Origin of the sequence: Serratia sp. JUb9, from assembly GCF_014298095.1 — a bacterium.
Lineage (GTDB): Bacteria > Pseudomonadota > Gammaproteobacteria > Enterobacterales > Enterobacteriaceae > Serratia_B > Serratia_B rhizosphaerae.
In genome coordinates this window covers 516,140-631,482 of record NZ_CP060416.1, presented here as the reverse complement: position 1 = coordinate 631,482, position 115,343 = coordinate 516,140, and the positions used below count along the sequence as shown (strand labels likewise).

General features: G+C 59.4%; 101 protein-coding genes, 1 tRNA gene, 1 other RNA gene, 3 pseudogenes and 1 riboswitch (2 of these 107 running past the window's edge). Of the genes and pseudogenes, 52 read left to right on the top strand and 54 right to left on the bottom strand.

Annotated elements, in window-relative coordinates:
- Nucleotides 1–161: the beginning of a YgiQ family radical SAM protein gene (locus tag HF675_RS03000; protein WP_187044013.1), read on the bottom strand. The gene continues 2,017 nt to the left of window position 1, outside the view; only the first 161 of its 2,178 coding nucleotides appear in the window; its start codon is at nt 159–161; its stop codon lies off the left edge, out of view.
- 92 nt (nt 162–253) lie between these two features.
- Nucleotides 254–991 carry a GntR family transcriptional regulator gene (locus tag HF675_RS02995; protein WP_105232652.1) on the bottom strand — a complete coding sequence of 246 codons (738 nt, stop codon included), beginning with the start codon at nt 989–991 and terminating at the stop codon, nt 254–256.
- Between the two features lie 210 nt (nt 992–1,201).
- Here HF675_RS02995 and HF675_RS02990 point away from each other — a divergent pair, with 210 nt between their 5' ends.
- From HF675_RS02990 to HF675_RS02980, 3 genes are read left to right on the top strand one after another with little or no spacing between them, the layout of a single operon-like run.
- Nucleotides 1,202–2,218, top strand: coding sequence for an ADP-ribosylglycohydrolase family protein (locus HF675_RS02990; RefSeq protein WP_187044012.1), 1,017 nt, complete (start codon nt 1,202–1,204; stop codon nt 2,216–2,218).
- A gap of 9 nt (nt 2,219–2,227) precedes the next feature.
- On the top strand, nt 2,228–3,625 hold the full coding sequence (locus HF675_RS02985; RefSeq protein WP_105232654.1) for a cytosine permease: 1,398 nt from the start codon (nt 2,228–2,230) through the stop codon (nt 3,623–3,625).
- Nucleotides 3,626–4,558, top strand: a complete 933-nt coding sequence (locus HF675_RS02980; protein ID WP_105232655.1) for a PfkB family carbohydrate kinase — start codon at nt 3,626–3,628, stop codon at nt 4,556–4,558.
- A gap of 516 nt (nt 4,559–5,074) precedes the next feature.
- On the opposite strand, the gene ftsP is transcribed toward HF675_RS02980, so the two are convergent.
- The 3 genes from ftsP to parC form a co-directional block, all read right to left on the bottom strand.
- Complete coding sequence (ftsP, locus tag HF675_RS02975) at nt 5,075–6,490, bottom strand: cell division protein FtsP (RefSeq protein ID WP_105232656.1); 1,416 nt, start codon at nt 6,488–6,490, stop codon at nt 5,075–5,077.
- 133 nt (nt 6,491–6,623) lie between these two features.
- On the bottom strand, nt 6,624–7,358 hold the full coding sequence (locus tag HF675_RS02970; RefSeq protein WP_105232657.1) for a 1-acylglycerol-3-phosphate O-acyltransferase: 735 nt from the start codon (nt 7,356–7,358) through the stop codon (nt 6,624–6,626).
- Between the two features lie 238 nt (nt 7,359–7,596).
- On the bottom strand, nt 7,597–9,870 hold the full coding sequence (gene parC, locus HF675_RS02965) for a DNA topoisomerase IV subunit A (protein WP_111736340.1): 2,274 nt from the start codon (nt 9,868–9,870) through the stop codon (nt 7,597–7,599).
- Between the two features lie 349 nt (nt 9,871–10,219).
- Between parC and HF675_RS02960 the strand changes: the two genes are divergently transcribed.
- Both HF675_RS02960 and HF675_RS02955 read left to right on the top strand, forming a co-directional pair.
- The gene (locus tag HF675_RS02960; protein WP_187044011.1) at nt 10,220–10,801 is read left to right on the top strand and encodes an NAD(P)H-dependent oxidoreductase; all 582 of its coding nucleotides are present in this window, start codon (nt 10,220–10,222) and stop codon (nt 10,799–10,801) included.
- A 33-nt stretch (nt 10,802–10,834) separates the two neighbouring features.
- The gene (locus tag HF675_RS02955) at nt 10,835–11,143 is read left to right on the top strand and encodes a putative quinol monooxygenase (protein WP_105232660.1); all 309 of its coding nucleotides are present in this window, start codon (nt 10,835–10,837) and stop codon (nt 11,141–11,143) included.
- Nucleotides 11,144–11,202: 59 nt separating this feature from the next.
- Here HF675_RS02955 and HF675_RS02950 read toward each other — a convergent pair whose 3' ends face one another.
- The 7 genes from HF675_RS02950 to nudF form a co-directional block, all read right to left on the bottom strand.
- Nucleotides 11,203–11,496: a contact-dependent growth inhibition system immunity protein gene (locus HF675_RS02950; RefSeq protein ID WP_105232661.1), complete on the bottom strand. Its 294-nt coding sequence runs from the start codon at nt 11,494–11,496 to the stop codon at nt 11,203–11,205.
- A gap of 9 nt (nt 11,497–11,505) precedes the next feature.
- Nucleotides 11,506–12,339, bottom strand: a complete 834-nt coding sequence (locus HF675_RS02945; protein ID WP_105232662.1) for an RNase A-like domain-containing protein — start codon at nt 12,337–12,339, stop codon at nt 11,506–11,508.
- Between the two features lie 520 nt (nt 12,340–12,859).
- The gene (gene parE, locus HF675_RS02940) at nt 12,860–14,755 is read right to left on the bottom strand and encodes a DNA topoisomerase IV subunit B (protein WP_105232663.1); all 1,896 of its coding nucleotides are present in this window, start codon (nt 14,753–14,755) and stop codon (nt 12,860–12,862) included.
- Between the two features lie 109 nt (nt 14,756–14,864).
- Nucleotides 14,865–15,446: an esterase YqiA gene (yqiA, locus tag HF675_RS02935; protein WP_187044010.1), complete on the bottom strand. Its 582-nt coding sequence runs from the start codon at nt 15,444–15,446 to the stop codon at nt 14,865–14,867.
- A complete protein-coding gene (gene cpdA / locus HF675_RS02930) occupies nt 15,446–16,273 on the bottom strand; it encodes a 3',5'-cyclic-AMP phosphodiesterase (RefSeq protein ID WP_105232665.1) in 828 nt (275 codons plus the stop codon). Before cpdA ends, yqiA begins: the two co-directional genes overlap by 1 nt.
- 70 nt (nt 16,274–16,343) lie before the next feature.
- Nucleotides 16,344–16,769: a DUF1249 family protein gene (locus HF675_RS02925; RefSeq protein ID WP_054306281.1), complete on the bottom strand. Its 426-nt coding sequence runs from the start codon at nt 16,767–16,769 to the stop codon at nt 16,344–16,346.
- Complete coding sequence (gene nudF / locus HF675_RS02920; protein ID WP_105232666.1) at nt 16,766–17,401, bottom strand: ADP-ribose diphosphatase; 636 nt, start codon at nt 17,399–17,401, stop codon at nt 16,766–16,768. The genes HF675_RS02925 and nudF overlap by 4 nt, the downstream gene beginning before the upstream one ends.
- A 288-nt stretch (nt 17,402–17,689) precedes the next feature.
- Between nudF and tolC the strand changes: the two genes are divergently transcribed.
- Nucleotides 17,690–19,213 carry an outer membrane channel protein TolC gene (gene tolC / locus HF675_RS02915; RefSeq protein WP_105232667.1) on the top strand — a complete coding sequence of 508 codons (1,524 nt, stop codon included), beginning with the start codon at nt 17,690–17,692 and terminating at the stop codon, nt 19,211–19,213.
- Nucleotides 19,214–19,273: 60 nt separating this feature from the next.
- Here tolC and dhaM read toward each other — a convergent pair whose 3' ends face one another.
- The 3 genes from dhaM to dhaK are packed head-to-tail and all read right to left on the bottom strand — an operon-like array spanning nt 19,274 to nt 22,426.
- The gene (dhaM, locus tag HF675_RS02910) at nt 19,274–20,704 is read right to left on the bottom strand and encodes a dihydroxyacetone kinase phosphoryl donor subunit DhaM (RefSeq protein WP_187044009.1); all 1,431 of its coding nucleotides are present in this window, start codon (nt 20,702–20,704) and stop codon (nt 19,274–19,276) included.
- Nucleotides 20,705–20,716: 12 nt separating this feature from the next.
- Entirely contained in the window at nt 20,717–21,346 is a 630-nt protein-coding gene (gene dhaL, locus HF675_RS02905) for a dihydroxyacetone kinase subunit DhaL (RefSeq protein WP_187044008.1), read from the bottom strand.
- Nucleotides 21,347–21,355: 9 nt separating this feature from the next.
- Nucleotides 21,356–22,426 (bottom strand): dihydroxyacetone kinase subunit DhaK, encoded by a 1,071-nt coding sequence (gene dhaK / locus HF675_RS02900; RefSeq protein ID WP_187044007.1) that lies wholly within the window; start codon nt 22,424–22,426, stop codon nt 21,356–21,358.
- Nucleotides 22,427–22,698: 272 nt separating this feature from the next.
- On the opposite strand from dhaK, the gene HF675_RS02895 reads away from it, so the two are divergent.
- Both HF675_RS02895 and HF675_RS02890 read left to right on the top strand, forming a co-directional pair.
- On the top strand, nt 22,699–23,361 hold the full coding sequence (locus tag HF675_RS02895) for a DUF1190 family protein (RefSeq protein ID WP_105232671.1): 663 nt from the start codon (nt 22,699–22,701) through the stop codon (nt 23,359–23,361).
- A 3-nt stretch (nt 23,362–23,364) separates the two neighbouring features.
- On the top strand, nt 23,365–24,525 hold the full coding sequence (locus HF675_RS02890; RefSeq protein ID WP_111736334.1) for a glutathionylspermidine synthase family protein: 1,161 nt from the start codon (nt 23,365–23,367) through the stop codon (nt 24,523–24,525).
- A gap of 68 nt (nt 24,526–24,593) precedes the next feature.
- On the opposite strand, the gene ygiD is transcribed toward HF675_RS02890, so the two are convergent.
- Nucleotides 24,594–25,376 carry a 4,5-DOPA dioxygenase extradiol gene (gene ygiD, locus HF675_RS02885; protein WP_187044684.1) on the bottom strand — a complete coding sequence of 261 codons (783 nt, stop codon included), beginning with the start codon at nt 25,374–25,376 and terminating at the stop codon, nt 24,594–24,596.
- Between the two features lie 215 nt (nt 25,377–25,591).
- Here ygiD and zupT point away from each other — a divergent pair, with 215 nt between their 5' ends.
- The gene (gene zupT, locus HF675_RS02880) at nt 25,592–26,359 is read left to right on the top strand and encodes a zinc transporter ZupT (RefSeq protein WP_187044006.1); all 768 of its coding nucleotides are present in this window, start codon (nt 25,592–25,594) and stop codon (nt 26,357–26,359) included.
- Nucleotides 26,360–26,425: 66 nt separating this feature from the next.
- On the opposite strand, the gene ribB is transcribed toward zupT, so the two are convergent.
- On the bottom strand, nt 26,426–27,079 hold the full coding sequence (gene ribB / locus HF675_RS02875) for a 3,4-dihydroxy-2-butanone-4-phosphate synthase (RefSeq protein WP_111736333.1): 654 nt from the start codon (nt 27,077–27,079) through the stop codon (nt 26,426–26,428).
- 108 nt (nt 27,080–27,187) lie between these two features.
- A riboswitch (FMN riboswitch) is annotated at nt 27,188–27,347 on the bottom strand.
- A 150-nt stretch (nt 27,348–27,497) separates the two neighbouring features.
- Between ribB and ubiK the strand changes: the two genes are divergently transcribed.
- Complete coding sequence (gene ubiK / locus HF675_RS02870; protein WP_105232675.1) at nt 27,498–27,767, top strand: ubiquinone biosynthesis accessory factor UbiK; 270 nt, start codon at nt 27,498–27,500, stop codon at nt 27,765–27,767.
- A gap of 67 nt (nt 27,768–27,834) precedes the next feature.
- Here ubiK and yjeH read toward each other — a convergent pair whose 3' ends face one another.
- From yjeH to HF675_RS02850, 4 genes are all read right to left on the bottom strand, one after another.
- The gene (gene yjeH / locus HF675_RS02865) at nt 27,835–29,085 is read right to left on the bottom strand and encodes an L-methionine/branched-chain amino acid transporter (RefSeq protein ID WP_187044005.1); all 1,251 of its coding nucleotides are present in this window, start codon (nt 29,083–29,085) and stop codon (nt 27,835–27,837) included.
- Between the two features lie 66 nt (nt 29,086–29,151).
- On the bottom strand, nt 29,152–30,582 hold the full coding sequence (gene hldE, locus HF675_RS02860; protein WP_105232676.1) for a bifunctional D-glycero-beta-D-manno-heptose-7-phosphate kinase/D-glycero-beta-D-manno-heptose 1-phosphate adenylyltransferase HldE: 1,431 nt from the start codon (nt 30,580–30,582) through the stop codon (nt 29,152–29,154).
- A gap of 79 nt (nt 30,583–30,661) precedes the next feature.
- The gene (gene glnE, locus HF675_RS02855) at nt 30,662–33,505 is read right to left on the bottom strand and encodes a bifunctional [glutamate--ammonia ligase]-adenylyl-L-tyrosine phosphorylase/[glutamate--ammonia-ligase] adenylyltransferase (RefSeq protein ID WP_187044004.1); all 2,844 of its coding nucleotides are present in this window, start codon (nt 33,503–33,505) and stop codon (nt 30,662–30,664) included.
- A 45-nt stretch (nt 33,506–33,550) separates the two neighbouring features.
- Nucleotides 33,551–34,858 carry an inorganic triphosphatase gene (locus HF675_RS02850; protein ID WP_187044003.1) on the bottom strand — a complete coding sequence of 436 codons (1,308 nt, stop codon included), beginning with the start codon at nt 34,856–34,858 and terminating at the stop codon, nt 33,551–33,553.
- Nucleotides 34,859–35,137: 279 nt separating this feature from the next.
- On the opposite strand from HF675_RS02850, the gene HF675_RS02845 reads away from it, so the two are divergent.
- A complete protein-coding gene (locus tag HF675_RS02845; RefSeq protein WP_105233531.1) occupies nt 35,138–35,758 on the top strand; it encodes a TIGR04211 family SH3 domain-containing protein in 621 nt (206 codons plus the stop codon).
- Between the two features lie 111 nt (nt 35,759–35,869).
- On the top strand, nt 35,870–37,102 hold the full coding sequence (locus HF675_RS02840) for a multifunctional CCA addition/repair protein (RefSeq protein WP_105232679.1): 1,233 nt from the start codon (nt 35,870–35,872) through the stop codon (nt 37,100–37,102).
- A 58-nt stretch (nt 37,103–37,160) separates the two neighbouring features.
- On the opposite strand, the gene bacA is transcribed toward HF675_RS02840, so the two are convergent.
- Together bacA and folB are read right to left on the bottom strand one after the other, a co-directional pair.
- A complete protein-coding gene (gene bacA, locus HF675_RS02835; RefSeq protein WP_105232680.1) occupies nt 37,161–37,985 on the bottom strand; it encodes an undecaprenyl-diphosphate phosphatase in 825 nt (274 codons plus the stop codon).
- Between the two features lie 129 nt (nt 37,986–38,114).
- A complete protein-coding gene (gene folB / locus HF675_RS02830; RefSeq protein ID WP_105232681.1) occupies nt 38,115–38,474 on the bottom strand; it encodes a bifunctional dihydroneopterin aldolase/7,8-dihydroneopterin epimerase in 360 nt (119 codons plus the stop codon).
- Nucleotides 38,475–38,581: 107 nt separating this feature from the next.
- On the opposite strand from folB, the gene plsY reads away from it, so the two are divergent.
- Nucleotides 38,582–39,226, top strand: a complete 645-nt coding sequence (gene plsY / locus HF675_RS02825; protein ID WP_145961088.1) for a glycerol-3-phosphate 1-O-acyltransferase PlsY — start codon at nt 38,582–38,584, stop codon at nt 39,224–39,226.
- Nucleotides 39,227–39,336: 110 nt separating this feature from the next.
- On the opposite strand, the gene tsaD is transcribed toward plsY, so the two are convergent.
- The gene (gene tsaD / locus HF675_RS02820) at nt 39,337–40,350 is read right to left on the bottom strand and encodes a tRNA (adenosine(37)-N6)-threonylcarbamoyltransferase complex transferase subunit TsaD (RefSeq protein ID WP_105232683.1); all 1,014 of its coding nucleotides are present in this window, start codon (nt 40,348–40,350) and stop codon (nt 39,337–39,339) included.
- A 336-nt stretch (nt 40,351–40,686) separates the two neighbouring features.
- Between tsaD and rpsU the strand changes: the two genes are divergently transcribed.
- The 3 genes from rpsU (at nt 40,687) to rpoD (ending at nt 44,783) form a co-directional block, all read left to right on the top strand.
- Nucleotides 40,687–40,902 carry a 30S ribosomal protein S21 gene (gene rpsU, locus HF675_RS02815; RefSeq protein ID WP_001144069.1) on the top strand — a complete coding sequence of 72 codons (216 nt, stop codon included), beginning with the start codon at nt 40,687–40,689 and terminating at the stop codon, nt 40,900–40,902.
- A 133-nt stretch (nt 40,903–41,035) separates the two neighbouring features.
- A complete protein-coding gene (gene dnaG / locus HF675_RS02810; RefSeq protein ID WP_105232684.1) occupies nt 41,036–42,787 on the top strand; it encodes a DNA primase in 1,752 nt (583 codons plus the stop codon).
- 157 nt (nt 42,788–42,944) lie between these two features.
- Nucleotides 42,945–44,783: an RNA polymerase sigma factor RpoD gene (rpoD, locus tag HF675_RS02805; protein ID WP_105232685.1), complete on the top strand. Its 1,839-nt coding sequence runs from the start codon at nt 42,945–42,947 to the stop codon at nt 44,781–44,783.
- A 45-nt stretch (nt 44,784–44,828) separates the two neighbouring features.
- Here the strand turns inward: rpoD and mug are convergent, their stop codons facing one another.
- Nucleotides 44,829–45,323, bottom strand: a complete 495-nt coding sequence (mug, locus tag HF675_RS02800; protein ID WP_111736329.1) for a G/U mismatch-specific DNA glycosylase — start codon at nt 45,321–45,323, stop codon at nt 44,829–44,831.
- Nucleotides 45,324–45,469: 146 nt separating this feature from the next.
- Between mug and HF675_RS02795 the strand changes: the two genes are divergently transcribed.
- A tRNA-Ile gene (locus tag HF675_RS02795) sits at nt 45,470–45,545 on the top strand.
- A 148-nt stretch (nt 45,546–45,693) separates the two neighbouring features.
- Here HF675_RS02795 and HF675_RS23910 read toward each other — a convergent pair.
- The 4 genes and pseudogenes from HF675_RS23910 to HF675_RS23740 all read right to left on the bottom strand — a co-directional run.
- A pseudogene (locus HF675_RS23910) lies at nt 45,694–46,010 on the bottom strand (RHS repeat-associated core domain-containing protein); the annotation flags it as partial.
- A 113-nt stretch (nt 46,011–46,123) separates the two neighbouring features.
- The gene (locus tag HF675_RS02785) at nt 46,124–46,360 is read right to left on the bottom strand and encodes a hypothetical protein (protein WP_187044002.1); all 237 of its coding nucleotides are present in this window, start codon (nt 46,358–46,360) and stop codon (nt 46,124–46,126) included.
- A gap of 25 nt (nt 46,361–46,385) precedes the next feature.
- Nucleotides 46,386–46,640, bottom strand: a complete 255-nt coding sequence (locus HF675_RS23745) for a hypothetical protein (RefSeq protein WP_255427326.1) — start codon at nt 46,638–46,640, stop codon at nt 46,386–46,388.
- A 54-nt stretch (nt 46,641–46,694) separates the two neighbouring features.
- Nucleotides 46,695–46,784, bottom strand: a pseudogene (locus HF675_RS23740) (RHS repeat-associated core domain-containing protein); the annotation flags it as partial.
- Between the two features lie 234 nt (nt 46,785–47,018).
- Between HF675_RS23740 and HF675_RS02775 the strand changes: the two are divergent.
- A pseudogene (locus tag HF675_RS02775) lies at nt 47,019–47,235 on the top strand (SymE family type I addiction module toxin).
- A 44-nt stretch (nt 47,236–47,279) separates the two neighbouring features.
- Here the strand turns inward: HF675_RS02775 and HF675_RS02770 are convergent.
- From HF675_RS02770 to HF675_RS02755, 5 genes are read right to left on the bottom strand one after another with little or no spacing between them, the layout of a single operon-like run.
- Nucleotides 47,280–47,477 (bottom strand): hypothetical protein, encoded by a 198-nt coding sequence (locus HF675_RS02770; protein WP_024143327.1) that lies wholly within the window; start codon nt 47,475–47,477, stop codon nt 47,280–47,282.
- A gap of 8 nt (nt 47,478–47,485) precedes the next feature.
- Nucleotides 47,486–51,607, bottom strand: a complete 4,122-nt coding sequence (locus tag HF675_RS02765) for an RHS repeat-associated core domain-containing protein (RefSeq protein WP_255427325.1) — start codon at nt 51,605–51,607, stop codon at nt 47,486–47,488.
- A 26-nt stretch (nt 51,608–51,633) separates the two neighbouring features.
- Nucleotides 51,634–51,759 (bottom strand): hypothetical protein, encoded by a 126-nt coding sequence (locus HF675_RS23735; RefSeq protein ID WP_255414259.1) that lies wholly within the window; start codon nt 51,757–51,759, stop codon nt 51,634–51,636.
- Nucleotides 51,756–53,336: a hypothetical protein gene (locus HF675_RS02760; protein WP_187044001.1), complete on the bottom strand. Its 1,581-nt coding sequence runs from the start codon at nt 53,334–53,336 to the stop codon at nt 51,756–51,758. The genes HF675_RS23735 and HF675_RS02760 overlap by 4 nt, the downstream gene beginning before the upstream one ends.
- Nucleotides 53,337–53,346: 10 nt before the next feature.
- Complete coding sequence (locus HF675_RS02755; RefSeq protein WP_111736325.1) at nt 53,347–55,566, bottom strand: type VI secretion system Vgr family protein; 2,220 nt, start codon at nt 55,564–55,566, stop codon at nt 53,347–53,349.
- 249 nt (nt 55,567–55,815) lie between these two features.
- On the opposite strand from HF675_RS02755, the gene yfcF reads away from it, so the two are divergent.
- Entirely contained in the window at nt 55,816–56,448 is a 633-nt protein-coding gene (gene yfcF / locus HF675_RS02750; RefSeq protein WP_187044000.1) for a glutathione transferase, read from the top strand.
- Between the two features lie 68 nt (nt 56,449–56,516).
- Here yfcF and HF675_RS02745 read toward each other — a convergent pair whose 3' ends face one another.
- The 3 genes from HF675_RS02745 to HF675_RS02735 are packed head-to-tail and all read right to left on the bottom strand — an operon-like array spanning nt 56,517 to nt 60,553.
- Entirely contained in the window at nt 56,517–57,761 is a 1,245-nt protein-coding gene (locus tag HF675_RS02745; RefSeq protein ID WP_105232697.1) for an amino acid permease, read from the bottom strand.
- Nucleotides 57,762–57,819: 58 nt separating this feature from the next.
- Nucleotides 57,820–59,274 carry an NAD-dependent succinate-semialdehyde dehydrogenase gene (locus tag HF675_RS02740; RefSeq protein ID WP_160029782.1) on the bottom strand — a complete coding sequence of 485 codons (1,455 nt, stop codon included), beginning with the start codon at nt 59,272–59,274 and terminating at the stop codon, nt 57,820–57,822.
- A 13-nt stretch (nt 59,275–59,287) separates the two neighbouring features.
- Nucleotides 59,288–60,553, bottom strand: a complete 1,266-nt coding sequence (locus HF675_RS02735; protein ID WP_105232699.1) for a 4-aminobutyrate--2-oxoglutarate transaminase — start codon at nt 60,551–60,553, stop codon at nt 59,288–59,290.
- A 120-nt stretch (nt 60,554–60,673) separates the two neighbouring features.
- On the opposite strand from HF675_RS02735, the gene HF675_RS02730 reads away from it, so the two are divergent.
- On the top strand, nt 60,674–62,149 hold the full coding sequence (locus HF675_RS02730; protein WP_187043999.1) for a PLP-dependent aminotransferase family protein: 1,476 nt from the start codon (nt 60,674–60,676) through the stop codon (nt 62,147–62,149).
- 256 nt (nt 62,150–62,405) lie between these two features.
- Nucleotides 62,406–64,427: an FAD-dependent oxidoreductase gene (locus HF675_RS02725; protein ID WP_187043998.1), complete on the top strand. Its 2,022-nt coding sequence runs from the start codon at nt 62,406–62,408 to the stop codon at nt 64,425–64,427.
- Nucleotides 64,428–64,464: 37 nt separating this feature from the next.
- Here HF675_RS02725 and rlmG read toward each other — a convergent pair whose 3' ends face one another.
- Nucleotides 64,465–65,604, bottom strand: a complete 1,140-nt coding sequence (rlmG, locus tag HF675_RS02720; RefSeq protein ID WP_111736321.1) for a 23S rRNA (guanine(1835)-N(2))-methyltransferase RlmG — start codon at nt 65,602–65,604, stop codon at nt 64,465–64,467.
- A 149-nt stretch (nt 65,605–65,753) separates the two neighbouring features.
- On the opposite strand from rlmG, the gene HF675_RS02715 reads away from it, so the two are divergent.
- From HF675_RS02715 to sstT, 5 genes are all read left to right on the top strand, one after another.
- On the top strand, nt 65,754–66,266 hold the full coding sequence (locus HF675_RS02715; protein WP_105232703.1) for a M48 family metallopeptidase: 513 nt from the start codon (nt 65,754–65,756) through the stop codon (nt 66,264–66,266).
- 84 nt (nt 66,267–66,350) lie between these two features.
- On the top strand, nt 66,351–67,337 hold the full coding sequence (locus HF675_RS02710; protein ID WP_105232704.1) for a Gfo/Idh/MocA family protein: 987 nt from the start codon (nt 66,351–66,353) through the stop codon (nt 67,335–67,337).
- The gene (locus tag HF675_RS02705) at nt 67,334–68,065 is read left to right on the top strand and encodes a glutamine amidotransferase (protein WP_105232705.1); all 732 of its coding nucleotides are present in this window, start codon (nt 67,334–67,336) and stop codon (nt 68,063–68,065) included. The genes HF675_RS02710 and HF675_RS02705 overlap by 4 nt, the downstream gene beginning before the upstream one ends.
- Nucleotides 68,066–68,316: 251 nt before the next feature.
- Complete coding sequence (locus tag HF675_RS02700; RefSeq protein ID WP_105232706.1) at nt 68,317–69,291, top strand: TerC family protein; 975 nt, start codon at nt 68,317–68,319, stop codon at nt 69,289–69,291.
- 280 nt (nt 69,292–69,571) lie between these two features.
- On the top strand, nt 69,572–70,807 hold the full coding sequence (gene sstT, locus HF675_RS02695; protein ID WP_105232707.1) for a serine/threonine transporter SstT: 1,236 nt from the start codon (nt 69,572–69,574) through the stop codon (nt 70,805–70,807).
- On the opposite strand, the gene HF675_RS02690 is transcribed toward sstT, so the two are convergent.
- The 3 genes from HF675_RS02690 to uxaC all read right to left on the bottom strand — a co-directional run bounded on the left by HF675_RS02690 (nt 70,804) and on the right by uxaC (nt 74,376).
- On the bottom strand, nt 70,804–71,379 hold the full coding sequence (locus tag HF675_RS02690; RefSeq protein WP_105232708.1) for a YgjV family protein: 576 nt from the start codon (nt 71,377–71,379) through the stop codon (nt 70,804–70,806). The two genes, sstT and HF675_RS02690, sit on opposite strands and share 4 nt — an antisense overlap.
- A 70-nt stretch (nt 71,380–71,449) precedes the next feature.
- Nucleotides 71,450–72,943 carry a UxaA family hydrolase gene (locus HF675_RS02685; RefSeq protein WP_111736320.1) on the bottom strand — a complete coding sequence of 498 codons (1,494 nt, stop codon included), beginning with the start codon at nt 72,941–72,943 and terminating at the stop codon, nt 71,450–71,452.
- A 20-nt stretch (nt 72,944–72,963) separates the two neighbouring features.
- The gene (gene uxaC, locus HF675_RS02680; RefSeq protein ID WP_187043997.1) at nt 72,964–74,376 is read right to left on the bottom strand and encodes a glucuronate isomerase; all 1,413 of its coding nucleotides are present in this window, start codon (nt 74,374–74,376) and stop codon (nt 72,964–72,966) included.
- Between the two features lie 379 nt (nt 74,377–74,755).
- On the opposite strand from uxaC, the gene HF675_RS02675 reads away from it, so the two are divergent.
- From HF675_RS02675 to HF675_RS02625, 11 genes are all read left to right on the top strand, one after another.
- Complete coding sequence (locus tag HF675_RS02675; RefSeq protein WP_105232711.1) at nt 74,756–76,054, top strand: MFS transporter; 1,299 nt, start codon at nt 74,756–74,758, stop codon at nt 76,052–76,054.
- A 121-nt stretch (nt 76,055–76,175) separates the two neighbouring features.
- Entirely contained in the window at nt 76,176–76,952 is a 777-nt protein-coding gene (gene exuR, locus HF675_RS02670) for a transcriptional regulator ExuR (RefSeq protein ID WP_187043996.1), read from the top strand.
- A gap of 190 nt (nt 76,953–77,142) precedes the next feature.
- Nucleotides 77,143–77,586 (top strand): hypothetical protein, encoded by a 444-nt coding sequence (locus HF675_RS02665; RefSeq protein ID WP_187043995.1) that lies wholly within the window; start codon nt 77,143–77,145, stop codon nt 77,584–77,586.
- Between the two features lie 114 nt (nt 77,587–77,700).
- On the top strand, nt 77,701–78,378 hold the full coding sequence (locus HF675_RS02660; protein ID WP_105232714.1) for a DedA family protein: 678 nt from the start codon (nt 77,701–77,703) through the stop codon (nt 78,376–78,378).
- Complete coding sequence (gene mzrA / locus HF675_RS02655; protein ID WP_105232715.1) at nt 78,375–78,752, top strand: EnvZ/OmpR regulon moderator MzrA; 378 nt, start codon at nt 78,375–78,377, stop codon at nt 78,750–78,752. Before HF675_RS02660 ends, mzrA begins: the two co-directional genes overlap by 4 nt.
- Nucleotides 78,753–78,923: 171 nt before the next feature.
- Nucleotides 78,924–79,295 carry a DUF1090 domain-containing protein gene (locus HF675_RS02650; protein ID WP_105232716.1) on the top strand — a complete coding sequence of 124 codons (372 nt, stop codon included), beginning with the start codon at nt 78,924–78,926 and terminating at the stop codon, nt 79,293–79,295.
- 150 nt (nt 79,296–79,445) lie between these two features.
- Nucleotides 79,446–79,751 carry a YqjD family protein gene (locus tag HF675_RS02645; protein ID WP_105232717.1) on the top strand — a complete coding sequence of 102 codons (306 nt, stop codon included), beginning with the start codon at nt 79,446–79,448 and terminating at the stop codon, nt 79,749–79,751.
- Between the two features lie 2 nt (nt 79,752–79,753).
- Nucleotides 79,754–80,155 carry a phage holin family protein gene (locus HF675_RS02640; protein WP_105232718.1) on the top strand — a complete coding sequence of 134 codons (402 nt, stop codon included), beginning with the start codon at nt 79,754–79,756 and terminating at the stop codon, nt 80,153–80,155.
- Nucleotides 80,152–80,436: a YqjK-like family protein gene (locus HF675_RS02635; protein WP_105232719.1), complete on the top strand. Its 285-nt coding sequence runs from the start codon at nt 80,152–80,154 to the stop codon at nt 80,434–80,436. The genes HF675_RS02640 and HF675_RS02635 overlap by 4 nt, the downstream gene beginning before the upstream one ends.
- Before the next feature lie 271 nt (nt 80,437–80,707).
- Complete coding sequence (locus HF675_RS02630; RefSeq protein WP_105232720.1) at nt 80,708–81,103, top strand: DoxX family protein; 396 nt, start codon at nt 80,708–80,710, stop codon at nt 81,101–81,103.
- A 65-nt stretch (nt 81,104–81,168) separates the two neighbouring features.
- On the top strand, nt 81,169–82,155 hold the full coding sequence (locus tag HF675_RS02625) for a glutathione S-transferase family protein (protein WP_187043994.1): 987 nt from the start codon (nt 81,169–81,171) through the stop codon (nt 82,153–82,155).
- 32 nt (nt 82,156–82,187) lie between these two features.
- Here the strand turns inward: HF675_RS02625 and HF675_RS02620 are convergent, their stop codons facing one another.
- Nucleotides 82,188–83,084, bottom strand: a complete 897-nt coding sequence (locus tag HF675_RS02620) for a LysR family transcriptional regulator (RefSeq protein WP_105232722.1) — start codon at nt 83,082–83,084, stop codon at nt 82,188–82,190.
- 232 nt (nt 83,085–83,316) lie between these two features.
- Here HF675_RS02620 and HF675_RS02615 point away from each other — a divergent pair, with 232 nt between their 5' ends.
- On the top strand, nt 83,317–84,018 hold the full coding sequence (locus HF675_RS02615) for a pirin family protein (protein ID WP_187043993.1): 702 nt from the start codon (nt 83,317–83,319) through the stop codon (nt 84,016–84,018).
- Nucleotides 84,019–84,052: 34 nt separating this feature from the next.
- Here the strand turns inward: HF675_RS02615 and HF675_RS02610 are convergent, their stop codons facing one another.
- Entirely contained in the window at nt 84,053–84,616 is a 564-nt protein-coding gene (locus tag HF675_RS02610) for a TetR/AcrR family transcriptional regulator (RefSeq protein WP_111736317.1), read from the bottom strand.
- A 104-nt stretch (nt 84,617–84,720) separates the two neighbouring features.
- On the opposite strand from HF675_RS02610, the gene HF675_RS02605 reads away from it, so the two are divergent.
- From HF675_RS02605 to narI, 8 genes are all read left to right on the top strand, one after another.
- A complete protein-coding gene (locus HF675_RS02605) occupies nt 84,721–85,188 on the top strand; it encodes a nuclear transport factor 2 family protein (RefSeq protein WP_187043992.1) in 468 nt (155 codons plus the stop codon).
- Between the two features lie 111 nt (nt 85,189–85,299).
- Nucleotides 85,300–85,836, top strand: a complete 537-nt coding sequence (locus HF675_RS02600; protein ID WP_105232727.1) for a dihydrofolate reductase family protein — start codon at nt 85,300–85,302, stop codon at nt 85,834–85,836.
- Between the two features lie 41 nt (nt 85,837–85,877).
- Nucleotides 85,878–86,402 (top strand): TetR/AcrR family transcriptional regulator, encoded by a 525-nt coding sequence (locus HF675_RS02595; protein ID WP_222618795.1) that lies wholly within the window; start codon nt 85,878–85,880, stop codon nt 86,400–86,402.
- Between the two features lie 283 nt (nt 86,403–86,685).
- Nucleotides 86,686–88,074 (top strand): nitrate/nitrite transporter NarU, encoded by a 1,389-nt coding sequence (narU, locus tag HF675_RS02590; RefSeq protein ID WP_187043990.1) that lies wholly within the window; start codon nt 86,686–86,688, stop codon nt 88,072–88,074.
- A gap of 82 nt (nt 88,075–88,156) precedes the next feature.
- Nucleotides 88,157–91,897 carry a nitrate reductase subunit alpha gene (locus HF675_RS02585; protein WP_105232730.1) on the top strand — a complete coding sequence of 1,247 codons (3,741 nt, stop codon included), beginning with the start codon at nt 88,157–88,159 and terminating at the stop codon, nt 91,895–91,897.
- The gene (narH, locus tag HF675_RS02580; protein WP_187043989.1) at nt 91,894–93,438 is read left to right on the top strand and encodes a nitrate reductase subunit beta; all 1,545 of its coding nucleotides are present in this window, start codon (nt 91,894–91,896) and stop codon (nt 93,436–93,438) included. Before HF675_RS02585 ends, narH begins: the two co-directional genes overlap by 4 nt.
- Nucleotides 93,438–94,133 (top strand): nitrate reductase molybdenum cofactor assembly chaperone, encoded by a 696-nt coding sequence (gene narW / locus HF675_RS02575; protein ID WP_111736313.1) that lies wholly within the window; start codon nt 93,438–93,440, stop codon nt 94,131–94,133. The genes narH and narW overlap by 1 nt, the downstream gene beginning before the upstream one ends.
- Entirely contained in the window at nt 94,130–94,810 is a 681-nt protein-coding gene (gene narI, locus HF675_RS02570) for a respiratory nitrate reductase subunit gamma (protein WP_187043988.1), read from the top strand. Before narW ends, narI begins: the two co-directional genes overlap by 4 nt.
- 62 nt (nt 94,811–94,872) lie before the next feature.
- Here narI and rnpB read toward each other — a convergent pair.
- Nucleotides 94,873–95,250, bottom strand: an RNA gene (gene rnpB / locus HF675_RS02565) — RNase P RNA component class A.
- A 120-nt stretch (nt 95,251–95,370) separates the two neighbouring features.
- Nucleotides 95,371–96,234 carry a 16S rRNA (cytidine(1402)-2'-O)-methyltransferase gene (gene rsmI / locus HF675_RS02560; protein ID WP_105232734.1) on the bottom strand — a complete coding sequence of 288 codons (864 nt, stop codon included), beginning with the start codon at nt 96,232–96,234 and terminating at the stop codon, nt 95,371–95,373.
- 62 nt (nt 96,235–96,296) lie between these two features.
- Here rsmI and HF675_RS02555 point away from each other — a divergent pair, with 62 nt between their 5' ends.
- The 4 genes from HF675_RS02555 (at nt 96,297) to dolP (ending at nt 99,950) form a co-directional block, all read left to right on the top strand.
- Nucleotides 96,297–98,348 (top strand): penicillin-binding protein activator, encoded by a 2,052-nt coding sequence (locus tag HF675_RS02555; protein WP_105232735.1) that lies wholly within the window; start codon nt 96,297–96,299, stop codon nt 98,346–98,348.
- On the top strand, nt 98,345–98,698 hold the full coding sequence (locus tag HF675_RS02550; RefSeq protein WP_172606328.1) for a YraN family protein: 354 nt from the start codon (nt 98,345–98,347) through the stop codon (nt 98,696–98,698). Before HF675_RS02555 ends, HF675_RS02550 begins: the two co-directional genes overlap by 4 nt.
- Before the next feature lie 72 nt (nt 98,699–98,770).
- Entirely contained in the window at nt 98,771–99,361 is a 591-nt protein-coding gene (gene diaA, locus HF675_RS02545) for a DnaA initiator-associating protein DiaA (protein ID WP_015961975.1), read from the top strand.
- Nucleotides 99,362–99,374: 13 nt separating this feature from the next.
- On the top strand, nt 99,375–99,950 hold the full coding sequence (gene dolP / locus HF675_RS02540; RefSeq protein WP_105232737.1) for a division/outer membrane stress-associated lipid-binding lipoprotein: 576 nt from the start codon (nt 99,375–99,377) through the stop codon (nt 99,948–99,950).
- A gap of 45 nt (nt 99,951–99,995) precedes the next feature.
- On the opposite strand, the gene mtgA is transcribed toward dolP, so the two are convergent.
- The 4 genes from mtgA to HF675_RS02520 all read right to left on the bottom strand — a co-directional run bounded on the left by mtgA (nt 99,996) and on the right by HF675_RS02520 (nt 105,004).
- A complete protein-coding gene (gene mtgA / locus HF675_RS02535; RefSeq protein ID WP_187043987.1) occupies nt 99,996–100,730 on the bottom strand; it encodes a monofunctional biosynthetic peptidoglycan transglycosylase in 735 nt (244 codons plus the stop codon).
- A complete protein-coding gene (gene elbB / locus HF675_RS02530; RefSeq protein ID WP_111736310.1) occupies nt 100,727–101,380 on the bottom strand; it encodes an isoprenoid biosynthesis glyoxalase ElbB in 654 nt (217 codons plus the stop codon). The genes mtgA and elbB overlap by 4 nt, the downstream gene beginning before the upstream one ends.
- Nucleotides 101,381–101,638: 258 nt before the next feature.
- Nucleotides 101,639–103,978, bottom strand: a complete 2,340-nt coding sequence (gene arcB, locus HF675_RS02525) for an aerobic respiration two-component sensor histidine kinase ArcB (RefSeq protein WP_105232740.1) — start codon at nt 103,976–103,978, stop codon at nt 101,639–101,641.
- 99 nt (nt 103,979–104,077) lie between these two features.
- Complete coding sequence (locus tag HF675_RS02520; protein WP_111736308.1) at nt 104,078–105,004, bottom strand: TIGR01212 family radical SAM protein; 927 nt, start codon at nt 105,002–105,004, stop codon at nt 104,078–104,080.
- 717 nt (nt 105,005–105,721) lie between these two features.
- Here HF675_RS02520 and gltB point away from each other — a divergent pair.
- Together gltB and HF675_RS02510 are read left to right on the top strand one after the other, a co-directional pair.
- On the top strand, nt 105,722–110,182 hold the full coding sequence (gltB, locus tag HF675_RS02515) for a glutamate synthase large subunit (protein WP_187043986.1): 4,461 nt from the start codon (nt 105,722–105,724) through the stop codon (nt 110,180–110,182).
- A 13-nt stretch (nt 110,183–110,195) separates the two neighbouring features.
- Complete coding sequence (locus HF675_RS02510; protein ID WP_105232743.1) at nt 110,196–111,614, top strand: glutamate synthase small subunit; 1,419 nt, start codon at nt 110,196–110,198, stop codon at nt 111,612–111,614.
- 173 nt (nt 111,615–111,787) lie between these two features.
- On the opposite strand, the gene sspB is transcribed toward HF675_RS02510, so the two are convergent.
- The 5 genes from sspB to zapE form a co-directional block, all read right to left on the bottom strand.
- On the bottom strand, nt 111,788–112,282 hold the full coding sequence (gene sspB / locus HF675_RS02505; protein ID WP_105232744.1) for a ClpXP protease specificity-enhancing factor: 495 nt from the start codon (nt 112,280–112,282) through the stop codon (nt 111,788–111,790).
- A 2-nt stretch (nt 112,283–112,284) separates the two neighbouring features.
- On the bottom strand, nt 112,285–112,926 hold the full coding sequence (sspA, locus tag HF675_RS02500; RefSeq protein WP_054307417.1) for a stringent starvation protein SspA: 642 nt from the start codon (nt 112,924–112,926) through the stop codon (nt 112,285–112,287).
- 386 nt (nt 112,927–113,312) lie between these two features.
- Nucleotides 113,313–113,705 carry a 30S ribosomal protein S9 gene (gene rpsI, locus HF675_RS02495; RefSeq protein ID WP_004937080.1) on the bottom strand — a complete coding sequence of 131 codons (393 nt, stop codon included), beginning with the start codon at nt 113,703–113,705 and terminating at the stop codon, nt 113,313–113,315.
- A 15-nt stretch (nt 113,706–113,720) separates the two neighbouring features.
- Nucleotides 113,721–114,149: a 50S ribosomal protein L13 gene (rplM, locus tag HF675_RS02490; protein WP_015961989.1), complete on the bottom strand. Its 429-nt coding sequence runs from the start codon at nt 114,147–114,149 to the stop codon at nt 113,721–113,723.
- Between the two features lie 266 nt (nt 114,150–114,415).
- A protein-coding gene (gene zapE, locus HF675_RS02485; RefSeq protein ID WP_187043985.1) for a cell division protein ZapE crosses the window boundary here: on the bottom strand, nt 114,416–115,343 show its 3' portion. It continues 203 nt past the right edge of the window; the window shows 928 of its 1,131 coding nt (coding positions 204–1,131); the start codon falls outside the window, past its right edge; it ends in the stop codon at nt 114,416–114,418.

Here is a 115,343-nt window from a genome sequence, read left to right as displayed (position 1 = left end):
GCATCACCGCTGATAATAATCACGTCGCAGCTGTCCCAGCCCAATTGGTCCATCTCTTCACGCGACATCGGTAAAAACGGCGCGGTGCCGTAACATTCGGCCCAGTAACGCTTATAAGAAAACAGTTCACGATCCGGTTGGATCAGGCTGGTGGTGCTCATTCGACAGTGCTCTTTGCAGGTTAATTAATCGCCGGGCGGCGATTATACGCAGTATCAGCAAAAAGAGCAGGGTTATTTATTCGAACTTTCCGCTAGCTGCTGACTTCAAACTCATACACGTCGCTGCGGCACTGAACTTCACTGATCTCCAGCACTTCGCCCTGCGCATTGCGGCTGGTCTGCGTGACGAGCAACAGCGGCGCGCCGCAGGACACATTCAGCAAGCCGGCAACTTCATCGCTGCAGGCGATCGCCTTCAACAGAAAGTGCTTGCCCTCCGGCACGATGCCGCGCTCCTGCCACAGCGCGTAGAGCGAATGCTCCAGCCGCTCGGGATCGGGCAGAAAGCGTAGCGGAATATAGGTGGTTTCCAACGAAATCGGATTGCCGTCCGCCAGACGCAGGCGACGCAGCTTCACCACCGGCTCATGCTCGGACAGATTTAACGCCTGCGCGATCTCCGGCGGCGGCGTCACGCGCGTGCGCAGTAGCCACTGGTTACTGGCGGCGCTGCCGCTGCGCGTTATCTGGGCGGTAAATCCCCCCTGCTCCTGCGACAGCGAATAATCCATATACACCGCTACCCGGGTGCCCACGCCCTGTTGGCGTGAAATCAGCGCCTTCTCTTCCAGCAGCTTCAGGGCCTTGCTGACGGTGACCCGCGACACCGCCAACCGTTCGGCCAGCACGCGCTCAGGCGGCAGAAAATCACCGGCGGCCAGCCGGCGCTGTTTAATCGCCGCCTCCAGCGCTGTAGCCAACTGTATATAACGTGGTGCCGCAACGGCCTGAACCAACTGCTGGCGCAGCCACGCGCTAAAGTCATTCATCTGACTGCTCTCTTTAATTTGGGCGCCCCTCTCTGGCGTTAGCTTTTATCATATTTATACCGGTACGGGTAAGTTGTGCGGAGAATTGTGCAATGGATCTAGATTGGCATCACATTTTTGCCCTAATGGACTTTTATTGGATCCATTTTGCCACTATGGTGGTAACGTTGACGTGTTTAATTCAACATGCACCAACACCAGGGAACACCCATGACAATAAGAAAAAATCCCCACCTCGCCATCCTTGGCGCACTGTATGGTCAAGCCGCTGGCGATGCGATGGGGATGCCGTCGGAGCTGTGGCCGCTACGGCAGGTACGCGATTATTTTGGTTGGATCGATCGCTTCTTGCCTGGCCCGGACGAGAATATTGCCGCGACAGGTTTTATCGCCGGCGAATATACCGACGACACGCAGCAGGCAGTAGCGCTGATGGAGGCGCTACTCGCCGCTCACGGTAAGGTCGAACCCGAACGCATCGCCCACCACATCATGCTGTGGGCAGAACGGGTCGACGCCTTCAATAAAAACATTCTTGGCCCCACTTCCAAAGCCGCACTTAACGCCATCCGCGCCGGCCAGCCCATCTCGGAAATCAACGCCAACGGCGTAACCAACGGTGCCGCCATGCGCGTCGCGCCGCTGGGATGTCTGTTATCTACCAATGATTTAGGCTACTTTATGGATGCCGTGCGCCTGGCCTGTAGCCCGACGCATAAATCTGATATCGCCGTTGCCGGCGCCTTCGCTATTGCCTGGTCAGTCAGCCGTGCGATCGACGGCGACGACTGGAGCGCGATTAAACAGGCGCTGCCGTCATTGGTGGAACAGATGCAGCAACAGCAGATCACCACCTTCAGCCCGTCGCTGAGCCGCCGCATTCTGTGGGCGCTGGACGTGGCCGAACGCGTACGGCCGCTGACGGACAGCGATGCGCTGGCTGAGATCTACCACACCGTCGGCGCCGGCATGGATACCATTGAGTCCATTCCCGCCGCGCTGGCGCTGGTCGAATTAGCGGACGGCGATCCGATTCGTTGCGCGCTGCTGGCCGCCAACCTTGGCGGCGACACCGACACCATCGGCGCGATGGCGACGGCAGTTTGCGGCGCGCTGCGCGGCATTGAGGCATTTCCGGCGCAATGGATTGAAACACTGAACCAGGCGAATCAGATTGATTTTCAACCATATGCAGCGGCTCTGGGGGCGCTGCGCAACCAAGGGTAAATCTGCAGCATGAGTGAAATAAACCGCAGTGAAACATGGAAAGTTGAAAGCACCGGCATCGATCTGGTGCCCGAGGCGGAGCAAACCGGTAAACCCATCGAGCTGTTCTGGGTATGGTCAGCGGCCAATATCGGCATCCTCGGCGTGGTTTACGGGGCGCTGATCGTCGGCTTCGGCCTGTCATTCCTGCAGTCTGTTCTCGCCGCGCTGGTCGGCGTCGCCAGCTTTGCGCTGGTCGGCTATACCAGCTTCGCCGGCAAACGCGGCCGCACCTCGACGCTGACCCTGTCGCGGGTCATCTTCGGTGTAAAAGGCAATATCGCCCCCACCGCCTTCAGTTGGATCAATCTGATGGGTTGGGAGGCGGTGAACGTCATCACCGGCACGCTGACGCTGGCGGCGCTGTTCCAGGCAATGGGGCTGGCGGAAAGTCCGCTGCTGACCGGCGTCAGTCTGTTGCTGTTCGGCGGCCTGACCATCGTCGTCAGCCTGCTCGGGCAAAATACCGTAGTCTGGCTGCAGACCTGGTTCAGCCGCATCTTCGGCAGCATGACGCTGGTCGTGGTGCTGTATATCGCCTTTACCACCGAATGGCAGCGCGTGCTGGCGCTGCCCGCCGGCAACTGGCTGACCGGCTTCCTACCGGCGGTATCGATTATCGCCGCCGGCACCGGCATCGGCTGGGCGATTGCCGGCGCGGACTATAGCCGCTATCAAAGCCCGAAAAGTTCCAATAAAAGCATCTTCGCCGCGGTGATGGGCGGCGCCTGTCTGCCGCTGATGCTGCTGATGTTTACCGGTATTCTGCTGTCGGTGCAGTTGCCCGATCTGGCCTCTGCGGCCAACCCGATCGCCCTGATTGGCTCGGTGCTGCCGAGCTGGATGGCCATCCCTTATCTGCTGACCGCCACCGCCGGCATCGTCACCATTGCGGTGCTGAGCCTCTACTCCGCTAGCCTTAACCTGCTGACCATCGGCGTTAAGGTTAAGCAATCGCTGGCGGTATCGTTCGATGCGCTGCTGGTGCTGGCGATTGCCCTCTATGTGCTGTTCGTGTCCGGCGATTTTATGGGGCCGTTTATCGCCTTTCTGGTGTTCTGCGGCGTCTTCCTTGCCGCCTGGGAAGCGATATTCATCCTCGACTATCTGCGCCTGCGTCGTCATCATGGTTACGACGGCAATGCGCTGTACGGCCTGAACGGCCAAAATCGCGGCGTGCGTATGGTACCGCTGTGCTGCTGGTTCCTCGGCGCCCTCAGCGGGCTGATGGTCACCAAAAGCGGCTTTATCGACGGGCCGCTGGCCAAAGGCCTGTTCGCGGATTCCAGCCTCGGGCTGTTTGTTTCCTTCCTGGTTAGCCTTATCGCCTACGGCCTGTTTTTGGCCGCGGGCGGAGAACGTAAGTAAATGAGTGAGTTTTCTGCAGTAACGCCGGTATTAGTATTAGGCGGCGCCGTCGGCGATCTGGTTATGACACTGCCGCGCCTGCCCGTCAGCGGCGAAGATATTGAAGCCCGGCCGCAGGGGCGGCAGATTGGCGGCTGCGCCTTTAACGTCGCCCGCGTGCTGTGCCGGCTGGACGTGCCGGTGGTCAACGGCATGCCGGTCGGCAACGGCGAGTGGGGCGTCGCCGTGGAAGCGGCGATGCAGGAACTGGGGCTGCCGGTTCTGCTGCGGCACGGACAGATGGATAACGGCTGGTGCCTGGCGCTGGCCGAGCCGAACGGCGAAAGAACCTTTATCACCGTCAGCGGCTGTGAAGCGCAGTGGAACAAGGCGCAGCTGGCAACCCTGCCGCTGACGCCGGAGACGCTGGTCTACGCCAACGGCTATGAGTTGGTGGGCGAACCGGGCGCCGCGCTGCGCGAATGGCTGACCCGTCTGCCGTTCGACCAATACCGGCTGATCGATCCCGGCCCGCGCGTCGGCCTGCTCGGCGAGGAATTTTTCGCCATGCTGAGCGACAGCCATACCCTGCTGACGCTTAACCGCGACGAAGTGGCGATCCTGTGCGGCGACGGCGACCCCGTCGACGCGGCGCAGCGCTACGCCGCCGCCCGCAATTTCACCCTGATTTGCCGCCTTGACAGCGACGGTGCCTGGATCTGCGACGGCAAACATCCGCCGCAGCATATCGCCGCCTATCCGGTTGAGGTGGTGGACACCATCGGCGCCGGCGACGCCCACTGCGCCGGCCTGCTCGCCGCCCTTTCCGCCGGCTGGCCGCTGCCGCAGGCCGTCGATCTTGCCAACCGCGTCGCCGCCTGCGTGGTAGCCAGCCGCGGCGCCGACGCCGCGCCGGACTGGGCGCAGCTGCGCCAGCGCTTCCCGGAGGCATAGAAATCGGTCAGGCCTGCGGAGATATTTATGCACGATATTTATAAGCAATGAGTAATAAGAATTGCCGTAAACGTACAGCATTTCTTTGTCACCACCGTGAACGGCAATTGCAGGGGCCGTAGGCGCGGCCCCTGCACCCGCGCCCGCGCTTAGACACGTTCTGCCCGCTGCGCGGGTACCCTCACGGCGTCACCGTCGCCGGGCGGGTCGGCTCTACTGGCATCCCTGCCTGTGCCGCCTCAACCGGACATCCCTGTCCGGTTGCCCCTGGCTCAGGTTCCTTGTTCGGCAGCCCGTGATGCGCGCTAAAGGTCAACACCCGAATCTGTTATCACCGGGTCTATTCAACTAATAATATTGAAATTAGTTAATCGATAATAAAAACGCTGAAAAGCTCAAGACAAAATAAAACCGCCATAATGGCGGTCTTAAACGAGAAGTTACGAATCACATTCCCCATATCTCTGACTACAATACCTTTAGAGAGCCATTGACTGGTTAACGTTAACCGACAATTTACTGCGTCGGTTGCGCCACAAACTGCCCGGCGCTGCCGCGGTCGGCCATCTCCAGCGTCTGGCTGTAATACAGGAACGGGAAGTGATCGTAGGACGGCTGGGTAAAGTGCACCACCAGCTCCACTTCGCCGTCGACCCAGACGGTGTCCTTCCAGCCGCGATCCTCGGCCATTGGCTGAGCGCCGTTCACGCTCTTCACCAGGAACTGTACGCCCTCGATATGGAAAGACTGCGGCGTATCGGCGCGGATCACCCAACGCTCCCAGCTGTCCTGCATGGTCTGCAGATCGATGCGGTTCACATCCCGCACCGCGCCGTTAATGCCCGCCACGTCATCACCCAGCCGGAACTCCCGCGTACGGCTGACGCTGCCGTCCAGCAGCTGATCCGAAAGCAGACGCATAGGCAGGTTGTCCGTCACCAACGGCAACAGGCCGGTCGGCTTCAGCGTCAGCACCTGGGTGGACACCAGCAGGCTGGAAGGTTCAAACAGCCCGCGCAGGCGGTCCATAATGCCTGCGGCCTCCCCGGCGTTCAGCGTCACTTCTTCGCCCTTCGACATATCGATCAGCACTTCGCGCCGTTCACCGGGCGCCAGAGGAAGCTGCTGCACCGAGACCGGAGCAGGTAAAAAGCCCTGATCGCTGGCGATCACCGTCAGCGGACGGCCGTCACTCAGCTGCAGCATATAGCGGCGCGAGTTGGAGGCGTTCAGCAAACGCAGGCGCACCCAACCACGAGAAACCTCAAGGTACGGGTTCTGCACGCCATTCACCAGCAGCGTGTCGCCGACGAAACCGCCCTGCGACGGCGGGCTGTATTCCGGCGCGCCGAAGTTATCCAGCCGCTTGTCCTGTACGATCAGCGGGAAATCATCCACGCCGTAGTGGTTAGGCAGCGGCAGCGACTTGCTGATTTCATCTTCTACCAGCCACATGCCGGCCAGGCCGTTATATACCTGCGGCGCCATGCGCTCCGGCGTGTTGGCATGATACCAGCAGGTCGCTGCTGCCTGACGAATCGGCAGCACCGGCGACCAGTCCACGCCCGGCGACATCAGCCGCGCCGCGCCGCCCGTCAGAGTGCCCGGCACCTGCAGACCGCTGACGGTCATGGATACCGGCTCCGCCAGGCGGTTGCTGTAAATCAATTTGACGTCGTCACCGCTGTGTACCCGTACCGTTGGCCCGAGGTACATGCCGTTAATGCCCCATGCGTTGGCCTTACGGTTGGCAACAAACGGCCAGTGCGTGCGCTGCAGGGTTAAAAACAGCGGCTGACCGCGACGAGACTCCAGCAGTGGGGGAACCGGTAACGGGATTTGCGCTCCGCTCGCTTCAGCCCTCAGCGGCACGGCTCCCGCGCACAGCGCCAGACCCGATGCCTGAATGAACTGACGTCGACTGAGTGACATATTTTCTCCATGAAAACAAATACTAAACCGTATGCAAAAGCCCGGCGTCCGATAATGCCACTAAGCGTAGCATGAAGCCGGGCATTAACGACCCGCAGGCCGTTAAAAAGTCACCGCCGCCATTGGCAGAGAGTTATTTTCCGGCGGCCTCGCGCTGCGCCACCTCTTCGTCCAGCTGGGCGATTTTCGCCGCCATCAGCTCGCGGCAATGGGTTGCCAGCTCACGCACCTGGTCTTTACCAAACTTCGTGGTATCGATCGGCTCCAGCATCTCTACAATCACTTCGCCGTTATTCAGGCGGTTCAGGTTGATTTTATTGCTGGTGTTCGACACGCAGATCGGCACAACCGGCACGCCGGCGGCGATCGCCGCATGAAACGCGCCGGTCTTGAACGGCATCAGGCCGCGACCGCGGCTGCGGGTTCCTTCCGGGAACATCCAGATGGAAATATCTTTTTTCTTAATCTGCTCCACCACCTGAGCGATGGTGCCGTGCGCTTTGGCCCGGTTATCCCGATCTATCAGCAGATTGCCGGTCAGCCAATACAGCTGGCCGAAAAACGGGATCCACACCAGACTTTTTTTCCCCACCGTCACGGTGCGCGGCTGCACGATATTGGACGCCGTCACCATATCGTAGTTGTTCTGGTGGTTGGCGATATAGATGCACTTGCCGTACTGCGCCGCGTCGGCCGGCTTACGAATTTCTACCTTTAAGCCGAATACCGTCGACAGGCGGCCGAACAGATGGCCAAACGTCGCCACGTGACGGGGATTGCGCGGGCTGAACAAACAGTAGATGGAACCGAAAATGCACACCAGAATACAGAACAGAGTGACGAAAACGGCACGCAAAATTAATAACATAACAACCTCATTAGCACACTGCCGACGCAGCATGATTCGCTGCGCAGATACCTTCCATCATTTTATTTGCGCGCAGGGCATCACGCCCGCTGGCGATGATACCCGGCCTGTTTGCTATTTTCCTGCCGGCCGGGCATCCGCACAATAAATTTATACGCAGAAATGTTAATTATTTGAAAATAAATACGGAAAGCGGTGAATTGCGCGGGCGTCGCCTGGGAAACGACGCCCGCCGAACTTACTCTTCGCTATCCCCGGCCGACGCGCGCGGCGGCATATCCACCTCGACGCGATCGATACGCTGCAGACCGCGCGGCAGCAGCGTACCTTTCCGCCCGCGCTCGGCACGGAATTTCTGCAAATCTTCCGGGCGCAGCGTCAGCTTGCGCTTGCCGACGTACAGCGTCAGCGACGTTTGCGGCGGCAGCACAAACAGCCAGGTCAGCTTGTCATCCCCTGCGGCCGCCTGCGCCGACGGAATAGAGACGATCTTGTTGCCCTTGCCTTTCGACAGCTGCGGCAGATCGGCCACCGGGAACATCAGCATGCGGCCCGCTTGGGTAATCGACAGCAGCATATCGTCGTCGCCGTAAATTTCCAGCGGCGGTAACGCCTTGGCGTTCTCCGGCAAGGTAATCATCGCCTTGCCGGCGCGGTTGCGCGCCACCAGGTCGTTGAAGGTGCACACGAAGCCGTAACCGGCATCGGAGGCCATCAGCAATTTCTGGTCGTCGGCGGCCATCAGCACCTGCTCAATGGTCGCGCCCGGCGGCGGTGTCAGTTTACCGGTCAGCGGCTCGCCCTGTCCGCGCGCCGACGGCAGCGTCAGCGGGTCAACCGCATAGCTGCGCCCGGTGGAGTCGATAAACACCACCGGCTGGTTGGTCTTGCCGCGGGCAGCGGCGCGGAAGCTGTCGCCGGCCTTATAATTCATGCCGGCGGGGTCGATATCGTGGCCCTTGGCGCTGCGCACCCAGCCCATCTCCGACAGCACGATGGTCACCGGCTCGGACGGCACGAAATCGTGCTCGCTCATCGCCTTGGCTTCGCCGCGCTCGGCCAGCGGCGAACGGCGATCGTCGCCGTAAGTCTGCGCATCCGCCTGAATTTCTTTTTTGATCAGCGTATTCAGCTTGCGCTCTGACGCCAGCAGCGCCTGCAGCCGATCGCGCTCATTCGCCAGATCGTCCTGCTCGCCGCGGATCTTCATCTCTTCCAGCTTCGCCAAATGGCGCAGCTTCAGTTCAAGGATCGCTTCCGCCTGCGTCTCGCTGATGCCGAAACGCTGCATCAGCACCGGCTTCGGCTCATCTTCGCTGCGGATAATGTGGATCACTTCATCGATGTTGAGGAACGCGACCAGTAAACCTTCCAGAATGTGCAGACGCTTGAGCACTTTTTCCAGACGGTGATTCAGACGGCGACGCACCGTATCACGGCGGTAGGCCAGCCATTCGGTGACGATTTCCACCAGCCCTTTCACCGCCGGGCGGTTATCCAGGCCGATCATATTCATATTGACGCGGTAGCTGCGTTCCAGGTCGGTGGTGGCGAACAGGTGATTCATCACCTGCTCCAGATCCACCCGATTAGAGCGCGGCACAACCACCAGACGCGTCGGATTCTCATGGTCCGACTCATCGCGCAGGTCTTCCACCATCGGCAGCTTTTTGGCGCGCATCTGGCTGGCGATCTGCTCCAGTACCTTGGCGCCGGAGACCTGATGCGGCAGCGCAGTGATCACCGCGCTGCCGTCTTCTTTTTTCCACACCGCGCGCATCCGCACCGAACCGCGGCCGTTCTGGTAGATTTTGCGAATTTCGTCGCGCGGAGTAATGATTTCCGCTTCGGTCGGGAAGTCCGGCCCCTGCACAAACTCCAGCAGGTCATCCAGCGAGGCGCCCGGTTTTTCCAGCAGCGCCACGGCGGCGGCGGCCACTTCGCGCACGTTGTGCGGCGGGATATCGGTCGCCATGCCGACCGCGATGCCGGTGGTGCCGTTCAGCAGGATGTTCGGCAGACGCGCAGGCAGCATCTTCGGCTCCTGCAGCGTACCGTCAAAGTTAGGGATCCAGTCCACCGTCCCCTGTCCCAGTTCGGACAGCAGCACTTCGGCGTACTTCGACAGGCGGGATTCGGTATAACGCATCGCCGCAAAGGATTTCGGATCGTCCGGCGCCCCCCAGTTCCCCTGGCCGTCCACCAGCGGATAACGGTAGGAGAAAGGCTGCGCCATCAGCACCATCGCCTCATAGCAGGCGCTGTCGCCGTGCGGGTGGTATTTACCCAGCACATCGCCGACGGTACGCGCGGATTTCTTGAATTTTGCGCTGTTGTTCAGGCCCAGTTCAGACATCGCGTAGATGATGCGGCGCTGAACCGGCTTCAGGCCGTCGCCAATATACGGTAGCGCCCGATCCATGATGACGTACATGGAATAGTTCAGATAGGCGTTTTCAGTGAATGTGTGCAGCGGTAAACGCTCTACACCGTCATGAGTCAGATCACTCATTACTCATTTATCCTCAGACCGTGGCATGGCAATCCCTAGACATTGGGGCAAAGGACTGTCGTTCACAAAAAAAAGCAGTGCCCGTGATTGCTCGTCGTTTGTTGCCCGCGATAGTACCTTATCTGGCCGTATGCTGTCACAGCATTGTCGGTATTGCGGGCGATGTTGACCGCCGCTAGCCGGCGGATTGTTGCTAAAACAGCAAAAGTCATGTGACTCAGCGCGCATTTTTCTCCCCTGCACGCGCAGGTAAACTCTTTCCCATCATGTTATCACCCCTGACCGGTTTCATGCCGCACGCTGACGCCGCTTGAACAAGATGCAGGGCCTATTCGCAAGAGGAAACCCGATGAGTAATATCCTTCTAATCAACGCCGGTAAAAAATTTGGTCACTCCAACGGTGAGCTGAACGACACCCTGACCGATGTCGCCGCTTCTTTTCTGCGCGACGCCGGCCATGAAGTCCAGCTGACCGTGGTCGATCAAGGTTACGATATCGACGCCGAAGTGCAAAAATATCTGTGGGCCGACGCGGTGATCTATCAGATGCCCGGCTGGTGGATGGGTGAGCCCTGGATCCTGAAAAAATACATCGACGAAGTATTTACCGTCGGCCACGGCTCGCTGTACGCCAGCGACGGCCGCACCCGCTCAGACGCCAGCAAAAAATACGGCTCCGGCGGCCTGCTGCAGGGCAAAAAACATATGCTGAGCCTGACCTGGAACGCGCCGCTGGAAGCCTTTACCGATCCCGAACAGTTCTTCCACGGCATCGGCGTGGACGGCGTTTATCTGCATTTCCATAAGGCCAACGAGTTCCTGGGGATGGAAGCGCTGCCGACCTTTATCTGCAACGACGTGATTAAACAGCCGGATATTCAAAATGATATCGCACGATATCGCGAGCATCTGGCAAAAACTTTTGCTTAACTTATCTTTCGCACGTTTGTTAATGAGGTTGTCATGATCACCGTAATCGCAGAAATCAAAGTTAAACCGGGCCACCGTGAGACGGTACTGAAAGCCATTGAGAAACTGATCCCGTCAGTGCTGGCGGAGGACGGCTGCGGCGCCTACCAGCCGCTGGTCGATATCAAGGCTCAGGTACCATGGAAACAGTCGCTGCCGGATTCGGTGTTCATGCTGGAAAAATGGGAAAGCGTGGCGCATCTGGAAAAACACCTTGAGATGGAGCATATGCATCAGCATCGCGCCACCATCAAGGACAGCGTGCTGGATGTGAATATCCAGGTGCTGGAAGAAGCGCTGTAATCACCAAGCCCGGCCATTGCGCCGGGCTTTTTATGGTTCACGCATAAACTCAATGAACCTTAATGTTGCCCTAACGCTTCTTGGATTCGCTTCCGGAAAATATCAAAAAATTCACCTACGGGTGACATGTCCAGATCTCCGGGGTATCGCTCGCAAAACGCTTTGTCCAGATCGTCTGGATGCGCCGTTTGAAAATCATCCATTTCATTGATTAAATTTCGCAACAGATTCGCAGATGCCCCTTGTAAGTAATAATCAATCATTCCCTCTAGTTCTGTTGAACCCGTAATCAGATCGGCATCTTGATTAAAGTATCCCCCCATAAGGTTGTCTAGCAATGGGTAATCTTTCATTGTGCTCTCCTAGGGGATTGGATATGCGGTAAGTATGTAGTAAGGCTTTCCGTTAAAAGAGCCATGCTCAATGACAACCTTAAGGTTGGAGGTTTTCACAATCTCAGAAGCTCCTCGCTGTATGTAGTATCCCACGTGATTTACAGCCCTATGAGTTATGACAAGATTACGCAATGGGTATTTAGCCCAGTTTTTTATTAGTGTGTGATTGGCGCTCATAGCGCTTGAGATTGCTCTCTCAGCAATCGCAAGATTCGTAAATGAACTGATAGAACGTGGAGGAAAACGCCCGAATTTAGTCTCCTCCAATCGCTGTAGCAAAACAGCCTTGGATAGTCCTACATGGCGAACGATTGTGTGGCCACCAGGCTTTCCCCCGGTCATTGACTCGTGCTCAATCAGCCTTACCTTGCCCATACGCACAGAGGCAACACGTGCCGCACCTATCGCTGCCGCAAACACTAACGGAACAGCAATATCAACCGTAAGCCCCACATTGTAAGCCGTATCATCATCCGCACCCAAAGTTTTAGCTAGTGCGATAGCTGATTGGTAAGTATCGGTAGTGGTCGGCTGGCCGGTAATGATCTGATTAGAAGCGGCCTTGATACTGTCCAAGCTGTGAGTGCCAACAATGACACAACCGATTTTTGTTAAAAGTGTGGGATCTGGTACATAACACATCGCACCAGCACCAATAAGCTCAACAACACCACCAGCAAGCCCCAGACCTCCAAATAGGCGATTGCTTAGGGTTTCCCCTTCTGTGACACTCCTGTCTGACATGATCGCCGCCAGTTGAACCGGCGAAAGCACGACCCGTAAACCTTCCTCTTTTGCCATATAATTTCCATCCATTGGATTGGGTTAATCACATATAAACGACATGGTTGGGCATAAGATTACAACTTTGAAACATATAGACCAATTCCTGTGCACACAGTCATCGGGTATTTGCAACCATACAGACAGGAAGTCTAGTAATCAGTCATAACGATGATAATTCGCTGGGCTGATCACAAGTTCTGTGCAGGAATCGGAAGCGTCTTGGCCGATTGCTGACGACAGCAATTTCTAGTTCTGACTATCTGAGCACATGACGGCTTTTTCGTAAGCAAGGGCGTGACTTTTCTGCGTTCGTGTTGGCAATTGGCGTGTGAATGCAACCAGTACGTCTACCGCAAGGTGTTATAGTTCTACTTGTTTTTTAGGGTAGGTTGGGGGGAAGAAAGCTTTCCGCCACTAGGTTAATGGCGGAACAGCAAATTACATGATTTAAAAACAGGCGAAACGTCAACCTTTCAGAACCATAAGCATCCTTGCTCAACAGATCAGCCGTTCACAATATGGCTGACATTGTTTGTTACACCGACAGTTCGGCGGTATCGCCCTTATCCTGCAGCCAGTTGCGGCGATCTTCCGAACGCTTCTTGGCCAGCAGCATATCCATCACCGCCAGCGTCTGCTGCACGTCGTTATCGTCGACCGTCAGCTGCACCAGGCGGCGGGTATTCGGATCGAGCGTGGTTTCGCGCAGCTGCAGCGGGTTCATCTCACCCAGACCTTTAAAGCGCTGGACGTTCGGCTTGCCCTTTTTACGCTTCAGCTGTTCCAGCACGCCGGCTTTCTCTTCCTCGTCCAGCGCGTAATACACTTCCTTGCCGAGATCGATACGGTACAACGGCGGCATGGCCACATACACGTGGCCGCCCTGCACCAGCGAGCGGAAATGGCGCACGAACAGCGCGCACAGCAGCGTGGCGATGTGCAGGCCGTCCGAGTCCGCATCCGCCAGAATACAGATTTTGCCGTAACGTAACTGGCCGAGATCTTCGCTGTCAGGATCGATGCCGATCGCCACCGAAATATCATGCACCTCCTGCGACGCCAGCACTTCGTCCGACGACACCTCCCAGGTGTTGAGGATTTTCCCCTTCAGCGGCATGATCGCCTGATACTCGCGGTCGCGCGCCTGCTTGGCTGAGCCGCCCGCCGAGTCCCCTTCCACCAGGAACAGTTCGGTCATGCTCAGGTCCTGCGAGGTGCAGTCCGCCAGTTTGCCCGGCAGCGCAGGGCCGCTGGTCAGCTTCTTGCGCACCACTTTCTTCGCCGCACGCAGGCGGCGCTGGGCGCTGGAAATCGCCATTTCAGCCAGCTGTTCCGCCGCCTGAACGTTCTGGTTCAGCCACAGGCTGAAGGCGTCTTTCACCACACCGGACACAAACGCCGCACACTGGCGCGATGACAGGCGCTCTTTGGTCTGGCCGGCGAACTGTGGATCCTGCATTTTCACCGACAGCACGTAGGCGCAGCGATCCCAGATATCTTCCGCCGACAGTTTGACGCCGCGCGGCAGAATATTGCGGAACTCGCAAAACTCGCGCATCGCGTCCAGCAGCCCCTGACGCAGCCCGTTGACGTGGGTGCCGCCCTGCATGGTCGGGATCAGGTTGACGTAGCTTTCGGTCAGCAGTTCGCCGCCTTCCGGCAGCCACAGCAGCGCCCAGTCCACCGCTTCGGTGTCGCCGGAGAAGGTGCCGACAAACGGCGCTTCCGGCAGGGTAATCAGCCCGTTGACCGCTTCCATCAGGTAGTCGGTCAGGCCGTCCTGGTAGCACCAGCGCTGTTCGGTATTGTTAACCTTGTCGGTAAAGTAGATTTCCACGCCCGGGCACAGCACCGCCTTGGCCTTCAGCAAATGGCTGAGGCGCGAGACGGAAAAACGCGGACTGTCGAAAAACTGTTCGTCCGGCCAGAAGTGGACGCGGGTGCCGGTATTGCGTTTGCCGCAGGTGCCGCTGACCGTCAGGTCCTGCACCTTGTCGCCGTTTTCAAACGCCATGTCGTACACGTTGCCGTCGCGTTTGACGGTCACTTCCACCCGTTTTGACAGGGCGTTGACCACCGAGATGCCCACGCCGTGCAGGCCGCCGGAGAACTGGTAGTTTTTACTGGAGAATTTGCCGCCGGCGTGCAGCCGGCACAGGATCAGCTCTACCGCCGGTACGCCCTCTTCCGGGTGGATATCCACCGGCATACCGCGGCCGTCGTCAATCACCTCCAGCGATTGATCGGCGTGCAGGATCACGTCAATGCGTTTTGCATGGCCAGCCAACGCTTCATCGACGCTGTTGTCAATCACCTCCTGGCCGAGGTGGTTCGGGCGCTGCGTGTCGGTATACATACCGGGACGACGGCGCACTGGTTCTAGGCCGCTGAGTACTTCAATGGCATCAGCGTTATAGCTGGATTGAGTCATCGTTGATTATGTTTTCGTGGTTAAAGGAAGGCGCCGAACGGCCTGCTCAGACCGCATGTTTCCCTTCGCGCCTGGAGCCATCACGTTTGTCGTCTGGCCACAACGTCTGTCATTTTGGGGCGAGTCCTAAAAAATCCACAATCTGGGGGAAGTAGTGATCGAAACCGACGAAGGCGTGGTTTCCTCCCGACTCCACCGTCTGCCGACAGGCAGTGTAATAGGCGACAGCCTGCCCGTAATCGAGAATTTCATCGCCCGTTTGCTGCAGCAGCCAGATTAAATCCGGCGACTCCAGAGGATCGATCTGCATGACTTTCAGATCGTAAACGTGACGAGACTCTAACACATATTGCTGACCGGTGTAGGGGTTCTCGTTTTGCCCGAGATAATCAATCAGCAGTTCAAACGGTTTCACCGCCGGATTGACCACCACCGTCGGCAGCGCGAAACACTGCGACAGCCAGGTGGCGTAATAACCGCCCAGTGAGGAGCCAACCACGCCCAGCGTGCTGCCGGCACGCTCCATCACCAGATTCTCCAGCAGCTCGGCCGCATCCGCCGGATAGGGCGGCAGCTGCGGCACCAGCATCTCGATCTGCGGGTGATGGTCGGCCAGCCACGCCTTGAACGACGACGCTTTGGCCGACTGCGGCGAGCTGTTAAAACCGTGCAGATAAAGCAGCGTTGACATCAGTAGCCATCCGAATCCATATCGGGGCGGAAATCATCGTTGTCCAGACGGCACACCTGGGTTTCCACCCGTCCGTCAGGCAGCAGATCAAGATAACGCCAGCCCGGAGAAACATCGTCGATGGTAAAATTAGTACAGTGCGGCTTGAATTGCACGCAGGTGGACGGCGAGGCCAGCAGACGCCGCCCCTGCCAGGCCAGATCCAGCTCCTGGTGAATATGCCCGCACAGCAGCGTGTTCACCTGCGGGTAGCGCAGCAGGATCGCGCCCAGCATATGCGGGTTGCGCAGGCTGTGCTGGTCGAGCCAGGTACAGCCGGAAGGCAGCGGATGATGGTGCAAAAGCAGCAGCGTGTAGCGATCCGGATGGGCCTGCAGACAGCGCTCCATCCACTCCAACTGATACTCGCTCAGCTCGCCGTGCGGCACGCCGAACACCTGGCTGTCCAGCAGGATCACCTGCCAGTGCGCACCCAGCAGCACGTGCTTGGAAGGGGTAATGCCCGCGGCGGCCAGCGCGTCGACCATCGCCGGCTGAAAATCATGATTGCCCGGCAGCCACACGCAGGGAGCGGGCAGCTGCGAAATGCCGTCCGCAAAGTGCCGATATGCCTCAGGGGTATGATCCTGCGCCAGGTCACCGGTAGCGACAACCAGGTCAAACTCCCGCTGCTGGGCGCGCACCGCGTCCAGCACCGCATGGTAGCTGCGGTAGGTGTTAATGCCCAGCAAGGTCTCGTGCTCGCCGGCAAACAGGTGGGTATCGGTTATTTGTAAAATCCTGACCTTGGCCCCACTCGCCACGGGCAGTTTAAACAGGCTTTCCAAATGGTGTCCTTTGTTATCTCAGTCTGTCTCTACCCGTCATACTTCAAGCGCGCTTACCGTCGCTCGGGTATCACACAACAGGAACCGCCATCGCACCATGCGCTAAACAGTAGCGCAGCCAATCAGCAAGAAACTGGTTAATTTGATGCTTTTCGTCGCGTTGATGCAACTTTTTATTCGGATAATCATAACGCGCTTTAAAGCGAGAGATCTGCTGGCTGGCACACACTTCCGCAACCATCGCGTCATGGTAGAGCCGCACCGTCATCGCCGGCAGGCTCCAGTAGCTGACCGCCGGGAAGGTCTGCTCAATCGTCACCAGCGTCGTGTAACGCGTGGATTCCGCAATCGTCAGCCGATAGCGGGCGCCGTTCACCTGATAAGTCACCGTTTCCCCCGTTTCGTCATCGCGCGGCAGCAAACGCCGCAGTTGCGCGAAATTGGTTTCACACACTCTCATCATTTCAGGGAAATCAGGGGTATAGCGCTTTGTCATGGGTTGACCCACTCTTTTCTGAGCGATTCATGGTGCAACGCCAGCCACTGCAGGGCAATCACCGACGCCGCATTATCAATCGTACCGTCTTCCACCCAGCGGTAAGCCTGTTCGCGGCTCACCACATGGACTCGAATATCTTCATTTTCTTCACTCAATCCATGAATGCCTTCGGCGGTCGCGGCGTCCACTTCGCCGACCATAATCGACAGCCGCTCGCTGGTGCCGCCCGGGCTGGCCAGATAGCTCAGCACCGGTTTGCAGCGCCCGACCGCCACGCCGGCCTCTTCTTCGGCCTCGCGGCGGCACACGTCTTCCACACTTTCGCCGTCCTCGATCATACCCGCCACCATTTCCAGTAACCAGGGGGAGTCTGAGGTATCGACCGCGGCGATACGCAGTTGTTCAATCAGCACCACTTCGTCGCGCAACGGATCGTAAGGCAGCAGCACCGCCGCATGGCCGCGTTCGAAAATCTCGCGCGTAATCTCTTCGCTCACGCCGCCGTTGAACAATTTATGACGAAAACGGTATAAATTGAGTGAAAAAAAACCACGGTACAGCGTGTCCCGTGCAATAATTTCTACATCATTTTTGTCGAAAGTAACGGGCGTAGGCCGTAAGTTGCTCATAAACACGGTTCTCCTGCGTGAGTATGCCGGTGAAATAAACAGTTTTGATGACAGAATAGGCGAGACTTTCACCCGCCGCGCGTTGTGGTAGATTATTGACCATGATAACAGGAGTCACTGACGTGAACATGACGGCCAGCGCCTCACAGGACAAGCCGGACGCGAAAATATCCGCCGGATGGCACGTTCAGCCACCTTATGGCAAGCGCGGACTCTGCTAGAATTGACAACTATTTAGACTATCGTCAGCGCTAACATACCAATATTGCTGCACAACAAGGAATGCAAATGAAGAAACTGCTCCCCCTTCTTATCGGACTGAGCCTGGGCGGCTTCAGTGCAATGAGCCAGGCAGAGAACCTGCTGCAGGTTTATAAACAGGCGAGGGAAAGTAACCCGGATCTGCGCAAATCCGCCGCTGACCGCGATGCCGCATTCGAAAAAATCAACGAGTCGCGCAGCCCGTTGCTGCCGCAATTGGGGCTGACCGCCGGTTACGAGTACAATAATGGCTACCGGGACTCCAATGGCGTCGATAGTGATGTAACAAGTGGCTCACTGGCGCTGACCCAGACCATTTTTGACATGTCCAAATGGCGCGCGCTGACGCTGCAGGAAAAAACCGCCGGCATCTCCGACGTCACTTTCCAGACCGCAGAGCAGAAGCTAATCCTCGACACCGCCACCGCCTACTTCAACGTGCTGAAGGCGATCGACACCCTGTCCTACACCCAGGCGCAGAAAGACGCGGTGTACCGCACGCTGGATCAGACCACCCAGCGCTTTAACGTCGGCCTGGTGGCGATCACCGACGTGCAGAACGCCCGTTCCAACTACGACACCGTGCTGGCGAGCGAAGTCAACGCTCGCAATGAGCTGGACAACGCGCTGGAAACGCTGCGTCAGGTGACCGGCACCTTCTACCCGGAACTGGCCTCGCTGAATACCAACCGTTTCGCCACCACGCGTCCGGAAGCGGTCAACAACCTGCTGAAAGAGGCGGAAGCGCGCAACCTGAGCCTGCTCTCGGCACGCCTGAGCCAGGATCTGGCGCGTGAGCAGATCAAATATGCACAAACCGGCTATATGCCAACGGTTGATGTGTCCGCCTCTACCGGCATTAGCAACACCAAATACAGCGGCTCGTCGACCGGCGGGGCGAATGCTGTACGTTATCGCGATTCCGATGCAGGCCAGAACAAGGTCGGTATCAGCTTTAACCTGCCAATTTACAGCGGCGGCGCCACCAATTCGCAGGTGAAGCAGGCGCAGTACAGCTTCGTCGGCGCCAGCGAACAGCTGGAAAGCTCGCACCGCACCGTGGTGCAGACCGTGCGCTCCTCGTACAACAACGTCAACGCCTCAATCAGCAGCATCAACGCCTACAAACAGGCGGTGATCTCGGCGCAGAGTTCACTGGACGCGATGGAAGCCGGCTACCAGGTGGGCACCCGCACCATCGTCGACGTGCTGGACGCCACCACTCAGCTGTATGACGCCAAACGTCAGCTGTCCGACGCGCGCTACACCTACCTGATCAACCAGCTGAATATTAAATCGGCGCTCGGCACCCTGAACCAGAATGACCTGCTGACGCTGAACGGCGCGCTGGGCCAACCGGTTTCTACCGCGCCGGACGCGGTCGCGCCGCAGAACCGCGGCCAGGATGCCTATGCCGACGGTTATCAGGATAACGCACCGATGCAGCAGGTCGCCGCACCGGCTCCGGCCAACCGCGTCAACAGCGCGACGCCGCAGCCTACCGCACCGGCGGCAACCGGCAGCCAGCCGCGCAACCCGTTCCGTAACTGACAGGTGCGGCAGTAAAATATGCACTCCGGGCGCGGCCTCTGCCGCGCCCTTTTTTATGCGCTAATGGCTCAGCTGCAATACGCCGCGCGCCGCATCCAGCATCGCCGTCTGGCCGCTGCGGGTCTTTTCCAGACAATCGCTCATGCCGACCACCATTGGTATGCCCATCGCCTTGGCCAGAATAGCGCTGTGCGACAGCGCATTGCCGCCGCTCAGACAGATGCCCAGCACCATGCGCCGGTCCAGCATCACCACCTCCGACGGCATCAGCTCATCCATCACTAAAATCACCGGCTCCGACAGGGTAATCGGCGGGACCGGCTGCTGTTGCAGATAACTGAGGGTGCGCCGCAGAATGTCGCGCACGTCCAGCTCGCGCGCCCGCAGGTAGTCGTCATCCAGCGCGCGATAATCGGCCGCAACGGCCTCCATCTCCTGCCGCCACGCCTGCTCGGCGCTGCAACACTGCTGGGCGATGCGCGTATACGCCGACTGCTGTAAGTCCGGATCGTCCAGCAACATGCTATGCGCGCCGAAGATTCCCGCCTGGGGTTTGCCGATCAGCGTCGCGGTGCGCTCCGCCAGCCGGTTAAAATCGCCGAGCGTCTGCTGCAGCGCCTGACGCAGCCGCTGCTGCTCATGCAAAATATCATCGACGCCGGTATGCCGCGCCGGCAGCGTCGGCCAGACGCTACGCCATTGCAGAATCGGCCCGCTGCTGACGCTCTCCGCCACCGGCACCCCGTGCAACGACAGCGGCTGTTCACCAGAAACCGCTTCCCCGAAGTGCTGCTGCGCCAACGCATTAAACGCCGCCAGCGCCTCGTCGGCCTGCCTGCCGCTGGCGATCAGCCGGATGGTGTCGCCATGCCCCACCTGCAGCAGCGCCAGCTGATTCAGACTGCGCGGGTTGATACACTGACCGCTCTTCTCCAGCACCAGCTCGGCATCAAAATGCGCCAGCGTTTCCGCCAGGCGCGCCGCCGGACGCGCATGCAGTCCATGGACATTCTGCACCCGCCAGCTGGCGCTTTTGCCCTGCTCCAGCGGCAAATCGACCGTTTTCAGCGCCGCCGTCGCCTCCCCCAACTGCGCCCGTTTGGCCTGCAGCGCCCCCCGCGCCTCGGCCAGCACCTGTTCCAGTGCAGCGCCGGAATTGGCAGCCACCACCGCCGCCAGCGTACCTTCCACCAGCGGCGCGGCGCAGAGCGTCACTTTGGCCGCCAGTGCAGGTTCCAGCAACTCCAGCGCGGTTTCAGCGCTCAGCAACGCGCTGCCCAGATCCATCAGCACCACGATGCCGTCACCGTCGGCCACCGATTCAATCGCCGCCATCACCTTCATCGCATCGGTGCCGATCGGGTTCTGCTCATCATCAACGCCCGCCGCCAGCACCAGCCGACAACCGTCGCTGCGCATCATCTGACGCGCCAGCGCCTCAACGCCCTGCGCCAGCAGTGCGCTGTGCGAAACCACTACGATATTGATCATTTCGCCTCCCGCTTAGCCCGCCGCCGCAGACAGCGCCTGGATCATCAGCATCACCGAAGTCGCACCGGGATCCTGATGGCCGATACTGCGCTCACCCAGATAGCTGGCCCGTCCCTTGCGCGCCTGCATGGCGATGGTGCTTTCCGCCGCCTGCTGCGCCCGTTCGGCGGCCTGCCGCAGCGCCGCCCTGATATCCGGCGCCTGTGCCAGCGACTGGCTCAGGCTGTCCGCCACCGGCTGCCAGACGTCGCACATGGTTTTATCTCCCGGCTGCGCCTTGCCGCGTGCCGCCACGCCCTCCGCACCGGCCTGCACCATCTGCTGCAGTTCAGCCAGATCCAGACTCTGTTTACCGGCCGTCACCTGCGCCGCGCGGATAAAGAAGGTGCCGAACAGCGGGCCGCTGGCGCCGCCGACGCTGGACAGCAGCGTCATGCCGCTGCTTTTCAATATCGCGCCGATGTCCAGCTCCGCCACCGACGGCAGCTTGGCCGCCACCTGGTCGAAACCGCGGTTCATGTTCAGGCCGTGATCGGCATCGCCGATCGCCGTATCCAACTCGGTCAAAAAATCACGCTCGCGACGAAATACCTCGCCGCAGCGCATCAGCCAGTCGACCAACTGTTGTTTCGTCAACGCCATGCTTCCTCCTTAGCAACCCCAACGCAGCGCCGGCGTATTGACCGGCGCATCCCACAGTGACAGCGCCTCGTCATCCACCTTCAGCAGGGTGATGGAGACGCCCTGCATATCCAGCGAGGTACAGTAGGCGCCGACCAGACTCCGCTCCACAATCAGCCCGGTTTCCGCACAGCGCTCGGCCAGACGATGGTAGACGCCGTACAGCTCCGACAGCGGCGTCGCCCCCAGGTTATTCACCAGCGCAATCACCCGGTCGCCGCGCGCCAGCGGTCGCTTGGTCTGCAGCTCTTCCCGCCACTCGCCCTGCACCCGATCCCAGACGCGGATCGTTCGCTGGTAGTGGCCGTGCTCCAGCAAAGTATGAAACATCGCATCCACCGCCTGATTGAGGCCGCTGAAAGGCCGCCGCGCAATGCCCGGCTCGCCGTGAATGCCGACGCCGAACTCCATCTCGTTATCCGCCAGCGTAAACGACGGTTTGCCGGCAGCCGGCACGGTGCAGGCACCGAGCGCGATACCGATGGAGTGCCCCTGGTTGTTCAGACGGTGGCCCAGCGTCACCAGATCATCCAGCGAATCGCCGCGCGCCGCCGCCGCGCCGAGCAATTTTTCCAACAGCACGGTATTGGCGACGCCGCGGCGTCCGGCGGTGAACAGGCTGTCTTTTACCGCCACATCGTCATCCACCAGCACCGTCGCCACCGCCACGCCGCTGTCGTGCAACAGTTCGGCGGCGGTCTCAAAGTTCAGCACGTCGCCGGTGTAGTTCTTGACCAGCAGCAGCACGCCGGCGTCGCCGTCGATCGCCAGCCCGCAGGCGAACATTTTATCCGGCGTCGGCGAGGTAAAAATTTCCCCCGGACAGGCGCCGTCCAGCATCCCTGCGCCGACAAAGCCGCAGTGCATCGGCTCATGGCCGCTGCCTCCGCCGGATAACAGCGCCACTTTGCCCGCCGCCGGACCGGCCGAGCGACAGACAAACAGCGGATCGCGATGCACCAACAGCTCCGGATGCGCCTCGCCCAGCCCGAGCAACTGCTCCTCCAGCACCGATTCAACCTGATTGATAAGTTTTTTCACCTTGCCCTCCTCCGAATGACGCAACTTTTGGCGTCCGCCGAGTTTTCAGTATGGAACAAGAGCGTCGGACTTTCCGCGAGCGAACCGGCACAAACGACGCGCATTTCTGCACGTTGCACCCGGTTCTTCGCCAAAGCCGGCAATTTTGTGTATAGCTGCGTAAATACCATTTTGAACCGGCGTTTCAGCTTTAATTTTGACCAGCTTTCCCCTATTCTTACGCCACTACTGGGAAAGGGCGAGACAGCCCGCACGAGATGGGATTTACCACGATGAAACGGACCAAAAACATCAACCAAGAGACGTTCCGCAAGTCCTGGCGCAGCTACCGTATGGCGCCGGTCGCGCTGGCCGTCAGCGCCGTATTTATGCTTGCCGGCTGTGAAAAGAGCGATGAGACCGTCTCGCTGTATCAAAATGCCGACGACTGCTCGCGCGCCAATCCGTCCATGAGCGAACAGTGCACCACCGCCTACAACAACGCGCTGAAAGAAGCGGAAAAAACTGCGCCGAAGTACGCCAGCCGTGAAGACTGCGTGGCCGAATTCGGCGAAGCGCAGTGTACGCAGGCTCCGGCCCAGGCCGGCATGGCGGCGGAATCGCAAAGCAGCGGCAGCTTCTGGATGCCGCTGATGGCGGGTTATATGATGGGCCGCCTGATGGGTGGTGGTTCCGGCTTCGCGCAGCAGCCGCTGTTCTCCTCGAAAAACCCGGCCAGCCCGGCCAACGGTAAGTTTGTTGACGCCACCGGCAAGAGCTACGGCCCGGCCACCGCCGGCGGCCGCACCATGACGGTGCCGAAAACCGCCATGGCGCCGAAACCGGCCGTCACCAACACCATTACGCGCGGCGGCTTCGGCGAAACCGTCGCCAAACAGACCAGCATGCAGCGCAGCGCGGCATCCGGCACCTCCTCCCGCAGCATGGGTGGCTAACTGATGAAACGCATTGCCATTGAAGAGCGTCCGGACTGGCAGGCCAAGGCGGCGGAGTTCGGCTTTAATTTTCACACCATGTACGGCGAGCCCTACTGGCGTGAGGATGCCTACTACCAGTTTACGCTGGCGCAGATTGAAGAAATTGAAAGCGTCACCGAAGAGCTGCACCAGATGTGCCTGCAGGTGGTGGAAAAAGTGGTCGCCAGCGATGCACTGATGGCCAAATTCCGCATTCCGAAGCATACCTGGGAATTTGTGCGCAGCGCCTGGCGCACCGGCGCGCCGTCGCTCTATTCGCGTCTCGATCTGGCCTATGACGGCGTGAACCCGCCCAAGCTGCTGGAAAACAACGCCGATACGCCGACCTCGCTGTACGAAGCGGCGTTCTTCCAATGGATCTGGCTGGAAGATCAGATCAACGCCGGCAAACTGGACCCGCAGGCGGATCAGTACAACAGCCTGCAGGAAAAGCTTATCGAACGCTTTGCCGAGCTGAAAGCGCACCACGGTTTCGGCCTGCTGCATATGGCCTGCTGCCAGGACAGTGAAGAAGACCGCGGCACGGTGCAGTATCTGCAGGATTGCGCGCAGGAGGCTGGCGTCCCCACCGAGTTCCTGTTTATGGAAGAGATCGGCCTGGGGGAAAAGGGCCAGTTTACCGACCTGCAAAACCAGGTGATCGGCAACCTGTTCAAGCTGTATCCGTGGGAGTTTATGCTGCGCGAGATGTTCTCCACCAAACTGGAGGACGCCGGCGTGCGCTGGCTGGAGCCAGCCTGGAAGAGCATTCTTTCCAATAAGGCACTGCTGCCGATGCTGTGGGAAATGTTCCCCAATCATCCCAACCTGCTGCCGGCCTATTTTGCCGAAGATGAGCATCCGCCGCTGGAGCACTACGTGGTCAAGCCGCTGTTCTCCCGCGAAGGGGCCAATATCCGCATCGTACAAAACGGTCAGGAAGTGGCCAACGTCGACGGCCCTTACGGCGAAGAAGGCATGATCGTGCAGCAGTTCCACCCGCTGCCGCAGTTTGAGGGCAGCTACACGCTGATCGGCAGCTGGCTGATCAACGATCAGGCCGGCGGCATTGGCCTGCGCGAAGACCGCGAGTTGATCACCCAAGACCTGTCGCGCTTCTACCCGCATATTATTTTGGGCTAAATCGTACGCCGTAAACCGGCGACTCTGCTCTGAACACGCCAACGCCAGCCTAATGCTGGCGTTTTTCTTTATCCGACCTGTACCGACAGCATACTGAGCGAGCCCATCTCGATGCCGTCGACCGGTATGCTTATCGGCTCTTCGCCGTCCCAGGCGCCCAGTACATACAGCAACGGCAGGTAGTGCTCCGGCGTCGGGTTCGACAACGCGGCGCCCTCATGCTGCATAAAATTCACCAGCGGGTGGTCCTCACCCTGATAGTGCAGGTTGTCGCGCACATACTGGTTAAACGACTCGGCCCACGGATACGGGCTGCCGTCCCCCTGCCAGCGCGCCATACGCAGGTTATGCACCACGTTGCCGCTGGCGACGATCATCACCCCCTGCTCCCGCAGCGCTGCCAGCTTGCGCCCCAGCGCATAGTGGTACTGCGCCGGCTGGGTGCCGTCGATGCTCAGTTGCACCACCGGAATATCCGCCTGCGGATACATTTTGATCAACACGCCCCAACTGCCGTGATCCAATCCCCACGTCTCACGATCCGCCAGTACCGGCGTCGGCGCCAACAGCTGCTGCAGACGAGCCGCCAATTCCGGTGAACCGGGTGCCGGATACTGCGTATCAAACAGCGCCTGCGGGAAGCCGCCAAAATCATGAATGGTTTTCGGCTGTTCCATCGCTGTCACCGCGGTGCCACGGGTATACCAGTGGGCGGAGACGGCCACAATCGCCTGCGGCCGAGGCAGACTTTCCCCCAGCCGGCGCCAGGTTTCGGTATAGCGGTTTTCTTCCAGCACGTTCATCGGGCTGCCATGGCCGAGAAACAGCGCCGGCATACGAGAAATCGTCATCATTTCCCCCTTTTCCGGAGTCATCAACATTACTGATGACCACCTTACGCCGTTTATCTTCAAGACACAGCGGGATAAGCGTGATGATGATATTCAAGAAATTTGAACGGCTAAAAACAATGCCAACAATCAGGTAAATCCGCTCGATTTATGCTTTTACTCTGTTAGTATCAGAATATGAATAATTATCATTAGCATACAAAAGAGGACGCTTGATGTCGGTACCGCTGATTCTGACTCTGCTGGCCGGTGGTGCTACCTTTGTGGGCGCGCTGTTCGGCATTATCGGCCAGAAGCCCTCCAACCGGCTGCTGGCCTTTGCCCTCGGCTTCGCCGCTGGCATTATGCTGCTGATTTCACTGATGGAAATGCTGCCCGCCGCGCTGCATACGGCGGGTATGTCGCCGATGCTCGGCTACGGCATGTTTATGCTGGGCCTGCTGGGCTACTTTGCCCTCGATCGCATGCTGCCGCATCAGCATCCGCAGGATCTGATGCAGCACCCCATCAAACCGCACAATCTGCAGCGCACCGCCATTTTGCTGACGCTGGGCATCAGCCTGCATAACTTCCCGGAAGGCATCGCCACCTTTGTTACCGCCAGCGCCGATCTGGAGCTGGGAATGGGCATCGCCCTGGCGGTCGCCATTCACAATATTCCCGAAGGGCTGGCGGTCGCCGGGCCGGTTTATGCCGCCACCGGTTCAAAAACCAAGGCGCTGCTGTGGTCCGGGATTTCCGGCCTGGCGGAGATCCTCGGCGGGCTGCTGGCCTTTGTGCTGCTGGGGCCGCTGATTTCGCCGGTAATGATGGCCGCGATTATGGCGGCGGTGGCCGGCATTATGGTAGCGCTGTCGGTGGACGAACTGATGCCGCTGGCGAAAAAGATCGACCCCTACAACAACCCCAGCTATGGCGTGCTGTGCGGCATGGCGGTAATGGGCTTTAGCCTGACGCTGCTGCAAAGCGGCGGACTGGGTTAACCGCCGGACAACAAAAAAGGCTGAACAGAGTTCAGCCTTTTTTCATCGGTAACGCTAAAGCGCGCTTCAGCTCGCCTGCTTTTCCTGCATCTGACGGTAAGCCACTAGATCTTCAATCGTCAGCACTGCCATCTCATGCTGCTTGGCAAACTCAATCACTTCCGGCGCATGCGCCATGCTGCCGTCATCATTGGTCAGTTCACACAGCACGCCTGCAGGCTTGAAGCCGGCCAGCGTTACCATATCGATGGTCGCTTCGGTATGACCACGGCGGGTCAATACGCCACCCGGCTGCGCGCGCAGCGGGAACACGTGGCCCGGACGGTTCAGGTCGCTCGGCTTGGCGTTGTCGGCAATCGCCGCGCGGATAGTGGTCAGGCGGTCAGCGGCGGAAACGCCGGTGGTCACGCCCTGCGCCGCTTCAATCGTTACGGTGAACGCGGTCTGGAACTGGCTGGAGTTGTTGGTCACCATCATCGGCAGATCCAGCTGTTGACGGCGTTCTTCGGTAAGACACAGGCAAACAATGCCGCTGCCGTGGCGAATGGTCAGCGCCATTTGCTCAACGGTCATGGTTTCTGCGGCGAAGATCATATCACCTTCGTTTTCACGATTTTCATCATCAAGCACCATCACACCGCGCCCGTTGCGCAGTGCGTCCAGCGCGCGTTCAACGCGTTCTACCGGCGTGCCGAAATCTGAAAGTAGCGTCTGATTCATGGTAAAAAACCTCATTAAATTTATGGATTACCAGAATCAGGGCGATCTTGAGGAGTGACTATTGCTATAGCCAAAAATAACGCAAGCGGGCGCATGCCCGGCAGATACCGTTACTCTCTCCCATCCGGACTATAACCGTCGGCCCCGGAATTACACCGGATCTGCTGACCTCTAACCGGCCTTGCAGGCTGGCTGAGCGCTCGCGGGCTTTCACCGTAACAGGTGATTTACCGCCGGTGGGGACTTTCACCCCGCCCTGAGAATAAGCAGAACGACTATAACGCTATCCCCCGCACCTTTCAAGATATGTGCAGTAGCGCTGTGAAGTGACGCAATGTAAAGATCAGGTAGTGGTTTATCCGGCGCGCAACTCGCATTACACTAAACAACAGCCATTACATTCTGAAAGGGATACGCCATGATTGACCCGAAAAAAATTGAACAGATCGCACGTCAGGTGCATGAATCCATGCCAAAAGGCGTACGCGAATTCGGGGAAGACGTAGAGAAAAAAGTGCGTCAGGTTCTGCAGGCGCAACTGGGTCGTCTGGACCTGGTGAACCGTGAAGAGTTCGACGTGCAGACCCAGGTGCTGCTGCGCACCCGCGAAAAGCTGGCGCTGCTGGAACAGCGCATCGCCGATCTGGAAGGCAAGCAGGCCGGCGCGCCGAAACAGGAAGAAGAATAAGCCCGGCGCGGCAATCATCCGCCGCCACGCTTACCTGAACACGAGCGGGCTGACCTGGCTCAGCCCCTTATTGTTTCGCGCTTACTCTGGCCCGCCGCGGCAGCAGCAGCCAGATCAGCGCAAACATCGCCAGCGCATAGACGCTTTTCCAACCAATAATCACCAACAGCAGCACGCACAGCAGCGTCCCCACCAGCGCCATCAGCCGCGAACGGCCCGACAACAGCCGGCACCCTGCCAGCATGCACAACAGATAGATCAGCACAAAAATACCGTTGGCGTACACCAGCAGCGTATCCAGCGGCAGGCCCAGCATATAAATCAGCAAGGTGAATAACAGACAGCTGCCCACCACCAGCGTGAGGGCGTTTAGCGGCGTCTGTGCGGACGACAACCTGGCCAATGCGCTGTGCGGTTTGCTCTGCGCCTGCGACCACACCATTCTGGCAAAACTCTGGGTGTAAATATTCACGCTGGCGAAACAGGCCAGATAGCCGATAATACAGGCGACCCACAGCGCATGCTGCCCGAACAGCTGTACCACAATGCCCGGCAGCGAAGCCGCAGCCGCCTGATGTTCACCATAGGCATGGAAATGCAGCACCGCCACGGTGCCGCCCCAATACACCAGACCGGCCAGCAACATGCCAAGCAGCAGCGCGCGCGGGAAATCGCGCGCCGAGTTACGGAATTCGGTCGCCAGATGGGCAAAGGCCTCCAGCCCGACAAAACACCAGAACATCACCGCCAGCGCTCGGAACATATTGCCTGGCGCAACGTCCTCAAGCGCCGGCCACGGGATCTCAGCCGGTTCAATGTCGCCTTTCCACCAGATAGCGGCCACCAGCGCCACCACCAGCACGGCGATCAGCGTCTGAATATTGGCGCTGGAACCGGCGCTGCGCGTGCCGAGCAACCAGATAAGCAGCAGGGTGGCGATCTCGACCAGCAGCAGGCCACCGGCGCTCCAACCCAGCGTCGACTGCCAGAAGCCGGCGGCAATCTGTAAAGCGGCCGGCAGGCCGACCGGGATCACCGACAAAAACAGCCAGGCGGTAACCTTGCCCATACGGGGGCCGAACGCCATGCCGACAAAGTGAGCCGCGCCGCCGGCGCTGGGAAAGTGTCGCCCTAATGCCGCAAAGGTGATGGCAATGGGAAACACCAGCGCGATCAGCAGCGGCCAGGCCCACAGGCTGTCGCCCTGCGCCAGCTGCGCCGCCAGCGCCGGCACCGCAAACACGCCGGTACCCAATAACGAGGTGGACAGCAGCCCAACGCCCTGCACCAGCCCCAGTTCCTGCTTCAGTCCACTCACTGACAACCACCGTATTCAGCGGCGCGCGCATACGCAGCGCGCCTGAGATCGCGCTTACGCAGCGAATTAACCGCGTCCGTCTTTGATCGCTTTAATGATATTGGTGGTCGACAGGCCGTCTTCGAAATTCAGCACCTTCACCTCACCGCCGTTCGCCCACACTTCCTTGCTGCCGGCAATCTCTTCAGGCTTGTAGTCGCCGCCCTTCACCAGCAGATCCGGCAGGACGTCGGCAATCAGCCGCTGCGGCGTATCTTCTTCAAACGGCACCACCCAGTCGACCGCTTCCAGCGCACCCAGCACCACCATGCGATTTTCCAGCGCATTGACCGGCCGCGCTTCCCCTTTCAGACGTTTGGTGGAGGCGTCGCTGTTTACCGCGACGATCAGGCGATCCCCCAGCTTGCGCGCATTGGCCAGATAGGAGACGTGACCGGCGTGCAGAATGTCGAAGATGCCGTTGGTCATCACCACTTTTTCACCGCGCTGACGCGCCTGCGCCACCGCTTTTTTCAACTGTTCTTCGTTCATCACGCCAAAGCCGGTGTCGGCCCGGCCGCGGATGGCGTTTTCCAGTTCGATCGGCGCAACGGTCGAGGTGCCCAGCTTGCCGACCACCACGCCTGCGGCGGCGTTCGCCAGGAAACAGGACTCTTCCAGCGTATTGCCGGCGGCCAGCGCAGCCGCCAGCACGCCGATCACCGTGTCGCCGGCGCCGGTGACGTCAAACACTTCCTGTGCCTGCGTCGGCAGATGCAGCGGTTCACGCCCCGGCTGCAGCAACGTCATGCCGTGCTCGGAACGGGTGACCAGCAGCGCGGACAGCTCAAAATCCTTCACCAGCTGCATGCCGCGCTCGACCAGTTGCTCTTCGCTGCTGCAATGGCCCACCACCGCTTCAAATTCGGACAGGTTCGGCGTCAGCAGCGTAGCGCCGCGATAACGCTCAAAATCCGTACCTTTCGGGTCGATCAGCACCGGCACTTTGGCCGCCCGCGCCAGTTGGATCATCCCCTGCACCTGACTGAGCGCGCCCTTGGCGTAATCGGACAGCACCAGCGCGCCGATCTGCGGCAGCGCCTGCTGAATGCGCTCCAGCATCGGCTGCGGGTCCACATTGGAGAAGCCTTCTTCAAAATCCAGGCGAATCAGCTGCTGGTTACGCGACAGGATGCGCAGTTTAGTGATGGTCGGATGCGTCGGCACCGAGACAAAATCACAGCGCACGTTGACTTCATCCAGTTTGGCGTTCAACGCCCGCGCCGCATCATCGATGCCGGTCAGGCCCACCAGACGCGAATTGGCGCCGAGCGAGGCGATGTTCATCGCAACGTTAGCCGCACCGCCGGGACGCTCTTCAATCGTATCTACCTTGACCACCGGCACCGGGGCTTCCGGTGAAATACGGCTGGTCGGCCCATACCAATAGCGATCCAACATGACATCGCCAACCACCAGCACACCGGCGCGGCGAAAATCAGGCAGCGTAACTTTCATCCGATAACTCCAAACAGGTCATAAATTTAATGGCGCCGATATTATCACAGACCTCGCTAATACCGGCATAAAGGTAATTTTACCGCTGGCCCAGCCAGCGGTGCCAACTGGCACGCACCTGCTCCCGCTCAGCGGTGAACTGCTCACTGCTGACTTTGCCGGAGTGTTCCTGCAGCGCCAGATGGTGGATCTCATCGCGCATCGCGACATAGGCCTGCGTCAGCGCGGCGGCCTCGTCTTCGGCCATGATGTCGTAATTCGCCATCAGCTCGAAAATCCGCACGTTGTCTGACCAACGGGTCAGGCGCGCTTCATTCGCGGCATAGCGTAAGACCAGATATTGCGCGATAAATTCGATATCGGTGATGCCACCTTCATCGGTTTTGATATCAAACAGTTCGCGCCGCTTGTTGGCGAGGTGGCTGCGCATCTTCTCGCGCATTTCCCGCACTTCCTGACGCAGGGTGTCAGCATCACGCGGCTGACAGAGAATATCGCGGCGAATGGCGTCAAAACGCTGCTGCAGCGCCGTATCGCCGTACACGATGCGCGCCCGCACCAACGCCTGATGCTCCCAGGTCCATGCTTCATGCTGCTGGTACTCGGCGAAGGCGTCGATGGTGCTGACCAGCATGCCGGCCGCGCCGGAAGGGCGCAGACGCGCATCCACCTCATACAGAATGCCGGACGAGGTGCGGGTGCTGAACAGATGCATTACCCGCTGCGCCAGCCGCAGATAAAACTGGCGGCCGTCGATGCTGCGCGCGCCGTCGGTCATCACCTCCGGCGGGCAGTCCAGCAGGAACACCAGATCGAGATCGGAACTGTAGCCCAGCTCCCAGCCGCCCAGTTTGCCATAGCCGATCACGGCAAAGCCGCGCCCTTCGCGCTCATGCAAATGCGTCGGCTGGCCATAGCGCGCCAGCATATCGTTCCACGCCTGCTGCACCACCGCGTCGATAATCGCCTCCGCCAGGTAAGTTAAGTGATCGCTCACTTTCATTACCGGCAGCGCACCGGCAATATCGCCGGCGGCGATACGCAACTGCTGCGCCTGTTTAAACTGGCGCAGCGCTTCCAGCCGCTGCTCTTCATCCTCTTCCGGCACCCGCAGCAGATACTGCCGCAGCTCGCTGCGGTAGGCGTCCGGCGCCACCGGCTGATACAGCGTATTGGTATCGAGCAGCTCGTCCAGCAGCAGCGGATAACGCGCCAGCTGGCTGGCCACCATCGGCGAGGCGGCGCACAGGCGAATCAGATGGCTCAGGGCCGCCTGATACTCCACCAGCAGTTCGAGGTAGGTGGTGCGGGTCACGATGCTCAGCAGCAACTGGGTCAGCCGCGCCAGCGCGGTCGGCGCATCGCTGCGCGGGCACACTTCCGCCAACAGGCGCGGCATCAGTTGATCCAGCACCTCGCGGCCGCGCGGGCCGATGGTGCGTTTATCGACGTCCTGACGGAAATCGGCGAGGGTGCGCAGCATCATGCGGCGCTCTTCTTCGCCAAGGTGCGGCGTCAGCGGTGCGATCTCCTGTTCATCCAGCGCATCCAGCCACAGGCCGGCGAAGTGCTGGCACTGCGGATCGTCCTCCGCATCCGGGCCGTCATCGCCAATCAGGTCGTCAAACACCGCCCTTACCGCCCGCATATGCGCGTCCAGTCGGGTCAACAGCGCCGGCCAGTCGGCCAGCCCCATGCCCCAGGCCAGCCGCGTCTGATCGAGCGCATCCTGCGGCAGCGTCTGGGTTTGCTGGTCGGCGATGGCCTGCAGCAGATTTTCCAGCCGGCGTAAGAACAGATAGCCGGCGCCAAGCTCCGCGACCTGCGCTTCCGGCAGCAGCCCCAGTTCCCCTATCGCCTGCAGCGTCGGCAGCAGCGCGCGTCCCTGCAGCGATGGCTCGCGTCCGCCGCGGATCAGCTGGAAAACCTGGGTGATAAACTCGATTTCGCGAATGCCGCCGGCACCCAGTTTGATGTTGTCTTTTAACCCGCGCCGCCGCACCTCACGGGCAATCATGCTTTTCATATTGCGCAGTGACTGAATCACGCTGAAATCGATATAGCGGCGGAATACAAACGGCCGCAGCATACCGCGCAGCTCCGCGCTGTAAGGATCGTCGAAACCGCCCATCAGCCGCGCCTTAACCATCGCGTAGCGTTCCCAGTCGCGCCCCTGTTCCTGATAGTAATCCTCCAGCGCGGCAAAGCTCATTACCAGCGGGCCGCTGTCGCCGAACGGGCGCAGGCGCATATCCACCCGATAGACAAAACCGTCGATGGTGTGCTGATCCAGCGCCTTGATCAGCCGCTGCCCAAGGCGGGTAAAAAACTGGGCATTATCCAGCTGGCGGCGACCGCCCACGGTCTGGCCGTTTTCCGGATAGGCGAAAATCAGGTCGATATCAGAGGAGAAATTCAGCTCGCCGCCGCCCAGCTTGCCCATGCCCAGCACCAGCAGCGGCTGCGGAACGCCGTCGGCATTGCACGGCGTGCCCCATTCACGACAGCAGGTTTGGTACAGCCAGTCGCGCGCGCTGACGATCAGCGTTTCCGCCAGCGCGCTCAGCTGCTGCAGGGTCTGTTCAGTACTGCAAAGATTCAGCGCCTGCGCCCAGGCAATACGCACCAGCGTTTCCCGCCGGAACAGACGCAGCTCGCGCATCAGCGCCGCTTCATCGTTCACCTCGTCCAGCACGTCCTGCAGCCAGGCCGCATAATGCTGGCATTCATCCGCCGCCGGCGGCTGCTGACGCAGCGTCGTCAGCCACTCCGGATGATTCAACAGCGTATCGCTGATGAAATCGCTCGACGCCAGAGCCTGTTGCTCCCGCTCGTCAAACACCCATTCGCTACCGTTAACTTCCTGAAAGCGCTGCACAACCTGCTTTGCCTGCGCCTGTAATGTGACTGAAAGTGGCGACATGCTGAATGCCCCTGATAACGGCCCGCCGGCGACAGGCCTGAATAATTAACGAACCGCGCCGTTTAGCCAAAATGGCGCATGAGATAAAGCCTGTTTGCGGCAGCTTTCGTACCAGCCCTGACGGCGCGCGGACAGCGACGCCAGCAGCTCGCGCCAGCCGTTCAGATAAGGTTCGGACACCTCATCGGCATAAGCGCCGGACAGCAGCGTCAAGGCCGCCAGCTGCCGTTTCAGGCGCGGCAGCTGCTCCTGATACTCATCGTCGCTCAGAGGACGGTTAAAGCCCTCTTTCAGATCGGCGGCGCTGCGCCCCAGCATAATGTCGCAAAAGCGTTTAAATGAACCATCCAGCTTTGCCTGCGCCTTGGCATCAATAAACGCGCGCCACGCGCCGCTGACCAGCCACGATGTGAGCGCCAACTTACACTGTAGGTAAACCGGGCTGTAGCACAGCGTCTGCGCCTCGGCCTCCGGCGCCTCCAGCAGCGGCTCCAGCTCGGACAGGCGGCTGCGCAACCCGGCGCTGGCCTTGCGCGGCACCAAACCACCGAACACCACCAGCGTCTGGCGTATCAGCACCAGCGCATCCACAATCGCCTGCCGCGCCGCTGCGTCACCGCGCAGCCACAGCTCTTCGTGATATTGCCAATGGTCGAGCGCCAGTTCAAAACCGGCGATCATGCCCTGCTCAACGCTGGCCTTGGCCGGCGCGTGCAATACCGGCAAAGGACGAACCTCACGCGCCGCTGCGCCCTGCGCCAGGTAATAGCCGCGCGCCGCCTTGCTCAGGCTGCCCTGACGCAGCCCGCCCTGTTGCGCCAGCTCGGCCGCCAGCAGCAAAACGTCCTGCGTATTGCCCTGTTGCAGCTCCAGCTCGATTTCGCAAATGGCTTCAGTCAGCTCCCCCGCCCGCACTTCACCCTGATCCAGCCCTACCTCAATCTGGCTTTGGTTGTAAGTAACCACCCACTTTTCACGGACAAAATCAGTGCGGAACAGCGGTTGCAGCTGCTGCTGCAGCGCCTCGACGTCGCAGCCCTGCGGCCAAATATCCGCCGGCAGCTGTGACAATGCCAACTCCGGCGTAGCGATGGCGACGTTGTACTCCGGGCGCTGGTGCAGACCGCCGACCACCGAACCTGCGGTTTTCAGCGTCATTTCATACCGGTCGTCAAAGCCGCGAATGCGCAGCCCCATATCGTGGCGACGCAGGAAATTATCGGCGGTTTCAAAGTAAATATTGGTTAACCGCTGCGGCGCGCTGTGTTGATGCGGCCAGGCCGCCATCTGCGCGGGCAGCGCGGCAACCGCCTGCGGCGTGGCAATAAATTTCAGTTCAATTTCAACGGTCATAAGATTTTTACACCAATAAGTTAGGTATTCGCGTCGCTCTTCGCGGCGGATGCGGTGTTAAACCTGCTCCGTCCGGCGACGTGCGGTAATAATTATCTTACCGCGATTCCCCGCTTCTGAACCCTGTTGAGTGCAGAAAAAACCTGTTATGTTATAGAACGATGCGCAACCCGCGGAATTTGCAGTACTCAGGACGAGCTCATTCCGGTTTTCCCGTTGCGTCAACGGACTGGAATCTCTACTATCGTTCCATAAATTCCTACAGAAACGATGAAAAAAATGCAGACATTACGCCTAATTTTCCTCGCCCTGCTGAGTCTCAGCATCACTTGGGGCGCACATGCCGAAGATAAACGCTATATCTCCGATGAACTGAACACCTACGTACACAGCGGCCCGGGCAACCAATACCGCATTGTCGGCACGCTGAATACCGGCGATGAAGTCACGCTGCTCAGCGTGAATGACAGCACCAAATACGGGCAAATCCGTGATGCCAAGGGCCGTACCGTATGGATCCCGCTTAACCAGCTCAGTAATACGCCGAGCCTGCGCACCCGCGTGCCGGAACTGGAGCAGCAGGTGCAGACCCTGACGGACAAGCTGACCAATATTGATAATAGCTGGAACCAGCGCACGGCAGACATGCAGCAGAAAGTTGCCGCCAGCGACAGCATCATCAGCGGTCTGCAGGAAGAGAATCAGGCGCTGAAAAATCAGCTGCAGGTGGCCCAGAAGAAGGTGAACGCGGTAAATCTGCAGCTTGACGACAAGCAGCGCACCATTATTCTGCAATGGTTTATGTACGGCGGCGGCGTAGCCGGCATCGGCCTGCTGCTCGGCCTGCTGTTGCCACATCTGCTGCCACGGCGTAAAAATAACAATCGCTGGATGAACTAACGCCTCATCGCAGCCTGAAAGGTCGCCACGGCGGCCTTTTTTATTGGCGCGGCAGCACGCGCTCAATTCATGTAATCTGATAGTGAATGTGTTAACTGCAGGAGTACGACAGTGAAAATTTACCTGGTTGGCGGCGCGGTGCGCGACAGCCTGCTGGAACTGCCGGTGGTCGACCGCGACTGGGTGGTGGTCGGCGCAACGCCGGAACAGTTGCTGGCGCAGGGCTACCAGCAGGTCGGTAAAGATTTTCCGGTCTTTCTCAACCCGCAAACCCATGAGGAATATGCGCTGGCGCGCACCGAGCGTAAATCCGGCCATGGCTATACCGGCTTTATCTGCCATGCCGCCCCCGATGTGACGCTGGAAGAGGATCTGCTGCGCCGCGATCTGACCATTAACGCCATTGCACAAACCACCGACGGCGAACTGGTCGATCCTTATCACGGCGTTGACGATCTGAAGGCCCGCGTGCTGCGCCACGTTTCGGCGGCATTTGGCGAAGATCCGCTGCGCGTCTTGCGCGTCGCGCGTTTTGCCGCCCGCTTTGCCCATCTCGGCTTCACCATTGCGCCGGAAACCGCCGCGCTGATGCGCCAGATGGCCGACAGCGGCGAGCTGGCGTCACTGACCGCCGAGCGCGTCTGGAAAGAGACGGAGAAAGCGTTACAAAGCCGCAGCCCGCAGGTCTATTTCCAGGTGCTGCGCGACTGCCATGCGCTGGGCGTGCTGTTTCCGGAAATCGACGCGCTGTTCGGCGTCCCCGCGCCGGAGAAGTGGCACCCGGAAATCGACACCGGCATCCATACGCTGATGACGCTGGCGCTCGCCGCACGACTCAGCCCGGAGATTGACGTGCGCTTTGCCGCGCTGTGTCACGATCTCGGCAAGGGGCTGACGCCCAAAGAATACTGGCCGCACCATCACGGCCACGGCCCGGCCGGCGTGCGTCTGGTCGAGGCCATGTGTCAGCGCTTGAGAGTGCCGAACCCGCTGCGCGATCTGGCCAAATTGGTGGCCGAATATCACGATCTCATCCATACGGTAAATAAGCTGCGGCCGGAAACGCTGCTCAAGCTGTTTGACGCCATCGACGTCTGGCGTAAACCGCAGCGGCTGGAGCAAATCATTCTGACCAGCGAGGCCGATGCGCGCGGCCGCACCGGTTTTGAGGAGCAGCCGTACCCGCAGGGTGACTACCTGCGGGAAGCCTATCGGGTTGCCAACGACGTATCGGTCAAAGAAGTGGTGGCCAGCGGCCTGCAGGGCCCGGCGATTCGCGAGGAAGTGCAGCGCCGCCGCCGGCAGGCGCTGGCAACCTGGAAAGCGGCGCAGCCCCAGCCGTAACGGCCATAAAAAAACCCCGCAGTGCGGGGTTTTTTATTACCGACTGTCGACCTGCGGTTTACATAAACACCACGTATACCGCCGCCGCAACGATAAAGCGGTAAATGGCAAACGGCACAAACGAAATACGTTTGATCAGCGTCAGGAAGGTTTTAATCGCTACCAGCGCCACCACAAAGGCGGTGACAAAGCCGACGGCAAACATCGGCAGATCCGCTAGCGTCAGGAAGTGCAGGCTCTTGTACAGGTCCAGACCGCTGGCGCCGATCATCATCGGCACGGCGAGGATAAAGGAGAACTCGGAAGCCGCATAGCGGCTGACGCCGACCAGCATGCCGCCGGAGATGGTCGCCCCGGAGCGCGAGAAACCCGGCCACAGCGCCAGACACTGGAAACAGCCGATCATAAACGCCTGACGGTGGGTGATATCGTCCAGCCCGACCGCGCGCGGTTTTTTCGGCTTCAGCCACTCCGCCGTCAGCAGCAGCACACCGCCGACCACTAACGCATACATCACGTTTTTCGGCTCGAACAGTGATTTGATCACCTCATGGAACAGCAGCCCCAGCACTACCGCCGGCGCCATTGCCAGCAGAATGTGAGTCAGCTTCAGGTGGCCCGGCGTATGCCCTTCGTGCGCCACCGGCTTGCCGCCGAAGTGAATGCCGATCAGGCCGAACAGACGACGCCAGAACATCACCACCACCGCCAGGATAGAACCTAACTGGATGATAACCTCGAAGGTTTTCGCCTTATCGCCGGTAAAGCCCAGCCACTCGCCCACGATAATCATGTGCCCGGTTGAAGACACCGGCAGGAATTCCGTTAATCCCTCTACTACCCCAAGAACAAATGCCACAAACAGTGAATGCATGTCCGCCATGTGCGCGCTTACCCCACAATTCTTCCGCTATAAACATAAAAAAGCGGCAGTGCTTAAGACATTGCCGCTAAAACAATTCTGCGTTTCAGACCACGTTAGCGGCCTTTCGTTGCATCAGCATGACATTTATCACGCCGGACGCTGGCCTCGTTCAATCACAACGCCAACCCGGCTGGCCTGCGCCACCGCGCCCGGCTTGCTGACCTTAATACGGACCCATGGGGATTTAAAGCGCTGGAGTAATATTTCGGATATTTCCTCTGCCACGCGTTCCACCAGCGCAAAACGCCCGGATTCAACGTGTTGGATCACCGCTTCGCTGATATCGGCATAGCTCAGGCAGTCGTTGACGTCATCACTGGCGGCGGCCTTGCGGTTATCCCAGCCCATTTCGATATCGAACACCAGCTTCTGGCGAATCGTTTGTTCCCAATCATAAACGCCAATGGTGGCGATTACGGTAAGTTCCTCAATAAATACGATATCCATCACGTCATTCTCTGTTTTTGGCCTTGCCGGATACCACTTCCAGCGGAATATGCGTATTATCCATAGATGTTGAGATTAAAACGACCATTATTAAACGGAACCGCGTTATGAGTGCTACCGCGCTTGGCATGATTATCTTCGCGTATCTGTGTGGCTCCATCTCCAGCGCGATCCTGGTTTGCCGGATCGCCAGGCTGCCAGATCCGCGCGAGCATGGCTCAGGAAACCCCGGGGCGACCAACGTCCTGCGTATCGGCGGCCGCGTTGCAGCGGCGGCGGTGCTGGTGTTTGACATTCTGAAAGGGATGTTGCCGGTATGGCTGGCGTATAAACTCAACGTGCCGCCGCTCTATCTGGGGCTGACGGCGATTGCCGCCTGCCTGGGCCATATCTATCCGGTATTCTTCCATTTCCGCGGCGGCAAGGGCGTCGCCACCGCCTTCGGCGCCATTGCCCCCATCGGCTGGGACCTGACCGGGCTGATGACCGGCACCTGGCTGCTGACCGTGCTGCTCAGCGGCTACTCCTCGCTGGGGGCGATCGTCAGCGCGCTGATTGCGCCCTTCTATGTCTGGTGGTTCAAACCGCAGTTTACCTTCCCGGTGGCGATGCTCTCCTGCCTGATTCTGATGCGTCATCACGACAATATCCAACGCCTGTGGCGCGGGCAGGAAGGGAAAATATGGAAGAAATTCCGCAAGAAAAAAGGCGATGATGCGGCGGACGCCGACAAGCCGGAAGATTCACAATAAACAGGGGCCGGATTATCCGGCCCCTGTTTAGGTTGATAACAAAGTCGTTGATGGCCCGAGATACCCGGGCCTAGCGTAACGAGGGGCATTATGGGATGCATCCCTGCGGCTTATACCGCCGGCAGCTCCGCCAGCGGCCAGCGCGGCCGCACCGATACGCTCAGTTCAGGATTGGCGCCGTTTTTCAGCCGCACCATGCCGGCATAGGCAATCATCGCGCCGTTGTCGGTGCAAAACTCCGGACGAGCGTAAAACACTTCGCCGCCGCGCTTTTGCATCATCTCGGCCAGTTTCGCCCGCAGGGTGCGGTTAGCGCTGACGCCGCCGGCCATCACCAGACGCTTAAAGCCGGTTTGCTCCAGCGCGCGTTTGCATTTAATCGCCAGCGTATCCACCACCGCATCCTCAAACGCGCGGGCGATATCGGCGCGGGTTTGCGCATCGTCGCCGTTGCCGCGAATGGTGTTGGCGGCAAAGGTTTTCAGGCCGGAGAAGCTGAAATCCAGTCCCGGACGATCGGTCATCGGCCGTGGGAAGGTAAAGCGCCCCGCCTGCCCCTGCTGCGCCATTTTCGACAGCATCGGCCCGCCGGGATAGTCCAGCCCCAGCAGTTTGGCGGTTTTATCAAACGCTTCACCCGCCGCATCGTCAATCGACTCGCCCAGCAGGGTATATTCGCCGATGCCGGTCACGCTGATAAGCTGGGTATGACCGCCCGATACCAGCAACGCCACAAACGGGAACGCCGGCGGGTTGTCTTCCAGCATCGGCGCCAGCAGGTGGCCTTCCATATGATGCACCGGCACCGCCGGCACGTTCCAGGCGAACGCCAGCGAACGCCCGATGGTGGCGCCGACCAGCAGCGCGCCCACCAGGCCGGGGCCGGCGGTATAGGCGACGCCATCAATATCCGCCGCGCTCAGGTTCGCTTCCTTTAACGCCGCCTGAATCAGCGGCACGGTTTTGCGCACGTGATCGCGTGACGCCAGCTCCGGCACCACGCCACCGTAATCGGCATGCAGCTTCACCTGGCTGTACAATTGATTGGCTAATAAACCGGCCCGATCGTCATACACTGCGATTCCGGTTTCATCGCAGGACGTTTCTATACCCAGTACTCGCATTACCTTTCCCATCATTCACGTGCGGCCGCCAGTTTAGCACAATCGCCGCGATTTTCTGCCAGCCGTGGGCGCTTTGCCGTCGCCGTGATGCTATGTCGCTGATTCTCTCGAAAAATGTGTCGGCAATTAAAAGCGGGCATTTTTTTCTGATTAGTCTATAATCAGCGGCCGACGCAAAATTGCGCAGCTTGATTCGGATAGCGCCCGCCGGCGGACGGCTTTCTCTTTGAGTTGATGCTTTACAAAGCAGCATCCATTGGAGTAAAATTCCGCACCATTTTGAAAAGGCTGGCGCTTGGCCAGCAGCAAACCGAATTCTATTGAGGTGAGAGGCACATGCCGGTAATTAAAGTACGTGAAAACGAGCCATTTGACGTTGCTCTGCGTCGTTTCAAGCGTTCATGCGAAAAAGCAGGCGTTTTAGCTGAAGTTCGTCGTCGTGAGTTTTATGAAAAACCAACTACCGAACGCAAACGCGCTAAAGCTTCCGCTGTGAAACGTCACGCGAAGAAACTGGCTCGCGAAAACGCACGCCGCACTCGTCTGTATTAATCCTTCGGGGGTAACCCCGCCGCGTGATTTTTTCTTTCTCAAGAACACGCAGACCGAGTAGTTGCATACGAAGGCCGTGCTTTCCGAAAGGAATGCGCGGCTTGTTCTCGTTTATAGGCACGAACCGAGGCTTATGGCTGGACGAATCCCGCGTGTATTTATCAATGACTTGCTGGCGCGCACCGACATCGTCGATCTGATCGACGCACGGGTGAAGCTGAAGAAGCAGGGCAAAAACTATCACGCGTGCTGCCCATTCCACCACGAGAAAACGCCTTCGTTCACCGTTAACGGCGAAAAACAGTTTTATCACTGTTTTGGTTGTGGTGCGCACGGTAACGCCGTCGACTTCCTGATGAATTACGACAGGCTTGAGTTTGTCGAAACCATCGAGGAACTGGCGACCATGCACGGGCTGGAAGTGCCTTATGAGGCAGGCTCCGGGCCAACCCAGATCGAACGTCATCAGCGGCAAAGTCTTTATCAACTGATGGAACAGCTCAGCACGTTCTATCAACAGTCACTGAATCAACCGAATGGCAAGCAGGCGCGTGATTACCTGCAGCAGCGCGGCTTAAGTGACGACGTTATCCGCCATTTCGCCATCGGTTTCGCCCCCGCCGGCTGGGATAACGCATTAAAACGTTTTGGTCGCGAGCGCGACGGCCGCACCGCATTGAACGATGCCGGCATGTTGGTGACTAACGATCAAGGGCGTTCTTACGACCGTTTCCGTGAACGCGTCATGTTCCCTATCCGTGATAAACGCGGACGGGTGATTGCCTTCGGCGGTCGCGTACTCGGCGACGGTATGCCGAAGTACCTGAACTCGCCGGAAACCGAAGTATTCCATAAAGGCCGACAGTTATACGGCCTGTATGAAGCACAGCAGAGCCACCCCAAGCAGCTGCAGCGCTTGCTGGTGGTGGAAGGCTATATGGACGTGGTGGCGCTGGCGCAGTTCGGCATCGATTATGCTGTCGCCTCGCTCGGCACCTCGACCACGGCGGAACACATTCAGCTGATGTTCCGCGCCACCGACAACGTGGTCTGCTGCTATGACGGCGACCGGGCCGGCCGCGAGGCAGCCTGGCGCGCGCTGGAAACCGCGCTGCCCTATCTGAATGACGGGCGCCAGCTGCGCTTTATGTTTTTACCTGACGGCGAAGACCCGGATACGCTGGTGCGTCAGGAGGGCAAGGCAGCTTTCGAACAACGGATGGAGCAGGCGCAGCCGCTTTCCACTTTCCTGTTCGAAACTCTGCTGCCGCAGGTTGACCTGAGCAGCCCGGACGGGCGCGCCAAGCTGAGCGCGCTGGCGCTGCCGCTGATTAGCCAGGTGCCCGGCGAAACGCTGCGTCTTTATCTGCGCCAGCAGCTTGGCAACAAGCTGGGGCTGCTGGATGACAGCCAGCTCGACAAATTGATGCCCAAACAGGCTGAAAACGCCAATACTTATCAGGCGCCCCAGCTAAAACGCACAACCATGCGTATACTGATAGGGTTATTGGTGCAAAATCCGCAGCTCGCCGCGCTGGTGCCGTCGCTGGACGGGCTGGAGCAGACCAAGCAGGCGGGCCTGCCGCTGTTTGTCGAACTGGTGCAAACCTGCTTGTCGCAGCCGGGATTGACCACCGGGCAGCTTCTGGAGCTGTATCGCGACAACAAATTCAGCCAGCAGCTTGAAACTCTGGCCACATGGAACCATATGATCGTTGAGGATATGGTTGAACAACATTTTATTGACACGCTAACGAATCTTTACGACTCAGTGCTGGAACAGCGGCAGGAAGAGCTGATTGCCCGTGACAGAACCCACGGCCTGAATACAGCAGAGCGTCAGGAACTGTGGTCATTACAGTTGGCGTTAGCGAAGAAAAACTGAATACCAAACGGCTTAAGTGCCGCTAAAAGCGAGGGCAAAGCCCTGCAATATGCTGCCATAGTGGGCCGCGGCAATAACAAAAACGCCCCAAATGCTATTGTTGGCGGTTTCGCCGACCGACACCAACCCAAATACTCTGAAGTGTGGATACCGTCTTATGGAGCAAAACCCGCAGTCACAGCTTAAGCTACTTGTCACCCGTGGTAAGGAGCAAGGCTATCTGACCTATGCTGAGGTCAATGACCATCTGCCGGAAGATATCGTCGACTCCGATCAGATCGAAGACATCATCCAGATGATTAACGACATGGGCATCCAGGTGATGGAAGAAGCGCCGGACGCCGATGACCTGTTGCTTGCTGAAAACTCAAACAACACCGATGAGGATGCTGAAGAAGCGGCTGCTCAGGTGCTCTCCAGCGTTGAGTCCGAGATTGGCCGCACCACTGACCCGGTACGTATGTACATGCGTGAAATGGGTACCGTTGAACTGCTGACGCGCGAAGGCGAAATCGACATCGCCAAGCGCATCGAAGACGGTATTAACCAGGTACAGTGCTCGGTGGCCGAATACCCGGAGGCCATCACCTATCTGCTCGAACAGTACGATCGCGTTGAAGCGGGCGAATCTCGCCTGTCCGATCTGATCACCGGCTTCGTCGATCCGAACGCGGAAGAGGACCTTGCGCCGACCGCCACCCATATCGGTTCTGAGCTGTCGACCGAAGAGCAGGACGATGACGACGACGATGATGACGACGACGACGATTCCGAAGACGATAACAGCATCGATCCGGAAGTCGCCCGTCAGAAGTTCTCCGAACTGCGCGAGCAGTACGAAGCGACGCGTCAGGTGATCAAGGCCAACGGCCGCAGCCATGCCAAGTCTGCAGAAGAGATTCTGAAGCTGTCCGAAGTCTTCAAACAGTTCCGCCTGGTGCCTAAGCAGTTCGACTTCCTGGTCAACAGCATGCGCACCATGATGGACCGCGTACGCACCCAGGAACGCATCATCATGAAGATGTGCGTTGAGCAGTGCAAAATGCCGAAGAAAAACTTCGTCACGCTGTTTGCCGGCAACGAAACCAGCGATTCCTGGTTTGAAGCCGCGCTGGCGATGGCCAAGCCATGGTCGGAAAAGCTGAAAGACGTCGCCGAAGACGTGCAGCGCAGCCTGCAGAAACTGCGCCAGATCGAAGAAGAAACCGGTCTGACCATCGAGCAGGTCAAGGATATCAACCGCCGCATGTCCATCGGCGAAGCCAAGGCGCGCCGCGCCAAGAAAGAGATGGTTGAGGCCAACCTGCGTCTGGTTATTTCTATCGCCAAGAAATACACCAACCGCGGTCTGCAGTTCCTCGATCTGATTCAGGAAGGCAACATCGGCCTGATGAAGGCGGTAGACAAGTTTGAATACCGTCGCGGCTATAAGTTCTCGACCTACGCCACCTGGTGGATCCGTCAGGCAATTACCCGCTCCATCGCCGACCAGGCGCGCACCATCCGTATTCCGGTGCATATGATTGAGACCATCAACAAGCTCAACCGTATTTCACGCCAGATGCTGCAGGAAATGGGCCGCGAGCCGACGCCGGAAGAGCTGGCTGAACGCATGCTGATGCCGGAAGACAAAATCCGCAAAGTGCTGAAGATCGCCAAAGAGCCGATCTCCATGGAAACGCCGATCGGTGATGATGAAGATTCACATCTGGGCGATTTCATCGAGGACACCACCCTCGAGCTGCCGTTGGATTCCGCCACCTCGGAAAGCCTGCGTTCCGCAACGCACGACGTGCTGGCTGGCCTGACCGCGCGTGAAGCGAAAGTACTGCGTATGCGTTTCGGTATCGATATGAACACCGACCACACGCTGGAAGAAGTGGGTAAACAGTTCGACGTTACCCGCGAACGTATCCGTCAGATCGAAGCGAAGGCGCTGCGTAAGCTGCGCCATCCGAGCCGCTCTGAAGTGCTGCGCAGCTTCCTGGACGACTAATCTGTCCATGTAAATAAAAAAACCCCGGCATGCCGGGGTTTTTTATTATCTGTTTTCCAACGCCGACGCCAGCTGACGATAGCTGTCCGTCAGCGACTCCAGCGTCGCACGGTTAAGCCCGCTGGGATTAGGCAGCACCCACACCTCGGTATCGCCAATCATCAGCGCCTGTCGCCCCCAGCTCACCTTGCGGATGCCGAAGGCATCGCTGAACGCCTGTTTGCCGAGAATCGCCAGTGCGCGCGGCTGACAGCGCAGAATTTTATCGCTTAACGCCTCACCGCCATGGCGCAGTTCCTCACGCGCCAACTCGCTGGCCGCCACCGTCGGACGCGCAACCAGCGCCGTAATGCCGCAGCCGTATTCCTGCAGCTGCTGCCACTCCTCCGGCGCCAGCTGGCGGGCGGTAAACCCCGCCAGATGAATCACCTTCCAGAAACGGTTGCTGGCATTGGCAAACGGATAGCCGCGGTGGGCGGAAGAAAGGCCGGGATTGATGCCACAAAACACCACCCGCAGATGGGGCGCCAGAAGTTCCATAATGTCGACGGTCCTTAGCAAGTCATAGCGTTGGTTATCGCAAAATCCGTCAGCAATTACAACAGGCTACAGCTGTGTATAAAAGCACCACACAACATTCTGCCTGTAGACCTGCGCTATCCCCTACCGTATAATCCTTGCCGCATGGCCCCTTAGCTCAGTGGTTAGAGCAGGCGACTCATAATCGCTTGGTCGTTGGTTCAAACCCAACAGGGGCCACCAGAATTTATATTTAGAATCATACGATTAAGCCACCTTTCACGGTGGCTTTTTTGTTGCTTACATTACAGCGGCGATAAAACGGCGATAGTATTTTTAGCGGTTAAGCCCGGTAAGCAGAACCACATTAATGGGTCTTCCACAAGCTCACTCCCCAACAACCAATCGGATCCTGACTGATATAGCTCCCGGTCTGCGGATCGTAGTAGCGGTAGCGGTTATAGTGCAGCCCCGTTTCCACATCAAAGTACTGCCCCTGGAAGCGCAACGGGTTGGCCACCCGGTCTGCATGCACCACCCCCGGCTCACCCCAGACCCCGCATTGTTCCGACCACACCAGCCCGCCCTGCACATCGGTCAGCCGCACCGGCGCACCGGCGCACCGTTCGGGTCACAGTGGTAGTGGTAGCTGCTGCGTACCCCCTCCTGCTGCGTCAGCAGTGCAGACGGGCGGAAGCTGCTAGGGTATTACATTACTGTTGAAACTAATAAACTTATTACCTAACTGCTGATTCTATTTTAATAAAAAGAAAACTTGTAAAAATACGGATTAATTAATATAGCGACTCCGGTTCACAGTGTTATTTTTTAACAAAGTCAATTAAATCATCAAATTTCATCTCTACATCCGGATACTCATTATCCTCAGCATAATATTCTATTAATACACACCTAGATGAAAAATCATAAGTAATGTAAACAAGATTTAATCTAATTTCTTTACTCTCTTCCATCAGAATATTGTTGATGATTATTTTTTTTATTTTTTCACTGTTAGATATTGATTCAGTTAACGCATCTAATGTGTGTTTTTTCATAGTTTCGCCTCTAATTTTATTTCATTCATAAAGGAAATACTGTTCTTACCCAACCTTTTGAGTCAATAAATAATTTTATTGTTTTTGTTGTCTTGCCATCAAGGTTTGTTCCTATATCTCTGGAAAATTTATAAATCAGCTCTTTACCATTAGAAGATAAAGTCCCTTTTTCTAAAGCCTCATTGATATATTTAGTTATTTTCTTTGGACTATTTGTTAAGAATTTACTTGTACTTTCCTGGAGTGCATCTTTAGCATGCCCACTTAAAATATGCTTCATAACTGACATCTCTCCCTCTTTATATTTAAATTTCTTTTGAGGGTTAAATGTAGGAGAACAACTTAGACCAAGAGGGTCGATCCAACCCAGCGGATTCGGCGCATAGGCATAGAGGTTTATCCCACCTTCTAACCCAATCGGGTCAGGACAGCGAATCTACCTAATCGGTGGATCGTACTATCGATTTTGTTCGTACATTCCAGAAACCACCGCATCGTAGTTCACACACTACCGCCATACCCTGATAAATCAAGCTATCTGCACAAGACTTATTTTGCCTTATAATCAGCATATTAGACACAAAATATCATATCCAAAATCCGTCACCACTACAAAGTCGGCTACGTCAGCGCCCGTCACTACAACAGCAAAACCTACATGACCACAGCACCCCAGTCTGCACCTTAAAGGCGACTGGCTGAAAGAGGCGGGCCTTGAGACCGGGCGCGGCGTGACCGTGAAGGTTTCACAGGGGTGCATTGTGCTGATGGCGGATAATAACGAGACGCAGGCGCTGCGCGAGCAGCTTTATCAGGCTAAACAGGTGGTTAAGGGAATTAAAGACGGGGTATTTAGTGTACTTAACGAGAGTTAAATAATAAAAATCCGGGAAGATAAAAATATCTTCCCGGATTGCGTCTATAACTGGATAGGTTTGTAATTCATTATCCTATCAGCTATTTCTTCAGCACTAAGATCCTCTTGAAATATATAATTAACTGCCTGAGGATCTGCAACACTTCTACAAAGTAAGTCAATATCATCATCAGCTTCTTCTTCAGTGCCTTCGCTACGCTGAATTTTTTCAATTAACTCTATAAGCTCTTGTCTTTTCATATGAATACTCAAAAATGGTAAGTGCGATCTAGTATATCAAGATGATATCTTGGAGTAACAATTAATATATTATCAACATCATAAACACCACCACCATGTTGGATCGGCGTTCTGTGATGAAGAACATAAGATCTATTTTTCCCATTCCACTGAGAATTATGTGCTATTGGAGCTTTACCGCCTTTCATTCTGGAAATATTAGAAGGGCTAAATTGTCGAGAAAGATGAGTATCATTAGCTACTTCTTTCCAGAAACTCTCTCTGAAATCGTCAAAAGATTTAAATTGACGCCCTCGTAATTTATCAGCAACAGAGGATGGGAATAAACCTGCATTGCCATGAGAGCCCTTTAACCATTTTCCATTTATGTTGCTGCCTTTGCCTGAAGCAACTCCAGCCTCACATCTAGCAAGACCTAATGGATCGATCCATGTGAGGGGATTTGGAGCATAAGCATATAGGTTTAACCCACCCGCCAGCCCAATCGGATCCTGACTGATATAACTCCCGGTCTGCGGATCGTAGTAGCGGTAGCGGTTATAGTGCAGCCCCGTTTCCACATCAAAGTACTGCCCCTGGAAGCGCAACGGGTTGGCCACCCGGTCTGCATGCACCACCCCCGGCTCACCCCAAACCCCGCATTGTTCCGACCACACCAGCTCGCCCTGTACGTCGGTCAGCCGCACCGGCGCGCCGTTCGGATCGCAGTGGTAGTGGTAACTGCTGCGTACCCCGTCCTGCTGCGTCAGCAGCGCGAACGGCCGGAAGCTGCCGGGGTAGTAAACGTATTCCCGCAGATTGTTAAAGAGCGCCGCCTGCCGCTTCTCTCGCTGCAGCCGGCCGGCCACGTCGTACAGCGCCAATGGATGCAGCGGTTCGCCGCCCGGCTCCGCCACCTCTGCCAGCAGTGCATCGCCCTGCCAGTAGAACCAGCGGCTCTCCGTCGCCGTCTGTTTGCCAATCCGCCGACCCAGCCCGTCGTAGGCATAGTGCGTGACCGACTCGCCCTGATGCACCGCCACCAATTGCTGGCTCTCATCCCAGACAAAGTCCTGCCGGCTGCCGTCAGTATAGCGCCGCTGCCGCAGGTTGCCCGCACGGTCAAACACGTAGCGCGTATCATTGTGCCAGCCCTCGCGGAACCACCCTTCCGCCGTCTCGTTCACCGCCCGCACCGTCAGCGCCAGCCGGTTGCCCGCCGCGTCATGCATAAACCGCCGCACCCGCTCCGCCGGGTCAACGTGCGCCAGCAGCCGTCCCACCGCGTCATACTGGTAGCGGTCTACGCCCCAGCCACTGTCCTCCCGCGACGTCATGTTGCCCTGCAGGTCGTAACGATAGCCGGTCGAGAACAGCGGCAGTTCATCCTGCAGCGTGCGTTGGGCGGTTAGCCGCCCCTCGCCGTCATACGTCAGCTCGCGCACCAGCCCTGCCCCGAGCTGCTCCCGGCACAGCCGGCCCGCCGCGTCATAGCCCAGCGCCACCGGCGCATCGTCATTCAGCCCTATCGCCGCCAGCTGCCCCGTCGTGCTCCAGCTGAACGCCACCCGGTGTCCGCCGTCGCTCTCACGCAGAATACGCTGCCCGGCGTCATTGTAGTGGTGCCGCAGCGTAAAGCCGTCCTGCGACTCCGCCAGCAGCCGGCCCGCCGCGTCGTAGCGCCATGCCAGCTGCCGCCAGCGGTTCTCGCACTGCGTCAGCTGCCCGTCGGCAGCATAGCGGTAGCGCGTAAGCAGCGTGTCGCCGCTGCGTTTTTCCTGCAGCCGTCCCGCCCGGTCGTACGCGTACGTCAGCGTGCCCCCCAGCGCATCGGTGCGCTGTAACAGGCTGCCGACCGCATCCCAGCGGTAGCCGGTCGCCTGCCCCCAGTAGTCACGCTCCTCCGTCACCCGCCCCAGTGCGTCACGCTGCAGCTGCCACGCCTGCCCCAGCGGGTTCACCACCGCCGTCAGCTGGTCCTCGGTATCATACTGGTACGCCACCCGCTCGCCGTCCGCCGTCTGACACTCCGTCACCATTCCGGTGCCGTTATAGCGCAGCCGCGTCTCACGACCCGCCTCATCCCGGTAGCATACCGGCTGATCTTCGCGATCGTAGTCGATCGCCACCTGTGCGTCCGATGCGGACAGCTGCGCCGTCAGCCGATCCTTCGCATCATACTCATAGCGGGTCTGCTGCCCCAGCGCATCGGTTTTCAGCCGCAGGTTGCCGCGCACGTCAAAGCGCAGCTGCAACGTCCCGCTCTGATTACTCGTCACCCGCTGCGGGAAGCCGTAGCGATCATACTCCAGCGTCTGCCGTTCGCCGTCGGCCCCCAGATATTCCTCCGGCTGCCCCGTCGCATCATAGCGATAACGCCGGGTCACACCGGTCGGATCGCTCTGCGACAGCAGGTTGCCCCGCGCATCGTACGTCATCTGCCACTGCGCGCCGTTCTCGTCGACCAGCGTCTCCGGCTGCGCCAGTGCGTTATACTCCAGGCTCAACCGGCTGCCGTCCGGCCCGATCTCCGCCGCGATCTGCCCCTGCGGGTCGTACTCCCACTGATAGCGTCGCCCGTCCGCCTGCGTCACGCTCAGCGGCCGGCCCAGATCGTCATAGGTAAACACCGTGTTACCACCCAGTGGGTCGATCTCGCTAATCGGTAACCCGCCGCTGTCGAAGCGGATATACGAGGTATGGCCGAGCGAGTCGGTGACCGCCACTTCATTGAGCACATCGTGATAGACAAAGCGATAATCATACAGCCCGCCGTCGCCCCAGGCGTGCACCACCCGCCAGTCGGCATCGTAGTCATAATAGAAGCGCTGGCCGTTGCGGTCCTGGTGCTGCGTCATGTGCCGGCGCTGATAGCCGAAACGCCGCGCCGCCCCCAGCGCATCAATCTGCGCCGCCAACTGCCCCTCGCCATCATACTCATAGCGGGTCAGCGGCGAGTAGGCGTCGTTGGCCGCCTCATACAGGCGCATGGCGATGATGCGCCCGCGCTCGACGGTAACATGCACCTCGCGCCCGGTCGTCGCCGCGCCGGCGTACTCCGCCAGCCGAGTCAGCTGCCCCTGCCGGCGCACAAACTGCCAGCGGTTGCCGTTGCGGTCGCCCAGCGCCGCCAGCGGCATCGCGTCACCGTCGTCGTCGTCAAAATGATGCTGCACGCCGTCGTTGTCTTCGTAGATCCAGCGTCGCTGCCGTTCCTCCTGCTGCCACCACAGCCGCCCGCCATCCGGCAGGCCCACCACCGCGTGCTCGCGCCCCGGTAACGTCGGCAGGTCACCAAAGGCGGTCATGCCCGCCGGTCGGATCAGCAGCATCAGCCCGTCGGCATCGCGCGTCAGGCTGATATCCGCCGGCGTCGCCCAGCCGTAGCCGCAATAACCGGCCTCATCGATATCCGCCGACGAATAGCTGCGCACCCAGGAGAGCGGCATCCGCCCCGGCAGCAGGAAGTCCTGATGCTCCAACGCCACGCTACCGTCGCGGATATCCACCGGCTCGGCCCGCAGCACCTTGCACTTGAGAAAGCCGGGGTCCATGTTTTTAAACAGCTTCTGGCGCAGCGCCTGAAACTTCTTCATAAACTTGCCGTAACCGGCGCTTTTTTTGAGTTTTTTCAGCCCTTTGCCGAGGCCGAACAGGCCGGCACGCATCAGCATTGCCGTCACGTTGATGGTAGACGGCCCGCCGACTGTCACCCGGCTGGGGATCGCCAGGTTGAGGGTCAGCGGCATCGTCAGCGACAGCGGTTTGGGCTCGGCGGCGCGCTTCGGACGGAACGGTGGCATCATACCGAGCATGTTGCAGCTCAGCACCGGCATGGTCATCCGTGCGAAAGGCTCGCCGTCCACCCGCACCGTGCGGCTGCCCATAAACAACTCGTCGTCATTCAACTGCGGGCCGCCCGGTACGCGCAGCGGCGGCAGCCACGGGCCGCCGATCGGGATATGCACCGCCATGCCGCCGGTACCGGCGCTGGCGCGCTTGATGCCGTTGACGTTCACCGTGGTGCCGATAATCGGAATATAGTCAAAGACGTCGAACACCAGGCCGATATGCGGCGTCGGCAGCGGCCCGAACGGATAGGTATGGATATCGATCCCCAGCTGGGGGTCAAAGTGTGAACTGGAATGCATCGGTTATACCCTCCCTGGTTCCGACGTTAGAACAGCGCCCGCAGCAAGGCACGCAGGAAATTGCGCGCCTCGCTGGCCAGCTCACTGTTCGACAGGCTGATAAATCCGATCACCAACAGCGTGATCGCCACAATAATCACCACCTTCCTCATGCTTTGTCCTTGCTTTCGTGTTGCTGAGTAAACTCGCCGGCGGCATCTTCCGACGGCAGCGCCATGCTTTGCGGCATTTGTGACCATTCGCCGGTCGGCGCATCAAACGGATGGGCGATCTCCGGCAGGCCGTTCCAGTGCGGATGCAGATACTGGCGACCGATGGCGATCGCCTGACGAAAACCGGGGTAGCTTTCAAGGATCAGCAGCTCACGCTGATTGCGCGCCTGCTGGAAACTCTGCTCCAGCGCCTGCTGCAGGCGACTTTCCGCCAGCAGCACCGACTGTGGCGTCGCCCCCTGCTGCGCCACCTCGCCTTCCGCGCGTAAAATCAGCTGCTGCTTGCGCTGCTGATACTCTTCTGCACAGTGCTCCAGCGCCTTAGCACTTTTATCATCCTGAATGTGCAGTAAATCCTGCAGCGCCAGCGGCAAAGTGGTTTGCGCACGCTCCTCGGCGGACAGCGGCCGCGCGGCGTGGATCGCCTGCGCATAGTCCGCCATCGCCTGGCTCTCCTCGCCGCCCAGCACCAGGCAGCGCCCCGCCATCCGCATTCCTTCGATAGCCAACATGCGGTTGCCCGCCATTTGCGCCAGCCCTGCGGCCAACCGATAGGCGCCGGCCGCCTTCTGATATTCGCCGGCGCTGAACCAGGCGCCGCCTTCGCCGAAGGCGCTCTGCATCTGCAGCGTGGCGCGCAGCGGCGGATCGCCGATGCCCTGCGCCACCTGCTGCGCCTGACGGTACGCCTCCACCGCTTTAGCGGCGGCATTGCCCTTTACCCAGCCGCCGCCGACGATGTTGTGCATCACCACCTGCTGCTCCAGCCAGCCTTTTTTACGCGCAATCGCCAGCGCCATGCCGGCACGCGCCTCAACCTGCTGCGCCGTGCCGTGCTCAAGCAGCAATACCGCATCGGTCATCAACTGACGGCAGCGCAGGCGGTCGCCATCACGATCGCTGAGTTGGCTGGCGGTTTGCTGCATCAGCGCCATACCGTCGATATCCGGCGTTATCAGCCGCACACGCTGGGGAAATGCCTGCTGCAGCGCCTGCCAGGTCGGCTGCTCCAGCGTATCGATCAACATCACGCGCACGCCGGTGCCAATGCGCTCAACGTTTTGCTGCAGCCAGCGCTGCAGCGCCGTCTCATCGCTGATATGCTCCGGCGTCATCACCGCCACCACATAGCGCAACTGTTCGCGATGATGGCCGGCAAAATCGCCGAGCAGGGTTTGCCACTGCGCGGCGCTAAAGCACGGCAAACGGGACTCAAACTCCCAGCCCTGCGCGTCTTCGCTGGCCTCGTAACGCTCTATCAGCTCATCCGCTAGCGCCCGGCTGTAGCCGTAACCGGTGTCGAACGGCGCCATAAAGCCGATAAACAGATCCGGCGCGCTGTAGTCGCTCGGCGGCTGCTGCTGCAGCGCGATAAATGCATGCACAATACTTTCGGCATTGGCCTTGACCCGCCAGATAAATAGCCGCGCGGCCGGATCCTCACTGGCCTCCAGCCACTGCACTTCCAACTGGGCCATCAGTTGCTCGGTGGGGTTTCTTGCGTGACTCTGCATCATGGATATCTGCTCAGGCATTGAGTTCTATTTTGGTGCCGTTGACCATAACACCGCTCCCGTTGATGGTGATGCTGGCGCCGCCGGCGACAATCTCAATGTTGCCGGGCGAAATCGAGATGCCGGCAGAGTCACCCACGCTGATATTGAAACTTTGCGACGCGCTGTCGCTTACCGCACCGTCGGTATAACGCGTATCACCGCCGGCGATCACGATCTTGCGGCCCTCGCCGATACTGACATCCTGCATCTTGGTGATAGTCTTGTTCTCATTACCGCTGATCGAGGCCGTACGGTTACCGGTAATCCCCAGCGTCTGGTGGCCCTGTACATCCACGTTGCGGTTCTTCACCACGCTGACCTTCTCATTGCCGTTTACGGTGCGGGTGCGATCCTGATTGACCGTCATCACCTGGTTGCCGTCCACCGTCGAGGTATGGTTGCTTTTCACCGTGGCCGAGTGATCGCCGGTGATGGTCTCATTACGGCTCTGCTGCACCGTCAGGGTTTCGCTGCCCTCCACCGTTTCAGTGCGGTTCTGCTTCACGGTGGTGGTCTCATTACCGCTGATGGTTTTGGTGCGGTTCTGGCCGATGGCGACCGTCTCATTACCGTCAACATTTTTGGTGCGGTTTTGCTTGATATGGCTGGTTTCATCGGCGCCGACGGTTTTGGTACGGTTGCTGCCGATGGAGTGGCTTTCATCGTTTTTAACGTTGGTATCCATATTGCGTTCGGCCTGGATCCACACCTGTTCCGAACCGGCCTTGTCTTCAAAACGCAGTGCGTTGGCGTTGTCCGGCGTGCCGTCTTTGGAGCGGCTCATAAAGCCCATTTGGGTAGCGGCGGCCGGCAGCGCCCACGGCGGCATGCTGGCTTCGTTATACACGCGGCCGATGACGATCGGCCGATCGGGATCGCCGTTGATGAAGTCGATCACCACCTCGTCGTTAACCCGCGGGATCTGCACGCCGCCGAAGCCTTGCCCGGCCCAGGCGCTGGACACGCGCACCCAGCAGGAACTGGTGTCGTCGCCCGCCGCCAGCCGATCCCAGTGGAATTTCACTTTGATGCGGCCATATTTATCAGTCCAGATCGACTCCCCTTTCGGCCCCACCACCTTGGCGGTCTGCGGCCCGCAGGTCTTCGGCCACTCGGCCAGCTGTTCCGGCCGGAAAGGCACATCCGCCGGCATTACGTTGAAGTCGATACGGTGCTCGCTGCTCTCTCCGCCGCTGGCATAACGGTTCTCACGCAGGTGATATTCAGCCTGTGTCACCAGATACTGGCCGTTGTCACCGGCGTAAGGCGCATTGTGCAGGGTAAAGGTGTGTCCGGGCGCAATGCCCAATGCCGTCGCCGTGCCGCTGATTTTCTGGTGCTCCGCCTGCCAGGCCTCCTGGCGAACGCGCGCGTAAAACTCGCCGTGCTGATGATCGACAAACCGCCCCGGCCAGTCATAGACGTCAATCTGCCCCGGCTGCGGCGAAGCGGGGTTCTGCCGCGCCTGAAACAGCCAGGCGTTCGGCTTGCGGAAGTCGTAGTCGTCAATGCTGTAAATCCCCGGCGTGACGACATCGTTGACCGCCCAGCGGCTGACGCCCTCTTCGCGGGTGCTGCCGCCGGAAGGCGTAACGTGGTAGGGAATACTTTCGTAGCCTTCAAACGGCTTATGCTGCTGGGGCGCATCCATCAGCACCAGCGTCTGTTTGCCCATCTCATGACGCCAGAAGTAGTAGATGCCCTCCAGCTCCATCAGCCGGCTGATAAAGTTGTAGCTGCTCTCCTGATACTGCACGCAGTATTCCCACTGGCGATAGCTGCCGGTCAGTTGATCCTCACAGACGACGTTCTGTTCCGCCAGCAGGGTTTTGACGATGTCCGGCACCGTCTGCTGCTGGAAAATACGGAAATTTCGATCGCGCAGCATCGGCCAGATATCCGGCTCCAGCTTCAGTTGATACACCGCATAGCGCGTGTCGTTGATTTCCTCGCTGCGCACCGCCGCCGCCGTTACCTTGCCGTTCAGATAGCGGGGCGTCAGCATATTTTGCGTGGGGATTTCCAGCGTGACGGTCTGTCCAAGCAGCGAGCGCCGGTCGATATGGAAGTTCTGGCTCAGTAGATCAACCTGGAAAACATAAGGCCGGCTGAGCTGTTCGCTGCCCTGCAGCGACCAGAACATCAGTTCATTGGGGCCAAGAGGCGTGTGTGCGCGAATTCGATCCAACATAAGCAACAACCCAAAGGAAGAAGATGACAGAATAAAAAATAACCTACCGTAACTTCTAGCGCACTTTTAGCTGGGGGTAAATCATTAATGAGGGAAATTAACCAATTCTGTGAGGCAACCTGAAATACTGAGCTGTAACAATGACATATATATAAATACAACTAATGACTCATTAGTTTTTGTCGTTGATTTATGATGGTTTATTCGGCATTTATGTCAGTTCCGACTCACAACATCACAGGACCCACCATGAGCCAATCCAACACCGTACTGTATACCGACGCCAACTTTTTCAGCCCTTACGCCATGTCGGTATTTATCGCGCTGCGTGAGAAAAATATTCCCTTCTCCGTCAAGCCGATCGATCTGGCCCGGGGCGAGCATCAGCATGCCGACTATGCCGATATTTCACCTATCCAAAGGATACCGGCGCTGACGCATAACGGCTTTACCCTGTGCGAATCATCGGCCATTGATGAATATCTGGAAGAATTATTCCCGCAGCCGCCGCTGTATCCGGCCGACGTCAGGCTGCGCGCTAAGGCGCGCGAAGTTCAGGCCTGGCTGCGCAGCGATCTGGCGCCGCTGCGTGCAGAACGGCCGACCGAAGTAGTTTTTAACGGTGAAAAACGGCCGGCGTTGTCGGCTGACGGACAGGCCGCGGCGGAAAAACTGATCGCCGTCGCCGGCGGTTTGCTGGCGCACGGGCAGGAAAATCTGTTTGGCGATTGGTGCATTGCCGACAGCGATCTGGCGTTGATGCTGAACCGCCTCGCCATGCAGGGCGATCCGCTGCCGGAAACGCTGCAACGCTATGCCCAGCGGCAGTGGCTGCGCCCGTCGCTGCAGGCCTGGCTGGCGCTGTCTGCAAACAAATCATAAAAAAAATCGGCGGCCACGACGCCGCCGTTCTCAATCCAGAGAGAAAACACACCACTTGAGGGAGTCTGTTACCAACCCGCCGGCAAATAACCCAGCAGCGAAGCAATGGCATACACCGCGCTGGCCGCATACAGCAGCACAATGCTGGCCTGCAGCAGCGGATGGGTGATCCAGTTACACTGCCAGCGCGGCATCATATCGCCGTGCTTGCGGGCGCCGCGCAGGATCAGCATCGGCATCACCGACAGCACCACGCCGCTGAATACGCCGGCGAAGTACAACGCATTCACGAACGACACAAAACCGCTGTAAGCCAGTACGAACGGCGGCAGCACCACCACCAGCAGCACAGCAAAGCGGCGCAGCGGCAGTTCATCGTTGCCCAGGCGGAATTTGTCGAAAATATTGGTCAGGAAGCTGCCGCCCAGACCCCAGTAGGAAGTCAGCATGGCGCACAGCGCAAAGATATTGGCAGAGAAGAACGCCCACTGCCCCAGCGCCTGCCCCCAGGAGATGGTGGCCACGTCGGAGATATTATCCAGGCCGCTGAGCGCAATCACCGACAGCGGCACCGCCGCCAGCAGCACAAAAGTGGTCGCCATGCCGACAATAATCGCCTTCGGCAGTTGCTCCGGCTTATCGGCAAAGCCGCGCGCCATTTCCGGCACGATGTACTGCGCTGAGAAGCAGAACACCACCACGTTGAATACCGGCACCATAAAGCGCCAGTCCCCCTCCAGCAGGCGCCCCATCTGGGTGGTGTCTTTCAGCAGCGTGGCGATCACCAGCACGCTGAGCATCACCACCATGCCGATACTGATAAATTTCTCCCCACGGCCGATGGCCTTCAGGCCAAGATACAGCACCCCGGCGGCCGGGATGAAAAACAGCAGGCTGCCGATCGCCGGCGAGATCCCCAGTAAAGATTGCAGCAGCTTGCCGCTGCCGGTCATATAGGCTGTCAGCGCGCCGATGCTGTTGACGCAGACCGAAGCGAACATCAGCCAGGAACCGAAGCCGCCGACATAGCGCTTCGCCAGGCCACTCAGTTGCAGATGCGCGCGGGTGCGCAGCGTGGCTTCGGCCACGTACAGCATGGTGACAGTCGTCAGACAGCCGACCAGCACCAGCCAGAACAGCAGCGGCAGGAACCCCGCCTTGCTGGAGGCATAGGCTATCGACAGCACGCCGGCACCAATATTGGTGCCGACGATCATCGCCACGCCTTCAAGGAAGCTCAGCGATTTGGCGGGTGCAGATGCTCGCTCCCCGGCGGCAAGCGCCGAAGAGAATGTGATGTTTTCAGCAGGCATAAATCATCCTCTGCAACCCGGCGAACGGCGCCGCCGGGCAGGGTTAAGTCGCCGGTGGTTAAGCGTTCACGTCGATACACAGGTATTTCAGCTCCAGATATTCCTCAATCCCATAGCGCGATCCTTCGCGTCCGAGCCCAGACTGTTTCACACCGCCGAACGGCGCCACTTCGTTGGAGATCAGGCCGGTGTTGATGCCGACCATGCCGTATTCCAGCGCTTCCGGCACCCGCCACTGACGCGCGGCGTTCTGGGTAAAGACATAGGCCGCCAGACCGAATTCGGTATCGTTGGCCATCGCGACCGCCTCCTCCTCATCCTTAAAGCGGAACAGCGGCGCCACCGGGCCGAAGGTTTCCTCGGTGGCAAAACGCATCTGCTGCGTGACGCCGGTCACCACCGTCGGCTGGAAGTAGGTGCGGCCCAGCGCATGCGGCTGGCCGCCGGTGGCGATTTGCGCTCCCTTGATCAGCGCATCGTCGATATGGCTCTGCACTTTTTCCACCGCCGCCTTATCGATCAGCGGTCCCTGCGTGGTGCCTTCCGCCGCGCCGTCGCCCACCTGCAGCCCTTCGACCGCCGTCACCAGTTTTTCCGCCAGGCGATCGTAAATACCGGCCTGTACGTAGATGCGGTTGGCACAGACGCAGGTCTGGCCGCTGTTGCGGAATTTGGAGGCCATGATGCCGGCCACTGCCGCATCCAGATCGGCATCGTCAAATACGATCACCGGCGCGTTGCCGCCCAGCTCCAGCGACAGCTTTTTAATCGTCGGCGCGCACTGCGCCATCAGAATCCGCCCCACTTCGGTCGAACCGGTGAAGCTCAGCTTGCGCACCACCGGACTGTCGCACAGCACCTTGCCGACCTGCGCCGCCTCGCCGGTGACGATCTGCAGCACGCCTGCCGGAATGCCGGCATCCTGCGCCAGTTTGCCCAGCGCCAGCGCGGTCAGCGGCGTTTGCTCCGCCGGTTTGACGATCATGCTGCAGCCGGCCGCCAGCGCCGGCGCCGCCTTACGGGTAATCATTGCCGCCGGGAAATTCCACGGGGTAATGGCCGCGCACACGCCGATCGGCTGCTTGATCACCACCAGCCGCTGGGTCGCCTGCGGCGCCTGCAATACCGCGCCGTCTACCCGCTTGGCCTCTTCGGCGAACCAGGTGATAAACGATGCCGCATAGGCCACTTCGCCGCGCGCTTCCGCCAGCGATTTACCCTGCTCGGCGGTCATCAGCTGCGCCAGATCTTCCTGCGCCGCCATAATTTTCTCCGCCCAGGCCAGCATCAGCGCCGCACGCTGTTTGGCGGTCTGCTGCTTCCAGCTCTGCTGGGCGCGCTGGGCGGCGTCAATCGCCCGCTCGGTCTCTGCGCTGCCGATCAGCGGGATCGACGCCAGCTCCTCGCCGGTCGCCGGGTTGATCACCGCTTCACGCTTGCCGCTCTGCGCCGCGCACCACTCGCCGTCGATCAGGCACTGGCTACGCAGCAGCTCGGGATTATTCAGTTTCATCGTCATGCGCTCCTTATTCGCCCAGCGCGCGGGAGAGAATGCCCAGCGCCTCGGTGAATTGCTCTTCAGGAATGGTCAGCGGGTACAGGAAGCGGATCACGTTGCCGTGTACGCCGCAGCTCAGCAGCAGCAGGCCTTCCTGCAGGGCTTTTTGCTGTACCTGGCGGGTAAATTCCGCCGACGGCTGGCCGCTGGCAGGATCGTTAAACTCGACCGCCACCATTGATCCCTGCGCGCGGATCTCGGCGATGGCCGGGCAGGTGGCCCGCGCCTGTTGCAGCACTTCCACCAGATGATGGCCCAGACGCTGCGCGCGCTGGCACAGCTGCTCTTCGTCAATCACGTCCATCACCGCATGCGCTGCGGCCACCGCCAGCGGGTTGCCGGCGTAAGTGCCGCCCAGCCCGCCCGGCGCCGGCGCGTCCATTACATCAGCGCGCCCTGTCACCGCCGACAGCGGCATGCCGCCCGCCAGACTTTTCGCCATGGTGATCAGGTCTGGTTTGATGTCGTAATGTTCCATGGCGAACAGCTTGCCGGTGCGGGCGAAGCCGGTCTGCACTTCGTCAGCCACCAGCAGGATGCCGTGTTCATCGCACAGCGTGCGCAGCGCCTGCATAAATTCCGCCGGCGCGACGTTGAAACCGCCTTCACCCTGCACCGGTTCCAGCACGATTGCCGCCACCTGTTTCGGGTCGATATCCGCCTTGAAGATGCGCTCCAGGCTGTTCATCGCATCCTGCGTGCTGACGCCGTGCAGCGCGTTCGGGTACTGGCCGTGGAACACCGAGCCGGGGAACGGGCCAAAGCCCAGTTTGTACGGCGCCACTTTGCCGGTCAGCGCCATGGTCATATAGGTACGGCCATGGAAGCCGCCGCCAAAGGTGATAATGCCCGGACGACCGGTATGGGCGCGGGCGATCTTCACCGCGTTCTCTACCGCCTCGGCGCCGGTAGTGAAGAAGGCGGTTTTACACGGCCCGTCGATCGGCGCACGCTGGTTGATGCGTTCCGCCAATGTGACATAGCTTTCATACGGCACAATCTGGTAGGCGGTATGGGTAAAGGCCTGCAGCTGTTGTTCAATGGCCGCCACCACTTTCGGATGACGGTGACCGGTATTCAGCACAGCGATGCCGGCCGCGAAATCGATAACTTGATTGCCTTCCACATCCCACAGGGTGGCGTTTTCCGCCCGCTCTGCGTAAAAACCACACATAACTCCCACCCCGCGTGGCGTGGCTTGCTGACGACGTTGGTTCAGTTCTGCGTTTTTCATGGTTGCTCTCCGGTCAATAGCCGTTCAACTGTTTGTTCACATTATTGAAACAATGACGTTTATTTACACAGGATGTGGCCCTATAATCGAGTGCCAGTTACGAATAATTGAGGGATCCAATTGCGCTCGATCAGCGGTGACCTGTTGCTGCAACGTCTCGGCGAACAGCCCGATGATAAGCTGCACAAACGCCTGTATAACGCTATCCGAACCAGTATCCTGGACGGCAGTCTGCCGCCTTCCAGCCGACTGCCGGCATCGCGCGACCTGGCGCAGGAACTTAGCCTCTCACGTAACACCGTTTTAACCGTTTACGAACAACTCCTCGCAGAAGGATATGTGCTTTCCCGTCAGGGAAGTGGAACATTCGTCGCAGAAACGGTGCCGGACAGCTGTTTATCCGCTGCCAGCACGCCGATCGGCAGTGACGGCGAACAGCGCCCTGTCGAACTGTCGCAGCGTGGCAACGCGCTGCTGCAGCACGCCAGCGCCAGCCCCAAGCAGTGGGGCGCATTTATCCCCGGCGTGCCGGACGTCAACGCTTTCCCGCATCAGCTGTTCAGCAAGATTCAGGCGCGCATCAGCCGCCGTCCCGCGCCGCAGCGGCTGACCTACAGCAATCAGGGCGGCAGCCCGGAGCTGCAGCAGGCGCTGGTGGATTACCTGCGCGTCGCCCGCTCGGTGCGCTGCTCGCCGGAACAAATTCTGATCACCGAAGGCATTCACCAGGCGATCGATCTGGTCACCCGCATGCTGTGCAACCCGGGCGATGAGGTGTGGATTGAGGAACCGGGCTACTGGGGCATCCGCAATATCCTGCGCATGAACAGCCTGGATATCCGGCCGCTGCCGGTGGATGAAGCCGGCATGGTGCCGCCGGAGCAGGTCAGCGGCGCACCGCGGCTGATGTTCGTCACGCCGTCGCATCAGTATCCGCTGGGATCGGTGCTGAGTCTGGCGCGTCGCCAGCGTCTGCTGGCGCTGGCGCGTCACACCGGCGGCTGGATCGTCGAGGATGACTATGACAGCGAGTTCCGCTTCTCCGGCCAGCCGATCCCCGCGCTGCAGGGGCTGGAGGCCGATGCGCCGGTGATCTATATCGGCACCTTCAGCAAAACGCTGTATCCGGCGCTGCGGCTGGGTTATGTGGTGCTGCCGAAACCGCTGACGGCAGCGCTGAAAACCGCGCACGCCGAGCTGTACCGCGGCGGCCATCTGCTGATCCAGGCCGCACTGGCGCAGTTTATTCAGGAGGGCCACTACACCGCGCACATTCGCCGTATGCGCCTGCTGTACGCCAGACGGCGCGCCTTTCTCACCGCGCTGATCGAACAGCACCTGGGCAAACAGGCGCTGAGCGAATTCAATAACAACGCCGGCCTGCATCTGATTCTCAACCTGCCGGACAGCGCTGACGACGTGGCGATCGCCGCCGCCGCCGCCGCCCGCGGCGTGCTGGTACGCCCGCTGTCGCGCTATTACATGCTGCCGAGCCGCCGTCGCGGCCTGCTGATGGGCTTTGCCTGCGTGCCGGAAGAACAGATGGCCGCCGCGTTTGAGCAGCTGCTGGCCTGCATTCTAGAGAGCCCGCACTAGCCGGCAGAGCGCCGGGTTTGACTTCCGACAGCCGGCATGGGGCTGCGTTCATGGTGGTTAGGGATAAATAACGCAAAACTGCTTACCGATACGCTGTTCGCTATCCAAGATTCATGACGGCTATCACATTCAGCGCAATGCAGATTCCCAAGCGGCAAGACAGCGGCTAGATTTATCTCATCCGACCACTTGCGATCAAACAAAATAATAACAACCGAACGTGCCCAAGATTCGGGGATAAACAATGGAGAGAGCAATGAACCTATACCCACACCTGCTGGCGCCGCTGGATCTTGGCTTCACCACCCTGAAGAACCGGGTGCTGATGGGCTCGATGCATACCGGTCTGGAAGAGATGCCCGATGGGCCGCACAGAATGGCGGCGTTCTATGCCGAACGCGCGGCGGCCGGCGTCGCGCTAATCGTTACCGGCGGCATCGCGCCCAATGACCAAGGCGTGGTGTACCGCGGCGGCTCAACGCTGAGCCAACCGCAGCAGGTGGCACATCACCGCCCCATCACCGAGGCGGTGCATCAGGCCGGCGGCAAAATAGCCCTGCAGATCCTGCACGCCGGGCGTTACAGCTATCAGCCGCAGCCGGTTGCGCCTTCCGCGCTGCAGGCGCCGATTAACCCGTTCGCGCCGAGCGCCCTCACGGCGCAGGAGATCGAACAGACCATCGCCGACTTTGCCCGCTGCGCCGTTCTGGCGCAACAGGCCGGCTATGACGGCGTGGAAGTGATGGGATCCGAAGGCTATCTGATCAACCAATTTCTGGTCGCGCGCACCAATCAGCGCGACGATCAATGGGGCGGCAGCTTCGCCAACCGCATGCGCTTCGCCGTGGAGATCGTGCGTGCCGTACGCCAGGCGGTGGGGCGCGAATTCATTCTGATCTACCGTCTGTCGATGCTCGATCTGGTGGAGGACGGCTCCGACTGGCAGGAGATCGAACAGTTGGCGCAGGCGATCGAACAGGCCGGCGCAACGATCATCAACACCGGGATCGGCTGGCATGAGGCGCGGATCCCGACCATCGCCACCATGGTGCCGCGCGCCGGTTTCAGCTGGGTGACGCGTAAATTAATGGGCAAGGTCGGTATTCCGCTGATCACCACCAACCGCATTAACGATCCGGCGGTGGCAGAGCAGGTGCTGGCGGACGGCTGCGCCGATATGGTGTCGATGGCGCGGCCGTTCCTGGCCGACGCCGAGTTCGTCCGCAAGGCCGCCGAAGGACGCGCCGACGAGATCAACACCTGTATCGGCTGTAATCAGGCCTGCCTCGATCAGATCTTCGAAGGCAAGCTGGCCTCCTGCCTGGTCAACCCGCGCGCCTGCCGGGAGAGCGAAATGCCGCTGACAACGGCGGCGCATCCCAAACGTCTGGCGGTGGTCGGCGCCGGTCCGGCCGGTCTGGCGTTCGCCGTCACCGCCGCCAGCCGCGGCCATCAGGTGACGCTGTTTGACGCCGCGCCGGTCATCGGCGGCCAGTTCAACATCGCCAAACAGATCCCCGGCAAAGAGGAGTTTCATGAAACCCTGCGCTATTTTCAGCGCCAGCTGGCGCTGCACGAGGTCACGCTGCGGCTCGGGCAGCAGGTTGAGGCGCAGGATCTGCGTGAGTTTGACGAAGTGATCCTGGCCTGCGGCATCGTGCCGCGCACGCCGGCGATCCCCGGCATCGATAATGCCAAAGTGCTGAGCTATCTGGACGTCCTGCGCGACAAAAAACCCGTCGGCCAGCGGGTGGCGATCATCGGCGCCGGCGGCATCGGTTTCGACACCGCCGAGTACCTGAGCCAGCACGGCGAATCCAGCAGCCTGCATCCGCAGGCGTTTACTCATGAATGGGGCATAGATACGCAGCTGCGCCAGCGCGGCGGCCTGTCGCCGGACGGCGCCGACGTCCCCCGCTCCCCGCGCCAGATTTTCCTGCTGCAGCGTAAAACCAGCAAAGTGGGCGAAGGGCTGGGTAAAACCACCGGCTGGATCCACCGCGCCAGCCTGAGCATGCGCGGGGTGAAAATGCTCAATGGCGTGCAGTATCAGAGGATTGACGACGAGGGGTTGCATATCATGCGCGAGGAGCAGGCCAGCTGCCTGCCGGTGGATACCATCGTGATTTGCGCCGGCCAGGAACCGCGGCGCGAACTGCAGCAGCCGCTGCTGGCTATGGGGAAAAGCGTCCATCTGATTGGCGGCGCGGACGTGGCCGCCGAACTGGACGCGCGCCGGGCCATTGAACAGGGCACCCGGCTGGCGATGGCGCTGTAACCTTCAAGGGGCGCAGTGCTGCGCCCCTGATTCAGCCTTAGCGCCGTGCGCCGGTTTTCACCGATTTCAGCACCAGGAACTTCTGGTTGGACGCCACGGTAACGCAGTTGCCGAACAGACGCTTCAGCTTCTGGTAATAATCCAGATGACGGTTGCCGACGATCAGCAGCTCTCCGCCTACTTTCAGACAGCGCTTGGCGTCAAGGAACATCTGCCAGGCGGTCTGGTCGGTAATCGCATGCTGCTGGTGGAACGGCGGGTTACACAGCACCGCCTGCGCGCTGCCGCCGTCCATTCCGGCCAGCGCATTGTTGACCACAAAACGACAGCGCTCCATGTCCTGCGGCAGGTTATGGCGCACGTTCAGTTCGCTCGACGCCACCGCCATATAGGATTCATCGACAAAGGTCACCTGCGCCTGCGGGTTCTGCACCAGCGCCGTCAGGCCGATTACGCCGTTGCCGCAGCCTAGGTCGATAATCTCGCCATCCAAATCGCTCGGCAGGTTTTCCAGGAACAGACGTGCGCCGATATCCAGGCCGCTGCGGGAGAACACGTTGGCATGGTTATGGATCAGCATATCGCTGCCGTCCAGCTGCCAGTCGGTGGTTTCCGCCGCCGCCGGCGGCGTGATGTCTGCCACCTGGCCGTAAATCAGACGCGCCTTTTTCCACGCCAGGCTGGTGCGGGTCGGCCCCAGCACCCGCTCAAACAGCTGCAGCGTCGAGGTATGAATATCGCGCGCCTTGGCGCCGCCGATAATCACGGTATCCGGGCCGACCACTTTGCGCAGCGCACGCAGCTGCTGTTCCAGCAGCGCCAGCGCCTTCGGGATCTTAATCAGCACCAGCGCCGGCGCTTCAGGCAGCGCGTCCAGGCTGCCGAGCAGCGTCACCTGCTGCGCATCCAGCCCGTTGAGCGCCAGATTGTGGCGCGTCGCCAGCTGGCTCATGTAGGAATCGCTGATGCTGTACGGCCGCAGCGCGTGCAGCGCACAGGTCAGCGTGCCGAAGCTGTCGTTGAAAATCAGCACCGGGCGTCCGGCAACATCCTGATTTTCCACCTGTTGCAGCAGATATTCATCCGCCGCTTCCCACGCCTGCAGCGGCGCGGCGCCTTCTTGTTGGGGATAACGCTCCAGCTCAAGTTGCTGTGTTCCCAGATCGAGTTGGCTCATTGCCCCTCCTGACTGATAAATTTGCGCTGTTTATCCCCTAAAAACGGCCGTCAGTAAAATGTTTTTTGCTATTCATCGCCCTTTGCCGGATTTGTGCGAAAAAACCGCATACAATAACCGGCTGAATAGTTACTGAAGATTATCGCGTCATGTCCGAACTGACTTATCTGCAAGGCTACCCCGCCCATCTGCAGACGCAAGTACAACAGCTGATCCAGCAACAGCGCCTGGGTGAGGTGCTGCTGCAGCGCTATCCGCAAGTGCACAGCTGCACCACCGACAAGGCGCTGTACCAGTTCACCACCGAGATCAAAAACCAATATCTACGCAACGCCCAGCCGATCAGCAAGGTAGCGTATGACGGCAAAATTCACGTGATGAAACACGCGCTGGGTCTGCATACCGCCATTTCGCGCGTACAGGGCGGTAAGCTGAAGGCCAAGGCGGAAATCCGCGTAGCGACGGTGTTCAAGACCGCACCGGAAGCCTTCCTGCGCATGATCGTCGTGCATGAGCTGGCGCACCTGAAAGAGAAAGACCACAACAAGGCGTTTTATCAGCTGTGCTGCCATATGGAACCCGACTATCACCAGTTGGAGTTTGACACCCGCCTGTATCTCACCCATCTGGCGCTGTTCGGCGGGCTGTACGCCGACCGCTGATAGTTAACGTATTTTTAACAAAAACTCGCCTTCTGCCGGCGGCGTGATACTCTGATTTATCAGTACCTGCCACCGGAGTTATCTATGATTCGTTTTGCCGTCGTCGGCACCAACTGGATCAGCGAACGCTTTGTCGATGCCGCCCATCAAAGCGGAAAAATGCGGTTGAACGCCGTCTATTCCCGCCGTCTGGAGCAGGCCAGAAGCTTCGGCGCCCCCTATCAGGTCGAGCATCTGTTTGACGATCTGACGGCGCTGGCGCAGTCCGATGTGATTGACGCCGTGTATATCGCCAGCCCGAACTCGCTGCACTGCCAGCAAGCATTGCTGTTTATGCGCCATCACAAACATGTGATCTGCGAAAAACCGCTGGCGTCCAATCTGCAGGAAGTGGAATTGTTGCTGGCCTGTGCGCGCGAGCAGCAGGTGGTGCTGTTCGAAGCCTTCAAGAGCGCCCATCTGCCCAACTTTATCACCCTGCGGCAAACGCTGCCTAAAGTGGGCAAACTGCGCAAAGCGTTCTTCAACTACTGCCAGTATTCATCCCGCTATCCACGCTATCTGGCGGGAGAAAACCCGAATACCTTCAACCCGCAGTTCTCCAACGGTTCGATCATGGACATCGGTTATTACTGTCTGGCGAGCGCGGTGGCCCTGTTCGGCGCGCCGCAATCGCTGATCGCCAGCGCCACCCTGCTGGACACCGGCGTGGATGCCCACGGCACCGTCTGCCTCAATTACGGCGATTTTGACGTGACGCTCGGCCACTCCAAAGTCAGCGACTCGGCGCTCGCCAGCGAAATTCAGGGTGAGGACGGCGCGCTGCTGATCGACAAGATTTCCGAGTGTCAGGGGGTGACGCTGCTGCCACGCGGCGGCAGCCGTCAGGATCTGAGCCAACCGCAGCACGGCAATAGCATGCAGTATGAGGCCGAGGTGTTTGCCGATCTGGTGACGCGTCATCAGGTTGAACATGCCGGCCTGGAAAACTCGCGTATCGTCGCCGCCCTGTTAAGTGAAATCCGCCGGCAAACCGGCGTCGTCTTCCCGGCAGATGGAGAAGGACAATGAAGCCGCTGTTACTGATGCAAACCGGCGATGCGCCTGAGGCCATCCGCCAGACGCACAGCAATTTCGAACAGATGTTTATGCAACAAGGCGGCATGGCCGCCGAACGCGTGCAGGTCGTCCACCTGCCCGCCGGAGAACAACCGGCGGCGCCGGCGGACTATTGCGGCGTGGTGATCACCGGCTCACCGGCGATGGTGACCGAACGGCTGCCGTGGAGCGAACAGGCGGCCGAATGGCTGCGTCAGGCGATGGCGCTCCGCCTGCCGATCTTCGGCGCGTGCTACGGCCATCAGTTGCTGGCCCATGCGCTCGGCGGCGAGGTGGGCTATCACCCGCAGGGGATGGAAGTCGGTACGCTGGAGATTGAACTGCTGCCGGCCGGCGCGAGCGACCGCCGGCTGATGATGCTGCCGCCGCGTTTCAAAGCCAACCTGATCCATTCACAAAGCGTGCTGACGCCGCCGCCGGGCGCCGACGTGCTGGCCCGCTCGGCGCAGGATGACTACCAGATCCTGCGCTATGGTGATAATGCGCTGACCACCCAGTTCCACCCGGAATTCGACGCGGCGACCATGCGCAGCTATCTGCACTGGCTGGCCGAATTAAACCCGGAGCAGCAGGCGGAATACCAGCAAAAACAACGGCAGGTGGACGATACGCCGTTCAGCAGGCTGCTGCTGCAGGGGTTTGTCGTCAGCCTCGGCGCGCAGCAGGCATTGGCCGGATGAAGATTAGACGTTGACCGCTGACACATTTTGCATTACTTTTTACGTCAGCAAAGGGGAGTAACTTCATTGCCGGTTAATCGTCATTACGATGCGCAAGCATCCGGTTACCGGGCAACCCGATGGTCAAGGTGTAACACCTTCATCGACGTTGTAAGTGAGACCTTGCCGGAAGGCGAGGTTTGCTTGCAGCGTTCACAGAGCGGCTGGCGTCCTTCCGACGTTGGCCGTTTTTGTTTTTTGAAGGATACATAATGATGAATACCGTTGGCACTCCGTGGTTATGGGGCAGCTTCGCCGCCGTTATCGTGGTGATGCTCGCCATTGATTTACTGCTGCAGGGCCGCAAAGGCTCGCACACCATGTCGATGAAGCAGGCCGCCTGCTGGTCGCTGGTGTGGGTCACCCTCTCTCTGCTGTTCAACCTGGGTTTCTGGTACTACCTGAGCGAAACCGCCGGCCGCGCCGTGGCCGATACGCAGGCGCTGGCCTTCCTGACCGGCTATCTGATTGAAAAAGCGCTGGCGGTGGACAACGTCTTCGTCTGGCTGATGCTGTTCAGCTACTTTGCCGTGCCGGCCAACCTGCAGCGCCGCGTGCTGATTTACGGCGTACTGGGCGCGATTGTGCTGCGTACCATCATGATCTTTGCCGGCAGCTGGCTGATTTCCCAGTTCTCGTGGCTGCTGTACCTGTTCGGCGCTTTCCTGCTGTTTACCGGCATCAAAATGGCGCTGGCGAAAGAGGATGACGGCGCCATCGGTGACAAGCCGCTGGTGAAGTGGCTGCGCGGCCACCTGCGTATGACCGATAACCTGGAAGGCGAGCGTTTCTTTGTGCGCCGCAACGGTCTGCTGTTCGCCACGCCGCTGGTGCTGGTGCTGATTCTGGTGGAACTGAGCGATGTGATCTTCGCGGTCGACAGTATTCCGGCCATCTTCGCCGTCACCACCGATCCGTTTATCGTCCTTACCTCTAACCTGTTCGCCATTATGGGCCTGCGCGCCATGTACTTCCTGCTGGCCAACGTGGCCGAGCGCTTCTCGATGCTGAAGTACGGGCTGTCGGTGATTCTGGTGTTTATCGGCGTCAAAATGCTGATCGTCGATTTCTACCATATTCCGATCGGCATTTCGTTAGGCGTGGTGGCCGGTATCCTGCTGCTGACGCTGGCGATTAACGCCTGGGTCAATCATCGCAATGACCGGCTGGCGCGTAAGGCGCAATAATCTGTTACCCGGGGCGGCTTTCCGCCCCATAATCGTTTGTTCATCGCGACAAACGCCAAATGTTATTGCGATCACACAAATGTAACCAGTATGTTATCAAGAGTTGATCCGCCCGCAGAATTTCACATCAGAGACTTCCCAACCCCGCGCGTTTACTGAATACTGAAATAGCAAACACACTTGGTTACAGGTGCGCATAAAATTCGCCCGGCGCCGTTCCTGCCGAGGCGCAGCACCCATTACGCAACATCATCAGGAAGCGGAAACGCACATAAGCATCATGCATAAAATACTGACACGCATTACACAGGGCAGCCTGGTTAAACAAATTCTGGTCGGTCTGGTGGCCGGCATCCTGCTGGCATTTATTTCCCCTGCCGCCGCATCGGCCGTGGGCCTGCTCGGGGCGCTGTTCGTCGGCGCGCTGAAGGCGGTCGCCCCCGTGCTGGTGCTGGTTTTGGTGATGGCGTCCATCGCCAACCATAAGCAGGGGCAGAAGACCAATATCCGTCCGATCCTGTTCCTTTATCTGCTGGGCACCTTCGCCGCTGCGCTGGTGGCGGTGCTGCTCAGCTTCGCCTTCCCGTCCAGCCTGGCGCTGGTCACCGGCAATGTCGATATCAGCCCGCCGGGCGGTATCACCGAGGTGCTGAAAGGCCTGCTGATGAACGTGGTGGCGAATCCGTTCGACGCTCTGATCAACGCCAACTACGTCGGCATTCTGGCCTGGGCCATCGGCCTGGGGCTGGCGTTGCGCCACGCCGCAGACAGCACCAAACTGCTGATCACCGATGCCTCACACGCCGTCACGCAGGTGGTACGTGCGGTGATCCGCTGCGCGCCGCTGGGCATCTTCGGGCTGGTGGCGTCCACGCTGGCGGAGACCGGCTTCGACGCGCTGTGGGGCTACGCCCAGCTGCTGATGGTGCTGATTGGCTGTATGCTGCTGGTGGCGCTGGTACTCAACCCGCTGATCGTCTACTGGAAAATTCGCCGCAACCCGTATCCGCTGGTGTTCGCCTGCCTGCGCGAAAGCGGCGTCACCGCCTTCTTTACCCGCAGTTCGGCGGCCAATATCCCGGTGAATATGGAGCTGTGCAAAAAGCTGAATCTGAATGAGGATACTTACTCGGTCTCCATTCCGCTCGGCGCCACCATCAACATGGCCGGCGCGGCGATCACCATCACCGTGCTGACGCTGGCGGCGGTGCATACGCTGGGCATTGCGGTGGATATTCCGACCGCGCTGCTGCTGAGCGTGGTGGCGGCGGTCTGCGCCTGCGGCGCGTCCGGCGTGGCCGGCGGCTCGCTGCTGCTGATCCCGCTGGCGTGCAATATGTTCGGCATCCCGAACGATATCGCCATGCAGGTGGTTGCGGTTGGCTTTATTATCGGCGTGCTGCAGGACTCCTCGGAAACCGCGCTGAACTCCTCCACCGACGTGCTGTTCACCGCCGCCGCCTGTATGGCGGAAGATCAACGGCTGGCGGACGATGACCCGCTGAAAATGCGCTAAGCGCGCGGTTCTGACATCAGGCGTCCTTCGGACGCCTTTTTTTCGGCCTGCTTTTCTGCCGCAAACGGATCGATACCGCGCCGCTGCAGGCGGCGGAAACGCAGAATATTAAAGCCGTTCATCAGCAGAAAGCTGCCCTCAATCAACGAGCCGCCGATCGACCCCAGCCAGATATTATGCGTCACCCAGCAGGCGGTGGAACACCACATCACGCAGCGGGTGGTAAGGCCGCGGGTGCGGAACAGCGCCCAGGTGCTGATCGAGGTGCCGAAAATCGGCAACAGCTCGACCCAATGCTGGTAGCGCGACAGGCCCATCACCAACGTCAGGCTGAGAAAGAGCCACATCACCCACAGGCTGCGGGTGCGCATGGACACCAGGTTGCGGCAGGCGCTGAGCAATGCGCTGCTGCCGGCGGCGTTGGCGCCCATCAGGAAGAAATGAATGCCGATAGTCAGGCTGTAGCCGGAGAGCTGCAATTTGAAACGACGATCGTCACGGTTGAAAAAGCTGGTAATGCCGACCAGAAAGGCCAGCACGCCAACCGCCTGAGCAAACCAATAAAACGTCATGGACAGATCCTGAAGCGGAAAAACGGCAAAAAATGAAATGCCGTTTTATGTTACTCGCGCCGCTGACGCTTTACAATGTGACGCCGCTCTTAAAGATCGCCAGCTCGCGGAAATCGTTCAGCTCGTTTTTCGCCGCCTTACCGTTGGCGATGGCGACAATTTCATCGATAAACTGCGTCAGCAGCTGCTCCATCGCCATGCCGTGAATCAGCCGCCCGGCGTCAAAATCAATCCAGTGCGGTTTTTTCGCCGCCAGTTCGCTGTTGGTCGCCAGCTTCACCGTCGGTACAAAGCCGCCGTACGGCGTGCCGCGTCCGGTGCTGAACAACACCATATGGCAGCCGGCGCCGGCCAGCGCGCTGGTCGCCACCGCATCATTGCCCGGCGCACTCAGCAGGTTCAGCCCCGGCTGACGCAGACGCTCACCATATTTCAGCACGTCCACCACCTGGCTCTGCCCCGCTTTCTGGGTGCAGCCCAGCGATTTCTCCTCCAGCGTGGTGATACCGCCGGCCTTGTTGCCCGGCGACGGATTTTCATAAATCGGCTGCTGGTGGGCAATAAAGTATTTTTTGAAGTCGTTGACCATGGCGACGGTCTTGTCGAAAGTCTGCCTGTCGCGGCAGCGGCTCATCAGAATACGCTCGGCGCCGAACATCTCCGGCACTTCGGTCAGCACGCTGGTGCCGCCGTTGGCGATCACATAGTCCGAAAAGCGCCCCAGCAGCGGGTTGGCGGTAATGCCGGACAGCCCGTCAGACCCTCCGCATTCCAGGCCGAACTTCAGTTCGCTGAGCCGGCCCGGTTGGCGGCGGTCGTCACGCATTGTCTGGTACAGCGCGTGCAGCTGCGCCAGGCCGGCCTCCACTTCATCGTCCTGCTGCTGGCACACCATGAAACGTACGCGCGCGTCGTCTACGGCGCCCAGCGTGTCGCGAAACGCATCGACCTGATTGTTTTCACAGCCCAGACCAATCACCAGCACCGCGCCGGCGTTCGGATGGCGCACCATGTTTTGCAGCATGGTGCGGGTATTTTCATGATCCTGCCCCAACTGGGAGCAGCCGAACGGATGGCTGAACAGATGCACGCCGTCAATACCCTGGGCATCGGCGGTTTCCTGCAGAAAACGCCGCTGGATCTGCCGGGCAATGCCGTTTACGCAGCCGACGGTCGGAATGATCCACAGTTCATTGCGGATGCCGACCTCGCCATTGGCGCGGCGATAGATCTGCACCTCGCGATCCGCCGCCTGCGGCGGCACCACCGGGAAATCCGGCTGGTACTGGTAGTCGTCCAGATCGCTCAGGTTGGTCTTGGCGTTCTGCGCGTGGATGTGCTCCCCCGGCGCAATCGCCGTTACCCCATGGCCGATCGGCAGACCGTATTTAACGATCGTCCCGCCGGCAGCGATCGGCGTCAGCGCGAATTTATGCCCGCGCGCCACCGGCTGCGGCAGCGTCAGGCGTAGCGCATCATCCAGCTGCAGGGTTTCACCGGCGGCCAAATCCCGCAGGGCGACCGCCACGTTGTCCTGCGCATGAATCTTAATAAAGCTCTGCATAAGGCACCTGTAGGCGACGGCTAGGCCAGTTCAATGGCGAAATAGTTTTTGGCGTTGTCGAAGCTGATGTTTTTCACCATCTCCCCCAGCAGCGCCAGGTCCGCTGGCGCTTCGCCGTCTTCAACCCAGCGTCCGATCATCTGGCACAGAATGCGCCGGAAATATTCATGACGGGTATAAGACAGGAAGCTGCGGCTGTCGGTCAGCATGCCGACAAAGCGGCTCAGCAGACCAAGCTGCGCCAGCTGGGTCATTTGCCGCTGCATACCGTCTTTTTGATCGTTAAACCACCAGCCGGAGCCAAACTGCATCTTGCCCGGCGTCCCTTCGCCCTGGAAGTTGCCCACCATGGTGCCGATCACTTCGTTATCGCGCGGGTTGAGGCAGTACAGAATGGTTTTCGGCAGCCCGCCCTGCCGCGCCTGGGCGTCCAGCAAGCGCGACAGCGGCTGCGCCAGCGGCCGGTCGTTGATCGAATCAAAGCCGATATCCGGGCCGATACGCTCAAACATCAGGCTGTTGTTATTGCGCAGCGCGCCGATGTGATACTGCTGCACCCAGCCGCGGCGCTGATATTCTGCCGCCAGGAACACCAGCACGGCGGTTTTGAACTGCGCGCTCTGCGTGTCGTCCGGCAGCGCGCCGTCAAGGCGCCGGCTCAGGATCGCATCCAGCGCCGCCTCGTCGGCGTCGGCGTACACCACCACGTCCAGCGCATGGTCCGCCACCTTGCAGCCGTGCTCAGCAAAGTGGTCCAGCCGTTTGCTCAGCGCTTGGCGCAGGTCATCAAAGCGGCGGATCGCCACATCGGACGCGGCCGTCAGCCGCTGCAGATAGTCGGTGAAGGTCGGCGTATCAATATTGAACGCCTTGTCCGGCCGCCAGCTCGGCAGCACCTTGATGTTAAAACCGGCATCCTGCGCAATCGCGCGGTGGTGGCGCAGATCGTCAATCGGATCGTCGGTGGTGCCGACCATCTTCACGTTCATCTGCTGCATGATCCCGCGCGCGCTGAACGTATCTTGCGTCAGCAGCTCATTGGTACGTTGCCAGACGGTATCCGCCGTCGCCGGCGACAGCAAGGTGTCGGTAATACCGAACGGCCGGCGCAGTTCCAGATGCGTCCAGTGGTAGAGCGGGTTGCCGATGGTGTGCGGCACGGTTGCCGCCCAGGCGTCGAATTTTTCCCGGTCACCGGCATCACCGGTACACAGGCGTTCCGCCACGCCGTTGGTGCGCATGGCGCGCCATTTGTAGTGATCGCCTTTCAACCAGATGTCATACAGATTCTTGAAGCGATAGTTCTCGGCGATCTGCTCCGGAGGCAGATGGCAGTGATAGTCAAAAATCGGCTGCTGCGCCGCATATTCATGGTACAAACGCCGGGCAAATTCCGTATCCAGTAAAAAATCTTCGCCTAAAAACGTGGCCATATCAGGTCCTCAGCTTGCGTAGCGGGTTTTGTCGCCTCATTTCTTTAAAAAAGTTATCACACCAATTAATGGCGGCGTCCAGGTTTTTTTCGTCGTGCTCACGGTGAAAATGGCGCTTAAACGGGCATTAACAGCGTAATTCATCACCCAAAAACCTAAGCATAGCCTCCATATTATTGCGTAACTGAATAATGACTTTTGTGATGTCACTCAACTTTTAAATCTGTATGACAAGTTATTGTCTCGCCTCTTCACCTCGCTGCGGGAAGCCCCGGCGAACAGAACACGCGTTACACCATTACTGACAGGGAATCACCATTATCTACGTTGCGCAGCATCCATGAGCGCGACGACTGCTAAAGACGGGGAGAGATTTCTCATGCGCAAGATCAAAGGGTTACGCTGGTACATGATCGGGCTGGTGACCATCGGCACGGTGCTGGGCTACCTGACCCGCAATGCGATTGCCGTTGCCGCACCGACGCTGGAAAACACCTTACATATCACCACCCAACAATATTCTTATATCGTCGCCGCCTACTCCGCCTGCTATACCGTGATGCAGCCGGTGGCCGGCTATGTGCTCGACGTACTCGGCACCAAAGTGGGCTATGCGATGTTCGCCGTTTTATGGGCGCTGTTCTGTATGGGCACCGCGCTGGCCAACAGCTGGGGCGGGCTGGCGCTGGCGCGCGGCGCGGTCGGCATGGCGGAGGCGGCGATGATTCCCGCCGGACTGAAGGCCAGCAGCGAATGGTTTCCGGCCAAAGAGCGCTCGATCGCGGTGGGTTATTTTAACGTCGGATCGTCAATCGGCGGCATGATCGCGCCGCCGCTGGTGGTGTGGGCGATCGTCGCCCACAGCTGGGAAATGGCCTTTATCATCACCGGCGCCCTGAGCCTGATCTGGGCCATCTGCTGGCTGATTTTCTATAAGCATCCGAAAGACCAAAAGAAGCTCAGCGCCGAGGAGCGCAGCTATATCCTCGACGGCCAGGAAGCCCAGCATCAGACCAGCAACGCCAAGAAAATGTCCGCCTGGCAGATCGTCCGCAACCGTCAGTTTTGGGGCATTGCGCTGCCGCGCTTTCTGGCAGAACCGGCCTGGGGCACCTTTAACGCCTGGATCCCGCTGTTTATGTTTAAGGCCTACGGCTTTAACCTGAAAGAGATCGCCATGTTCGCCTGGATGCCGATGCTGTTCGCCGATCTGGGCTGTATCGTCGGCGGTTATCTGCCGCCGCTGTTCCAGAAATATTTCAAGGTTAACCTGATCGTATCCCGCAAGCTGGTGGTGACGCTTGGCGCGGTGCTGATGATCGGCCCCGGCATGATCGGCCTGTTTTCCAGCCCCTATATCGCCATTGCGCTGCTGTGCGTCGGCGGCTTCGCGCATCAGGCGCTGTCCGGCGCGCTGATTACGCTCTCTTCCGACGTGTTCGGCCGCAACGAAGTGGCGACCGCCAACGGCCTGACCGGCATGGCGGCCTGGACCGCCAGCACGCTGTTCGCCCTGGTGGTCGGCGCGCTGGCGGATACGCTCGGCTTCAGCCCGCTGTTCGCCGCCCTGTCGGTATTCGATATTTTGGGCGCCATCGTGATCTGGACGGTGCTGCAAAATCGTCCGGCCGCCGCCGGGGAAAAGGAAGCGCTGCAAACCGCCGCCGCAGGCGGTTAATCCCCCGCTCAGCCCGGCGTATGTGCCGGGTTGCGCCGCCGCCATTCACTGGCGGCAAAACCGGATAAGTGGTATAACAAATCTGTTGGCAACCCGCCTTTCCTAGCGCAGAGCACTCATTATGGAATTCACCGAAAGCAGACGCTTATATCAGCAACTGGCCGCCGAACTGAAACAACGCATTGAAGGCGGCGTTTATCCGGTTGGCGACAAACTGCCGGCGGAACGCTATATCGCCGAAGAGATGAACGTCAGCCGCACCGTGGTGCGCGAGGCGATTATCATGCTGGAAGTGGAAGGCTACGTCGAAGTGCGCAAGGGCTCCGGGATCCACGTGATCTCCAACCAGCAAAAACACCTGGTGGTGCCGGGCGAGAGCATCGAATTCGCCAGCGTCGGGCCGTTCGAGCTGCTGCAGGCGCGCCAGCTGATTGAGAGCAATATCGCCGAGTTCGCCGCCACGCAGGTCACCAAACAGGACATCGTGCAGCTGATGGAGATTCAGGAAAACGCCCGCCGGGAGGATCGCTTCCGCGATTCACAGTGGGATCTGAAGTTCCACGTGCAGATCGCGCTTGCGACGCAGAATACCGCAATGGCGACCATCGTCGAAAAAATGTGGAGCCAGCGGGTGCACAACCCTTACTGGATTAAACTGCACGAGCATATTGACGATCGCTCGATCGACAGCTGGTGCGATGACCATGACCAGATTCTCAAGGCGTTGATGCGCAAAGACCCCGCCGCCGCCAAGCTGGCGATGTGGCAACACCTGGAAAACACCAAGCAGATGCTGTTCAACGCCACCACCGACGATTTCGAATATAACGTTGACCGTTACCTGTTCGCCGAGAATCCGCTGCCGCATCTGGACAGCGCAGCCGGCAGCAACAAATAGTCGATGGCGGTCAAATAATCTTACCTTATGTCAGGTATTGTAAAATACGCTGAATCAATGCGGTCAGCGCCGTTTCCCGTGTAATAATTCACCGGCGGCAGTAGAGATTTCTCTGTTGCCGATCGGGCGGCTTTGCTAAAATCAGACCACTTTTTTTAGCCTTATTACTGCGGGGGCGGAACGCGAATTCATGCGCTGGTTGTTTGCCATGCTGATTGCTCTTTTGTGCTGGACCGGCGCGGTCTCCGGCCACCAGCTCTATACCATGCAACCGGCATCTTCTGCGCTGCAAAACGCCCAGCCGAACGACGCGACAGCTGCCCAGAACGACTATCTTCAGGCGCTACGCCCGCCGGCCGACCTGCGCAGCAAAACGCCGGGGAAAAAATGGCCGCTGCTGCTGTCGCGCAATCCTCCCTGCCATAGCGCCCCGCTCTCTGCCGTTTCCCCCATCCCCGCCTATGCTTTAACAGAGGCGCGGCGAGAGAGCCGCTATCCGCGCCAGGCGGCGCCGGCGTCCAACCGTCTTGACCAGGTTAACTGGACGCTCCGCACATCCCACCAGCAAAGCCGGGTCGGCGGCTGGAAAGCGAGCAACATGCTGTACCGAGGTACGCTGACTTACCATTCATGATCGGCATGGGTTACCACTCACAAGTAAAAATACCTCACCGTTCACCCGCGGCGCCAGCATACCGGCAACCAGGCCGCCAAGAGAAATCAGGCAAAGACGTTTTAGGAACACTGGATGGATATCATTAAGCAACTGTTGGATGCCTTATGGCAGCAGGACTTCGAAACGCTGGCGAACCCTTCGCTGGTGTGGACGCTGTATGTGCTGCTGTTTATGATTCTGTTTCTGGAAAACGGCCTGCTGCCCGCCGCTTTCCTGCCCGGCGACAGTCTGCTGATTCTGGTCGGCGTGCTGATCGCCAAAGGCACCATGAATTTCCCGCTCACCATCTTTATTTTGACCGTCGGCGCCAGTCTGGGGTGCTGGGTCAGTTATATACAGGGCAAATGGCTGGGCAATACCCGCACGGTGCAGAGCTGGCTGTCGCACCTGCCCGCCCACTACCACCAGCGCGCACACCAACTGTTCCACCGCCACGGCCTGTCGGCGCTGCTGGTCGGCCGTTTTCTGGCCTTTGTACGCACGCTGCTGCCTACCATCGCCGGCCTGTCTGGCCTGAGCAACGCTCGCTTCCAGTTCTTCAACTGGATGAGCGGTCTGCTGTGGGTGGTGATCCTGACCAGCCTGGGCTTTGCGCTCGGTAAAACGCCGGTGTTCCGCAAATACGAAGATCAGCTGATGTTCTGCCTGATGATGCTGCCGCTGGTGCTGCTGGTGGTCGGCCTGGTCGGGTCGTTGATCGTGCTGTGGCGCAAAAAGCGCGCCAGCCAAAATACGGGCAACGGCGCGTGACCACGCCGCGCTCCCGCTGGCAGTATGCACTGATTATCGCGCTGGCCCTGCTGGCGCTTTCGGTGTTTTTTCTGCCCGCCATGGTGCGCACTGAAACCGAACTGCGCATCCGCTCGACCCAACAAGGCCTGTCGCTGCCGGACGGTTTCTACGTTTACCAACGTCTGGATGCGCGCGGCATCCGTATTAAAAGCATTACGCCGGAAGGAGATGGCCTGGTCATCCGCCTGGACTCCCCCCAGCAACAGTTACTGGCGCGGGAAACGCTGCAGGCCATTCTGCCTCCCGGCTATACCATCGCGCTGAGCGAGCTCCCCGCCCCCAGCCACTGGATACGTAAGCTGGTCAGCAGCACGCCGCAAGATCTGGGATAGGTCGCGGAGCGCTCATTTTATAAACAGTCGTTTGGCTTTTCGGCACGGATCTTTGCTATCCGAGCGATTTAGTGACTATGCTGAATAACGGCGATGTCAGTGCGTAATTCCCCATCGCCCAGCAGGAAAACGGATACATCCCCATGCATCCCATTAACAAGGAACCGACAGATGAAGTTACGCTATACCGCCCCTTTGGCCCTCTTTTTATCCACCTTCGCCTCTTTTTCGATAGCGGCCGAGGGCGGCTGTGCCGCCAAAGAGCAGGAAATTCAGCAGCAGATTGATTACGCCACCCAGCACGGCAACAGCCAACGCGTCGCCGGGCTGAAAACGGCGCTGGGTGAAGTGCAGGCCCATTGCACCGATGCGGGTCTGCAGGCCGAGCGGCAGAAAAAAATTGAAGAGAAACAGCATAAAGTGTCGGAACGCCGCCAGGAGCTGAAAGAAGCCCAGCAAACCGGCAAACTGGATAAAATCACCAAAAAGCAGCAGAAGCTGGCGGAAGCCGAAGCCGAATTGAAACAGGCACAGGCGGAATAGACGGCCAGCGGAGCACAGCGCCCGGCATTCGGAATATTCATAGGAAAATAATCGTTTCCGCAGTGATATTCGCCATCTGAGTGCTTTGCTGCCGTAAAAAAATCCGCTATGTTGGAATTCTCTTGGAGTTAACGTTAAGGAGTTAGAGAAATGGCAAAAGATGCAAATGCAGAAAACTTACGCGCTGAACTGAAGTCCTTAGCCGACACCCTGGAAGAGGTGCTGAACTCTTCCACCGATAAGCCGAAGGCCGAACTGGAAAAGCTGCGTTCCAAAGCGCAGGGCGCGCTGAAAGACACCCGCGCCCGTCTGGGCGACGCCGGCGACAAACTGGCTAACCAGACCAAACAGATCGCCGGCCAGGCTGACGACTATGTGCGCGACAATCCATGGACCGGCATCGGTATCGGCGCAGCAGTCGGCGTCGTGCTGGGCGTTCTGCTGGCGCGTCGTTAATCATGAACGAGCACGAGCAATCCCGTGCGCAGGGCCCCGCCAAAGGGGTCCTGGACATCGGCCAGCGTATTATCACCATCCTGGTCGGCATGGTGGAATCACGGCTTAAGCTGGCGGTCGTTGAACTGGAAGAGGAAAAAGCCAACCTGATTCAGCTGATGCTGCTGGTCGGCATTACTCTGCTGTTTACCGCTTTCGGCCTGATGAGCCTGCTGATCCTGCTGTTTTGGGCGATCGACCCGGCCTACCGCGTGATGGCGCTGGGCACTACGACCGGCGTGCTGCTGTTTCTGGCCGTGGTGGGCGTGATCTGGACGCTGGTGAAAGTGAAACGCACCACGCTGCTGGCCGAAACGCGCAAACAGCTGGAGCTGGACCGCGCCGCGCTGGAGGGGAAAAAATGAGCCGCCGCCGGGCGCTGGCCGTCAGAAAACAGCAGTTGATTAGCCGGATCGAGCAGCAGCGCGCCGACCTGGGCGACAATAAAGCACAGTGGCTGGACAAAACCGAACACATTGACCGCGGTTATCAAGCCCTGTTCGGCATGCGCAAGTACCTGCTGCTCGGCTCCGGCGTGGTCGCCCTGTACGGCATGCGCCACCCCAGCAAGCTGATTCGCTGGTCGCGCCGGGCCTTCAGCGCCTGGGGCACCGTGCGCCTGCTGCGCAAAACCCTCTCCCGCTAACCCTTCTCCCTCGCCCTTTTTTGCCTTATTCCGTGGCTCTGACCACGGCGTACGTCGTGCGCCGTGACTCTTTATATTTACGCCACAAATGTTAGCCAGCTAAATATTCATGATTTTTGAAAGATTATAGCAATTTTACTTGCTAACAAAGTGTACGCTTCCCGATTAACATTCATTCCATCGAAACGGACGGCACGGCAGAACAACGCTCTGCGCGCCGCCAGATGACATAACACAGCCAGCGTGGCGCAAAAAACTTTTGGAGTGAATGATGAAAAAATTAGAAGATACCGGTTTGTTGGTGGCGCGTATTTTGATGCCAATCCTGTTTATCGTCGCCGGCTACGGCAAAATGGGCGACGCTTACGCCGGCACTCAGCAGTACATGCAATCGATGGGCGTACCGGGCTTCCTGCTGCCGTTGACCATCCTGCTGGAGTTCGGCGGCGGCCTGGCGATTCTGTTCGGCTTCCTGACGCGCACCACGGCGCTGTTTACCGCCGGCTTCACCATTCTGACCGCGCTGCTGTTCCACACTAACTTTGCAGATGGTGTTAACCAGCTGATGTTTATGAAAAACCTGACCATCGCCGGCGGTTATATCGTGCTGGCCATCGCCGGTCCGGGCGCATTCAGCATCGACCGCCTGCTGAACAAGAAGTGGTAAACTAATCTTAGGGGAGTCAGGCATGCCTGACTCCCGTTCTGTCATACAAGACGAAGGAGACACCCATGGGACAACTCGTTGACGGCGTTTGGCAAGACGTCTGGTACGACACCAAATCCACCGGTGGCCGCTTCAAGCGTTCTACCTCCCAGTTCCGCAACTGGATCACCGCCGATGGACAGCCCGGCGAGCACGGCGACGGCGGGTTTGTCGCGGAAAAAGATCGCTATCACCTGTACGTTTCCCTCGCCTGCCCGTGGGCGCACCGCACGCTGCTGATGCGTAAACTGAAAGGGCTGGAGCAGATTATTCCGGTTTCCGTGGTGCATCCGCTGATGCTGGAAAACGGCTGGACCTTCGCTGACGATTTTCCCGGCGCCAGCGGCGACCCGCTGTACCACGCCGATTTTCTTTACCAGCTCTACCTGCGCGCCGATCCGCACTACAGCGGCCGCGTGACCGTGCCGGTGCTGTGGGATAAGCAGCGGCAGACCATCGTCAGCAACGAATCCGCCGATATCCTGCGCATGTTCAACAGCGCCTTTGACGGCGTGGGCGCACGCGCCGGCGATTATTACCCGGCCGAGTTGCGCGAAAAAATTGATCGGCTGAACGGCTGGATTTATGACACGGTCAATAACGGCGTCTACAAAACCGGTTTTGCCACCAGTCAGGAAGCGTACGATGAAGCGGTGAACGGCGTGTTCACTTCGCTGGAGCGGCTGGAGCAGATCCTCGGCCAGCACCGTTATCTGACCGGCGATCGGCTGACCGAGGCGGATTTACGCCTGTGGACCACGCTGGTGCGCTTCGATCCGGTGTATGTCACCCACTTTAAATGCGACAAGCGGCGCATCAGCGACTACCTGAATCTGTACGGTTTTCTGCGCGATATTTATCAGCTGCCGGGCGTCGACGAGACGGTCGATATGGCGCATATCCGCCATCACTACTACCGCAGTCACGCCACCATCAATCCGTACGGCATTATCTCCATCGGCCCGGCGCAGGATTTGAATGAGCCGCACGGCCGCGACCAGCGTTTCCGCTAATAAAAAAACCTCGCCATTCGGCGAGGTTTTAATTATTTCTGGGCGAACAGCCGCGGGATCTCACGCAGGAACCAGGCTTTCGCCTCGCCCATACTGTCGCGCCGCCAGGCCATGATAATGTCCGCCTCACGGCTGTATTCCGGCCCCACAACACGCAGCCGCCCCTCTTCGATATCTTTTTCCACCATGGAATACGGCATGGTCGCCACGCCCAGGCCGGCCAACAGCGCCAGACGCTTGTCTTCGATGGTGCTGACGGTCAGCCGCTGCTGCTTATCCAGCAGTTGGACGGTAATTACCGGGCGTTCGCGCGCGGTGTCCGCCACCGCAATGGCGCGGTATTTCACCCGGGTGGCTTCCGACAGCGGTTCCGGCTCCTGGTGAATCGGGTGATCCGGCGCAGCCACATAGACGCTCATCACTTTATACAGTTTGCGGGTATTAATTTCCGACGAGGCGCGAAAATGCATATCCGGCGCGATCACAATATCGGCCCGCCCCTGTTCCAGACGCTCCCAGGCGCCGGCCAGCACTTCGCTCAAAATCGACACCTGGGTATTCGCCTTCAGCGCCAGCTTGTCGACCAGCGGAAACAGCAGACTGGGCGGCGACAGCGCCTCGCTGACGATGGTGATGTGCGTTTCCCAGCCGCGCGCCAGCGCTTCAGCGTCGGTGGTCAGCTTATCGGCCGCTTCCAGCAGTACCCTGCCGCGTTCCAGCAGCATACGGCCGACGTTGGTGAATTTAGTGCGGTGGCCGGAACGGTCAAACAGCACCACGTCCAGCTCTTCTTCCAGTTTTTGCATGGTGTAGCTGAGCGCCGACGGCACCCGGCCCAGCTCATCTGCCGCTGCGGCAAAACTGCCGCGGCGATCGATGGCATCCATCACCCTTAACGCTTCAAGCGTTAACGCCCGATCTCTGGCCATTGCATCTCTCTGTCAGGAAATTTGAATATGGCAACCAGATTAACTGGCTAACAATCTGCCGTCCAGATGCTTACCATTTATACCCATCATACTTCAAGCTGCAGGTGCGTTGGCTGCGCTCAGTCACCCGAATCACTGACCCGAGTCAGCTCATCGGGATTCCTTCTCTTGCCGCCTTCCTGCAACTCGAATTATTTAGGATATACAGATTGAAATTAGAGAGCCCATTGCCATGATCACATGCAGAACAGCAGAACAATGCGGGCAAGCTGACTTTGGTTGGCTGCAGGCTCGCTACACCTTTTCTTTCGGACACTACTTCGATCCCAAACTGATGGGCTACGCCTCGCTGCGGGTGCTGAACCAGGAAGTGCTGGCGCCGGGCGCTGCTCTGCAGCCGCGCGCCTACCCCAATGTCGACATCATCAACCTGATCCTGCAGGGGGAAGCAGAGTACCGTGATAACGACGGCAACAGCGTCCGCGCCGCCGCCGGCGAAGTCCTGCTGCTGGCGGCGCATAACGGCGTCAGCTACGGCGAGCAAAACCTCAGTGCCGACACGCCGCTGACGCGTATGCAGCTGTGGCTGGACGCCTGCCCGGAACGCGCCAACGAGCGTATTCAGCGCCTGGCGCTGCAACCGCAGTCCCACCAGTTGCTGGCCTCGCCGGACGGCGCACAGGGCAGTCTGCATTTACGCCAGCAGGTGTGGATTCACCACCTGGATTTAGCGCCCGGGGAAGCACTGACGTTGCCGCTGCACGGCCCGCGGGCCTATCTGCAATCGATCCACGGCGCCTGTTCCGCCCACGGCGAGCACCATGCGCCGCAGCACCTGACCTGCGGCGACGGCGCTTTCGTGCATAACGAAACTCTGCTTACGCTGCGGGCTGAAACGCCGCTGCGCGCGTTGCTGATCGATCTCCCGGAGTAAACGCATCAATGCGCAGGTCGCCGGACGCCTGCGCCTAGCGTTTCAGGCTATCCGCCACGCATTCGCGCAGTAACGAAAGCACCTCAGCCCCCTTTTCCCCACGCTGCGCCATCACGATCGCCCCGTCGACCAATAACGCCAGCTTATGCGCCTCGCGCGCCCCTTGCCGGTCATCCGGCAGGAAAGCGGCGATCTCCCGCATCATATCCTGCTTGTGCTCACGCGCCTGCACCAGCGTTTCCGGCAGACTGTCGGCCATTTCCACTGCCGTATTGATAAACGCGCAGCCGCGAAAATCCGCCGTGGCGAACCACTGTGCCAGCGTGGCGGGCAACGCCTGCGGCAGCGTGCCGCCGTTGGCCATCTCCCGCGCCAGCGTCTCGCGGAACCAGGCGATCCAGCGTTCATGCCGATAGCGTAAAAACGCCAGAATCAGATCGTTTTTGGCGGGAAAGTGGCGATAAAAGGTCACCTTGGTCACCCCGGCCTGTTTGATAATACGGTCGATACCGGTGGCACGGATGCCATCTTGGTAAAACAGACGGTGGGCGGTATCAATAATGCGCTCGCGCGCGCTGCGTGAATCGGCTGTGGTCATGAATGCCTCCTGGCAGAGATTATCGCAGCATGTAGACAAGTCTGTCTACACAAGATAACCTGCACATGTAGACAACTCTGTCTACATACCAAGAGGAAAGTATCATGGAAACCCGTTCCCCGCTGCCGCCCTTTATGCCGGACAGCGCCCGGCAAAAAGTCCGTCTGGCCGAAGACGCCTGGAACAGTCGCGATCCACAACGTGTAGCGCAGGTCTACGCGCCGGACACCCGGTGGCGCAACCGCGCCGAGTTCGTTAACGGACGTGATGAAGTGGTGCAGTTTTTACAGCGCAAGTGGCAGAAGGAGCTGGATTACCGCCTGATCAAAGAGTTATGGGCGTTTGACGCACACAGAATCGCGGTGCGCTTCGCCTATGAGTGGCATGACGATTCCGGTAATTGGTACCGCAGCTACGGCAACGAGAACTGGGAATTTAATGCGCAGGGGCTAATGACCACCCGCTTCGCCTGTATCAACGACTGTCCGATTGCCGAGGCCGAACGCCGTTTCCACTGGCCGCTGGGCAGACGCCCGGACGATCATCCGGGACTGAGCGACTGTGGTTTCTGACTTTATCCGGCGCTGAACAGGACCATCGGCGCCAATTAGAACGATAAATTTGACGTTATCACTCCATGGCACCACTATTATTTATACGCCGTATAAATAATAGGTATTGAAATGATCTCCGGACACGTTTTCATCGCTGCAAGTCTTGACGGTTTTATTGCCCGTACCGATGGCGATATAGGATGGTTGCTCGAACGCGATGATCCTCAAGAGGATCATGGTTATGATGATTTTATTGAAAATATTGACGTCATACTGATGGGACGCGCTACCTATGAGACCGTACAACATGTCCGCCCATGGCCATACACCCGCCCGGTACTCATCCTCTCCAGCACGTTGGACGAACAGCACATTCCTGCTGAACTAACAGGGAAAATTCGCTTTTCCGACAGCTCGCCCACACAGGCGATGACGATGCTGGCAGCCGAAGGACATCGGCGGGTATATGTCGATGGTGGTCGCATTATCCAGTCATTTTTGCAGGCTGGCCTGATTGCCGATCTGGTGATCACCCATATTCCATTGCTGCTAGGGCAAGGGCGTGCTCTGTTCGGTTCCCTTCCCACCGATATTCCATTGGTTCATGAGCACACCCGTACCTTCGCTTCCGGGCTGGTTCAGTCACGCTATCGAGTCGTCTCATGAACCGGCCGGCCGGGCGTCCGGCGCGCGGCAACGGAGTGATTTTGCCTGGTGCAATTCTCTCTGCAGCGTTGGAGATGCTAGATACACTAGGGCCAGAAGCCTTTACGATGCGCGCTTTGGCGACGAGATTACGCATCAATCCGATGACGATCTACTACTATTTTGGCGATCGGGACGGCTTGATCGCCGCTATGGCAGAGAGGGTATATCAAGAGGTTACCGCCCCGCCAGATGACGATCCCCTCACCCGACTGGCGGGGTTGTTGCAGGCTTACCACAGCCAGGTATTGCAGCACCCCGGACTAACGCTGCTGATTTTCAGCCGACCCACGGTATTCCCCAAACAGGCCAGAAGGATCACCACTGACATTACACAACTGCTGCACCGAAGCGGGTTGTCGTCAGCAGGTGTCCGGCGATGGGTCGGTATACTTGTCGATTTCACCCATGGTGCCGCGCTGGCAATGGCGACAGAGGAACAGCCGGCTATTGAACGCAACACTGCTGCTAAAAACTACGCTGAAGCGCTGGCTGAATTGTTGAATGCTCTAAAAAAGCGCCAATAACGGCCTCATCACGATGGCTCTTACTGCCGCCCCCATCATTCTACTGAGCCTTGCCCGCTCTCCCCATCCTGACAATATTCTGCATAGATATTGATGTATTTAAATATTTATGGTTACAAAAATTTACACTCATAACCCCACAGAATAAGCCGATATATCACATAAGCGGCATTCTTCATCTACGCTTCAATCTAAAACCCGTTCGACAGGTTAAAAAACAACCCGCCGGGCAATTATAATATTCAATCGTGTTTTCATTAGGTTAGCCATTTAGTGAGGGCATATGTCGCAACAAACTGAGAAAGATAATCCCTATCTTTTGCGTGACTGGCGGCCGGAGAACGAGGCCTTCTGGAACAATAAAGGTAAAGGCATCGCGCGTCGTAATCTGGTGATTTCCGTTTTTTGTCTGCTGCTGGCGTTCTGCGTCTGGATGCTGTTCAGCGCCGTGGCCGTTAACCTCAACAAGGTGGGGTTTCACTTCACCACCGACCAGCTGTTTTTACTGACCGCACTGCCCTCGCTCTCCGGCGCGCTGCTGCGCGTGCCCTACTCGTTTATGGTGCCGATGTTCGGCGGCCGCCACTGGACGGTGATCAGCACCGTGATTTTGGTGATCCCCTGCGTGGCGCTCGGCATCGCCATTCAGCACCCTGCCACGCCTTACTGGGTGTTTATCGTTATCGCCCTGCTGTGTGGCTTTGCCGGCGCCAACTTTGCCTCCAGCATGGGCAATATCAGCTTTTTCTTCCCGAAGGCCCGACAGGGCAGCGCGCTGGGGATTAACGGCGGCCTCGGCAATCTGGGCGTCAGCGTGATGCAGATGATCGCGCCGCTGGTGATCCTGCTGCCGCTGTTTACCTTGCTCGGCGTACCGGGCGTCGCTCAGGAAGACGGCGCCACGCTGTGGCTGGCCAACGCCGCCTGGATCTGGGTGCCGCTGCTGCTGGTGGCCACTCTGGCCGCCTGGGTCGGCATGAACGATATCGCCAGCTCGAAAGCTTCGATCGCCGAACAGCTGCCGGTGCTAAAGCGCCTGCACCTATGGCTGTTAGGGCTGCTGTATCTGGCCACCTTCGGTTCGTTTATCGGTTTTTCCGCCGGCTTCGCCATGCTGGCCCAGACGCAGTTTCCCGAGGTGGATATTCTGCAGCTGGCGTTTTTCGGCCCGTTTATCGGCGCGCTGGCGCGTTCGATGGGCGGCGTGATCTCCGACAAGCTGGGCGGCGTGCGCGTCACCCTGATCAACTTCGTGTTTATGGCGCTGTTTACCGCCCTGCTGTTCCTGACCCTGCCCGGCAGCGGCTCCGGCAGTTTCCTGGCGTTCTATCTGGTGTTTATGGGGCTGTTTCTCACCGCCGGGCTGGGCAGCGGTTCCACCTTCCAGATGATCGCCGTGATCTTCCGCCGCATCACTATCGACAGGGTGAAGGCGCGCGGCGGCAGCGATGAACAGGCGCAGCACGAAGCGGTGACCGATACCGCCGCCGCGCTGGGCTTTATCTCCGCCATCGGCGCCGTCGGCGGCTTCTTTATTCCCAAAGCCTTCGGCACCTCACTGGCGATGACCGGCTCGCCGGTCGGCGCGATGAAGGTCTTTCTCGTGTTTTACGTCGTTTGCGTGCTGGTGACCTGGTTGGTTTACGGTCGCCGCACGCCTGCCAAGAAATAATCGACCCGTTGCAGCGGGCCCAATCAGCAATCTGTGAGCAGTGTAACCACAGGGTGTGAGCAGCCCTGTCAGGAGAAATGTCATGAGTAAGCTACTCGATCGCTTTCGCTACTTTAAGCAAAAAGGCGACACGTTTGCGGACGGCCACGGCCAGGTGATGGACAGCAACCGCGACTGGGAAGACAGTTACCGGCAGCGCTGGCAATTCGATAAAATCGTCCGCTCTACCCACGGGGTCAACTGCACCGGCTCCTGCAGCTGGAAGATCTATGTCAAAAACGGCCTGGTTACCTGGGAAACCCAGCAGACCGATTACCCGCGCACCCGCCCCGATATGCCCAACCACGAACCACGCGGCTGCCCGCGCGGCGCCAGTTACTCCTGGTATCTCTACAGCGCTAACCGCCTGAAGTATCCGCTGGTGCGCAAGCGCCTGATTGAACTGTGGCGTGAAGCCCTGCAGCAGCACGGCGATCCGGTCGCCGCCTGGGATGCCATCCAGAGCGATCCGCAAAAAACCGCCGGCTACAAGCAGGTACGCGGCCACGGCGGTTTTGTACGTTCCAACTGGCGCGAGCTGAATCAGCTGATTGCCGCGGCCAACGTCTGGACCATCAAACACTACGGCCCGGATCGCGTGGCCGGCTTCTCGCCGATCCCGGCGATGTCGATGGTCTCCTACGCCGCCGGCACCCGCTATCTGTCGCTGATCGGCGGCACCTGCCTGAGTTTTTACGACTGGTACTGCGACCTGCCGCCGGCCTCGCCGATGACCTGGGGCGAACAGACCGACGTGCCGGAATCCGCCGACTGGTACAATTCCAGCTACCTGATCGCCTGGGGCTCGAACGTACCGCAGACCCGCACGCCGGACGCGCACTTCTTTACCGAAGTGCGTTACAAAGGCGCCAAAACCATTGCCATCACGCCCGACTACTCCGAGGTGGCGAAGCTGTGCGACCAGTGGCTGTCGCCCAAGCAGGGCACCGACAGCGCGCTCGCCATGGCGATGGGACACGTGATTTTAAAAGCCTTCCACCTGGATAACCCCAGCGACTATTTCCTCAACTACTGCCGGCGCTACACCGATATGCCGATGCTGGTGATACTGGAAGCGCGCGAAGACGGCAGCTACGTGCCGGGCCGCATGCTGCGCGCCGCCGATCTGGTCGGCAACCTGGGGGAAAGCAACAACCCGGAATGGAAAACGGTGGCGTTCAGCCAGACGGGCGAACCGGTGGCGCCCAATGGTTCCATCGGTTTCCGCTGGGGCGAAAAAGGCAAATGGAACCTGGAACCGCTGGCGGCCGGCGCAGAAACGGAGCTGCGGCTTTCCCTGCTGGGCGAGCACGATGAGGTGGCCGGCGTCGCCTTCCCTTACTTCGGCGGCAATGAGAACCCGCACTTTCGCAGCGTGCCGCAGACGCCGGTGCTGGTGCATCAGCTGCCGGTCAAACGCCTGACGCTGGCCGATGGCGGCGAAGCGCGGGTCGCCTGCGTGTACGATCTGCTGCTGGCCAACTACGGCCTGGACCGCGGACTGGACGACCCCCACTGCGCGCAGGATTTCTCAGAGATCAAAGCCTATACCCCGGCCTGGGCCGAGCAGATCACCGGCGTGCCGCAGCAGCATATTGAGCGTATCGCCCGGGAGTTCGCCGATAACGCGCATAAAACCCACGGCCGCTCGATGATTATTCTCGGCGCCGGGGTCAATCACTGGTACCACATGGACATGAACTACCGCGGCATGATCAATATGCTGGTGTTCTGCGGCTGTGTGGGACAAAGCGGCGGCGGCTGGGCGCACTATGTCGGCCAGGAGAAGCTGCGGCCGCAGACCGGCTGGCTGCCGCTGGCGTTCGCGCTGGACTGGAACCGCCCGCCGCGGCAGATGAACAGCACTTCCTTCTTCTACAACCACGCCAGCCAGTGGCGCTACGAAAAACTCACCGCCCAGGAGCTGCTCTCCCCGCTGGCCGATGCCGGCCGCTTCAGCGGCCACCTGATTGACTTTAACGTGCGCGCCGAGCGCATGGGCTGGCTGCCCTCCTCCCCGCAGCTCAACCTGAACCCGCTGCGCATCAGGGCGCAGGCCGACGCCGCAGGCATTTCCCCGATCGATTACACCGTGCAGGCGCTGAAAACCGGCGATATCCGTTTCGCCTGTGAACAACCGGACAGCGGCGGCAATCACCCGCGCAACCTGTTTGTCTGGCGCTCCAACCTGCTGGGCTCCTCCGGCAAGGGCCATGAATATATGCTGAAGTACCTGCTCGGCACCGACAGCGGCATTCAGGGCGAGGCGCTGGGTGAAACGGACGAGGTGAAGCCGGAAGAGGTCGAGTGGCAGCAGGCGGCCATTGAAGGCAAGCTGGATCTGCTGGTCACCCTCGATTTCCGCATGTCCAGCACCTGTCTGTTCTCCGATATTGTGCTGCCGACCGCCACCTGGTATGAAAAGGACGATATGAATACCTCGGATATGCATCCGTTTATTCACCCGCTGTCCGCCGCGGTCGACCCCGCCTGGGAATCAAAAAGCGACTGGGAAATTTATAAGGGCATCGCCAAGGCGTTTTCCGAGACCTGCGTCGGTCACCTGGGACAGGAAACCGATGTGGTGCTGCAGCCGCTGCAGCACGACTCGCCGGCGGAGCTGGCGCAGCCGTTCGACATCCAGGACTGGCGCCACCATGAGTGCGATTTGATCCCCGGCAAAACCGCGCCGAATATCGTAGCGGTAGAACGCGACTACCCCGCCACCTATGAGCGCTTTACCTCCCTCGGCCCGCTGATGGATAAGCTGGGCAACGGTGGCAAGGGCATCAGTTGGGAAACGCAGAACGAGGTGGCGTTCCTCGGTAAGCTCAATTACACCAAAACTACCGGGCCGGCCAAGGGGCGACCGCTGATCGACAGCGCGCTCGACGCCTCAGAGGTGATCCTGACGCTGGCGCCGGAAACCAACGGCCAGGTGGCGGTGAAAGCCTGGCAGGCGCTCGGCGAGTTTACCGGCCGCGACCACACCCACCTGGCGCGCAATAAGGAAGAGGAGAAGATCCGCTTTCGCGATATTCAGGCGCAGCCGCGCAAAATCATCTCCAGCCCGACCTGGTCAGGGCTGGAGAGCGAACACGTTTCGTATAACGCCGGCTATACCAACGTCCATGAGCTGATCCCGTGGCGCACGCTGTCCGGCCGCCAGCAGCTGTATCAGGATCATCCGTGGATGCGCGCCTTCGGCGAAAGCCTGGTGGCCTACCGTCCGCCGATCGATACCCGGAGCGTCAGCAAAATGCGCGCCGTGCCGCCCAACGGCTTCCCGGAAAAAGCGCTGAACTTCCTGACGCCGCACCAGAAATGGGGCATCCACTCCACCTACAGTGAAAACCTGCTGATGCTGACGCTGTCGCGCGGCGGGCCGATCGTCTGGCTGAGCGAAGCCGACGCCCGCGAGCTGGGCATAGAGGATAACGACTGGATCGAGGCCTTCAACGCCAACGGCGCGCTGACCGCCCGCGCGGTGGTCAGCCAGCGCGTGCCGCCCGGCATGACCATGATGTACCACGCCCAGGAGCGCATCATGAATATCCCCGGCTCCGAGGTAACCGGCATGCGCGGCGGCATCCACAACTCCGTCACCCGCGTCTGCCCCAAACCCACCCATATGATCGGCGGCTACGCCCAGTTGGCCTACGGCTTTAACTACTACGGCACCGTCGGCTCGAACCGCGACGAATTCATCATGATCCGCAAGATGAAAAACGTTAACTGGCTGGATGATGAAGGTCACGATCAGGTACAGGAGCCGAAAAAATGAAAATACGTTCGCAAGTGGGCATGGTGCTCAACCTCGATAAATGCATCGGCTGCCATACCTGTTCGGTCACCTGTAAAAACGTCTGGACCGGGCGCGAAGGGATGGAGTACGCGTGGTTCAACAATGTGGAGACCAAGCCGGGCATCGGCTACCCGAAAAACTGGGAGGATCAGGACACCTGGCAAGGCGGCTGGATCCGCAAGATCAACGGCAAACTGGAGCCGCGCCTCGGCAGCCGCGTCGGCGTGCTGTCCAAGATCTTCGCCAACCCTAACCTGCCCGGCATCGACGACTATTACGAACCTTTCACCTACGACTATCAACATCTGCACAGCGCGCCGGAAAGCAAACATCAGCCCACCGCCCGGCCACGTTCCCTGATCAGCGGCCAGCGCATGGACAAAATCGAGTGGGGCCCCAACTGGGAGGAGCTGCTCGGCGGCGAGTTTGAGAAACGCGCCCGCGATAAAAACTTTGAAGCAATGCAGAAGGAGATGTACGGCGAGTTTGAAAACACCTTCATGATGTACCTGCCGCGCCTGTGCGAGCACTGCCTCAACCCCAGCTGCGTCGCCACCTGCCCGAGCGGCGCGATCTACAAACGGGAAGAGGACGGCATCGTCCTGATCGACCAGGATAAGTGCCGCGGCTGGCGGCTGTGCATCAGCGGCTGTCCGTACAAGAAAATCTACTTTAACTGGAAAAGCGGCAAATCGGAGAAGTGCATCTTCTGCTATCCGCGCATTGAGTCCGGCCAGCCGACCGTCTGTTCGGAAACCTGCGTCGGCCGCATCCGCTATCTGGGCGTGCTGCTGTATGACGCGGACCGTATTGAGGAGGCCGCCAGCACCGAACATGAAACCGATCTGTATGAACGCCAATGCGAAGTGTTCCTCGATCCGCACGATCCGACGGTGATCGAAGAAGCGCTGAAACAGGGGATCCCGCAAAACGTCATCGAGGCGGCGCAAAAGTCGCCGGTGTACAAAATGGCGATGGACTGGAAACTGGCGCTGCCGCTGCACCCGGAGTACCGCACGCTGCCGATGGTGTGGTACGTGCCGCCGCTGTCGCCGATTCAGTCAGTGGCCGACGCCGGCGCGCTGCCGCACAACGGCAATATTTTGCCGGCGGTAGAAAGCCTGCGCATCCCGGTGCAGTATCTGGCCAACCTGCTTAGCGCCGGTGATACCGGCCCGGTGCTGCGCGCGCTGAAGCGCATGATGGCGATGCGCCACTACAAACGCTCGCAAACCGTGGAAGGCGTGACGGACACCCGCGCGCTGGAAGAGGTCGGCCTCAGCGTCGAACAGGTGGAGGAGATGTACCGCTATCTGGCGATCGCCAACTATGAGGATCGCTTTGTGATCCCCACCAGCCACCGGGAAATGGCCGAAGACGCCTTCCCGGAACGCAACGGCTGCGGCTTTACCTTCGGCGACGGCTGCCACGGCTCCGACACCAAGTTCAACCTGTTCAACAGCAGCCGCATTGACGCCATCAACATCACCGAAGTGCAGGACAAGGCGGAGGGCAAGTGATGCAAATCCTGAAAGTCATTGGCCTGCTGATCGACTACCCGGACGACGATCTGTGGGCCTGCGCCGACGAGGTGCTGCCGCTGGTCGAGCAACAGGCGCCCGAACTGCTGCCGTTTACCCGCACGCTGTTTAGCGCCCCGCTGCTGGACCGGCAGGCGGAATGGTGCGAGATTTTCGACCGCGGGCGCGCCACCTCGCTGCTGCTGTTTGAGCACGTGCACGCCGAGTCCCGCGACCGCGGCCAGGCGATGGTGGAACTGATGGGGCAGTATCAGCAGCAGGGTCTGCAGCTGGCCTGCCGGGAACTGCCGGACTATCTGCCGCTCTACCTGGAATACCTCAGCATTCTGCCCCCCGCGCAGGCGCGGGAAGGGTTGCAGAACGTAGCGCCGATTCTGGCGCTGCTCGGCGCCCGGCTGAAGCAGCGCGGCGCGGCGTGGCAGCCGCTGTTTGACGCGCTGCTGACCCTGGCCGACAGTCCGCTGCGCAGCGATAACGCCAGCCGACAGGCGGCAGCGGAAACGCGCGACGACACGCCGCAGGCGATGGACGCCGTGTGGGAGGAAGAACAGGTGAAATTTATCGACGACAACAGCGCCGCCTGCGACAGTTCGCCGCAGCAGAGTTACCAGCGGCGCTTTAGCCAGGACGTCGCGCCGCAGTATGTCGACGTCGGTTCAGGAGGCCCGAAATGATCCCGTTTCTGAACGTCTTCTTTTACGATATCTACCCCTACCTGTGCGGTACGGTCTTTTTGCTCGGCAGCTGGCTGCGTTACGACTACGGGCAATACACCTGGCGCGCCGGCTCCAGCCAGATGCTGGATAAACGCGGTATGCGTCTGGCCTCCAATCTGTTTCATATCGGCATTCTGGGGATTTTTTTCGGCCACCTGTTCGGCATGTTGACGCCGCACTGGATGTACGCCTGGTTCCTGCCGATCGCCGTCAAACAGCAGTTGGCGATGGTGCTGGGCGGCGTGTGTGGCGTACTGACGCTGGTCGGCGGCATGATGCTGCTGGTGCGCCGGCTGTTTAATCCGCGCATCCGCGCCACCTCCAGCACCGCCGATATTCTGATCCTCAGCATTCTGCTGATTCAGTGCCTGTTGGGGTTGTCCACCATTCCCTTCTCCGCCCAGCATATGGACGGCAGCGAAATGCTGAAGCTGGTGGGCTGGGCGCAGGCGGTGGTCACCTTCCAGGGCGGCGCCTCGGTGCATCTGGACGGCGTCGCGCCGATCTTCCGCATCCATCTGGTGCTCGGCATGACCATCTTTCTGCTGTTTCCGTTCACCCGTCTGGTGCACGTCTGGAGTGCGCCGGTGGAGTACTTCACCCGCCGCTATCAGGTGGTGCGCTCGCGCCGCTAGCGCCGGCGGCGTGACAAAAGCAAACGGGCTGACGCAATGCGCCAGCCCGTTTGTTTGAAGAGGAGTGGAGTTGACCGGTAAGCCGGGTTCTGTCGTGGACAGTCATTCCTCTAGGCCAGCAATCGCTCACTGGCTCAAGCAGCCTACCCGGGTTCAGTACGGGCCGTACCATGTGAACCCCTATTTGGCCTTGCTCCGGGTGGAGTTTACCGTGCCACGAACTGTTGCCAGCCGCGCGGTGCGCTCTTACCGCACCCTTTCACCCTTACCTGATCCCGCTTGCGCGGGCCATCGGCGGTTTGCTCTCTGTTGCACTAGTCGTAGGCTTGCGCCCCCCAGGCGTTACCTGGCACCCTGCCCTATGGAGCCCGGACTTTCCTCCCCTCCACCTGTCTCCCCAATGAGGACGGCAGTGAAGCGGCGACTGTCTGGTCAACTCCGGCGCGGAGTATACGCCTCAAGGCACAACAGTGTAAACCTTCTTATATTCGGCCCATCACAGGGCCTCGCCCCTTCGGGGCCGCTGCAAGCAGCGTTCAAATCGGTTCCTGACCGATTTGTCACCCTTCCTGTTGCTCGAGCGCGTATTTATACAACGCATTCTTCTTCACGCCGTGGATTTCCGCCGCCAGCGCCGCCGCTTTCTTCAGCGGCAGCTCCTTGTGCAGCAGCGCCAGCGTACGCAGCGCCTCCGGCGGCAGCGCATCGTCCTGCGCCTTATGCCCTTCGACGATCAGCACCATCTCACCGCGCCGGCGCACCTCGTCTTCCTGCACCCAGGCCAGCAGCTCGCCGACCGGCGCGCCGTAAATCGACTCCCAGGTTTTGGTCAGTTCACGCGCCAGCACCACGTAGCGATCCGGCCCCCACACCGTCACCATATCTTGCAGGCTGTCCAGCAGGCGGTGGGTGGATTCATAGAAAATCAGCGTGCGAGGTTCCTCTGCCAGCGCGAGCAGCGTATCCTTACGTCCCTTGGTTTTCGCCGGCAGGAAGCCTTCGTAACAGAAACGGTCTGAAGCGACGCCGGCGGCGCACAGCGCGGTCGTGGCGGCGCAGGCGCCCGGCAGCGGCACCACGCGGATGCCCGCTTCGCGGCAGCGCCGCACCAGGTGATAGCCGGGATCGTTGATCAGCGGCGTCCCGGCATCGGAAACCAGGGCTATACTTTGACCTTCCTGCAGCTTCGCCAGCAGTTGGTCAGCTTTTTGCTGTTCATTATGGTCGTGCAGGGCAAACAACCGCGCGTTAATCGCGAAGTGTTGCAGCAGCAATCCGGTATGGCGCGTGTCTTCCGCCGCGATCAGATCAACGCTTTCCAGCACCGCTAACGCGCGTTGGGTGATATCCCCCAAATTGCCGATCGGGGTGGGCACCACGTACAGCGTTGATGCAGAAATGACTGATTGTTGGTGTTGATTCATTGTTTCATCCGGATTGCCGATTTAATATTGAGCATCTTGAAAAAAACATCACTGGATACAGTATGCTTTCCTCAAAATTCGTTCGTACCAAAGCAGGGCGTTTTATGCCTGTTATCGTGGCCACCCTGCTGCTTGCAGGCTGCCCAGGCCAGGCTCCGCAGACTCCGCCCGCCAATATTCAGGACGAGGCGAGCGCCAGCTCCGATTACTATCTGCAGCAAATGCAGCAGAGCAGCGATGATAACAAGGCTGACTGGCAATTACTTGCTATTCGCGCATTGTTGCGCGAAGGGAAGCTGCCGCAGGCTAACCAACAGCTGAGCGCGCTGCCGCAGAACCTGAGCGGCGAACGGCAGACGGAGCGCCAGTTGCTGAGCGCCGAGCTGCAAATCGCGGGCAAAAACCTCAGCGCCGCACGCAACACGCTGAACGGCATCGACAACAACACGCTGTCGCCGAACCAGCGCGTACGCTTCTATCAGGCGCAGATCGCCGCCAACCAGGGCAAGGCCTCACTGCCGCTGATCCGCGCCTATATCGCGCAGGAGCCGCTGCTGAACGACAAGGCGCACCAGGATAACCTGGACCAGACCTGGAAGACTCTGCTGGGCCTGACGCCGCAGGATATGAACAGCCTGGTGATCAACGCCGACGAAAACGTGCTGCAGGGCTGGCTGGATTTGCTGCGCGTCTATCAGGAGAACCGTCAGGATCCGGAGATGCTGAAAGCCGGCATCAAGGACTGGCAGAACCGCTATCCGCAAAACCCGGCCGCCAAGTCGCTGCCGACCCAGCTGAACCAGGCGCTGAACCTTACCCAGGCGTCCACCTCCAACATCGCCCTGCTGTTGCCGATGAACGGCCAGGCGAAGGTATTTGCCGACGCCATCCAGCAAGGCTTTGAAGCGGCGAAGAACGGCACCGCCGGCGCCCCGGCTCCAGCGCAGCCACAGCCGCAAGCGCAGCCGGCCGGCGGCAGCGCAGAGCAGCCGGTGACGGCGCCTGACGCGCAGTCCGGCGATCTTAACGCCAACGGCGCGGTGAGCACCTCCGCGCCGGCGGAAGAAGCCGCCGCCGCCGCGCCAATCAGCGCCGCGCAGCCAAGCGCCCCGGCCGCAACGCCGGCGCCGGCACAGCCGCAGATGAGCAACGCGCAGATTAAAGTGTATGACACCTCCAGCCAGCCGCTGTCCGCCCTGCTGACGCAGGCGCAGCAGGACGGCGCGACCCTGGTGGTCGGCCCGCTGCTGAAGAACAACGTCGATCAGTTGGCCAGCACCAGCACTTCGCTGAACGTGCTGGCGCTCAACCAGCCGGAAACGCCGCAGGACAGCCCGAACGTCTGCTACTTCGCCCTGTCGCCGGAAGATGAGGCGCGCGACGCCGCCCGCCATATCTGGACGCAGCAGAAGCGTCAGCCGCTGCTGCTGGTTCCGCACGGTTCGTTCGGCAGCCGCGTCGCCAAAGCCTTTGCCGAAGAGTGGCAGAAACAGGGCGGCGGCACCGTGCTGCAGCAGAACATCGGCTCCGTGAATGAACTGCGTCAATCGGTGCGCTCCGGCATCCGCCTGTCCGGCACCCCGGTGGCCGCTAGCGCTCCGGCGCAGCAGTCGGTCACCGTTGCCGGCCTGACCATCCCGGCGCCGCCGAGCGATATCCCGGCCGCCACCGGCGGCCGAGTCGACGCGGTTTATATCGTCGCCAACCGCTCGCAGCTGACGCTGATCAAGCCAATGATCGATATGAATATCAGCGGTCGCGGCAAGCCGACGCTGTACGCCAGCTCACGCAGCTATCAGGCCGGTTCCGGCCCGGACTTCCGTCTGGAAATGGAAGGCCTGCAGTTCAGCGATATCCCGATGCTGGCCGGCGCCAACCCGCAGCTGATGCGACAGGCCGCCGCCAAGTTCCGCAACGACTACTCCCTGATGCGTCTGTACGCCATGGGCGTGGACGCCTGGCAACTGGCGAACCACTTCTCCGAAATGCGTCAGCTGCCGGGGTTCCAGCTGTCCGGTGCCACCGGCGCGCTGACCGCATCGTCTAACTGCGTGATCAACAGGAAGCTGCCTTGGCTGCAATATCGTCAGGGTCAGATCGTTCCGGCCTCCTGAGCCAACGCACCAAGGGGGCGGGCTATGAAGTACAGGCCCGCCGCTACCTGGAACGCGCCGGGCTCGCCTTCGTCGCCGCCAACGTGGCGGTGCGCGGCGGCGAGCTCGATCTGATTATGCGCGACGGCCAGACCTGGGTGTTCGTGGAGGTCCGCTACCGGCGCAACGCCGCCTTTGGCGATGCCGCCGCCAGCGTCACCTATCGCAAACAACAGCGCCTGCTGCGCGCCGCCGCCGTCTGGCTGGCGGGGCGAGGCGCCAGTTTCGACACATCGCCTTGCCGTTTTGACGTTTTGGCCTTCACCGGCAGCCAGTTAGAATGGATACCCAATGCCTTCAATGCGGATTAAGCGTCTGCCGCAGGGCATAGCCGATGAGATAAGTTCTACGTTGCCGGTGCAGCCGGCCTGGATAATGACAACGTGTTAGAAAGAATCAAAACCTGTTTTACCGAAAGCATTCAGACCCAGATCGCGGCGGCGGAAGCGCTGCCGGACGCCATTTCCCGGGCGGCGATGACGCTGGTGCAGTCGCTGCTCAACGGCAATAAGATCCTGTGCTGCGGCAACGGCACCTCCGCCGCCAATGCCCAGCATTTTGCGGCGAGCATGATTAATCGCTTCGAAACCGAACGGCCCAGCCTGCCGGCGATCGCCCTGAACGCGGACAATGTGGTGCTGACCGCCATCACCAACGATCGGTTGCATGATGAAGTGTATGCCAAGCAGGTGCGCGCGCTCGGACAGACCGGCGACGTGCTGCTGGCTATTTCCACCCGCGGCAATAGCCGTGATATTGTGAAGGCCGTTGAAGCCGCCGTCACCCGCGATATGACCATCGTGGCGCTGACAGGGTACGACGGCGGGGAGCTGGCCGGTTTGCTGGGTCAGCAGGACGTAGAAATCCGCATTCCGTCACACCGCAGTTCACGAATTCAGGAAATGCATATGCTGACGGTAAACTGCCTATGCGACCTGATTGATAATACGCTGTTTCCCCACCAGGACGATTGATTAAGGAGTTCGAATGAAGCTTCATACTGTTTACGCCGTGCTGCTAGGCGCTCTGATGCTGCAAGGCTGCGTGCCGGCAGTGGTGGTCGGCAGCGCGGCGGTGGCGACTAAAACCGCGACCGATCCGCGCACTATCGGCACACAGGTTGACGACGGCACGCTGGAAGCGCGGGTCGAAAACGCAATGAGTAAAGACCAGCAACTGAAGAAAGACGCCCGCGTGGTGGCTACCGCCTATCAGGGCAAAGTGCTGCTGACCGGACAGGCGCCAAATTCTGACCTGTCCGCCCGCGCCAAACAGATCGCCATGGGCGTGGAAGGCGCCACCGAGGTGTATAACGAAATCCGTCAGGGCACGCCGGTCAGCCTGAGCACCGCCTCGGCGGATACCTGGATCACCACCAAGGTTCGCTCGCAGATCCTGACCAGCGACACGGTGAAATCCTCTAACGTGAAAGTCACTACCGAGAACGGCGAAGTGTTCCTGCTCGGCCTGGTGACCGAACAGGAAGGGCAATCGGCGGCGCAGATCGCCAGCCAGGTGAGCGGCGTCAAACACGTCACCACCGCCTTTACCTATGTGAAGTAATACCCCACGGGGTGAGGCGCCCGCCTTACCCCGTCTTTTCTCTGCTCAATCCAGCTTATTGGCCTGCAGGAAGCCCTCGCCGCCCAGCTGCCGCATCTGGCGCAAAATCCACTGCTGACGCTGTATCACGTACGCCGACGGCGCATCGGCCTTGAAGCGGTGCGGGTTCGGCAACACCGCCGCCAGCAACGCCGCTTCAGACGCGCTGAGACGCCGGGCCGGCTTATTGAAATAGCGCTGTGACGCCTCTTCAACGCCAAACACGCCGTCGCCCAGCTCCACAATGTTAAGATACACCGTCAGAATGCGTCGTTTGCTCCACACCAGCTCAATACCGCCGGTCAGCCCGGCCTCCAGCCCTTTGCGCAGCCAGCTGCGCCCGTCCCACAGGAACAGATTTTTCGCCGTCTGCTGCGACAGGGTCGACGCGCCGCGGATGCGCGCCGGACGCCGCTCGTTGTGATCCAGCGCCTTCTCTATGGCGGCGACGTCAAACCCCCAGTGCTGCGGGAATTTTTGATCCTCGGCGGCCATCACCGCCAACGCCATATTGGGCGATATCTCACTCATCGCCACCCAGTCTGAGTGCGCCACATAGCCAAAATCACCGCGCAGCCAGGCGCTGACCTGCCGTTCCAGCATCACGGCGGAAAACGGCACCGGCAGGAACGCAAACAGCACAATGCCGGCCAGCCACAGGCCGAGCAGCGTCAGTACCCCGCGTTTCAGCCAGCGCCAGGGAAGAGATAACAGCGATCTGCGCGCCGCCTTTCTTCTCATTCGGTCAGATCCAGTACGCGTGACACCAGCTTATCAATTCCGCTGGCCGCTTCGCCGATCGACTGCGCCAGCATATACGCCGGCGTCGTCACCACTTTGTTTTCGCCGTCGACCACAATATCGTCAACCGGACAAATCACCGGTTCTCCGCCCATGGTATCAATCACTTCCCCGAGATCGGGATCGTTACCAATGGTCAGCCTGACCTGCTGGTCGAGCAGCTTCGGCAACAGCGCGGGCGCAATACACATAAAACCAATTGGTTTATGTGCCTTATGCATTTCGCGGGTCAATATTGCCAAATCCTCATCCACCTCGCACTCGGCGCCCTGCGCCGCAAAGCTGCTCAGATTCTTGGCTGCGCCGAAACCGCCCGGCACGATCAACGCATCCAACAGCTCGGCGCGCGCGGCAGAAAGCGGTTGCACATCGCCTCTGGTTATCCGCGCCGACTCCGCCAGAACATTACGCTGCTCGCCGGTCTCTTCCCCAGATAAATGATTAATTACATGCAGTTGGGGACGATCCGGCGCAAAACATACCGCCTGCGCCCCGGCGCGATCCAGAGCCAGCAGCGTCAGCACCGCCTCATGAATCTCTGTACCGTCATAAACCCCACAGCCGCTGAGTACTACCCCAACCTGTTTCATCGCCGTTCTCCTCGCTAATATTGTCAATGACTTAGTGCGCCAAGTTGACAAACACTAATCTACATCACACATTTTAATGAATCTTCTAACAAGAGCGCTTACATTTGGTATGTTGTTGGCTGTATGATGTATAGGAATCCTCCTCGGAGGTTTCAGAATTTTCTACAACCTGCGCAAGCAGAAACTTAAAACCAATACGCAGGTTCACGTTTTCCCTGGTGTTGGCGCAATATTCGCGCACCCCGGCCTAGGTCGGGGTCATTTTTTTTCAGCATTCTCCACCCAGGCGCGCAGCATCGCGACGTCGTTCTGCCACTCCTGCTTCAGTTCATCCACCCAGTCCTGTACGTTATCCCACCACGCCGGCAGCGTTGGCGTCTGAATCTGCTGCGCCAGCTGTTGCAGATGACGCAGGCCGACCGAGCCAGCCGCACCTTTGATTTTATGCCCTTCCTCGGCGATGCCCTTCTGGTCGCGCGCCGTCATGTTGGAATCCAGCACCGCCAGGTAGCCTGGCATCATCTGCTCAAACATCTCCAGACTCTGGTGAATCAGTTGCGGCCCCACCAGCTCCATATACTGCTCCAGCATGGCGGTATCCAATAACGACTCGTTAATCTGCATCGCGTTGTGCTCCGTTTTCTTTGTGGCATGAGTAGGTTGATGATCCCAATAGTGCTGAATCATTTTGGTCAACGCCGGTACCGAGAGCGGTTTGCTCAATACATCGTCCATGCCCGCTTCAAGATACTCTTTTTTATCTTTCAGGACGTTGGCGGTCAGCGCAATCAGCGGCGGCAGCATCTGCCCGGCGTAGCGTTCGCGCAGCTCACGGGCGATATCCAGTCCGGACATATCCGGCAGTTGGATATCCAGCAGCACCAGGTCGAATTCATCCGGATCGAACATGGCCAGCGCATCATGGCCGTTCATCGCCACCTCTACGCTGTTGCCCAGTTTTTCCAGCACCGAACGCGCCACGATCACGTTCAGCTCAATATCTTCCACCAGCAAAATATGCAGCGCCGGCAGCGGCAGCGCCTCTTCGCTCTCCGCTTCCGTCACTTCTTCCTCCAGCGCCGGCGCCTTGATGGTCAGCGTAAAGCAGGAGCCATGTCCCGGCTGGCTGCTGACGGTGATGTCGCCGCCCATGCTCTGCGCCAGACGTTTGGACACCGCCAGACCAATGCCGGTACCGGTTGCCGGCCGCCCGCCGCGCTGGTCCTTGACCTGATAATACATGGCGAAGATTTTGTCCTGCTCGTCCTGCGGGATGCCCATGCCGGAATCCGCTACGTCGAACACCAGTTTTTCCTGCCCTTCCCGTCGCACCCGCACCGTGATGTTTCCCTGCTGGGTAAACTTCACCGCATTACCGATCAGATTCCACAGAATCTGACGCAGGCGCGTACCGTCGGTAATGATTTTTTGCGGCAGCGGCGCATGCGGCTCCAACACGAAGCGCAGCCCCTTCGGCTGCGCCAGCAGGCCGGAGAGGTTTTCCAGATCCGCCAGGAAACCGGTGAAATCAACCGGCTGGTTGTCCAGCTGCACCTTGCGCCGCTCGATTTTATCCATCTCGATAATGTCGTTGAAAATGTTGCCGAGGGTAATCGCGCTGACGTGGATGGTTTTCAGGTAGTTCAGCTGTTCGTCGTTCAGTTCGGTATCCAGCAGGATACGACTGAGACCGACGATGCCGTTAAGCGGCGTACGCAGCTCGTGGCTGATGGTTGAGATAAAGGTGGTCTTATCCCTGCTGGCGTTCTCCAGCGCGTCCTGATAGCGCTTACGCTCGGTAATATCGCGTCCGAAGCCCATCAGCCCGTGACGCTTGCCCACCCGATCGTAAAACGGCACCTTGCGCAGCTCAAAACAGGCCTTGCGGCCGTCCGGGTATACCAGCCACTGCTCATAGGTCAGCGAAACGTTGTGACGGAATACTTTCTCGTCGGTTTCAATCACTTTATCCGCAATATCCTGCTCATAGACGTCATTCGGCGTCAGACCGATCAGCTGTTTTTCGCTTTTGCCGGTCAGCAGCTCCATCGCCCGGTTGCAGCCGGAAAATTCTTTGTCTTCATTACGGTAATACACCAAATCCGGCGAAGCATCGAGGAACGAACGCAGCAACGCGGACTGCTGGCCCAGCTCTATCTGCGCCAGTTCACGCTGTTCCATTTCCTCTTTCAGCTTATCCATCACCTGCAGACGCGCCTCTTCCGCCTTGATACGGTCGGCGATTTCCTGGTTGAGCTGGCTGATGTTGTCCTTCAACTGCTGGTTCAGCTTCAGGTCACGGTGGCGCATCTCCTCTAGTTTGTCGACCAGCCGCGCCAGCCGCTGACGCGACTCCTCCAGCTGCTCCACCACCACCGACAGGAAATAAACCGCCCACGGGGTGATCAGCAGGCCAAAGAAGATAGAGCGCACCACGTCGATGCTCTCGACCTCGCCACGCAGCAGCATGGTCACGGCCATCTGCACCACCATCGCCAGCACCACCAGTGCCGAAGCCAGCAGCAGCGAAAAGCGCACCAGCCCCAGCTTCACCATTAAATCAACGTAGTACTGGGCCAACACCCGGATTTGCTTCATGAACGGCTCCCTACAGACATATGGCTTAAATCATACCGCAAATCGTCCCGTAACAGAGATTACGTCGGCGGAAGTGTGGAAAAGGCGGCAAAACGGCGCTCAGGGGCGGTAACGGCAGGTGGGGCTCAGCGCCGAGCCCTGGCCGCCATGCTGCTGCAGATAGCCGCCGACCGCCTGCATGCCGCTCCAGCGGTTTTCGCACCATAATGGTGCCAGCAGCGTCGGGCGTCGCGCGCTGGCCGAAATACGGTGGAACACCACCTCGCGCGGCGTATGGCGGATCAGTTCACCGGCGCTGGCGGCGTACTCGTCCAGCGTCAGCGTCGTCAGCCGGCCGGCCTGCCAGGCGCGGGCCATAATACTGCCGCTGACGATATGCAGCGGATGCAGTTTGATGCCGTCCACGCCGCTGTCGACCACCGCCCGCAGCGTATCCAGATGGTCGGCCGGCGCCTCGCCCGGCAGGCCGACAATCAGGTGACAGCATACTTTCAGCCCCCGCTGCCGCGCCAGTCTGACGGTTTGCTGATAACAGCAGAAATCATGGCCCCGGTTGATGCGTTTCAGCGTTTTATCGTGCGCGCTCTGCAGCCCCAGCTCCAGCCAGACTTCATAGCCGGCCTCGCGGTAGCCAGCCAGCAGATCGAGCGCCGCAGCGGGCACGCAGTCCGGCCGGGTGCCGACGCACAGCCCCACCATCTCGCTCTGCGCCAGCGCCTGGCCGTAGAGCGTCTGCAGCCGCTCCACTTCGCCATAGGTGCTGGTATAGGCTTGAAAATACGCCAGATAACGCCTGGCGCGCTGCGTTTTATGCGCCTGCGCCGCCAGCTGTTCGGCAATGCTCTGCCGCTGCATCTGCTCATCGGCAAAAGACGCCACGTTGCAAAATGTGCAGCCGCCGCGCCCCAGCGAACCGTCACGGTTCGGGCAGCTGAAGCCGCCGTGCAGCGTCAGTTTATGGATCTTCTCCCCGTAGCGGCGCTGGAGGTCAGCGCCAAACATATTGACTAATTGCGGCAACTGCATATTCTGGATGGTTCTCTGTGTTCAAAGCCGCCGATGCTAATAAGAAACGGCTTTTCCCACGATGACAGAGATCAACGCTTTTTCTTAAAGGCTCGCCTTGGCATAACTATTCATTATAAACGCAAATAAAATCACCCAGCCCGCGATGAATTTTTCTAATTCCGTAGCAGTTATTTATCGCTATATGACAAGACGATGAAAAATAGTGATAAACATTGGAATACTCTTATACATCAGAACAATACTCTGATATTACCGCCCGCACTAGCATGGTGCAGAGATTCAAACCTTGCACTATAGTGAGACAGCTCACATTTCTTCCGGGGCGACGGTGCGCCTCCACGCCGGCAAATCCCCACAAAAATATAAATATTTCATATAGATAAATCACATTAACCGAATGTAAACGCGGTTTAAGCCCATATTTGACCTGCGTATTCTTTCTGGATTAAGTTGGAAGTCCGCTGGAAGCTTTCTGGACGGGCAAACGACTCGTCATATTTATGCAGTATTTAAAGACTCCCTCTTAAAACAAGTAGTCACCACTTGTGATAACCGTCACGAGAGGCCATTAACAGAGGGCGCAAAAGCAGACTGGATTATTCACCATCATGATGCTTTTCATGGGGGGATAAGCCGTCGGCGTTCGCCTGATGTTGGGAAGCCCCCTCGCAGTAGGTTGTGAGAGTCATGCAGAGCCTGGGGAGGTTCACTGATATGTTGTACGATAAATCCCAAGAGAGGGACAACTGTGGTTTCGGCCTGATCGCCCACATAGAAGGCGAACCTAGCCACAAGGTAGTGCGTACCGCGATCCACGCACTGGCCCGTATGCAACACCGTGGCGCCATCCTTGCCGACGGCAAGACCGGCGACGGCTGTGGCCTGTTATTGCAAAAGCCCGATCGCTTTTTCCGTATGGTTGCGGAAGAGCGCGGCTGGCGTTTAGCCAAAAACTATGCCGTCGGCATGATGTTCCTCAGTCAGAATGACGAGGAAGCCCGCGCCAGCCGCCGCATTGTTGAAGAAGAACTGCAAAACGAAACGCTGTCGGTCGTCGGCTGGCGCGAAGTGCCCACCAACCCGGACGTGCTGGGCGAGATCGCCCTGTCGTCGCTGCCGCGCATCGAACAGGTCTTTGTCAACGCTCCGGCCGGCTGGCGTCCGCGCGATCTGGAGCGCCGCCTGTTCGTTGCCCGTCGCCGCATTGAAAAACGCATTCAGGACGACAGCTTCTACGTCTGCAGTTTCTCTAATCTGGTGACGATCTACAAAGGCCTGTGCATGCCGGCAGATCTGCCGCGTTTTTATCTCGATCTGGCCGATCTGCGTCTGGAATCCGCCATTTGTCTGTTCCACCAACGCTTCTCCACCAATACCGTGCCGCGCTGGCCGCTGGCGCAACCGTTTCGCTACCTGGCGCACAACGGCGAGATCAACACCATTACCGGCAACCGCCAGTGGGCGCGCGCGCGAACCTATAAATTCCAGACGCCGCTGATTCCGGATCTGCACTCCGCCGCGCCGTTCATTAACGAAACCGGCTCTGATTCCAGCTCCATGGACAATATGCTGGAGCTGCTGCTGGCAGGCGGTATGGATATTATCCGCGCCATGCGCCTGCTGGTGCCGCCAGCCTGGCAGAATAACCCGGAGATGGACGGCGATCTGCGCGCCTTCTTCGACTTTAACTCCATGCATATGGAGCCGTGGGACGGCCCGGCGGGCATCGTCATGTCCGACGGCCGCTACGCTGCCTGTAACCTCGACCGTAATGGCCTGCGTCCGGCGCGCTATGTCATCACCAAGGATAAGCTGATCACCTGCGCCTCCGAAGTCGGCATCTGGGACTATCAGCCGGACGAAGTGGTGGAAAAAGGCCGCGTCGGTCCGGGCGAACTGATGGTCATCGACACCCGCAGCGGCCGCATCCTGCACTCGGCCGAGACCGATAACGATCTGAAAAGTCGCCATCCGTATAAAGAGTGGATGGAAAAGAACGTCAAGCGCCTGGTGCCGTTCGAAGACCTGCCGGAAGACCAGGTGGGCAGCCGCCAGCTGGACGACGTACAGCTGGAGACCTATCAGAAGCAATTCGGCTACAGCAGCGAAGAACTGGATCAGGTGATCCGCGTTCTGGGGGAGATAGGCCAGGAAGCGACCGGCTCCATGGGGGACGATACGCCGTTCGCCGTGCTCTCCAGCCGCCCGCGCATTATCTACGACTATTTCCGCCAGCAGTTCGCGCAGGTCACCAACCCGCCGATCGATCCGCTGCGTGAGGCTCACGTGATGTCGCTGGCCACCAACATCGGCCGCGAGATGAACGTTTTTAGCGAAGCGGAAGGTCAGGCGCACCGCCTGAGCTTCAAATCGCCGATTCTGCTGTATTCCGACTTCAAACAGCTCACCACGCTGGAAGGCGAATACTACCGCACCGATACGCTCGACCTGACCTTTGACCCGAGTGAACAGGATCTGGAGCAGAAAATCCGCACGCTGTGCGACGAAGCGGAACAGAAAGTACGCGACGGCGCCGTGCTGCTGGTTCTGTCCGACCGCGCTATCGCCCCGAACCGCCTGCCGCTACCGGCGCCGATGGCGGTCGGCGCGGTGCAGACGCGTCTGGTGGATAAAAACCTGCGCTGCGACGCCAACATCATCGTGGAAACGGCCAGCGCGCGCGATCCGCACCACTTCGCCGTACTGCTGGGCTTCGGCGCCACCGCCATCTACCCGTATCTGGCCTATGAAACCCTGGCCAAGCTGGTGGACAACCAGACCATCGACAAGAAATACCGCGATGTGATGCTGAACTACCGTAACGGCATCAACAAGGGGCTGTACAAGATCATGTCCAAAATGGGCATCTCGACCATTGCCTCTTACCGCTGCTCCAAACTGTTCGAGGCCGTCGGCCTGCACCGCGATCTGTCCGACCTCTGTTTCCAGGGCGTGGTCAGCCGCATCAACGGCGCCAGCTTCAGCGACTTCCAGCAGGATCTGCAGAACCTGTCCAAACGCGCCTGGCTGAAGCGTAAGCCGCTGGATCAGGGCGGCCTGCTGAAATTCGTCCACGGCGGCGAATACCACGCTTACAATCCGGACGTGGTTAACAGCCTGCAACAGGCGGTGCACAGCGGTGACTACACCGACTACCAGCGCTACGCCAGTCTGGTTAACGAACGCCCGGTCGCCACGCTGCGCGACCTGCTGGCGATTAAACCGCAGGGCGAGCCGATCCCGGTCGATCAGGTGGAGCCGGCCGAAGCGCTGTTTACCCGCTTCGACACCGCGGCGATGTCGATCGGCGCTCTGAGCCCGGAAGCACACGAATCGCTGGCGGTAGCCATGAACGGCCTCGGCGGCTTCTCCAACTCCGGCGAAGGCGGCGAGGATCCGGCACGTTATGGCACCAACAAGGTATCGCGCATCAAGCAGGTGGCTTCCGGGCGCTTCGGCGTTACGCCGGCCTACCTGGTGAATGCCGATGTGATTCAGATTAAAGTCGCCCAGGGCGCCAAGCCGGGTGAAGGCGGCCAGCTGCCGGGTGATAAAGTCACGCCGTACATTGCCAAGCTGCGCTATTCGGTGCCGGGAGTGACGCTGATTTCGCCGCCGCCGCATCACGATATCTATTCCATTGAAGATTTGGCGCAGCTGATTTTCGACCTGAAACAGGTGAACCCGAAAGCGGTGATCTCGGTGAAGCTGGTTTCCGAACCGGGCGTGGGTACCATCGCCACCGGCGTCGCCAAAGCCTATGCCGACCTGATCACCATCGCCGGCTACGACGGCGGCACCGGCGCCAGCCCGCTGACCTCAGTGAAATATGCCGGCTGTCCGTGGGAGCTGGGCCTGGTGGAAACGCAACAGGCGCTGGTGGCCAACGGCCTGCGCCATAAAATCCGCCTGCAGGTGGACGGCGGCCTGAAAACCGGCGTCGATATCGTCAAGGCGGCGATTCTCGGCGCGGAAAGCTTCGGCTTCGGTACCGGGCCTATGGTGGCGCTGGGCTGCAAATACCTGCGTATTTGCCACCTGAACAACTGCGCGACCGGCGTCGCCACTCAGGATGAAAAACTGCGCCGCGATCACTATCACGGCCTGCCGGAACGCGTCACCAACTACTTCCATTTCATCGCGCGTGAAACCCGCGAGATTATGGCGCAGCTGGGCGTCAGCCAACTGGTGGATCTGATTGGCCGCACCGAGTTCCTCAGCGAACTGGACGGTATTTCCGCCAAGCAGAACAAACTGGACCTGTCGCCGCTGCTGCAGACCGCCACGCCGCATCCGGGCAAGGCGCAGTACTGCACCGAAGGCAGCAACCCGCCGTTCGACCACGGATTGCTGAACAAAGAGCTGCTGGCGCAGGCGCAGCCCTACATCGAAGAAAAACGCAGCAAAGCGTTCTACTTCGATATCCGTAACACCGACCGTTCCGTCGGCGCCAGCCTGTCCGGGGCGATCGCCAGCGTGCACGGCGATCAGGGCATGGCGGCCGATCCGATCAGGGCGCACTTCTCCGGCACTGCCGGCCAGAGCTTCGGCGTCTGGAACGCCGGCGGCGTAGAGCTGACCCTGACCGGCGATGCCAACGACTATGTCGGTAAAGGCATGGCCGGCGGCAGTATCGCGGTGCGGCCGCCGCTCGGCTCCGCCTTCCGCAGCCATGAGGCCAGCATTATAGGCAACACCTGCCTGTACGGCGCCACCGGCGGCAAGCTGTTCGCCGCGGGCCGCGCCGGCGAGCGTTTCGCCGTGCGTAACTCCGGCGCCATCACCGTGGTGGAAGGCATCGGCGACAACGGGTGTGAATATATGACCGGCGGTATCGTCTGCGTGCTGGGTAAAACCGGCATCAACTTCGGCGCCGGTATGACGGGCGGCTTCGCCTACGTGCTGGATGAAGACGGCGAATTCCGTAAACGCGTCAACCCGGAGCTGGTGGAAGTGCTGGAACTCGATCAGCTGGCGATTCACGAAGAACACCTGCGCGGCCTGATCACCGAGCACGTACAGGCGACCGGCTCTTCCCGTGCGGAAGAGATTCTGGCCAACTGGCCGACCTGGGTGCCGAAATTCGCGCTGGTCAAGCCAAAGTCCAGCGATGTGAAGGCGTTGTTGGGTCACCGTAGTCGTTCCGCAGCCGAGCTGCGGGTTCAGGCGCAGTAAGAGGTAGGTCATAATGAGTCAGAATGTTTATCAATTTATCGACCTGCAGCGCGTTGATCCGCCGAAGAAACCGCTGAAGATCCGTAAAATCGATTTCGTGGAAATCTACGAGCCGTTTTCGGATTCGCAGGCCGAAGCGCAGGCGGACCGCTGTCTGTCCTGCGGCAACCCGTATTGCGAGTGGAAGTGCCCGGTGCACAACTACATCCCGAACTGGCTGAAGCTGGCCAATGAGGGGCGTATCATGGAGGCGGCGGATCTGGCGCACCAGACCAACAGCCTGCCGGAAGTGTGCGGCCGCGTCTGTCCGCAGGATCGCCTGTGTGAAGGCTCCTGTACGCTGAACGATGAGTTCGGCGCGGTAACCATCGGCAATATCGAACGTTATATCAACGATAAAGCCATCGAAATGGGCTGGAAACCGGATATGTCGCACGTCCAGCCGACCGGCAAACGCGTGGCGATCGTCGGCGCCGGCCCGGCCGGTCTGGCCTGTGCCGACGTGCTGACCCGCAACGGCGTCAAAGCCGTGGTCTACGATCGTCACCCGGAGATCGGCGGCCTGCTGACCTTCGGCATTCCGGCGTTCAAGCTGGAGAAAGAGGTGATGATCAAGCGCCGTGAAATCTTCAGCGAGATGGGCATCGAATTCCAGCTCAATACTGAAATCGGCAAAGACGTCGCGCTGGACGCGCTGATTGACGAGTACGACGCGGTGTTCCTCGGCGTCGGCACCTATCAGTCGATGCGCGGCGGCCTGGAGAATGAAGGTGCGCCGGGCGTCTACGATGCCCTGCCGTTCCTGATCGCCAACACCAAGCAGCTGATGGGCTACCAGAGCAGTGAGCAGGAGCCGTATGTCAGCATGGAAGGCAAGCGCGTGGTGGTGCTGGGCGGCGGCGATACCGCGATGGACTGCGTACGCACCTCCATCCGTCAGGGCGCCACGCAGGTGACCTGCGCCTACCGTCGCGATGAGGCGAATATGCCTGGCTCCAAACGCGAAGTGACCAACGCGCGGGAGGAAGGCGTCGAGTTCCAGTTCAACCTGCAGCCGCTCAGCATCGAGCTGAACGCCGCCGGGCGCGTAGCCGGGGTGAAAATGGTGCGCACTCAGCTGGGCGAGCCGGATGCCAACGGCCGTCAGGCGGCAGAGCCGGTGCCGGGTTCCGAGCACGTGCTGGATGCCGACGCGGTGGTGATGGCCTTCGGTTTCCGTCCGCATGCGATGAACTGGCTGGCGGCGCATGACGTCCAGCTCGACAAGCAGGGGCGTATTGTGGCACCGGAAGGCAGCGACAACGCGTTCCAGACCAGCAACCCGAAAATCTTCGCCGGCGGCGATGCGGTGCGCGGCTCTGACCTGGTGGTGACGGCGATTGCCGAGGGGCGTAAAGCCGCCGACGGCATCCTGAACTATCTGGAAGTGTAACCTCGCCACGCGGCTTAAATGACTGTGCCAAACGGCTTCCCCGACGGGAGGCCGTTTTTTTATGGCGTTTTACGGCAGAGGCCTTCGGACATTAACACGGTGTTCTGTCCCGGATTCTGCCAATAAAAAAAGGTACAGCATGCTGTACCTTTTCAATCAAACGGAAGTTGCGCTTACTTAACCACGCGCAACGCCGGGCGCCCGCCGCGTGGCGGCTGTGGCGGTTCATCATCCGGATCGTTATCGTCACCGTTGTCAGGACGATCGCCGTCGATAACCGACATCAGGCTTTCAGAAGGCACCGTCTCCAGCTCGTCGAAAGCACCTTCGCCTTCATCGTAAGCGGCTTCCGGTTCGAACATGGTTCCCGCGCCGTTCTCACGGGCGTAAATCGCCAGCACCGCGGCCAGGGGCACCAGCACCTGACGCGGTACGCCGCCGAAGCGGGCGTTAAAGCTCACTTCGTTGTCGCCCAGCTGCAGGTTGCCGACCGCACGCGGCGCAATGTTCAGAACGATCTGACCATCGCGCGCGAACTCCATCGGCACCTGAACGTCCGGGCGTGTTACGTCGACCACCAGATGCGGCGTCAGCTGGTTGTCCAGCAGCCAGTCATAAAACGCCCGCAGCAGATAAGGGCGGCGCGGCGTCATCTGCGACATATCCATGATTAACCCCGAGTATGCAGGCGCATTTCGCGCTCGGCTTCGGTCAGTGAGGCCAGGAACGCATCACGTTCAAAGACGCGGGTCATATAGCCTTTCAGCTCTTTGGAACCGGCGCCGTTCAGTTCAATGCCCAGCTGCGGCAGACGCCACAGCAGCGGCGCCAGGTAGCAATCCACCAGGCTGAACTCTTCGCTCATGAAATATGGCGCCTGAGCAAAGATCGGCGCGATGGCCAGCAGTTCTTCACGCAGCTGACGGCGGGCAGATTCGGCTTCCTGACCGCTGCTCTGCTCGATCTTGTACATCAGCGAATACCAGTTCTTTTCGATGCGCAGCATCATCAGGCGGCTTTCGCCACGCGCTACCGGATAAACCGGCATCAGCGGCGGGTGCGGGAAGCGCTCGTCCAGGTATTCCATGATAATACGGGACTCATACAGCGTCAGCTCGCGATCGACCAGCGTCGGCACCGTTTGGTAAGGATTGAGGTCGATCAGATCCTGTGGCAGGTTATCCGGTTCAACCTGCTCAATCTCGACGCTGACACCTTTTTCCGCCAGTACGATACGTACTTGATGGCTAAAAATGTCGGTCGGGCCAGAAAACAGCGTCATTACCGAACGTTTGTTGGCAGCGACAGCCATGAAAACCTCCAAGTTTTATCTAGAAAATACTGCGAATAGCCAACTTAGCCCCGAAGCTTGCACCTTGCCCATGGCAAAGTGAAAACGCATGGGAATATCCGGCTGCTATCCTGAATGATCTTGACCGCAGGCCAGCAGCACGCAGGTAACCTTAGGTCTGGAAAGCGGCCTCGGAGGTAACTGGCGGCAACTGCTCGGCGAACAGGCGCAAAAGTGGATGATAGTTTACCAGATTTTGCCCGTTTTGTGGGGAGCGGGCGGCGATTTCATCACTATTTGTCTGGCGACGCGCAGATTTTTCACCGGTGGGGGGGAATTTCAGACATAAAAAAACCCGGTGCAACACCGGGTTTTTCGCATAATTCGTTCTGCCGCAGCAGAATAAATTAACGCTTGGAGAACTGCGGACGACGACGTGCTTTACGCAGGCCGACTTTCTTACGTTCAACCTGACGAGCGTCACGAGTGACGAAGCCAGCTTTACGCAGTTCAGAACGCAGAGTCTCGTCGTATTCCATCAGCGCACGGGTGATACCGTGGCGGATAGCGCCAGCTTGACCGGAGATGCCGCCACCTTTAACAGTGATGTACAGATCCAGTTTGCCAACCATGTCGACCAGTTCCAGCGGCTGACGAACTACCATGCGGGCAGTTTCGCGACCGAAGTACTGTTCCAGGCTGCGCTGGTTGATAACGATGTTACCGTTGCCCGGCTTGATAAAGACGCGAGCGGCGGAGCTTTTGCGGCGACCAGTGCCGTAGTATTGATTTTCAGCCATTGCCATTAATCCCGATTAAATGTCCAGAACTTGCGGTTGCTGTGCCGCGTGATTGTGCTCGGTGCCCGCGTAAACTTTCAGTTTACGGAACATTGCACGACCCAACGGACCCTTTGGCAGCATGCCTTTAACCGCGATTTCAATCACACGCTCAGGACGGCGGGCAATCATCTCTTCAAAGGTCGCTTCTTTGATACCACCGATGTGGCCGGTGTGGTGGTAGTACATCTTGTCGTTACGCTTGTTGCCGGTTACAGCAACTTTGTCAGCGTTCAGAACGATGATGTAATCACCGGTATCAACGTGCGGGGTGTATTCCGCTTTATGCTTGCCGCGCAGACGACGAGCCAGTTCAGTAGCGAGACGGCCTAAAGTTTTACCGTTCGCATCAACAACGTACCAGTCGCGTTTTACGGTCTCTGGTTTAGCTGTAAAAGTTTTCATTAAAAGCTTACCCAATAATTAGTTACACGTTGGTGAACACCCAAACGCTCGAAAACAGTTGAGGCTCACACGACCATCAAGTCCAGCAAACCTACCCCTTCGAATAGCCATTGCCGGCACTATAAAGTTTTTGGGAAAAAAACTTTGTTGTAACGTGGGGTCGCAAGATTATAGAGAAGTCACCCGCAAAGATCGAACAGTTTTTGCAGGAAAAATGCATTTTAGCGGCATCATACGGGCCTCGATGCGTGGAGGCCCGTATGATATCACGGCAGATGCGGCAGCTTCAGATATTCTTCGCTCTGCATCTCCTGCAGGCGCGACAGGCAACGCTGGTATTCAAACTTCAGCCGCTCGCCCTGGTAAATGTCGAACATCGGCGCCTCGGCGGCGATCACCAGTTTGACGTGACGCTCGTAGAACTCATCCACCAGCGCCAGGAAACGGCGCGCGGTGCTCTCCTTCAGCGGCCCCATCACCCGCACGTTATGCAGGATAACGCTGTGATACAGGCGCGACAGCGCGATGTAATCCAGCTGACTGCGCGCCTCTTCGCACAGCGTGTGAAAATCCACCGCCAGCACGCCGTCCGCCGCGCGCAGCGCCTGCAGCGGCCGGTGGTTGATCTCCAGCAGCGGCGATTCGTCGCCGCCCTTGCCCGCCAGTTTGCTGAAGATATCGTCCAGCGCCTGTTGAGTCTGCGCATTCAGCGGCGTCAGGTAGAGATGCGCCTGAGTCAGGGTGCGCAAGCGATAGTCAATGCCGGCGTCCACGTTCATCACGTCGCAGTACTCGTTGATCAGATCGATGGCCGGCAGGAAGCGTGCGCGCTGCAGGCCGTTGCGATACAGCTCGTCCGGCGGGATGTTCGAGGTGGCCACCAGGGTAATGCCGCGGGCGAACAGCGCCTGCAGCAGCGTCGCCAGCAGCATGGCGTCGGTGATGTCGGAGACAAAGAACTCGTCAAAGCATAAGACGTCCGCCTGCGCCTTAAAGCCGTCGGCGACAATCTCCAACGGGTTTTCCTGCCCCTGCAGCTGCGCCAGCTCTTCGTGCACCCGCAGCATAAAGCGGTGAAAATGCAGCCGCAGTTTGCGCTCCCCCGGCAGGCTGTGGAAGAACATATCCATCAGCCAGGTTTTGCCGCGCCCGACGCCGCCCCACATATACAGCCCCTGCACCGGGCGCTGCGCC

Excerpts from the sequence above, each read along its gene's own strand:
- HF675_RS02995 (WP_105232652.1), bottom strand. The coding sequence starts at position 991 with ATGAATGACTTTAGCGCGTGGCTGCGCCAGCAGTTGGTTCAGGCCGTT.
- HF675_RS02990 (WP_187044012.1), top strand. The coding sequence starts at position 1,202 with ATGACAATAAGAAAAAATCCCCACCTCGCCATCCTTGGCGCACTGTAT.
- HF675_RS02985 (WP_105232654.1), top strand. The coding sequence starts at position 2,228 with ATGAGTGAAATAAACCGCAGTGAAACATGGAAAGTTGAAAGCACCGGC.
- HF675_RS02980 (WP_105232655.1), top strand. The coding sequence starts at position 3,626 with ATGAGTGAGTTTTCTGCAGTAACGCCGGTATTAGTATTAGGCGGCGCC.
- ftsP (WP_105232656.1), bottom strand. The coding sequence starts at position 6,490 with ATGTCACTCAGTCGACGTCAGTTCATTCAGGCATCGGGTCTGGCGCTG.
- HF675_RS02970 (WP_105232657.1), bottom strand. The coding sequence starts at position 7,358 with ATGTTATTAATTTTGCGTGCCGTTTTCGTCACTCTGTTCTGTATTCTG.
- parC (WP_111736340.1), bottom strand. The coding sequence starts at position 9,870 with ATGAGTGATCTGACTCATGACGGTGTAGAGCGTTTACCGCTGCACACA.
- HF675_RS02960 (WP_187044011.1), top strand. The coding sequence starts at position 10,220 with ATGAGTAATATCCTTCTAATCAACGCCGGTAAAAAATTTGGTCACTCC.
- HF675_RS02955 (WP_105232660.1), top strand. The coding sequence starts at position 10,835 with ATGATCACCGTAATCGCAGAAATCAAAGTTAAACCGGGCCACCGTGAG.
- HF675_RS02950 (WP_105232661.1), bottom strand. The coding sequence starts at position 11,496 with ATGAAAGATTACCCATTGCTAGACAACCTTATGGGGGGATACTTTAAT.
- HF675_RS02945 (WP_105232662.1), bottom strand. The coding sequence starts at position 12,339 with ATGGCAAAAGAGGAAGGTTTACGGGTCGTGCTTTCGCCGGTTCAACTG.
- parE (WP_105232663.1), bottom strand. The coding sequence starts at position 14,755 with ATGACTCAATCCAGCTATAACGCTGATGCCATTGAAGTACTCAGCGGC.
- yqiA (WP_187044010.1), bottom strand. The coding sequence starts at position 15,446 with ATGTCAACGCTGCTTTATCTGCACGGTTTTAACAGCTCGCCGCAGTCG.
- HF675_RS02925 (WP_054306281.1), bottom strand. The coding sequence starts at position 16,769 with ATGACAAAGCGCTATACCCCTGATTTCCCTGAAATGATGAGAGTGTGT.
- nudF (WP_105232666.1), bottom strand. The coding sequence starts at position 17,401 with ATGAGCAACTTACGGCCTACGCCCGTTACTTTCGACAAAAATGATGTA.
- tolC (WP_105232667.1), top strand. The coding sequence starts at position 17,690 with ATGAAGAAACTGCTCCCCCTTCTTATCGGACTGAGCCTGGGCGGCTTC.
- dhaM (WP_187044009.1), bottom strand. The coding sequence starts at position 20,704 with ATGATCAATATCGTAGTGGTTTCGCACAGCGCACTGCTGGCGCAGGGC.
- dhaL (WP_187044008.1), bottom strand. The coding sequence starts at position 21,346 with ATGGCGTTGACGAAACAACAGTTGGTCGACTGGCTGATGCGCTGCGGC.
- HF675_RS02895 (WP_105232671.1), top strand. The coding sequence starts at position 22,699 with ATGAAACGGACCAAAAACATCAACCAAGAGACGTTCCGCAAGTCCTGG.
- HF675_RS02890 (WP_111736334.1), top strand. The coding sequence starts at position 23,365 with ATGAAACGCATTGCCATTGAAGAGCGTCCGGACTGGCAGGCCAAGGCG.
- ygiD (WP_187044684.1), bottom strand. The coding sequence starts at position 25,376 with ATGACGATTTCTCGTATGCCGGCGCTGTTTCTCGGCCATGGCAGCCCG.
- zupT (WP_187044006.1), top strand. The coding sequence starts at position 25,592 with ATGTCGGTACCGCTGATTCTGACTCTGCTGGCCGGTGGTGCTACCTTT.
- ribB (WP_111736333.1), bottom strand. The coding sequence starts at position 27,079 with ATGAATCAGACGCTACTTTCAGATTTCGGCACGCCGGTAGAACGCGTT.
- ubiK (WP_105232675.1), top strand. The coding sequence starts at position 27,498 with ATGATTGACCCGAAAAAAATTGAACAGATCGCACGTCAGGTGCATGAA.
- hldE (WP_105232676.1), bottom strand. The coding sequence starts at position 30,582 with ATGAAAGTTACGCTGCCTGATTTTCGCCGCGCCGGTGTGCTGGTGGTT.
- glnE (WP_187044004.1), bottom strand. The coding sequence starts at position 33,505 with ATGTCGCCACTTTCAGTCACATTACAGGCGCAGGCAAAGCAGGTTGTG.
- HF675_RS02850 (WP_187044003.1), bottom strand. The coding sequence starts at position 34,858 with ATGACCGTTGAAATTGAACTGAAATTTATTGCCACGCCGCAGGCGGTT.
- HF675_RS02845 (WP_105233531.1), top strand. The coding sequence starts at position 35,138 with ATGCAGACATTACGCCTAATTTTCCTCGCCCTGCTGAGTCTCAGCATC.
- bacA (WP_105232680.1), bottom strand. The coding sequence starts at position 37,985 with ATGGCGGACATGCATTCACTGTTTGTGGCATTTGTTCTTGGGGTAGTA.
- folB (WP_105232681.1), bottom strand. The coding sequence starts at position 38,474 with ATGGATATCGTATTTATTGAGGAACTTACCGTAATCGCCACCATTGGC.
- plsY (WP_145961088.1), top strand. The coding sequence starts at position 38,582 with ATGAGTGCTACCGCGCTTGGCATGATTATCTTCGCGTATCTGTGTGGC.
- tsaD (WP_105232683.1), bottom strand. The coding sequence starts at position 40,350 with ATGCGAGTACTGGGTATAGAAACGTCCTGCGATGAAACCGGAATCGCA.
- rpsU (WP_001144069.1), top strand. The coding sequence starts at position 40,687 with ATGCCGGTAATTAAAGTACGTGAAAACGAGCCATTTGACGTTGCTCTG.
- dnaG (WP_105232684.1), top strand. The coding sequence starts at position 41,036 with ATGGCTGGACGAATCCCGCGTGTATTTATCAATGACTTGCTGGCGCGC.
- rpoD (WP_105232685.1), top strand. The coding sequence starts at position 42,945 with ATGGAGCAAAACCCGCAGTCACAGCTTAAGCTACTTGTCACCCGTGGT.
- mug (WP_111736329.1), bottom strand. The coding sequence starts at position 45,323 with ATGGAACTTCTGGCGCCCCATCTGCGGGTGGTGTTTTGTGGCATCAAT.
- HF675_RS02785 (WP_187044002.1), bottom strand. The coding sequence starts at position 46,360 with ATGAAAAAACACACATTAGATGCGTTAACTGAATCAATATCTAACAGT.
- HF675_RS23745 (WP_255427326.1), bottom strand. The coding sequence starts at position 46,640 with ATGAAGCATATTTTAAGTGGGCATGCTAAAGATGCACTCCAGGAAAGT.
- HF675_RS02770 (WP_024143327.1), bottom strand. The coding sequence starts at position 47,477 with ATGAAAAGACAAGAGCTTATAGAGTTAATTGAAAAAATTCAGCGTAGC.
- HF675_RS02765 (WP_255427325.1), bottom strand. The coding sequence starts at position 51,607 with ATGCATTCCAGTTCACACTTTGACCCCCAGCTGGGGATCGATATCCAT.
- HF675_RS23735 (WP_255414259.1), bottom strand. The coding sequence starts at position 51,759 with ATGAGGAAGGTGGTGATTATTGTGGCGATCACGCTGTTGGTGATCGGA.
- HF675_RS02760 (WP_187044001.1), bottom strand. The coding sequence starts at position 53,336 with ATGATGCAGAGTCACGCAAGAAACCCCACCGAGCAACTGATGGCCCAG.
- HF675_RS02755 (WP_111736325.1), bottom strand. The coding sequence starts at position 55,566 with ATGTTGGATCGAATTCGCGCACACACGCCTCTTGGCCCCAATGAACTG.
- yfcF (WP_187044000.1), top strand. The coding sequence starts at position 55,816 with ATGAGCCAATCCAACACCGTACTGTATACCGACGCCAACTTTTTCAGC.
- HF675_RS02745 (WP_105232697.1), bottom strand. The coding sequence starts at position 57,761 with ATGCCTGCTGAAAACATCACATTCTCTTCGGCGCTTGCCGCCGGGGAG.
- HF675_RS02740 (WP_160029782.1), bottom strand. The coding sequence starts at position 59,274 with ATGAAACTGAATAATCCCGAGCTGCTGCGTAGCCAGTGCCTGATCGAC.
- HF675_RS02735 (WP_105232699.1), bottom strand. The coding sequence starts at position 60,553 with ATGAAAAACGCAGAACTGAACCAACGTCGTCAGCAAGCCACGCCACGC.
- HF675_RS02725 (WP_187043998.1), top strand. The coding sequence starts at position 62,406 with ATGAACCTATACCCACACCTGCTGGCGCCGCTGGATCTTGGCTTCACC.
- rlmG (WP_111736321.1), bottom strand. The coding sequence starts at position 65,604 with ATGAGCCAACTCGATCTGGGAACACAGCAACTTGAGCTGGAGCGTTAT.
- HF675_RS02715 (WP_105232703.1), top strand. The coding sequence starts at position 65,754 with ATGTCCGAACTGACTTATCTGCAAGGCTACCCCGCCCATCTGCAGACG.
- HF675_RS02710 (WP_105232704.1), top strand. The coding sequence starts at position 66,351 with ATGATTCGTTTTGCCGTCGTCGGCACCAACTGGATCAGCGAACGCTTT.
- HF675_RS02705 (WP_105232705.1), top strand. The coding sequence starts at position 67,334 with ATGAAGCCGCTGTTACTGATGCAAACCGGCGATGCGCCTGAGGCCATC.
- HF675_RS02700 (WP_105232706.1), top strand. The coding sequence starts at position 68,317 with ATGATGAATACCGTTGGCACTCCGTGGTTATGGGGCAGCTTCGCCGCC.
- sstT (WP_105232707.1), top strand. The coding sequence starts at position 69,572 with ATGCATAAAATACTGACACGCATTACACAGGGCAGCCTGGTTAAACAA.
- HF675_RS02690 (WP_105232708.1), bottom strand. The coding sequence starts at position 71,379 with ATGACGTTTTATTGGTTTGCTCAGGCGGTTGGCGTGCTGGCCTTTCTG.
- HF675_RS02685 (WP_111736320.1), bottom strand. The coding sequence starts at position 72,943 with ATGCAGAGCTTTATTAAGATTCATGCGCAGGACAACGTGGCGGTCGCC.
- uxaC (WP_187043997.1), bottom strand. The coding sequence starts at position 74,376 with ATGGCCACGTTTTTAGGCGAAGATTTTTTACTGGATACGGAATTTGCC.
- HF675_RS02675 (WP_105232711.1), top strand. The coding sequence starts at position 74,756 with ATGCGCAAGATCAAAGGGTTACGCTGGTACATGATCGGGCTGGTGACC.
- exuR (WP_187043996.1), top strand. The coding sequence starts at position 76,176 with ATGGAATTCACCGAAAGCAGACGCTTATATCAGCAACTGGCCGCCGAA.
- HF675_RS02665 (WP_187043995.1), top strand. The coding sequence starts at position 77,143 with ATGCGCTGGTTGTTTGCCATGCTGATTGCTCTTTTGTGCTGGACCGGC.
- HF675_RS02660 (WP_105232714.1), top strand. The coding sequence starts at position 77,701 with ATGGATATCATTAAGCAACTGTTGGATGCCTTATGGCAGCAGGACTTC.
- HF675_RS02650 (WP_105232716.1), top strand. The coding sequence starts at position 78,924 with ATGAAGTTACGCTATACCGCCCCTTTGGCCCTCTTTTTATCCACCTTC.
- HF675_RS02645 (WP_105232717.1), top strand. The coding sequence starts at position 79,446 with ATGGCAAAAGATGCAAATGCAGAAAACTTACGCGCTGAACTGAAGTCC.
- HF675_RS02640 (WP_105232718.1), top strand. The coding sequence starts at position 79,754 with ATGAACGAGCACGAGCAATCCCGTGCGCAGGGCCCCGCCAAAGGGGTC.
- HF675_RS02635 (WP_105232719.1), top strand. The coding sequence starts at position 80,152 with ATGAGCCGCCGCCGGGCGCTGGCCGTCAGAAAACAGCAGTTGATTAGC.
- HF675_RS02630 (WP_105232720.1), top strand. The coding sequence starts at position 80,708 with ATGAAAAAATTAGAAGATACCGGTTTGTTGGTGGCGCGTATTTTGATG.
- HF675_RS02625 (WP_187043994.1), top strand. The coding sequence starts at position 81,169 with ATGGGACAACTCGTTGACGGCGTTTGGCAAGACGTCTGGTACGACACC.
- HF675_RS02620 (WP_105232722.1), bottom strand. The coding sequence starts at position 83,084 with ATGGCCAGAGATCGGGCGTTAACGCTTGAAGCGTTAAGGGTGATGGAT.
- HF675_RS02615 (WP_187043993.1), top strand. The coding sequence starts at position 83,317 with ATGATCACATGCAGAACAGCAGAACAATGCGGGCAAGCTGACTTTGGT.
- HF675_RS02610 (WP_111736317.1), bottom strand. The coding sequence starts at position 84,616 with ATGACCACAGCCGATTCACGCAGCGCGCGCGAGCGCATTATTGATACC.
- HF675_RS02605 (WP_187043992.1), top strand. The coding sequence starts at position 84,721 with ATGGAAACCCGTTCCCCGCTGCCGCCCTTTATGCCGGACAGCGCCCGG.
- HF675_RS02600 (WP_105232727.1), top strand. The coding sequence starts at position 85,300 with ATGATCTCCGGACACGTTTTCATCGCTGCAAGTCTTGACGGTTTTATT.
- narU (WP_187043990.1), top strand. The coding sequence starts at position 86,686 with ATGTCGCAACAAACTGAGAAAGATAATCCCTATCTTTTGCGTGACTGG.
- HF675_RS02585 (WP_105232730.1), top strand. The coding sequence starts at position 88,157 with ATGAGTAAGCTACTCGATCGCTTTCGCTACTTTAAGCAAAAAGGCGAC.
- narH (WP_187043989.1), top strand. The coding sequence starts at position 91,894 with ATGAAAATACGTTCGCAAGTGGGCATGGTGCTCAACCTCGATAAATGC.
- narW (WP_111736313.1), top strand. The coding sequence starts at position 93,438 with ATGCAAATCCTGAAAGTCATTGGCCTGCTGATCGACTACCCGGACGAC.
- narI (WP_187043988.1), top strand. The coding sequence starts at position 94,130 with ATGATCCCGTTTCTGAACGTCTTCTTTTACGATATCTACCCCTACCTG.
- rsmI (WP_105232734.1), bottom strand. The coding sequence starts at position 96,234 with ATGAATCAACACCAACAATCAGTCATTTCTGCATCAACGCTGTACGTG.
- HF675_RS02555 (WP_105232735.1), top strand. The coding sequence starts at position 96,297 with ATGCTTTCCTCAAAATTCGTTCGTACCAAAGCAGGGCGTTTTATGCCT.
- dolP (WP_105232737.1), top strand. The coding sequence starts at position 99,375 with ATGAAGCTTCATACTGTTTACGCCGTGCTGCTAGGCGCTCTGATGCTG.
- mtgA (WP_187043987.1), bottom strand. The coding sequence starts at position 100,730 with ATGAGAAGAAAGGCGGCGCGCAGATCGCTGTTATCTCTTCCCTGGCGC.
- elbB (WP_111736310.1), bottom strand. The coding sequence starts at position 101,380 with ATGAAACAGGTTGGGGTAGTACTCAGCGGCTGTGGGGTTTATGACGGT.
- arcB (WP_105232740.1), bottom strand. The coding sequence starts at position 103,978 with ATGAAGCAAATCCGGGTGTTGGCCCAGTACTACGTTGATTTAATGGTG.
- HF675_RS02520 (WP_111736308.1), bottom strand. The coding sequence starts at position 105,004 with ATGCAGTTGCCGCAATTAGTCAATATGTTTGGCGCTGACCTCCAGCGC.
- gltB (WP_187043986.1), top strand. The coding sequence starts at position 105,722 with ATGTTGTACGATAAATCCCAAGAGAGGGACAACTGTGGTTTCGGCCTG.
- HF675_RS02510 (WP_105232743.1), top strand. The coding sequence starts at position 110,196 with ATGAGTCAGAATGTTTATCAATTTATCGACCTGCAGCGCGTTGATCCG.
- sspB (WP_105232744.1), bottom strand. The coding sequence starts at position 112,282 with ATGGATATGTCGCAGATGACGCCGCGCCGCCCTTATCTGCTGCGGGCG.
- sspA (WP_054307417.1), bottom strand. The coding sequence starts at position 112,926 with ATGGCTGTCGCTGCCAACAAACGTTCGGTAATGACGCTGTTTTCTGGC.
- rpsI (WP_004937080.1), bottom strand. The coding sequence starts at position 113,705 with ATGGCTGAAAATCAATACTACGGCACTGGTCGCCGCAAAAGCTCCGCC.
- rplM (WP_015961989.1), bottom strand. The coding sequence starts at position 114,149 with ATGAAAACTTTTACAGCTAAACCAGAGACCGTAAAACGCGACTGGTAC.